This window comes from Clostridium sp. JNZ X4-2 (genome assembly GCF_054889485.1).
Window position 1 is genome coordinate 2,132,483 of the sequence record NZ_CM142685.1, and the last position, 115,343, is coordinate 2,247,825.

The 115,343-nt window shown below is 33.7% G+C and carries 97 protein-coding genes, 1 pseudogene, 5 riboswitches and 3 other annotated features (2 of these 106 running past the window's edge); of the genes and pseudogenes, 19 read left to right on the forward strand and 79 right to left on the reverse strand.

Annotated features, from left to right (window positions below; genetic code table 11):
* The 15 genes from ACYUJ6_RS10270 to ACYUJ6_RS10340 form a co-directional block, all read right to left on the reverse strand.
* On the reverse strand, positions 1–774 hold the 5' portion of the coding sequence (locus tag ACYUJ6_RS10270) for a M20/M25/M40 family metallo-hydrolase (protein ID WP_461842692.1). It extends 858 nt beyond the left edge of the window; 774 of the gene's 1,632 nt are visible here — the first part of the coding sequence; its start codon is at positions 772–774; its stop codon lies beyond the left edge, outside the window.
* A 389-nt stretch (positions 775–1,163) separates the two neighbouring features.
* Positions 1,164–2,708 (reverse strand): ClC family H(+)/Cl(-) exchange transporter, encoded by a 1,545-nt coding sequence (locus ACYUJ6_RS10275; protein ID WP_461842693.1) that lies wholly within the window; start codon positions 2,706–2,708, stop codon positions 1,164–1,166.
* Between the two features lie 76 nt (positions 2,709–2,784).
* On the reverse strand, positions 2,785–3,531 hold the full coding sequence (locus ACYUJ6_RS10280) for an IclR family transcriptional regulator (protein ID WP_461842694.1): 747 nt from the start codon (positions 3,529–3,531) through the stop codon (positions 2,785–2,787).
* A 156-nt stretch (positions 3,532–3,687) separates the two neighbouring features.
* Positions 3,688–4,416 carry an N-acyl homoserine lactonase family protein gene (locus ACYUJ6_RS10285; protein ID WP_461842695.1) on the reverse strand — a complete coding sequence of 243 codons (729 nt, stop codon included), beginning with the start codon at positions 4,414–4,416 and terminating at the stop codon, positions 3,688–3,690.
* Positions 4,417–4,455: 39 nt separating this feature from the next.
* Positions 4,456–5,670 (reverse strand): FAD-binding protein, encoded by a 1,215-nt coding sequence (locus ACYUJ6_RS10290; protein ID WP_461842696.1) that lies wholly within the window; start codon positions 5,668–5,670, stop codon positions 4,456–4,458.
* A gap of 25 nt (positions 5,671–5,695) precedes the next feature.
* A complete protein-coding gene (locus tag ACYUJ6_RS10295) occupies positions 5,696–6,487 on the reverse strand; it encodes an electron transfer flavoprotein subunit beta/FixA family protein (RefSeq protein ID WP_461842697.1) in 792 nt (263 codons plus the stop codon).
* A 15-nt stretch (positions 6,488–6,502) separates the two neighbouring features.
* On the reverse strand, positions 6,503–8,086 hold the full coding sequence (locus ACYUJ6_RS10300) for an FAD-binding oxidoreductase (protein WP_461842698.1): 1,584 nt from the start codon (positions 8,084–8,086) through the stop codon (positions 6,503–6,505).
* A gap of 108 nt (positions 8,087–8,194) precedes the next feature.
* Positions 8,195–9,163 carry a 2-keto-3-deoxygluconate permease gene (locus tag ACYUJ6_RS10305; protein ID WP_461842699.1) on the reverse strand — a complete coding sequence of 323 codons (969 nt, stop codon included), beginning with the start codon at positions 9,161–9,163 and terminating at the stop codon, positions 8,195–8,197.
* Positions 9,164–9,729: 566 nt separating this feature from the next.
* The gene (locus tag ACYUJ6_RS10310; RefSeq protein ID WP_461842700.1) at positions 9,730–10,092 is read right to left on the reverse strand and encodes a DUF1667 domain-containing protein; all 363 of its coding nucleotides are present in this window, start codon (positions 10,090–10,092) and stop codon (positions 9,730–9,732) included.
* Positions 10,089–11,330, reverse strand: a complete 1,242-nt coding sequence (locus tag ACYUJ6_RS10315; RefSeq protein WP_461842701.1) for an NAD(P)/FAD-dependent oxidoreductase — start codon at positions 11,328–11,330, stop codon at positions 10,089–10,091. Before ACYUJ6_RS10315 ends, ACYUJ6_RS10310 begins: the two co-directional genes overlap by 4 nt.
* Positions 11,330–12,784, reverse strand: coding sequence for an FAD-dependent oxidoreductase (locus tag ACYUJ6_RS10320; RefSeq protein ID WP_461842702.1), 1,455 nt, complete (start codon positions 12,782–12,784; stop codon positions 11,330–11,332). The genes ACYUJ6_RS10315 and ACYUJ6_RS10320 overlap by 1 nt, the downstream gene beginning before the upstream one ends.
* A 263-nt stretch (positions 12,785–13,047) precedes the next feature.
* Positions 13,048–13,620 (reverse strand): 2-oxoacid:acceptor oxidoreductase family protein, encoded by a 573-nt coding sequence (locus ACYUJ6_RS10325; RefSeq protein ID WP_461842703.1) that lies wholly within the window; start codon positions 13,618–13,620, stop codon positions 13,048–13,050.
* A 25-nt stretch (positions 13,621–13,645) separates the two neighbouring features.
* A complete protein-coding gene (locus ACYUJ6_RS10330) occupies positions 13,646–14,461 on the reverse strand; it encodes a 2-oxoacid:ferredoxin oxidoreductase subunit beta (RefSeq protein WP_461842704.1) in 816 nt (271 codons plus the stop codon).
* Between the two features lies 1 nt (position 14,462).
* The gene (locus ACYUJ6_RS10335) at positions 14,463–15,599 is read right to left on the reverse strand and encodes a 2-oxoacid:acceptor oxidoreductase subunit alpha (protein WP_461842705.1); all 1,137 of its coding nucleotides are present in this window, start codon (positions 15,597–15,599) and stop codon (positions 14,463–14,465) included.
* 2 nt (positions 15,600–15,601) lie between these two features.
* Positions 15,602–15,805: an indolepyruvate ferredoxin oxidoreductase subunit alpha gene (locus ACYUJ6_RS10340; protein WP_461842706.1), complete on the reverse strand. Its 204-nt coding sequence runs from the start codon at positions 15,803–15,805 to the stop codon at positions 15,602–15,604.
* A gap of 714 nt (positions 15,806–16,519) precedes the next feature.
* Between ACYUJ6_RS10340 and ACYUJ6_RS10345 the strand changes: the two genes are divergently transcribed.
* The 3 genes from ACYUJ6_RS10345 (at position 16,520) to ACYUJ6_RS10355 (ending at position 21,842) form a co-directional block, all read left to right on the forward strand.
* Complete coding sequence (locus ACYUJ6_RS10345; RefSeq protein ID WP_461842707.1) at positions 16,520–19,654, forward strand: efflux RND transporter permease subunit; 3,135 nt, start codon at positions 16,520–16,522, stop codon at positions 19,652–19,654.
* Positions 19,655–19,656: 2 nt separating this feature from the next.
* A complete protein-coding gene (locus tag ACYUJ6_RS10350) occupies positions 19,657–20,922 on the forward strand; it encodes an efflux RND transporter periplasmic adaptor subunit (RefSeq protein WP_461842708.1) in 1,266 nt (421 codons plus the stop codon).
* A gap of 248 nt (positions 20,923–21,170) precedes the next feature.
* A complete protein-coding gene (locus tag ACYUJ6_RS10355; RefSeq protein WP_461842709.1) occupies positions 21,171–21,842 on the forward strand; it encodes a hypothetical protein in 672 nt (223 codons plus the stop codon).
* Positions 21,843–21,892: 50 nt separating this feature from the next.
* On the opposite strand, the gene ACYUJ6_RS10360 is transcribed toward ACYUJ6_RS10355, so the two are convergent.
* From ACYUJ6_RS10360 to nifS, 11 genes are all read right to left on the reverse strand, one after another.
* Positions 21,893–23,554, reverse strand: a complete 1,662-nt coding sequence (locus ACYUJ6_RS10360) for a putative ABC transporter permease subunit (protein ID WP_461842710.1) — start codon at positions 23,552–23,554, stop codon at positions 21,893–21,895.
* Positions 23,547–24,272: an ABC transporter ATP-binding protein gene (locus ACYUJ6_RS10365; RefSeq protein ID WP_461842711.1), complete on the reverse strand. Its 726-nt coding sequence runs from the start codon at positions 24,270–24,272 to the stop codon at positions 23,547–23,549. Before ACYUJ6_RS10365 ends, ACYUJ6_RS10360 begins: the two co-directional genes overlap by 8 nt.
* A gap of 111 nt (positions 24,273–24,383) precedes the next feature.
* A complete protein-coding gene (locus ACYUJ6_RS10370) occupies positions 24,384–24,587 on the reverse strand; it encodes a helix-turn-helix transcriptional regulator (RefSeq protein ID WP_461842712.1) in 204 nt (67 codons plus the stop codon).
* Positions 24,588–24,589: 2 nt separating this feature from the next.
* Entirely contained in the window at positions 24,590–24,979 is a 390-nt protein-coding gene (locus ACYUJ6_RS10375; RefSeq protein ID WP_461842713.1) for a hypothetical protein, read from the reverse strand.
* Positions 24,980–25,243: 264 nt separating this feature from the next.
* Positions 25,244–27,661 (reverse strand): VIT and vWA domain-containing protein, encoded by a 2,418-nt coding sequence (locus ACYUJ6_RS10380; protein WP_461842714.1) that lies wholly within the window; start codon positions 27,659–27,661, stop codon positions 25,244–25,246.
* A 333-nt stretch (positions 27,662–27,994) separates the two neighbouring features.
* Positions 27,995–28,159 (reverse strand): hypothetical protein, encoded by a 165-nt coding sequence (locus ACYUJ6_RS10385; protein WP_461842715.1) that lies wholly within the window; start codon positions 28,157–28,159, stop codon positions 27,995–27,997.
* A 122-nt stretch (positions 28,160–28,281) separates the two neighbouring features.
* Positions 28,282–28,479 (reverse strand) — a binding site (T-box leader).
* Positions 28,480–28,533: 54 nt separating this feature from the next.
* Positions 28,534–28,731, reverse strand: a binding site (T-box leader).
* 102 nt (positions 28,732–28,833) lie between these two features.
* A complete protein-coding gene (gene aspD / locus ACYUJ6_RS10390) occupies positions 28,834–30,465 on the reverse strand; it encodes an aspartate 4-decarboxylase (RefSeq protein ID WP_461842716.1) in 1,632 nt (543 codons plus the stop codon).
* A gap of 222 nt (positions 30,466–30,687) precedes the next feature.
* The gene (locus ACYUJ6_RS10395; RefSeq protein WP_461842717.1) at positions 30,688–31,494 is read right to left on the reverse strand and encodes a DUF166 domain-containing protein; all 807 of its coding nucleotides are present in this window, start codon (positions 31,492–31,494) and stop codon (positions 30,688–30,690) included.
* A gap of 173 nt (positions 31,495–31,667) precedes the next feature.
* Complete coding sequence (locus ACYUJ6_RS10400; protein WP_461842718.1) at positions 31,668–32,816, reverse strand: double-cubane-cluster-containing anaerobic reductase; 1,149 nt, start codon at positions 32,814–32,816, stop codon at positions 31,668–31,670.
* 46 nt (positions 32,817–32,862) lie between these two features.
* Positions 32,863–33,939: a tRNA 2-thiouridine(34) synthase MnmA gene (mnmA, locus tag ACYUJ6_RS10405; RefSeq protein WP_461842719.1), complete on the reverse strand. Its 1,077-nt coding sequence runs from the start codon at positions 33,937–33,939 to the stop codon at positions 32,863–32,865.
* Positions 33,940–33,977: 38 nt separating this feature from the next.
* Positions 33,978–35,147, reverse strand: a complete 1,170-nt coding sequence (nifS, locus tag ACYUJ6_RS10410; RefSeq protein ID WP_461842720.1) for a cysteine desulfurase NifS — start codon at positions 35,145–35,147, stop codon at positions 33,978–33,980.
* Between the two features lie 231 nt (positions 35,148–35,378).
* Between nifS and ACYUJ6_RS10415 the strand changes: the two genes are divergently transcribed.
* Positions 35,379–35,798 (forward strand): hypothetical protein, encoded by a 420-nt coding sequence (locus tag ACYUJ6_RS10415; RefSeq protein WP_461842721.1) that lies wholly within the window; start codon positions 35,379–35,381, stop codon positions 35,796–35,798.
* 126 nt (positions 35,799–35,924) lie between these two features.
* A riboswitch (THF riboswitch) is annotated at positions 35,925–36,041 on the forward strand.
* Between the two features lie 135 nt (positions 36,042–36,176).
* Positions 36,177–36,968, forward strand: coding sequence for an ECF transporter S component (locus tag ACYUJ6_RS10420; RefSeq protein WP_461842722.1), 792 nt, complete (start codon positions 36,177–36,179; stop codon positions 36,966–36,968).
* A 36-nt stretch (positions 36,969–37,004) separates the two neighbouring features.
* Here the strand turns inward: ACYUJ6_RS10420 and ilvB are convergent, their stop codons facing one another.
* The 6 genes from ilvB to eutM form a co-directional block, all read right to left on the reverse strand.
* Positions 37,005–38,666 carry a biosynthetic-type acetolactate synthase large subunit gene (ilvB, locus tag ACYUJ6_RS10425; protein WP_461842723.1) on the reverse strand — a complete coding sequence of 554 codons (1,662 nt, stop codon included), beginning with the start codon at positions 38,664–38,666 and terminating at the stop codon, positions 37,005–37,007.
* 159 nt (positions 38,667–38,825) lie between these two features.
* Positions 38,826–39,023, reverse strand: a binding site (T-box leader).
* A 216-nt stretch (positions 39,024–39,239) separates the two neighbouring features.
* Positions 39,240–40,649 carry an amino acid permease gene (locus tag ACYUJ6_RS10430; protein WP_461842724.1) on the reverse strand — a complete coding sequence of 470 codons (1,410 nt, stop codon included), beginning with the start codon at positions 40,647–40,649 and terminating at the stop codon, positions 39,240–39,242.
* A 1,062-nt stretch (positions 40,650–41,711) separates the two neighbouring features.
* Positions 41,712–42,854 carry a 1-propanol dehydrogenase PduQ gene (locus ACYUJ6_RS10435; RefSeq protein ID WP_461842725.1) on the reverse strand — a complete coding sequence of 381 codons (1,143 nt, stop codon included), beginning with the start codon at positions 42,852–42,854 and terminating at the stop codon, positions 41,712–41,714.
* A gap of 48 nt (positions 42,855–42,902) precedes the next feature.
* Entirely contained in the window at positions 42,903–44,375 is a 1,473-nt protein-coding gene (locus ACYUJ6_RS10440; protein ID WP_461842726.1) for an acetaldehyde dehydrogenase (acetylating), read from the reverse strand.
* Positions 44,376–44,615: 240 nt separating this feature from the next.
* The gene (gene pduB, locus ACYUJ6_RS10445; RefSeq protein ID WP_461842727.1) at positions 44,616–45,509 is read right to left on the reverse strand and encodes a propanediol utilization microcompartment protein PduB; all 894 of its coding nucleotides are present in this window, start codon (positions 45,507–45,509) and stop codon (positions 44,616–44,618) included.
* Positions 45,510–45,528: 19 nt separating this feature from the next.
* Positions 45,529–45,810 carry an ethanolamine utilization microcompartment protein EutM gene (gene eutM / locus ACYUJ6_RS10450; protein WP_461842728.1) on the reverse strand — a complete coding sequence of 94 codons (282 nt, stop codon included), beginning with the start codon at positions 45,808–45,810 and terminating at the stop codon, positions 45,529–45,531.
* Positions 45,811–46,007: 197 nt separating this feature from the next.
* Between eutM and ACYUJ6_RS10455 the strand changes: the two genes are divergently transcribed.
* On the forward strand, positions 46,008–47,222 hold the full coding sequence (locus tag ACYUJ6_RS10455) for a sensor histidine kinase (protein ID WP_461842729.1): 1,215 nt from the start codon (positions 46,008–46,010) through the stop codon (positions 47,220–47,222).
* 13 nt (positions 47,223–47,235) lie between these two features.
* Positions 47,236–48,003: a response regulator transcription factor gene (locus tag ACYUJ6_RS10460; protein WP_461842730.1), complete on the forward strand. Its 768-nt coding sequence runs from the start codon at positions 47,236–47,238 to the stop codon at positions 48,001–48,003.
* 59 nt (positions 48,004–48,062) lie between these two features.
* Here ACYUJ6_RS10460 and ACYUJ6_RS10465 read toward each other — a convergent pair whose 3' ends face one another.
* The 10 genes from ACYUJ6_RS10465 to ACYUJ6_RS10510 form a co-directional block, all read right to left on the reverse strand.
* Positions 48,063–48,995 (reverse strand): glycyl-radical enzyme activating protein, encoded by a 933-nt coding sequence (locus ACYUJ6_RS10465; RefSeq protein WP_461842731.1) that lies wholly within the window; start codon positions 48,993–48,995, stop codon positions 48,063–48,065.
* A gap of 86 nt (positions 48,996–49,081) precedes the next feature.
* The gene (locus ACYUJ6_RS10470) at positions 49,082–51,601 is read right to left on the reverse strand and encodes a glycyl radical protein (protein WP_461845487.1); all 2,520 of its coding nucleotides are present in this window, start codon (positions 51,599–51,601) and stop codon (positions 49,082–49,084) included.
* A gap of 276 nt (positions 51,602–51,877) precedes the next feature.
* A complete protein-coding gene (locus ACYUJ6_RS10475; RefSeq protein ID WP_461842732.1) occupies positions 51,878–53,053 on the reverse strand; it encodes an iron-containing alcohol dehydrogenase in 1,176 nt (391 codons plus the stop codon).
* 112 nt (positions 53,054–53,165) lie between these two features.
* Positions 53,166–55,352 (reverse strand): DNA topoisomerase III, encoded by a 2,187-nt coding sequence (locus tag ACYUJ6_RS10480; protein WP_461842733.1) that lies wholly within the window; start codon positions 55,350–55,352, stop codon positions 53,166–53,168.
* A gap of 149 nt (positions 55,353–55,501) precedes the next feature.
* Entirely contained in the window at positions 55,502–56,836 is a 1,335-nt protein-coding gene (glpT, locus tag ACYUJ6_RS10485; RefSeq protein ID WP_461842734.1) for a glycerol-3-phosphate transporter, read from the reverse strand.
* Between the two features lie 36 nt (positions 56,837–56,872).
* Positions 56,873–58,225, reverse strand: a complete 1,353-nt coding sequence (gene pgtP, locus ACYUJ6_RS10490; RefSeq protein WP_461842735.1) for a phosphoglycerate transporter protein PgtP — start codon at positions 58,223–58,225, stop codon at positions 56,873–56,875.
* A gap of 120 nt (positions 58,226–58,345) precedes the next feature.
* Entirely contained in the window at positions 58,346–60,133 is a 1,788-nt protein-coding gene (locus tag ACYUJ6_RS10495; RefSeq protein ID WP_461842736.1) for an ATP-binding protein, read from the reverse strand.
* An 8-nt stretch (positions 60,134–60,141) separates the two neighbouring features.
* Positions 60,142–60,852: a response regulator transcription factor gene (locus ACYUJ6_RS10500; protein ID WP_461845488.1), complete on the reverse strand. Its 711-nt coding sequence runs from the start codon at positions 60,850–60,852 to the stop codon at positions 60,142–60,144.
* Between the two features lie 244 nt (positions 60,853–61,096).
* The gene (locus ACYUJ6_RS10505) at positions 61,097–61,240 is read right to left on the reverse strand and encodes an MnmM family RNA methyltransferase (RefSeq protein ID WP_461842737.1); all 144 of its coding nucleotides are present in this window, start codon (positions 61,238–61,240) and stop codon (positions 61,097–61,099) included.
* Complete coding sequence (locus tag ACYUJ6_RS10510) at positions 61,241–62,167, reverse strand: LysR family transcriptional regulator (protein ID WP_461842738.1); 927 nt, start codon at positions 62,165–62,167, stop codon at positions 61,241–61,243. It lies immediately after the preceding gene.
* Positions 62,168–62,382: 215 nt separating this feature from the next.
* Between ACYUJ6_RS10510 and ACYUJ6_RS10515 the strand changes: the two genes are divergently transcribed.
* Positions 62,383–63,693: an NCS2 family permease gene (locus tag ACYUJ6_RS10515; protein ID WP_461842739.1), complete on the forward strand. Its 1,311-nt coding sequence runs from the start codon at positions 62,383–62,385 to the stop codon at positions 63,691–63,693.
* A 79-nt stretch (positions 63,694–63,772) separates the two neighbouring features.
* Positions 63,773–65,521 carry an adenine deaminase C-terminal domain-containing protein gene (locus ACYUJ6_RS10520; RefSeq protein ID WP_461842740.1) on the forward strand — a complete coding sequence of 583 codons (1,749 nt, stop codon included), beginning with the start codon at positions 63,773–63,775 and terminating at the stop codon, positions 65,519–65,521.
* A gap of 18 nt (positions 65,522–65,539) precedes the next feature.
* Here the strand turns inward: ACYUJ6_RS10520 and mnmM are convergent, their stop codons facing one another.
* Complete coding sequence (mnmM, locus tag ACYUJ6_RS10525; protein WP_461842741.1) at positions 65,540–66,109, reverse strand: tRNA 5-(aminomethyl)-2-thiouridylate-methyltransferase MnmM; 570 nt, start codon at positions 66,107–66,109, stop codon at positions 65,540–65,542.
* 201 nt (positions 66,110–66,310) lie between these two features.
* Here mnmM and ACYUJ6_RS10530 point away from each other — a divergent pair, with 201 nt between their 5' ends.
* From ACYUJ6_RS10530 to ACYUJ6_RS10540, 3 genes are all read left to right on the forward strand, one after another.
* Positions 66,311–66,850 carry a helix-turn-helix domain-containing protein gene (locus ACYUJ6_RS10530; protein ID WP_461842742.1) on the forward strand — a complete coding sequence of 180 codons (540 nt, stop codon included), beginning with the start codon at positions 66,311–66,313 and terminating at the stop codon, positions 66,848–66,850.
* 279 nt (positions 66,851–67,129) lie between these two features.
* Positions 67,130–68,647, forward strand: a complete 1,518-nt coding sequence (gene yjeM / locus ACYUJ6_RS10535) for a glutamate/gamma-aminobutyrate family transporter YjeM (RefSeq protein ID WP_461842743.1) — start codon at positions 67,130–67,132, stop codon at positions 68,645–68,647.
* Between the two features lie 53 nt (positions 68,648–68,700).
* Positions 68,701–69,681: a dipeptidase gene (locus ACYUJ6_RS10540; RefSeq protein WP_461842744.1), complete on the forward strand. Its 981-nt coding sequence runs from the start codon at positions 68,701–68,703 to the stop codon at positions 69,679–69,681.
* 396 nt (positions 69,682–70,077) lie between these two features.
* On the opposite strand, the gene ACYUJ6_RS10545 is transcribed toward ACYUJ6_RS10540, so the two are convergent.
* Complete coding sequence (locus ACYUJ6_RS10545) at positions 70,078–70,902, reverse strand: lysostaphin resistance A-like protein (RefSeq protein WP_461842745.1); 825 nt, start codon at positions 70,900–70,902, stop codon at positions 70,078–70,080.
* 369 nt (positions 70,903–71,271) lie between these two features.
* On the opposite strand from ACYUJ6_RS10545, the gene ACYUJ6_RS10550 reads away from it, so the two are divergent.
* Entirely contained in the window at positions 71,272–72,984 is a 1,713-nt protein-coding gene (locus ACYUJ6_RS10550) for an ISL3 family transposase (protein ID WP_461842746.1), read from the forward strand.
* A 465-nt stretch (positions 72,985–73,449) separates the two neighbouring features.
* Here ACYUJ6_RS10550 and ACYUJ6_RS10555 read toward each other — a convergent pair whose 3' ends face one another.
* The 7 genes from ACYUJ6_RS10555 to ACYUJ6_RS10585 form a co-directional block, all read right to left on the reverse strand.
* Positions 73,450–73,839, reverse strand: a complete 390-nt coding sequence (locus ACYUJ6_RS10555) for a retropepsin-like aspartic protease (RefSeq protein WP_461842747.1) — start codon at positions 73,837–73,839, stop codon at positions 73,450–73,452.
* 1 nt (position 73,840) lies between these two features.
* Positions 73,841–74,086 carry a hypothetical protein gene (locus tag ACYUJ6_RS10560; protein ID WP_461842748.1) on the reverse strand — a complete coding sequence of 82 codons (246 nt, stop codon included), beginning with the start codon at positions 74,084–74,086 and terminating at the stop codon, positions 73,841–73,843.
* Positions 74,087–74,878: 792 nt separating this feature from the next.
* A complete protein-coding gene (locus tag ACYUJ6_RS10565) occupies positions 74,879–76,192 on the reverse strand; it encodes a D-glucuronyl C5-epimerase family protein (protein ID WP_461842749.1) in 1,314 nt (437 codons plus the stop codon).
* 83 nt (positions 76,193–76,275) lie between these two features.
* On the reverse strand, positions 76,276–78,126 hold the full coding sequence (locus tag ACYUJ6_RS10570; protein ID WP_461842750.1) for a M56 family metallopeptidase: 1,851 nt from the start codon (positions 78,124–78,126) through the stop codon (positions 76,276–76,278).
* A gap of 4 nt (positions 78,127–78,130) precedes the next feature.
* Positions 78,131–78,514 (reverse strand): BlaI/MecI/CopY family transcriptional regulator, encoded by a 384-nt coding sequence (locus tag ACYUJ6_RS10575; protein WP_461842751.1) that lies wholly within the window; start codon positions 78,512–78,514, stop codon positions 78,131–78,133.
* Positions 78,515–78,828: 314 nt separating this feature from the next.
* A complete protein-coding gene (locus ACYUJ6_RS10580; RefSeq protein ID WP_461842752.1) occupies positions 78,829–79,752 on the reverse strand; it encodes a permease prefix domain 1-containing protein in 924 nt (307 codons plus the stop codon).
* Positions 79,739–80,089 carry a PadR family transcriptional regulator gene (locus ACYUJ6_RS10585; protein WP_461842753.1) on the reverse strand — a complete coding sequence of 117 codons (351 nt, stop codon included), beginning with the start codon at positions 80,087–80,089 and terminating at the stop codon, positions 79,739–79,741. The genes ACYUJ6_RS10580 and ACYUJ6_RS10585 overlap by 14 nt, the downstream gene beginning before the upstream one ends.
* A 268-nt stretch (positions 80,090–80,357) precedes the next feature.
* On the opposite strand from ACYUJ6_RS10585, the gene ACYUJ6_RS10590 reads away from it, so the two are divergent.
* The 6 genes and pseudogenes from ACYUJ6_RS10590 (at position 80,358) to ACYUJ6_RS10615 (ending at position 83,391) form a co-directional block, all read left to right on the forward strand.
* Entirely contained in the window at positions 80,358–80,735 is a 378-nt protein-coding gene (locus ACYUJ6_RS10590) for a DUF3267 domain-containing protein (protein ID WP_461842754.1), read from the forward strand.
* A gap of 105 nt (positions 80,736–80,840) precedes the next feature.
* Positions 80,841–80,933 (forward strand): annotated as a pseudogene (locus ACYUJ6_RS10595) (UPF0236 family transposase-like protein); the annotation flags it as partial.
* Positions 80,934–81,234: 301 nt separating this feature from the next.
* Complete coding sequence (locus ACYUJ6_RS10600) at positions 81,235–82,293, forward strand: cell wall-binding repeat-containing protein (RefSeq protein WP_461842755.1); 1,059 nt, start codon at positions 81,235–81,237, stop codon at positions 82,291–82,293.
* A 44-nt stretch (positions 82,294–82,337) separates the two neighbouring features.
* Complete coding sequence (locus ACYUJ6_RS10605) at positions 82,338–82,643, forward strand: hypothetical protein (protein WP_461842756.1); 306 nt, start codon at positions 82,338–82,340, stop codon at positions 82,641–82,643.
* A gap of 38 nt (positions 82,644–82,681) precedes the next feature.
* Positions 82,682–83,191 (forward strand): G1 family glutamic endopeptidase, encoded by a 510-nt coding sequence (locus tag ACYUJ6_RS10610; protein WP_461842757.1) that lies wholly within the window; start codon positions 82,682–82,684, stop codon positions 83,189–83,191.
* Entirely contained in the window at positions 83,140–83,391 is a 252-nt protein-coding gene (locus tag ACYUJ6_RS10615; RefSeq protein WP_461842758.1) for a hypothetical protein, read from the forward strand. The genes ACYUJ6_RS10610 and ACYUJ6_RS10615 overlap by 52 nt, the downstream gene beginning before the upstream one ends.
* A gap of 148 nt (positions 83,392–83,539) precedes the next feature.
* Here ACYUJ6_RS10615 and asrC read toward each other — a convergent pair whose 3' ends face one another.
* From asrC to ACYUJ6_RS10755, 28 genes are all read right to left on the reverse strand, one after another.
* A complete protein-coding gene (gene asrC, locus ACYUJ6_RS10620; protein WP_461842759.1) occupies positions 83,540–84,487 on the reverse strand; it encodes a sulfite reductase subunit C in 948 nt (315 codons plus the stop codon).
* A gap of 15 nt (positions 84,488–84,502) precedes the next feature.
* Positions 84,503–85,294, reverse strand: coding sequence for an anaerobic sulfite reductase subunit AsrB (asrB, locus tag ACYUJ6_RS10625; RefSeq protein WP_461842760.1), 792 nt, complete (start codon positions 85,292–85,294; stop codon positions 84,503–84,505).
* Positions 85,295–86,296 carry an anaerobic sulfite reductase subunit AsrA gene (gene asrA, locus ACYUJ6_RS10630; protein WP_461842761.1) on the reverse strand — a complete coding sequence of 334 codons (1,002 nt, stop codon included), beginning with the start codon at positions 86,294–86,296 and terminating at the stop codon, positions 85,295–85,297. It abuts the gene before it with no gap.
* 221 nt (positions 86,297–86,517) lie between these two features.
* Positions 86,518–87,207: a Crp/Fnr family transcriptional regulator gene (locus ACYUJ6_RS10635; RefSeq protein WP_461842762.1), complete on the reverse strand. Its 690-nt coding sequence runs from the start codon at positions 87,205–87,207 to the stop codon at positions 86,518–86,520.
* Between the two features lie 20 nt (positions 87,208–87,227).
* Positions 87,228–88,682, reverse strand: coding sequence for an aminomethyl-transferring glycine dehydrogenase subunit GcvPB (gene gcvPB / locus ACYUJ6_RS10640; protein WP_461842763.1), 1,455 nt, complete (start codon positions 88,680–88,682; stop codon positions 87,228–87,230).
* Complete coding sequence (gene gcvPA, locus ACYUJ6_RS10645; protein ID WP_461842764.1) at positions 88,682–90,025, reverse strand: aminomethyl-transferring glycine dehydrogenase subunit GcvPA; 1,344 nt, start codon at positions 90,023–90,025, stop codon at positions 88,682–88,684. The genes gcvPB and gcvPA overlap by 1 nt, the downstream gene beginning before the upstream one ends.
* Before the next feature lie 4 nt (positions 90,026–90,029).
* Complete coding sequence (gcvH, locus tag ACYUJ6_RS10650) at positions 90,030–90,410, reverse strand: glycine cleavage system protein GcvH (protein ID WP_461842765.1); 381 nt, start codon at positions 90,408–90,410, stop codon at positions 90,030–90,032.
* 23 nt (positions 90,411–90,433) lie between these two features.
* Positions 90,434–91,540 carry a glycine cleavage system aminomethyltransferase GcvT gene (gcvT, locus tag ACYUJ6_RS10655; protein WP_461842766.1) on the reverse strand — a complete coding sequence of 369 codons (1,107 nt, stop codon included), beginning with the start codon at positions 91,538–91,540 and terminating at the stop codon, positions 90,434–90,436.
* A gap of 56 nt (positions 91,541–91,596) precedes the next feature.
* Positions 91,597–91,690, reverse strand: a riboswitch (glycine riboswitch).
* 164 nt (positions 91,691–91,854) lie between these two features.
* Complete coding sequence (locus ACYUJ6_RS10660; protein ID WP_461842767.1) at positions 91,855–92,505, reverse strand: TorD/DmsD family molecular chaperone; 651 nt, start codon at positions 92,503–92,505, stop codon at positions 91,855–91,857.
* Between the two features lie 13 nt (positions 92,506–92,518).
* Positions 92,519–93,100 carry a DMSO/selenate family reductase complex B subunit gene (locus ACYUJ6_RS10665; protein WP_461845489.1) on the reverse strand — a complete coding sequence of 194 codons (582 nt, stop codon included), beginning with the start codon at positions 93,098–93,100 and terminating at the stop codon, positions 92,519–92,521.
* Between the two features lie 16 nt (positions 93,101–93,116).
* Positions 93,117–95,462 carry a DMSO/selenate family reductase complex A subunit gene (locus ACYUJ6_RS10670; protein ID WP_461842768.1) on the reverse strand — a complete coding sequence of 782 codons (2,346 nt, stop codon included), beginning with the start codon at positions 95,460–95,462 and terminating at the stop codon, positions 93,117–93,119.
* Complete coding sequence (locus ACYUJ6_RS10675) at positions 95,444–95,914, reverse strand: 2-thiouracil desulfurase family protein (protein ID WP_461842769.1); 471 nt, start codon at positions 95,912–95,914, stop codon at positions 95,444–95,446. Before ACYUJ6_RS10675 ends, ACYUJ6_RS10670 begins: the two co-directional genes overlap by 19 nt.
* 251 nt (positions 95,915–96,165) lie before the next feature.
* Entirely contained in the window at positions 96,166–97,002 is an 837-nt protein-coding gene (gene nifH, locus ACYUJ6_RS10680; RefSeq protein ID WP_461842770.1) for a nitrogenase iron protein, read from the reverse strand.
* A 61-nt stretch (positions 97,003–97,063) separates the two neighbouring features.
* Positions 97,064–98,440, reverse strand: a complete 1,377-nt coding sequence (locus ACYUJ6_RS10685; RefSeq protein WP_461842771.1) for a nitrogenase component 1 — start codon at positions 98,438–98,440, stop codon at positions 97,064–97,066.
* Positions 98,441–98,480: 40 nt separating this feature from the next.
* Complete coding sequence (locus ACYUJ6_RS10690; protein WP_461842772.1) at positions 98,481–99,998, reverse strand: nitrogenase component 1; 1,518 nt, start codon at positions 99,996–99,998, stop codon at positions 98,481–98,483.
* A 47-nt stretch (positions 99,999–100,045) separates the two neighbouring features.
* The gene (locus ACYUJ6_RS10695; protein ID WP_461842773.1) at positions 100,046–100,906 is read right to left on the reverse strand and encodes an ABC transporter ATP-binding protein; all 861 of its coding nucleotides are present in this window, start codon (positions 100,904–100,906) and stop codon (positions 100,046–100,048) included.
* Positions 100,907–100,941: 35 nt separating this feature from the next.
* Positions 100,942–101,160, reverse strand: a complete 219-nt coding sequence (locus tag ACYUJ6_RS10700) for a hypothetical protein (protein ID WP_461842774.1) — start codon at positions 101,158–101,160, stop codon at positions 100,942–100,944.
* A 243-nt stretch (positions 101,161–101,403) separates the two neighbouring features.
* Positions 101,404–101,504, reverse strand: a riboswitch (SAM riboswitch).
* Between the two features lie 89 nt (positions 101,505–101,593).
* Complete coding sequence (nifB, locus tag ACYUJ6_RS10705; protein WP_461842775.1) at positions 101,594–102,850, reverse strand: nitrogenase cofactor biosynthesis protein NifB; 1,257 nt, start codon at positions 102,848–102,850, stop codon at positions 101,594–101,596.
* Between the two features lie 120 nt (positions 102,851–102,970).
* Positions 102,971–104,167 carry a methionine adenosyltransferase gene (gene metK, locus ACYUJ6_RS10710; RefSeq protein WP_461842776.1) on the reverse strand — a complete coding sequence of 399 codons (1,197 nt, stop codon included), beginning with the start codon at positions 104,165–104,167 and terminating at the stop codon, positions 102,971–102,973.
* Positions 104,168–104,235: 68 nt separating this feature from the next.
* A complete protein-coding gene (locus ACYUJ6_RS10715; RefSeq protein ID WP_461842777.1) occupies positions 104,236–105,606 on the reverse strand; it encodes an amino acid permease in 1,371 nt (456 codons plus the stop codon).
* 70 nt (positions 105,607–105,676) lie between these two features.
* Positions 105,677–105,785, reverse strand: a riboswitch (SAM riboswitch).
* 80 nt (positions 105,786–105,865) lie between these two features.
* Positions 105,866–105,974, reverse strand: a riboswitch (SAM riboswitch).
* A gap of 123 nt (positions 105,975–106,097) precedes the next feature.
* The gene (locus ACYUJ6_RS10720; protein WP_461842778.1) at positions 106,098–107,012 is read right to left on the reverse strand and encodes a PLP-dependent cysteine synthase family protein; all 915 of its coding nucleotides are present in this window, start codon (positions 107,010–107,012) and stop codon (positions 106,098–106,100) included.
* Positions 107,013–107,447: 435 nt separating this feature from the next.
* Positions 107,448–108,113 (reverse strand): 3-oxoacid CoA-transferase subunit B, encoded by a 666-nt coding sequence (locus ACYUJ6_RS10725; protein WP_461842779.1) that lies wholly within the window; start codon positions 108,111–108,113, stop codon positions 107,448–107,450.
* 43 nt (positions 108,114–108,156) lie between these two features.
* Positions 108,157–108,864 (reverse strand): CoA transferase subunit A, encoded by a 708-nt coding sequence (locus ACYUJ6_RS10730; protein WP_461842780.1) that lies wholly within the window; start codon positions 108,862–108,864, stop codon positions 108,157–108,159.
* 216 nt (positions 108,865–109,080) lie between these two features.
* Positions 109,081–109,560, reverse strand: a complete 480-nt coding sequence (locus tag ACYUJ6_RS10735; RefSeq protein ID WP_461842781.1) for an S-ribosylhomocysteine lyase — start codon at positions 109,558–109,560, stop codon at positions 109,081–109,083.
* Between the two features lie 88 nt (positions 109,561–109,648).
* Positions 109,649–110,521 (reverse strand): cation diffusion facilitator family transporter, encoded by an 873-nt coding sequence (locus ACYUJ6_RS10740; protein ID WP_461842782.1) that lies wholly within the window; start codon positions 110,519–110,521, stop codon positions 109,649–109,651.
* A gap of 19 nt (positions 110,522–110,540) precedes the next feature.
* On the reverse strand, positions 110,541–111,470 hold the full coding sequence (locus ACYUJ6_RS10745; protein WP_461842783.1) for a ketopantoate reductase family protein: 930 nt from the start codon (positions 111,468–111,470) through the stop codon (positions 110,541–110,543).
* A gap of 84 nt (positions 111,471–111,554) precedes the next feature.
* Positions 111,555–115,049 (reverse strand): AAA family ATPase, encoded by a 3,495-nt coding sequence (locus ACYUJ6_RS10750; RefSeq protein ID WP_461842784.1) that lies wholly within the window; start codon positions 115,047–115,049, stop codon positions 111,555–111,557.
* Positions 115,036–115,343, reverse strand: partial view of an exonuclease SbcCD subunit D gene (locus ACYUJ6_RS10755; RefSeq protein WP_461842785.1) — the 3' end only. 913 nt of this gene lie beyond the right edge of the window; the window shows 308 of its 1,221 coding nt (coding positions 914–1,221); the start codon falls outside the window, past its right edge; it ends in the stop codon at positions 115,036–115,038. Before ACYUJ6_RS10755 ends, ACYUJ6_RS10750 begins: the two co-directional genes overlap by 14 nt.

The following is a 115,343-nucleotide window of genomic DNA, read 5'->3' on the forward strand; positions in this document are numbered from 1 at the left end:
ACATTCCAACAATCTATTTATTTCAGAGACCATTAGATTAGGATTTAATCCATTTAAAGATTCACCTACATGGGTTTCTTTTCCCACGCAAAAAAACAGAGGCATAATTTTACCCACACTGCCTATGTACAATCTTTTACTAACTTTCTCCTTCTTTTCCGGTATGCTTGGTTCGGATATTATCATGCCGCAGTAATTATATTTTCTCTCTTCTTTTAAGTTAAGAAGAAAGGGTATTGCTGAAATCATACCTTCAGAATTGCTTTCTTCCCCCGGGACCACCAAAAACAATAAATTTCCCTTAAAATTTCTATTCACACTGAACTTCCTTAAAAGTTCGATGTTAAGAGCTATTCCAAATTTCATATCTGCAGTTCCTCTTCCAAATATCCAATCTCCAGATTTAATATCCTCTCTAGTATCCTCATCCAAATCCAATTCTGAAATTCTTTCTGTACATTTTTCTACATCAAAAGCTTGGGATTTCAAATGTCCAAACTCTTCTACTCCCACCACATCCAAATGTCCTGACAAAATCAATGAATTTTCAGAATATTCTTTTCCATTTACCACTGCCCATACAAAACTTCTTCCAAGTGGATCATTTTCAATTTTTACCTTACCGGCATTATGGGTATTTTCCTTGAAATAAGGTATTTCTAAAAGTTTTTCATATATTTTTTCTGCTATAAAGCTCTCCTGCCTTGTGCCAGATATGCTTGGTATAGCAACAAGCTCTTTCATTGTATTATAAACATCTTTTTGAAAGTTCATCTTTTAGTCCCCCTTTTTCTCATATACATTGCATATTTTGTCCATTGCTTAATTCTCCAAGCATAGATTAATTATACATAATTTTATATAAATATTAAATGGAATTCATATTCAACATAATATTTTCAATATATATAATAAATATAAGCATCTTCCTTTATTTTTATTTGCTTCATAAATTCATCAATGTAATGCATCAGGCTAAATGAACCTTACATACAGATATTTATTCATAATTATATATGATAATTTTTAAAACCCTGGAAAAATATATTTTTTTCTATGCGGGAATAAATTTTTTCTAATAAATTTGCTATTTTAATATTAACCTTTTAAATTTCAAACATAAAATTTATTTCTTTTTATACAGGTTTATAGTTAATTTATTATTATAACTCATACAAACTTTTTCTTATTTCAGCCTCATAACTCTTGTCAATAAGTATTATTAAATAATCCCCTGCCCAAACAACTGTATCACCTTTTGGTATTATTTCTTTTTCACCTCTTTTTAATGCTACAATTAAGCAATGAGGTGGAAATGCCACATTCTTTATTTTCTTTCCACAAATATCTGAATTGATATGAACTGCAGTCTCAACTATAGTTTTTTTATCATCTTCTATTTTACATCCTGTGCTTTTATTCAATATCCTGCCTAAAAGAAGTTCATATACAGGTTTAGAATTCAACATGTCCGAAAATATATAGGCAACTATACTTACCACAGAAATGGACAAAAGATTAGTAAAAGCTCCAGTCATTTCTGTAATAAGTACAATACCTGTAATCGGAGATTTTACAACTGATGAGAAATATCCAGCCATGCCAAGTATTATCAGATTATTTATATACTGTGAATTAAATCCAAAGGCAACATGAATAATATTTCCATAGATACTGCCTGTAAGCGCCCCGATGACCAGAAGTGGTAGAAATATTCCACCTGGAGTTCCCGATCCATAAGATGACATTGTGAACAGGAACTTCCCCACCAATATTACAATCATCATCTGTATAGTCATATTTGAATTTGCAAGAGCAGAAACTAAGTCATGCCCTCCTCCAAGTATCTGTGGTAAAACAAGTCCTATGACTCCAGCTATTAAGAAAGCTATTATAGGTTTTCTCTTTACTGTAAGCCATTTTATACTATTATAAATATCCTGGGATTTTAAAAGTGCCTTATTAAATAGAACTCCGCATAAAGCTAAAATTATTCCAAGCAGCACTATGTAACCATAATTATATAAAGGTAATACCTTTATATAATTAAAATTAAAAACAGGTGACATTCCAAACAATTGCTTGGATATGAAATCAGAAATGATAGATGCTGAAAAGGCTGAAATCAAAATCTTTGATGAAAAATTTTTATGAATTTCCTCCAACGCAAAAATACACCCTGCAACAGGTGCATTAAAAGCAGCTGCAAGCCCTGCGCTAGCACCGCTGGTTATTAAAAACTTTTCCTCTAAATCAGTTCCTTTAAATAGTCTGCCAATACCTTGTCCTACTGCTGCTCCTATTTGTATTGAAGGCCCTTCTCTTCCTAAAGATAACCCTGCACCAATGGCTATAACTCCTGCTACAAATTTTTTTAGTATTACTTTGTACCAATTCATCCTAAGTCTTCCTATTAAAATACCCTCCACCTGGGGTATGCCACTGCCCGCTACCATTGAATCACTTTGAACAATACATCCCACTACATAACCTGCAATTATAAGAACAACAGTAAATACTGGAATAAGCCAAAAGTTTTTAAGTTCCATACTATAAATAAAATGAGCAGCTATAAGTGATTTTTCTAAAAGATATCTGTAAAATACTGTTACAAATCCTGCAAAAATACCAACCAGCATACTTTTTAAAATTATTTTTATCTTAAAATTATACCATGCCTCTATTGTATTTACTGTATTGCTCTTCATTAATAACTCCTCTAAAATCTAAATTGTAAATTTCTCTGTCCTTTGTCCTTTGTAGCATTATACCTTTAAAAATAACCTATTTCTTCTCCATATATCCCAGGGCTTCTGATATTTCTGAAGCATATTCAATTACAGCTGCAATTTTTTCTTTAACATTTTTACTTAAAAGTCTGTTTATGGGACCGGTCATAGATAGTGCCGCAAGAACTTTTCCATCAGCAAAAAACACAGGTGTAGCTATGGCTCCCAGCCCTTTTTCCCTTTCACCCCTGCTTATAGCATACTTATTTTTACGCACTTGCTCTAAAGTATCTTTAAAAGTATCATCATAATCCTCCACCAGCTCTTTTACCTGATCTTCAGGTAAATCAGCAAGCAATATCTTTCCCGGTGCACCTTTTTCTAAAGGCAATATACTTCCAATATTCATAACCAATCTTAAACTCTGTTTTGATTCAACTCTTTGTACACAAACACGTTTATTACCATCTCTCACATACATAGTAACACTTTCATTAAATTTGTCACGCAATTCTACCATATACGGAAATGCAATCTGAATAAATTCTTTTTTAAAATATTTCAAACTAATATTGCCTAGTTTGACAATTAAAGCACCTAAATAATACTTTTTATTTACTGGATTTCTTTCCAGATAGCCTCTTTTCTGAAGTGTACCAATAAGCCTGTGAACCGTACTAGGGGATAATTTAATTTTATTTGAAATTTCCATTAACGATAATTCTATACCGTCAAAAATAAAGCACTCCAATATATCAAAAGCTCTTTCTATTGATCTGGTGCTTGAATTTCCATCTGCCATATTAATTCACCCCTTAAATTACAAGTATTTTATCTTAATTTTCCAACTATTACTATATCATTCATGTCTATTTGTGTCAAGTTATAGTTATTACTTCTGCTATTAACCACAATCTGACAAATACTTGAATTTTAGCCGGTTCATCAGATAAATTAGCTATTTTTCAACAGCTAATTTGAAAACTCCATTTTTTCCACCCTGCATTCCCTTAGGAAGGGAAATCTCAACCTGTACTTTTTCTTCAGGTACAACTTCATCATTTTCAATTCTCAGCCAGCAATCATGTCCTGGTAAAACACGATTTGCAGTATTTTTTATTCTGAATATACTTTGTTTACTGTCCTCATCATTTAAAGACATATCAACTTTCTCCGTGAACAACTCTATTCTGTTTTTTACTGCATCACCGGCAATAATCCACTTTTCATCATCTGCCGCCAGTACCAGAGACATTCCACCAGGTGTATGTCCCGGGGTAAATATAGCTTTCATGCCAGGATAAATCTCTTCTCCATCTTGAGATATCATAAGCTTTTTTCTGTTTTTCAAATATCCTACAGATTCTGCTGCTGTAAAGATATCATCCTCTGTAGTAGCATATTTCCATTCAGTTTCACTTATAATAAACTTTGCCTTTGGGAATAAAGAGGCATTTCCACAATGATCAAAATGCAAGTGACTTAAAAAAATTGTGTCTATCTCTTTTGGTTCTACAGACAAATTTTTGAGTGAATTCAAAAGATTTGGTCTAACTCCCTGTGCACCTGTATCAAACAATATATTTCTGTCTTTGGTACGTATAAGCACAACATTACTCCATCCAAGTGCACTTATGGTGGACTTACCGGGAAATGCCCTGCATAATATATCCAACTTAAAATTCATATATATACCCCCTATTTTTAAATATAATCTATTTTAAAATTATGCTCCGACTTTAATTTTAGATTCTTTTATTTTCTTTAATGATTTTACCAATTCAGGCAGAACTTCAAGACAATCTCCTACTATTCCCACATTTGCAGATTTAAAAATAGGAGCGTCTTTATCCTTGTTAATAGCTATTACATATGCTGAGGATGCTATACCTGCAAGATGCTGAATTGCACCAGAAATTCCACAGGCAATATAAATTTTAGGTGCTACCGTCTTACCAGTTTGTCCAACTTGCTGGCTGTATTCCGCCCATCCTAAATCTACAACAGCTCTTGTGGCTCCTACCGCTCCTTCCAGAACTTCAGCAAGTTCATCCACCAGTTTCATATTTTTAATGCTTCCCATACCCATTCCTGCAGCAACTACAATATCTGCATCAGCTACATTAATCTTTTGAGAATCGGATAAAACAGTTTCTAAGATACGTAATTTAATATTCTTTGGAAAACTTACTTCCGGATAAATGACTTTACCTTCCCGAGAACTATCTGCTTCTGCAGCCTTCAGCACTTTAGGCCTTACTGTAGCCATCTGTGGTCTTCTAAGAGGGCATGCAATTGTAGCCATTAGATTTCCCCCAAAAGCAGGTCTTGTTTGAAAAAGCAGTCCTGTTTTACTGTCTATTTCCAACTTTGTACAATCAGCAGTTAAACCTGTATTTAATGCTGAAGCTATTCTGGGTGCTATGGATCTGCCAAAAGCAGTGGCACCAATTAACAGTATTTCTGGTTTGTATTGTTTGATTATCTGTGTAATCAATTCGGGATAAATTTCTTCATTCAAGTCCTTAAGCATGATATTATCTACAGCAAGTACTTCATCTGCACCATGAGCAATAATAGCCTTTGCATTATCATTAACATTATAACCAAGCAATATAACTGAAACCTTGGTCTTTAAACTCAGAGCCAACTCACCAGCTTTTGCCAGCAGCTCATAAGTTACAGCCTTAATATGGCCATTGAACTGTTCAGCTAAAACACAAATCCCACTATAATGGTCTCCGCTCTGCTGCCAGTTATTGCTGTCTTTCTCCATTAATATTGCACCAAATTTACAAGCCTCCACACAGGCTCCGCATAGAGTACAGTTTTCTCCTATTTCTGCTTTTTTGTCTTTCATGCTTATAGCCCCATATGGACACTGGCGCATACAGCTTTTACATCCTACACATTTTTTACTTATAATAGAAATATTTGACATATACTATTCTCCTTACTTTAGATTATTAAATACCCATTGCTGTGAGCTTTTCTGCAAGTGCCCCAGCCTGTTCATCAGGTGTACCCTTTAAAAATTCAGTTTCTATATTATGATCCGGTACAAAAGTTTTCTTAACTTGAGTAGGGGAACCTGTCAATCCGATAAAATCATCAGATGCATCAATATCAGAACTATTCCACACAGGTATTTTTGCATCTATGGATCTTCTAAGTCCGGCTATAGTTGAAAGCCTGGGAACATTAATTTCTTTTACAACTGTTATAAGAGCTGGAAGTTCTAACTCCACCATTGCATATCCCTCATCTGCATTCCTTCTGCATTTAATCCTGCCATTTTCCACACTGTCTATTCTGCTTACATATGTTGTGTGGGGGATCCCCAATTTTTCAGCAAGATTAGGGCCTACCTGTGCAGTATCCCCATCAGTGGCCTGTTTTCCACAAATAATAAGATCATAATTTTCAACTTTTTTTATTGCTTTTTCCAATGCATAAGCTGTAGCCAGAGTATCTGAACCTGCAAATTTTCTATCACTTAAGAGTACTGCTTCGTCAACTCCAAGCCCTATAATTTCTCTCAACATATCAGTAACTTTAGGTATACCCATGCTAATAGCTGTAATTTTACCACCATATTTTTCTTTTAACCTTAACGCCTCCTCTATTGCATAAGTATCAAGAGGATTGATTATATTATCATTTCTATCACGAATTATAGTATGAGTTTCCGGATCCAGTTTTATCTCAGTAGTTGACGGTACTTGTTTTACACAAACTAATATATTCAATCTAATCATCTGCTTTCTATAATGTTAATTTTGACTTTCAAAAATGTTTCCTGAATTCAAAATATTGTCTGGGTCAAAAATCTTTTTAATTGCTCTCATCTTTTGGATATTGTCCTTGCCATACATTTCAACCAGCATAGCAGTTTTTAATTTACCTACACCATGTTCTGCTGATATGGTGCCACCGATACCCACTACATGATCCGACCATTTAAGGTACATTGATTTGCCCTTGTTATAATCATCATCACCTCTCGGCAGTATATTGACATGTATATGATTGCTTCCTATATGTCCAAACATTACTGTTTGAAGTCCGGATTTGGAAATAGAATCATCATAATAATCCACTATACCCTTAAGTTCACTGTCAGGTACAGCCATATCCGTACCCAATTTAGTAATATGTGGATTCTTCTTTTTTCTCTCACTGATAATTAGATTGACACATTCCGGAGTAGCATGCCTAAAAGCTATAAGTCTCTCTAAGTTTATGGGATTAGTGGCAAGCCAATTATCCTTCTCATTTCCACCGCATTTTACAATTAATTCTCCAATTTTCAACATAGCTTTACTTAATTCTTCATAAGTATCCCCATGAAGTTCTACATAAATTGCCGTATGGTAATTGGGAAGCAAATCCTGCATTTGTGAAAAAGCCATAGTAATTTCTTTCTGTTTGCGTATAAGATTCAATGCTTTATTATTAAAATACTCTATAGCAGCAACTTTTACATTCAATTCGGCTTCTCTGACAGCATACACAAAGTCTATGGCACATTTTTCTGATGGGAAAAATGAAGTGACTCCCCATATCTGATTTGGAAGCGGGGTGAGTTGTATTTCCATTTCAGTAATAATGCCAAGCGTTCCTTCCGAACCTATAAATAGATCTAAAAGATCCATATCTTTTTTTACATAATATCCGGAAGCATTTTTAACATGAGGCATAACATAATAAGGCAGGTGACCTTTTACCTCTTTACCTGAATCTGTCTTTACAGTAAATTTTGAATTCTTAACCTTATCTGCTCCTCTTCTTAATTTAATTTTAGAACCGTCAGAAAGTACAATACGTGCTGAATCTATATAGTTTCTCGTAGGTCCATAGTAAAAGGATCTTGCACCTGAAGCATTGCAGGCTGCCATTCCGCCTATTGATGCGGAAGCTTCCGTGGGATCTGGAGTAAAGAACCACTTACCATTTTTTCGAAGCAGCTTTAATGCATTGGTTGAATCATCAGACCATTCTTTAGTATCAAAATCTAAACTATCCAAGGCCTTACGAACTTCTGAAAGTAAAACTCCGGGTTGTACTGATAATAAGAAACATTTTTTGCCCTCATCATACCTTAATCCTGTAATTTTATTCATCTTGCTGACATTGAGTATAATTCCGCCCTTAGGTACAGCGCCTGCTGTAATTCCTGTGAGTGCTCCCTGTACTGTTACTTTTTCATTGTTTTTTTTAGCATAAGATACTATCTTTACTATATCATCTTCAGACGAAGGAAATGAAATATAATCCGCTTTTCCCACAGTACGTGATTCATCATTTAAATATTGATCATATTCATTTTCCATGTCATTAACAAGTGTACCAGTCATAATATTCCTCCTTGACTTTTAAAATATAAACTTTTTATTATAAAGTTAAAATATAAATTACACAATAAACCTCTAAGCAGCTCCAGCTCCACAGAGAAATACTGTCTTTTATACTAAGCTTTTTTGCTTCACCGATATTTTACCAGACTGCCGCCATTTTTTATCGAGATATCCTACCATTAAGGGACACAAGATTGCACATACTATCACTGATGCTGCAATCTGAGTAGTTGCTGCAGCTACATATGGCACTAGAGTTTTATCAACTTCCGCTACAAGCCCAGGTACAACCATTGAGGTTCCTGCCGTATTTGCCACTCCAAAACCAAGGGATCTATTGCTTCCAGGAAATAAACCATATAAAGCATATGTTACAAAGCCAGTTACTACAAATGTAAATAACCCCAATGCGATTCCGGAAATACCTGCATTAATGACATTTGCAAGATTAATTCCCGTTCCAAGAGCAAAACCAAAGAAGGGAATCAGCAATCCTGAACCACTGCTTAAGAATTTTCTCATATCCTCATCTGCATTTCCTAAAAATATTCCAATTGCAACTGGAACAAGAATGGCTATAAACGAATATATGGGAAAGTCCGCCAGGCCGCCTACTCCCATGAAAAGCATGGTAACAAAGGGTCCAACATTTAATGCCACTAATGATATTGCTCCCTCATCCGTATCATTTCCATATTGAGCTGCCATTGCTCCATACATTCCTCCATTGGAATTTGCCACTGCCGGAATTATAGCAAGAGGTGACAACCCCAATACACCTGAAAGTCCAAATGTCTTTCCCACAATCCATCCTAAAATTCCACCTATTAATATTTTAGGAACTGTCAATATTAGACCTTTATATATGGGAGTTCCCAATTTATGTATATCGATTTTAGCGGAAGAACACAGTATAAATAGAGCTATCAGGCAGGATGAGCCATTTTTAAATAAAGCTGTAGTAAATCCACCTATTTTCAGTGCATTTGGGAAAAATGTATTTATTACTGCACCTAAAATAAGTGGTACTACAATCATTCCCCCAGGTACCTTTTTCATGGTTTTTAATATCTGCATTATGAGATTTCCCCCTTTTAATTATATACTTTATTTCAAATTGTTAAAATTATTTAACTGGAGCTTTATGAAACCTTATTAATACTATAATGCATTTTAAGGTCTTATTTAACTAAACATATTAAGTCACCCAAAATATATATCCCCTAAAAAGCTATCATAATCACTATTTTAATACAAATATACAAAAATATAAACTAGATTTATCTTTAATGCATGATAAAACAGTATGAATACCATATTTCCGTATATTGCAAAAATTCTTAAGAAAACTACATTATATACAACAACCTGAACACAAACTTTTATTTTAATTTATTACCTGTATCCTAAAAATCGAAGATATTTGTGTAATCGTTTTTATGAAATATTTTAAAAAACATTATGCAAATAATCAAAAAATAGATCAGTTCCATAATTTAGCAATGTGTATCTGCCCTAATACTCCCATCTTTTCTTCCTTTTTTCAGGATTAAATAATAAACAGCATCACTTTACAGATTCCAACTCTCCAACTGCCAACCGGGAGTAAAGAGCAGCCTACACTTTCATATTTTCAGCATTTATTATAATTTTTCTACACTTTTGGTTGCTATAACATCAGAACCAAGTTCTAAAATATTTTTTCTCACAATTTGATGTATTTCTACAGGTGCTTCTAATTTTATTTTCTTTATTTCATTTACCACATCGAATATTTTATTTTTGGGTATTGGCTCTTTCGTTCTGACACTTACCAAAGGTTCCCTGCCATTTTTGACCTTTACCAGAGTAGCAATAGTTCTCTTAGGATCCTGTATCTCCTGTTTTACGTATTTCTCTCCCCTTTTACAGGTTGCTCCACTGATGCTAGTAATTTGCCCGCCATCATATTCAATTGTAATATCACAACCATTAGGACAAACTATACATGTAAAATCTTTCTTCATACTTCTACCACCACCTTAATATCTTCTTTTGATCTAATATCATCTTTTTTAACCTTTAAATGTATCATTTCCGCAGGATTAAGTTTTTTTAATTTGGCTGCTTTTATAACTCTCTCGCCCTGCAAAACTTTTATAACCTTATCTCTTGCTGGTCTGCTTACTCTTAAGGCCAATTCTACATCCTCAGTTCCACTTATTCTATTTGGTATTATGTTGCCTATTGTCCTATCAGTACTTATATTTATTTCGCTTTTTCCTGCACCACGGCCCTTGAGCTGTCTTACAACTGATTCAGCAGCCTTTTCACCTTCCATTGATACATAGTCCACCAAATCATGTACATGCAGCACATTTCCAGCGGAATATATTCCATCTACATCAGTCTGTAAATTTTCATCAACCAGTGCTCCATTGCTCCTGCCGTCAAGTTCCACACCTGCCTGCAGGGACAATTCATTTTCAGGTATGAGTCCAACAGATAAAACTAAAGCATCACACTTATAATTTTTTTCTGTACCCTTTATAGGCTGTCCATCTTTGTCCAGTTCACTAATTTCAACTTCCTCAATTCTATCCTTGCCTATAATATTAGTAGCAGTATGGCTTAAATAAAGAGGAATATTATAGTCATTCAAGCACTGCTGTATATTTCTGGGAAGGCCGCTTGGATAAGGGAGTTTTTCAAATACTGCGATGACATGGGCCCCTTCCAGTGTAAGTCTTCTGGCCATTATGAGACCTATATCACCTGACCCAAGAATGATAATATTTTTTCCGATCATAAGATTATTTAAATTTATATAGGATTGAGCAACACCTGCTGTAAAAATGCCTGCAGGCCTTGTTCCCGGTATACTTATAGCGCCTCTTGTCCTCTCCCTGCATCCCATTGATAATATGACAGCTTTTGCTTTATATTTTTTTAATCCATTTCTTGTTGCCGCTGTGACTTCCTTGTCTTTTGTAAGTCCTATAACTGTAGCTTCAGTTTCTATTTCCACATTTTCTATTTTTGCCTTTTGGATGAATTTATCTGCATATTCAGGTCCGCTCAGTGCTTCCTTAAACTTTAGAAGACCAAATCCATCATGTATACACTGCTTAAGTATTCCACCCGGGGCTTTTTCCCTTTCCAGTACGAGAATATCATCTATTCCCTGTTCTTTTAATTTTATAGCTGCTGCAAGTCCTGCAGGACCCGCTCCTATAATAATTACATCTTTTTGTATTATGGTCATTACCTAACCCTCCCTTCAAAAAGATATCCGTTCTTTCTTGAATATCTTACTTCCTCTGGTTCCAAATTATATTCCTTCATTAGAAGTTTCACAATCCTTGTCTGGCAATATCCGCCCTGGCATCTTCCCATCATTGCCCTGGTTCTGTTTTTAATTCCAGTCAAGGTCTTAACTCCCAGAGGATTATGTATTGCTTCTAATATTTCATGTTTTGTAACTGTTTCACACCTGCAAAATATCTCGCCATAATCCGGATCCTGTTTTATAAGTTCAGCTTGTTTTTCATCTGACTGCTCATTAAACTTCAATATTCCCTTTCTTATAGGGTTAAATTTCTCATTTTCCTGTAAAATTTCCTTTTTGTCTATGATTTTAACTACATCTCTTGCTATAGGAAGTGCACTTGTAAGTCCCGGAGATTCTATCCCTATTAAATTAATTACATTTGGTATTCCTTTTCTCTCTCCAATTACAAAGTCTGCATAACCTCCTTTTTCCTTACTTACCAATTTAGGCCTTATTCCTGAAAAGTTTCTTATAAAATATTTTCTTTCCAATTGAGACAGCATTTTTTTACCGCCTTCTATAAGCATATCCATTACTTCTTGAGTAGCTGAATAATTGTCCTTTTCGTCTATATACACTGCACTTGGTCCTATGAGAACATTTCCATCTACAGAAGGAGTAAGATGAATGCCTAATCCGCCTTCTTTTTTATTTGGTACCGGATATGCAGGCATGGTTAAATATTTACTAAAATTTTTATCAAGTATAAAATATTCACCCCTGCATGGATATATTTTATAATCCTCTATTCCAACCATCTCAGCGATTTTATCAGAATTTAATCCTGCACTGTTTATAACCCATTTAGTTTTAAAAGTTTCATTATTGGTGGATATCTCATAATGATCTTCTATTCTTTTAATTCCCCTTACTTCCCTTTCCAGGAAAAATTCCACTCCATTTTCACATGCATTTTCTGCCAGTGCTATTGTATATACTATAGGATTTACTATACCTGTCATTGGTGAAAATAAAGCTGCTTTGCCCTTTACATAAGGTTGTTTTTCTGTTATTTCCTTTTCTGATATTATTCTCAGCCCAGGCACTCCATTTTTCTCACCTTTTGCTTTTAATTCTTCCAGTTCCTCTATATCATCTTTTGTAAATCCTACTACCAGCTTACCTGTCCTTTTAAACGGGATATCCAATTCTTCTGCAACTTTATCAAACCCAAGACATCCTTCTACACAATATTTTGCCATCAGTGTACCTGGTTTACTGTTAAAGCCGGCATGAATAACACCACTATTTCTACCGCTTGTCTCACAAACTACATCCATTTCTTTTTCCAAAACAGCTACTTTGAGTTTATAACGTGAAAGTTCTCTGGCTACAGCACTGCCTACTACTCCAGCACCAATTACCACTACATCATACTTGTCTTTCATAATCTCACCTCATCTTATTAATGTCTTAGAAGTACTCCCAATCATTCAAATAAAACTAATTTGTATTTCAAAATTTTCATACTATAAAAATCGATTTCATTACGTTTACAATATACCACTCGATTCTTAACTTTTCAACTAGTTTTTTAATATTTAATTAATTAAATATTAAAAAATTTAGTCATTTATAATATCTAATTAATTAAATATCATAAATGACTAAAAATATTAATATTAAAAACTATGGATTTCCAATTTAAAACCTACCCTGCCAGCTGACATTTTTCTTTCAAGGCATCACAATTTTCAACTAACTTATACCCTGCCTCTAGAGCACGTTTATTTAACTCTTCCGTTCCTTTTGGAACTCTATTTAAAACAGCAGTTTCAAGAAATTCCTTTGAAGCAATATGGAGGATGCCATTAATAGCTCCAATGGCAATGATATTGGCTACCATTGACTTACCTATTACCTTATTTGCAGTTTCCAATATAGGAACCTTAATAACCCTCTCAGCTTTATTGGTACTTGGAACTATTACCGATGAGTCTATGAGCAGTATTCCATCTTTGCCAAGTGAACCGATATATTTATTACATGATTTTTGAGTCAAGGTCAATAATAAATTTGTTCTTAAAACCTTGGGAAAATCAATTTCCTCATCGCTTATTATTACTTCAGCCTTGCTGGAACCTCCTCTAGCTTCCGGCCCATATGATTGTGACTGAATAACATTTTTACCTTCCATTATTGCTGCTTCTGCCAAAATAACCCCGCCTAAAATAAGTCCTTGTCCCCCTGAACCTGTTAATCTCAATTCCAATTGATTATTCATAATTTATTTCTCCTTTATAATTTACTTATTTTATGAATCTATCCACTATTTTTTGATATTCTTCAGTATATTCCGGTTCCGTGGTGTTTTTAAATTCACCTATTAAAAATTTTCCCTTCAGTTCTTCTGGTGAAAGCGTCTTTGCAGTCTTAATACTGACGGCATTATCCCTTTGCCATTTCATCATGTTTACGGCAGAACCTTTTTTATTTTTTCTTCCGTAATAAGTAGGACATATACTAACGCCCTCTATCAGAGAAAATCCTTTATTCTGGATACCCTTTTGAATAAGCGTAATTAATTGTTTTGTATTATAAGCAGTACCTCTGGCTACATAAGTAGCTCCTGCACCTGCAGCAAGCTTTGGAATATCAAAAGCCCTGTCAACCGTACCATAAGGTGCCGTAGTTCCCTTATCCCCCTTTGGTGTAGTCGGAGAATACTGTCCGCCTGTCATTCCATAAATATTATTATTAAAAATAACTGTTGTAATATTAATATTCCTTCTAGCTGCATGAATTAAGTGATTACCTCCAATAGCTGTTGCGTCACCATCTCCTGAAATTACAATAACCTCTAATTCCGGATTAGCCAATTTTACTCCCGTTGCAAAAGCTATCGCCCTGCCATGGGTAGTATGGAGAGTGTTAAAATCCATATATCCAACAGCCCTTGAAGAACAACCTATACCTGATACAATACATACTTTGTTTTTATCCAGTTTTAAATTGTCTATGGCCTGTATAATGGATCTCATCAATATTCCATGTCCGCATCCAGGACACCATATATGGGGCAAATTTTCCATTCTCAAATAATTTTCAACCAATGCACTAGCCATTTTAAATTACCTCCTTAATTTTAGATAATATTTCCTGGGGGGTAATAACTTCACCATTTATTTTTCCTATCTGGAAAATATTTGATTCATCCTTTATCACTCTCTCAATTTCTAAAACTAATTGTCCATGATTAAGTTCTGCCACAATTATGTTTTTGGCTTGTTTTGCAATTTCCTTAACCTGCTTTTCTGGAAAAGGCCAGATGGTTATGGGCCTGAACATACCAACTTTTAAGCCGGCTTTTCTAGCCTGCTTTACTGCACTTTTGGCGCTTCTTGCCGTTCCTCCATAGGCAATTACTATGGTTTCCGCATCTTCCATATACAATTCATCATAAGTTACGATATCATCTATATTATCTTCAATCTTCCTTAAAAGCCTGCTGCAAAGAACATCAGCTACTTCAGTACTATTTGTTGTAAAACCTGATTCAGTGTGTACAAGTCCTGTAACATTAAACCTGAATCCTTCTCCAAAGGCTGCCATAGGAGGAACATATTCTCCTTCTTTAACCTTATAGGGCAAATAATTTTCATCTTCCATGTCAGGTTTTTTACGATTGACGATCTTCAGGTCTTCTGGTTTAGGAATTTCAATTCCCTCTCTCATATGAGCTACAATCTCATCCATTAACAATATAACAGGTGTTCTATATTTTTCCGAAAGATTAAAAGACCTTACAGTTAAATCAAAAACTTCTTTAACGGAAGAAGGTGATATTACTATCACGGGATGATCACCATGAGTACCCCATCTAGCCTGCATCACATCACCCTGGGATGGTGATGTGGGAAGTCCTGTACTCGGACCATGTCTTTGCACATCTACAACTACACAAGGCACTTCAGCCATTGCTGCATAACCGATATTTTCTTGTTTTAGTGAAAATCCAGGTCCGCTTGTAGCTGTCATAGATTTTACTCCTGTAAGCGATGCTCCTATAGCTGCAGCCATACCTGCGATTTCATCTTCTGTTTGAATAAATTTTCCGCCTACCATAGGTAATCTTTTGGATGAAAGTTCTGCTATCTCCGTTGACGGAGTTATAGGATATCCTGAATAAAACCTCATTCCTGCTGCAATAGCACCTTCCACACAAGCTTCATTTCCCTGTAATAGTTTAATATTGTTTCCCATCTTTATTTACCTCCTAGAGAGATTGCATAATCCGGGCAGCGCAATTCGCATAGACCGCATTTTATACATTTATCTTCATCTGCAATTGAAACTTTTCCATTTTTTAAAGCCAGTACATTTTTAGGACAAAATTCCACACATATTCCACAGCCTTTGCACCAGTTTTTTTCCACCACCAAATGTACGCTATTCTTAACACTAATCAATTAAATACTACCTCTTTTCTAATTTACATTTAATTTATAAACCATATCATTATCGGTTAATTGCAGCACCACCCCAGGGATAACCAAACATCCTGTCTCAATGATCCTAAAACCCCATTCAATTACCTTATTTATTTGAATCCCATGTCACTTTTTATTTCTTAAATTATAGGAAACCTACAATTGCATATAAGAAAATATATAATTCCATAGTGGGTTTATTCTCTAATTCTATTTAACTTCAACGAGTTTTCTGAATTTCAAGAAAACAAATTTATTTGCAGTTTATATCTTATTTCCGTTAAGTGAAAATGTCTTTCACTAAATTTAAATTTAGTATATCACACTGCTTTTGAATTTTCAACTTCTTTATTGAGAAAATTTTCATACTTTCAATCTATAAAAATGGTTTTCATCTATTTAAATACATTTTATTATATAGTTTTTAATTTCCCAGCGTATTTTTACCAAAAAAAAATACAAGTACAGTGTTAAAATTGCACTATACTATGCAAAATATGATTATTAATATTATATGAAATTTGTTATCAATTCTTGAATTTTTATATTTATATATATATAATTTAAGTTATGTAATATTGTAAATTTTTATCATCCCTATTTTGCCATAATATAATAATAATTATACTATCTCCATTAGAATATAATTTTAAAAATTATGAAAGTAAAAATAACTGCACAAAGGAGGCAAAAATGAATTTAACAGAATTATCTGTAAAAAAACCCGCTGCTATAACCATGGTAATACTTTTTTTGTTAGGTCTCGGCGTATTTGGCTATACCCATATTGGTGCAGATCTTATGCCGTCTATGGATATACCTATAATTTCTATATCCACTACCTATGCCGGTGCCAGTTCTGAAGATATCAAAAAAGACGTGGTGAAACCCATTGAAAATGCTGTATCTGGTATAAGTGGCATTGATAAAATCCAATCCACGGCTAAGGAAGGTATAGGACAAACTGTTTTAACATTTAAGATGAGTGCAAATATGAATACCGCTTTCTTAGATGTGCAAAAAGCCGTAGACAATGCCCAGGCTCAGCTTCCTAAAAATGCTGATAAACCTGTCCTATTTAAAATAGATACAAATTCCATGTCTGTTTTAATGCTGTCTGTGTCAGGAAATGTGTCCTATGATGAATTGTATAATGAAGCAAATAATATAACTGAATCTCTCGAAAAAGTTCAAGGGGTAGGAAATGTAACCCTTGAAGGAATACAAAAAAAACAACTTGTACTAAAACTTAATAAATCTGCCTTGGAATTCTATGGTGTAAACGTGAATACACTGATTTCAAAATTACAATCAGATAATATAAATCTCCCATCCGGACAAATAAAACAAGAAAACTTAAATGAATCTGTAAGGGTTATGGGTGAATTTGAAAATATAGATGAAGTTAGAAATTTATTGATACCAACTTCAAATGGCAGCACAGTCCGCCTATCTGACATAGCAGATGTTAATTTAGAGTATCCTGTAGAAAATGAACATATAAGAATAAACGGTAAAAGCACCATAGCCATAAGTGTACAAAAACAAAGTGATGCAAATGTAGTTGAAGCTGTAAACAATATAAAATCAGAGCTTAACAAAATCAAGACTCGGCTTCCAAGCGGTATTAAACTGGAAACTGCATATGACAGTACTACATTTATAAATTCATCCCTTTCTCAGATAAAACATACTTTAATAGAGGGAATAATAACAACTGCCATAGTCCTATTAGTATTTTTAAGGAGCTGGAAATCTTCGCTTATAGTGCTTATAGCAATTCCAACTTCCCTCATCTCAACCTTTTTCATGATGTATGTTATGAAATTTACCATGAACATGATGTCTCTTATGGCATTATCTCTTTGCATAGGTATTTTGGTGGATGACTCAATCGTTGTGCTGGATAATATACAGCGTCATTTAGCTATGAAAAAAGATCCAAAATCTGCTGCTATAGATGGCCGTATGGAAATAGGACTTGCAGCTATTGCAATAACTCTCTGCGATGTAGTTGTATATGTTCCTGTGGCATTTATATCAGGTATGGCAGGAAAATTTTTCAAGGAATTTGGGCTTACCATTGCTGTTGCCTCGCTGTTTTCCCTATTCGTATCCTTTACAATAACCCCTATGCTGGCATCCAGATTGTTCAGCAAAGTCAATGATGAACCTAAAAAATCTTCTGGAAAACTAGATAAAATAAAGGCTACCAAATTATATAAAGCTTTTAATATGATTTCAAGCTCAATAGATAATGTAACAGTTGTCTATAAAAAAGCTTTGATATGGTCTCTAGATCATAGGAAAAGAGTACTATCTCTCAGTATAGTTGGACTGATAGCTGTTATTCTCCTGATACCTGCAGGAGCTATTGGTACAGAACTTATACCTAATACAGATCAAAGCACCTTTACCGTAAACATGACCTTTGATTCTGGTTCAACTTTAAACCAAATGGACAAAACGGTTAAGCAAGTAGAAGGGTATTTGCATAAAGTACCTGAAATAGATACATATTATTCTACAGTTGGTTCCGACAGCAACAGCCTTATGGGAGGTAATTCAAATTCTGCAAGTATATATGTAGAACTTCACCCTAAAAATGAGAGGAAAAAATCCCAATCTCAAATAGCAAAACAAGTTCGAGACTGGGGTAATTCCTCTCTCACTGGAACAGATTTTTCCGTAACTGAGTCTCAAATTGGAAGCGGAAGCAGCAAACCTATATCCATACAAGTATTAGGTGATGACACTGATACGGTAAAGGAAATATCTGATAAAGTAGAAGGTATAGTTAAAAATATTCCTGGAATTATAGATGTTAATAATTCCTCAAATGCCAGCGAGAGTGAATTGCGGGTTCAAATAGACAGATTAGCATCTTCCAATTATGGCGTATCCACATCGGATATATCTTCAGTACTTAGAACGGCCATTCAGGGATCCTCTGCCGGAGTGTATAGGACAAACAGTGATGATTATGATATAACTGTAAAATTTGAAGATGGGGACATAAAAACTCCTGCAGATATAGGCTCCATAAATGTTGTTAATCAAGCAGGTGAATCCATTCCTATAAGTGAGGTGGCCACTGTAACAAAGGCAGACAGCCCTCAATCTATATCAAGGCAGGACAGACAGGATATAGCTACTGTTTCTGCAAACATTCAGGGCAGATCATTAGGTGTTGTAAATAAGGACATAACCCAGAAATTAAAATCATTTTCTGTTCCCGACGGGTATGAAATTAAATTTGGCGGTGATCAACAGGATATGGCAGATAATTTTACTTCTCTTATAGAGGCCCTGATTATTTCATTAATTCTCATTTATATGATACTTGTTGTACTTTATGAATCATTCCTCACCCCATTTATAAGGATGATATCTCTGCCTTGTGCTTTAATTGGGGCTCTTGGTATATTGGCTATCACCGGTAAAACCTTAAATATTATGTCCATGATAGGGCTTATAATGCTTGATGGTCTGGCATCTAAAAATGGTACTCTTTTAATTGACTACACAAATACACTTATGAAACGTGGGAAAAATTTAAAAGAAGCTTTAATTGAATCCGGTGAAAAAAGATTGAGACCTATTATAATGACTTCTGCAACTATGATTGTAGGTATGCTGCCTTCTGCTCTTTCTATAGGTGAAGGAAGTGAATTAAAATCAAGTATGTCCGTTATAGTTATTGGAGGTATGATTGCTTCTACTATTTTTACCCCTATAATATTACCTATAGTTTATACATTAATGGATGACTTAAAAAAACACATATTTAAAAAGAAGAAAAAACATGTAGAAATTCAGGAGGTATAGTAATGAAGCCTAATATTTTGAAATCCAAAAAAATCATATGGAAAATAGTATTGTTTATATTAGCAGCATTAATGGTATTTGCCATAGTCCAAAATATAATTAAAAATAGAAAAACGGAGTCTCAAAATCAAATTAAAAATGTAAAAGTAATTAAAGCAGAACTGAGTTCACTATCTACAACTGTTGATTACTCTGGAGAATTAAATGCTGATAATGAAATTTCTCTATCTCCTAAATCACCTGGTAAAGTTGAAAGTTTAAATGTAAAAGTTGGCAGTTCAGTGAAAAGCGGCGATATACTATTTACTCTCGATTCAAGCTCACTGCAAGCTCAATTGGAACAACAGCAGGCAAGTGTTGATTCTGCCAATGCCAATTTAGATAAAACCAAGAGTTCCGGAGTTGACCAGCAAGTACTGCAGGCTCAGCAGTCATTGGAAACTGCACAAATAAATTATAATGATGCTAAAACTACTTACGACAGAACCCAAAGTTTGTACTCTGCCGGAGCTGTGGCAAAACAGGATTTGGATAATGCCAGTACAAAATTGAATACTACATCTGCTGCATTATCCGCAGCACAGCAAAACCTAAATCTGATTCAGCAAAAAGTCGGCCCTGAATCGGTTGAAGTCGCACAGGCCCAGGTAAACCAAGCTGAAGCTGGTACTAAATCAATTCAATCCCAAATTGATGATACTATAATTAAATCCCCTATTTCCGGGATTGTATCTGCTGTAAATATACATGAAGGAGAAATTTCTTCCGCATCACAGCCTTCTATAACTGTATTGGATTTAAGCTCAATCATTGCAGAAGTAAATGTACCTGATAATATGCTTTCAAAAATTAAAGTTGGACAATCTATAAGCATGACCATCCCTTCAGCCGGGAATAAGAAGGTTTCTGGTACTATAGATAATATAGCCTCCAGTATAGACAGTAAGACTGAAAAATATTTAGTTAAAATAAAAATAAATAATTCTGACGGCAGTTTAAAACCAGGTATGTTTTCTAAAATATCACTTCCTGATAAAAATAAAGATAATATATTGGTTGTACCTAATGAGGCTATAAAAGTTGAAAATGGAGTTTCTTATGTATTTGCAGTGAAAAATAATAAGATAAAAAAAATATCCATAAACACAGGCCTTTCAAATGATAAGATCACTGAAATATTATCTTCAAAAATAAATTCAGGAGATAATGTAGTATTAGGAGGCCTGACTTTCTTAAACGATGGAGACAAAGTTAAAATTTTAAAGTAGGTTGTAACTATTATATACAAATACCAAAGGGTATGAACCAATTTCAATGAGTTCATGCCTTTTTGTTATATGTTCACTTAAATTTTAAAATTGATGTCACAAATTAACCTAATATCATATTATGAATTAGGGCTAAAATCCTGTAACCTGCATTTAAAAATAGCACCCAGATAAAGCGGTGCTTAAATATCAAGTTCTTCTTAGATTAAAAATAATCTTTCATTATTTATAGAAAGGAGTTGAGTATATTGAGCAGACACCACAGAAGACATTCCAGAAATCATCCTTCGGACATCAAAGATGAAAGCTATTACATTCCCGATGAAAAAACATCTTTAAATTCTAATTCCACAGACATAGATGGGGAAAACAGTGAAGAAAATTCTTCATGGCAAACCACAGTTTATCCAAACGTAAATCCCATAGACGAAGTGAATCAAAATCAAGAGGAATACCATGGTGATTTCACCACTTACAATGAGAAAAACACATTAAACAATTCACCTGAAAATACTCCTTATGTTGAAGTTAATAATTTATCTTATGGCAGCCATGGAAAACATCATTCCAATAAATGCAATAGTATAGGAGCCATGAATTTTATAGATACCTTAAAAAAATATATAGGAGAAATGGTAACTGTATGCACAACTGGAGGGGACCCCTGCAGATGTAATTTTACCGGAATATTGCTGGGTGTAAATAACTATTTTATAAGACTTGCAGTCAAATTAGGTTCAGCTCCAATTTATCAACCAAGAAATAATTTCAGCAATAATTTAAATACCTGCAGTGATCCTTATTCCTCGGCTGAAAATTGTAATTCAGTATCTGATTCCTGTTGTGAAAATAACAGTACAAGTACTTTAATAGACATACCTACTAATAGAATTGCCGCTTTTCTCCACAGTAATGTTTAAAAAATCTGCTGGCATAAACAATATGTCAGCAGATTTTATGGTTCACAATTTTATTCTATATTTTCAAATATCAAAGCACCCTTTTCAACTGTGATTTTATATAATATATAATCCATTATAATTATAACAGCCAGTTCAAATATAGCAATTACACTTATGTTCTGTCTAAAAACTATAATGGGAAATGAAAACAATCCTGCGGTTACAAAACCAATGATTACATTTATAAAACTATTGAAATTTTGTTTTACTGCCTTTACTTCATTGTCCCAATTCAGTTTAGGGAAATTCAGATCAATCAATATTCCTGTAAAAGCTGTGAATAAAATCCCCAGAATACTTAATACAAAAACTATGCACAAAAAATAGAGGGAGATATTAATAAAAATTTTTAAAACTATTAAAATTATAACCATAGTTAAACTTCCAACTAAAACTCCTGAAAATACCTTAGCCATAATTTGGGTTTTATAGGCTATTGGAATATATTTTTTTATGAATATATTTTTTCCCTCTCTGGATACAGCTGTAGAAGTTATAGAATTAATAGATCCCAAAATCATTCCAGCCGCTATTGAAACAACACTAAATATCAAGGCTGTATTTGCATCTATTGAAATATTCATTTCACCAAATGATTTATGAAAAGAATTTGGCTGAATCAAAAAGGGAATAAAAAATATTATGGGCAGTATAAAATTTGATACAATGCAATTCATAAAATATACCGGTGTTCTAAAAAGGATTTTCATTTCCTGAGATAAAAGAGCTTTAAATGCAGATTTTTGTACAACTTTTTTATCCATCTTTGTATAATCTATTTTCCTATTTTTAGATGAAGTTTCATTTCCTCCTACAGCACCTTTAAAATACAGCTTCTCTCCAATCAATAAAAATAATACAACTACTGCTGCATTTAAGACAACAAATAGAAGCAAATCCATAAAGCCCTTTAAATTATTACTATATGCAAGGGCGTTGACAGCTATATCCATATGGGGGAAAAGCCTGTCTGAAAAAGATGTAACAGAATTATTGCCCTCACTGATGGTTTTTAGCATGTTTCTATAATTTCCATTATTTATGTTCATCTTTTGAATCACTACATTTAATCCCACTGCAAATACCATTCCAAAGATTCCACCCAATACCCTAAGTTTATCCTTGTGATTTCCTATATTGGTGAAACTCATTATTATCATATTTAGAATTGAAGCTATTACTACAGGAATTATTGGAACTATTAAAAATATCAATATACTGTATATGAAATACAATGGACCTGCTCCATCTTTATAGCCATATACAAAAAAAACAGGCAATAATATAAAGGCTTCTGTAATATATTCATAAATTATCACCAATGTAATTTTTGAAGCTAAAATTTCCCAGGGTCTTAGCGGCAAAGGCAGAAAAATGTCTATGTCCTTTGAAAAATATAATACATTTAAAGAAAATGCTATAGCAAAAAAGAATATAAAAACACTGGCAAAGGATATTCCCAAAGATAAAATCAATTCCTGCCGGCCTATTTTATAAAGATAATCATAGGCTTCTGAAACAAAATCTGCAAACAATTTTACTGTTGGCAAAAATGCCAACATCAATACTATGAAAAGTATAAGTTTTTTTATTTTACTGTTTGATTTAATGTTTCCAGAATTACTTCCATTTTTCAGCATTACCCTGGTTAAAACTAAATACTTACTCATGGTTAGTCATCTCCAGAAAAATGTTTTCCAAACTCTCATCTTCTTTGAATTGATTCTTCAGCTCCTGAAAAGTTCCAGAAAATAATATAGCTCCATTATTTATAATAGCCAGTCTGTCACATAATTTTTCTGCTACTTCCAGTACATGAGTTGAAAAAAACACAGTATTTCCGGCATCTGCGTGTTCTCTCATCATCTCCTTCAAAATAAATGATGACTTTGGATCCAACCCTGTCATAGGCTCATCCAATATCCATATACTTGGATTATGAATGAGCGCACCTATAATTATTATTTTTTGCCTCATTCCATGGGAATAGCTTTCAATTTTATCTTCCAACACCTTCGATATCTCAAATTTATCAGATAAATATTTTATCCGCTCCATTCTCTTTTCACTTTTTACTTCATATATATCTGCCATAAAATTAAGATATTCTATTCCTTTAAGTCTTAAAAACATATCGGGGCTATCCGGAACAAATCCAAATTGACATTTTGCATCTAAAGGACTTTTACTTATGTCTATACCATTTGCCTTTATTTCTCCATTATCTGGTTTTATTATACCTGTTATCATTTTTATGGTAGTAGTTTTCCCTGCTCCATTGGGACCGATAAACCCAAATATCTCTCCATCAGGTATATCCAAACTTATATTGTCCACTGCTTTTGAAGAACTGCTGTAACTTTTGGTTACATTTGTTAATTCAATCATCTCTTTTCCTCCCGTCTAAATTTACCAAATCATAAATCACAATTTTTTACTATATTGCTGGGATTTAAATCATTTTAATTATACCATAACCACAGCAACACTCTTTGTCTGTCAATCTTCAAATTCAAATAATTCTTCAACTGTTGTATGAAATACTTTTGCAATATCCATTGCCAGTTTAAGTGAAGGATTGTATCTGCCATTTTCCAAATGGACTATTGTTTCTCTCCTTACACCAACCATTTCAGCCAGTTCACTCTGTTTCATTCCCCTATCTTCCCTATAATCTCTAATTTTAGTTATTAATTTTGACATTGTCATATTCCTCTTGAATCGAGTACACAAAATACAATGCTGCGTATTACAGCAAGTATAAGCAGTCCAAACACTATCCCATACCCTATGACAATTGGATTTGCATCATTTATTAGACAAGGAATAATCAAAAATCCAAAAATAACATAAGACAATTTGAAACAAACAGTATCTGTTCTGCCCAGAACTTCTTTTGCATATTCATCAAATACATCCCTGTTTTTATTTACCACATATAAACTCACTAAAATAAATCCCAATACAATATACTGCAGACATGTGTATACCGGACTATAGTATTTTCTAACACACATCCAATAATACAATACCAGAAATACTGCAGGTGTAGTTTTTGCAATCATCCATATTTTTAAATCAACTCTCTTTTCCATAATGTATCCTCCAAAGTTATATATTTATAACATAATCTATGTTATAAATATATAACTTTATCTTTCTTCTGTCAATGATAAATGTGAATTATTTATAATACAATTCAATAAAAAAAGCTAGTACTTATAATTAAAAAATTACAAGCACTAGTTTTTTACTCTTTCTTTACGCAACGTTAAACATAAATCGGTTCTCATATACTCCAAAATTTCTTAGAAATTTATTTTGATACCAATGACCTGATTTTATGTCATTTTGATAAATTATTTGCTAAGAGCCTTTAATACTGCCAGCCTAGCCATGTTAAATATTGAGTTCCTCTCTTCCACTATGGTTATTTCTTCTTCTATATATTTTCCATCCTCACTTAATTTAAACAATGAAGCTAAATTTCTACTGAAAGAATTTTTCATTAAATCCTTTAGAATATGTTTTGTTTCTTCTTTAGAATGAAGCACTTCACATAATTTTTCCATGGTATGATCAATTTCTGAAATATACTTATCCTTCAACAACTTCTTTCTTTTTATTTTATTTAATGCCAAAATGGACATTTTTATAATATCATACCTTACATCAAAATTTATATCATCATAACTTTTACATATAAAAGCTGCCGCCTTATTCAATTGGTTGGTGTAAATATCTATCTTTTCATTTCCTGTTATAAAAGCAAGCATTACCATGGAAGTTGTCTCTATTTTATCTTCTATATTACTATCTTCATAATCCACAAAAGCTCCATCTGCAAATTGATTTTTGGCAATTATCCTGAGAAGCCTTCCCCTTGTATATTTTTCATCCAGATATTTGTTGTCACTGGAATACACTTTTTCATCCTCATCACATGCAAAACTTCTATATAAAAATCCTGATTCCATATTCTCATCTATTTTTTCACCCAGGGTATTTTCACTCACCTTTATTGGAATTATATTTTTAAGCTGAATTCCAAGTACAGGTTCTTCTCTAAGCTCCATCAATATAAAAGTAGTTTCAGGACTTATAAATCCATTTTCCTTGGAAAGTTTTATTAAACTTTTCCTCATTTCCTCTTTTTTCTGTCCCCTCTCCAACTTCATGTTTATTTTCAAGGATCTTATTTTCTTCCTTGCCCATACTTTTTTTAATAAATTGGCATTTTCCTCCGTATTAAAATTATCAATATCTATACTTCTTGCATATTCTTTCCCGTCCACTTCTCCTTTTAAAATTATCCTGCCTTCTACTTCTCCAAGTACATTGGCAAATATGGAAAATGGTTCTCTATCATACATGTATTCAATGGTTCTAGGATAAGAAGATTTAACTTGTAATTTTCCCCAGTCCATTTGAATATTGTCCACTTGAGGATTTTTTATCCTGTTAAACTGTCTTAAAACTATATCTTCAATTCTCTGTTCCATATCTATAAATTCTGCTTTTCCATAACTTTCATGGGCTAATTTATTTAAAAAATAATTATTTGCTGAAGAATCTATTCCAAAGGTAAATATTCTATTATCGGCTATATTCTCTCTTACATAAGAAAGTATATCTTCTTCTTCATCCACTAAATCATCTGTAAAAAGCAATATGGTATTTTGAGAACCTTCTTTTTCCAGGCTGTATTTTATCCCGCCAAATATATCTGCATCTTCTTCCGTTTCCAAATCATCTATCCATCTGGAAGCCTCTCTTAGAGAATCTGCATTGAACTCTATTAATCCATTTTTAGAAAAACTGATTAATTTTACACCCATAGCTATTATGTCAAAGGTATCACCTTTTGACAAATTCCTTATACAAAGCTGAAGTGCATTCTTAGCCTGTTCCAATTTCTCACCTTTCATTGTATCCGAAATGTCGATTAAAAACACATAGTTTTCCTTAACCTCCGCTTCATAAGGATCAAGTTTTGGGATCATTCGTATATAGACTATTCCTTTTTCTTCATCATTTTCCTTATATTCATATATCATTCCATCTGCTTCTAAAGTTTCTCTTTCATTTATAAAAAGCACAAAATCCTTATCCATTAAATGATAACTTTCATCCAGGCTTATTTTAGCTACTGTATTACCTTCCCTCTCCACCTTTATCTTATGGTAGGGACATCTAAAGTCAACCTTACTAAGGGATTCGACTATTATATTCACCTTAAATTCAAAATCCTCTTCTTTAACTCTCTTTATCCCCAGTTTATTTACAAGGTTGCTTTTTAACTCTTCAATCTTTGATCTGCTCTTTATTATCTTAGGTTCGGAAATCGCAGGAACTGTAAGCCTAAAAGTACTGTCTTTGTAATCCAGCTCCTCTATATAAGAAAGTTTTATTTTCACAGTTTCGCCGGAAATTATTTTACCTATACTTATTTTAAAAAAATGTGGACTAAATTCCTCCAGTGAAAAAACACTGTCTCCGCGAATTTTTGCATTCTCATAAATTTGCAGTGCCTTATCCTTTTCTTCTACCACCGCCTTTAAAGTTCTTCCTCCAATTTCTGCTTCGAACCCTGATATTACTGCCGTAGCCGGCAGTGGGAAGATATAGACTCCCTCTATATCTTCGCTGCTGCAGTTTTGATAAATTTGATTTATAACTATTTCTCCATAACCAGCACATAGATTTCCTACAATATTAACTTCCTTTAATAGAATTCCTTCGTCAATTCCCTTGTTTTCTTTAATATGCCGCAACATATTATACTGACCCCCTTTTCAACTTTATTTTGCCTGTAAAATATGTATTAAATACCTTGATTTTATTATTTATAATTGTTTTAAATTTAAAATCATACAATAAGTGAAATGTATAACATATTTCTTATATATCATAAGTTTATGTATATTATTATATCATATTTACCATTATTTATTTTTACAAATATTAAATACATATAATCAAGTAATTCTAGGGCTCAGATTGAATCTTACCATGAGAAAATTTAAAACGCCTGAAATTTTAAAATTTCAGGCGTTTTTTAGTTTATGAGCATTTAAATAATCAAGGGCTCTAAATACCCTTATAACAAATTAGAATGTCATAAAAACTGTAGAGTAATCACAGGTATCATTTAAACTTTCTGATTTCATATCCCTTAAATATTCATAATATGAATTTCTATTTTCATAAATCAGGGAATCCTCCAATGAATTTTTTATTGAGTCACCTTTTCGGGAATTTTTAGATTTCAACATTTTATTTCCTCCTTATAAATACATATTTTCATTTTATTTACATAGAATAATGTATAAATCTCCACTGGCCAGATGAAAATTTATCTAACATTAATTTTAGATAATAAAAAAACAGCTCTTCTGCCTGGGGCGAGAAGTCTGTTTCGCGGTACCACCCAAATTTATACTTAATTACATAACGGCTTGCACCGGCACAGCTTACTGTTGTTTCAGCCTACAGCTCAAGGGTGATTTTCAATATGAAATATCTATGGGATCCCACCAACTCCCACTCTCTTTAAAATATAATTCGTATTGTATGTCCCTATCTATGCTTTTATATTTATTATATTTTACATAACCTTTTAAAAGGTACTAAAAAAAACAGTCCTCCTGCCTGGGGCGAGAAGTCTGTTTCGCGGTACCACCCAAATTTATACTTAATTACATAACGGCTTGCACCGGCACAGCTTACTGTTGTTTCAGCCTGCAACTCAAGGGTGATTTCCAATATGAAATATCTATGAGATCCCACCAACTCTCACTCTCTTTAAAATATAATTCATATTGTATGTCCCTATCCTTGTTTTTATATTTTATGTAATTTTACTATATATGTTCATGCTTGTCAATACTTTTTTATAAAATTTTAAAAATTCTATTTATTACATGAGTATTGGCTGTATATTTCATTATTAGTCTTGTGATTTTTTCCAGTCTGCAGCATAGTCCTCCAATATCTTATGAATCACCTTTCCTATTTTAGAATAAGATTCATCACTTAAATTTGCAAGGGATATTCTTATAGACCATTCAGGTCCATGAAATCCACTGCCACTTAAAAGCACAATGGAGGATTCCTCTGCCAGCTTTAAAAGAACATCTATGAGCCTATAGTTGTTTTTCAAATAATATGCAAATTCCTCACTGTAATTGTTCTTGGCCCATTCCAACAAGTCAAATTGAGTGTAATACGCTGCGCTAAAAGGATCTTTATTGAGTTTAAGCCCCAATCCTTCAAATAATAATTTCTGGCGGTGATGACAAATATTTTTTGTTAATTTTTTATATCTACTGTCCTTATCAACTAAAGAAAACAATGCAAAAAATGCCATCTGCACCTGCTGTGGTGTAGATAACCCTGCAGTATGATTAAGAGCCACCTGTCTGCTGTCTGCTACAATTCTATCGATAAAAGGAATTTCTTCAGGATTAGTGGAAAGTGCTGCATAACGCCTTCTCGCCCTTTCTTTCTTATCTGAATCCAATTCTCTAAGCAGCTTGTCAAACACATTGTTTTCATATAATGCAATGGTGCCAAGCCTCCAGCCTGTTACTCCAAAATACTTTGAAAATGAGTATACACCAATAGTATTGTAAGGTAAATCTGCCATCAATGAATGAAAATCATCTACAAAAGTTCCATATACATCATCTGAAATAATCATCAAATCAGGGTTATGCTTTTCCACCACCTCTTTTAAGTGTCTTACTATACCAGGTTCCATTGCAACAGAGGGCGGATTGCTGGGGTTAACTACAAATAGCGCTTTTATACTTGAATCACAAACCTTCTCCAATTCTGAAAAAGGATATTGGCCTCTATGAGTTCCATTTTCAGCGGCTTCTTGTGCCAAGAGTTCCACTACTTCAAAATTATATCTGGGTAAATGGGGAATCTCTAAATAAGGTGTAAAAATCGGGGCCATAATTGCGATTTTATCCCCCTTTGATAATATATTATTTGCAATTAAGCTGTCAAAAATATAACACACACCTGCAGTAGCTCCTTCCACTGCAAACAAATCAAATTTTCTTTCCAAAGGCTCATTATAACATAACTCCTGAATGAGATAATCATGAACCACACTTTCTATATGCTTAAGCATTCTATCCGGCTGGGGATAATTGTCTCCAATAATTCCATTTGCCAGTTCATGTATCCACTCATCAGCCTCAAAACCTTTTATTGTCACACCATAATTGATCATTTTTCTAAGAAGTCCGATTCCCGGAGCCCTTTCATTCTTGTTTAAAAAATCCACAAACCGATGGGCAATTCCCAATCTTTGAGGCATACCACCCAAGTCATTGTCATTCCACACTCTACGGCTTTCTTCCAGGGCAAATTGACCAAAGGTAAAAAAAGCTTCCCTTGGAGTTGCTGCAATCCAATTTGGATTTCCCCTGCCTGCATCCAGAAGAGAATGTACACCACTTTTGTCGGATTCTTCAGCTAAATTTATCAATCTGTCTTTAAGTTCAAAGGGGCTCACCTTTCCATATACTCTCTCTATTTCTTCGCGCTGGAAATTATAATTATGCATAAATATCTCTCCCAAAATTTATTTGTTTTCCTGAGAATTAAAACTTATTTGTTATTTTAATATGATGGTTTTATATCCTGATAGGCATATATAATGTAATTATTGTCTTAAACCTTATTTAATTACTAATTTAGGTGAATTTTATTTATTTAAAAATGTACATATATAGTATATTATTTTCAACAAACCATATATTATACATATACAAAAATATCAAATCCTTTAAACTCTTACTATTTCGGAATTTTCCAGTGCACTATAATGGGTATATCCGCTTATATGAAGAGGTGTATCTCCAAGTTCTCCATCTATATGCATATCTCCAAGGCAGGGATAACTGTGCCAATACTTTGCAAGAAATTTTCTTGCATCTTCCCCCAGCTTTCTGCCTACAAGATGTTTTGCTATATTATAACCGTTTCCACAGGGTGCAGATATTATCACTTCTGCTTTTACTATTACATTATTTTTGTCTACATAAAGTCTAAACTTAGGCTTACCCATTTTAAAAAAGTGGATAAATTCATTTATAACAGGAAATTTTCCGTAGTTCAAGGTACAGAATGGTTTTGGAAAGGCATACTGCAAATTGTATTTTTCACATTCCTCTACAAGTTTTTCTTTTGTCCATTTTGACATCCAGCTGCCACTTTCACAGGGTGCTATTATTCCTTTACCTCCGCTTTCATGTATCAGTTTTGGAATTTCCACTATTATGTCTTCATGTATTCCTATCAAAACAGCTATATCATGCTTTTTAAACTTATCAGGCAAATATTTCAGAGGGTAATCTTCAAACTTTCTGTATAGATCCGGAAGCTTTACTATTTCGCTTATATTCTCCATAAAATTCAATTTATATCTTCCCCTGCACCAGATGCACTCCTTGCCGCATACTGTACATACCTCTTTGAAGTTTTTCATATTAGGTATGAATTTTGAATTTGCAAATCTACTGTCCGTCTTTATATAAAATTCATTTTCAGGCAAATCTCCGCTTTTTTCTGAACAGATTATAAGTACCTTCATTATTTTACCTCCTTGTATAATTTACTTTTTTCACAGGTCAGATTAAAAAATTTATCTATTTCCTTTATAATACCTTAAATAATAAAAATTATCTGTAACCCTGGATACACAAATTAATTTCTTGTATTATAAAGGCTCCCACTTTTATAAAAGCAGGAGCCTTTAATGTGAAGCTAAAGCATTTCTATAAATGCTGCCATCCTGGTTTTTATTTGTCCTATATCTGCCTGAGAATAATCCGTTTCTATACTAATATACGGAATTCCTTCCTCTTCAGTAACAACTTTTTTAATACCATAGGATTCTACGCTGTATGTATGACAGGCCTGAAGAATTACATCCACTACTCCATCCACTTTATATTCCTCAATAAGCTGGCATATCAAATCAATCCTGTTATCATTTGGTGTCATACAGGAGCATCCTATATTCAAGTATTTCTCAGTTAAAGCATCTATCGGAGCCTTCTCTTCATCCACCAATTTGCTTATTTCTTTAATTCCAGTACAGTTTTCATAACATACTACAACTCCACCGTTTCCTTCTATGGCATCTATTATCTTTTCAGTGGCTTCCCCTAAGGGACATCCTGTTACAAGTATTCTTTTAGCATTTTGTGAAATCTTCTTTTGTCCATTTTTCTGCTTTTCTATAACATCATTTATTAAATTATAAATTTCCTCTATTTCCGTTTTCTTGTCCCACTTAAAAGAAGCACCGTTTAAAACTCTAAGCATCTCCAGTCCTGTTATAGGCGGCGGATCCATCTTTCCCAATGCAGAAAGTTCCATTAGGGCTTTTCTTTCCTCATTTCTTATTTTTATAGATTCTCGTATTTTTTGTTCTGTTATAATAACATTAAATTCCCTCTCAAGTACACTTTTAAGTTTTACTATCTCATGTTTCCATAACTTAAAGGAATCCTCTCCTTTGCTGGTTTGCGGAAGCTGCATAACATATACATTTTTTATTTCAGATAAATATTCATACATTTTCTTCTTTCCGTCGCAGGTAGTCTCACCTACTATTAGATCTGAAAAATAGAAATATGGGCATTTATCTGTTACTGCAAATCCATAACTTGATTTTATAAGAGGGCACAAATTCCTAGGAAGATACTTTTCAGCATCCTCTATGGTTTCATCACTTTTAGCACAAAGAGATACAGATACTGCACCAGAAGCATTTATAATCTCCCAGGGAGTAAATGTACAAAAAGTACCTACAACTTTCCTTCCCTCATCTTTTAAATTTTTTATTGTTATGAATCCCTTTTTCCTTGAATCACTAAAACTATCAAATATTTTCGGCAAATCATTCATATTAAAAATCCCCTTCATACCCCATTTTTTATAATTTTAACATTAATCAGTATACATTTTCAATAATTCCTCCTCCCACCAGGACATTTCCATCATAAAATACTACAGACTGACCTTTTGTAATTGCCCTTTGTTTTTCAGCAAATTCAACTTTAACTTTTTTTTCATCCAGCATACTTATTGAAGCTTCTGCCGGTACGGCAGAATATCTTATTTTGGCACGAACCTTCATAGGTGCTGTCAATTTTTCAAAAGGAAGAAAATTCAAATCTCCTGCAGTCAGGTTTTTCTTGAAAATATCTTCCTGTTTTCCAAGCACAATTTCATTGTCCGACGGATTTATATCTGTAACATACATAGGTGTTCCAAAAGCTATTCCAAGTCCTTTTCTCTGTCCTATGGTATAATAAACTATCCCTTTGTGTTTTCCAAGTACGTTTCCCTGTTTATCCACGAAATTGCCTTCTTTTACTCCACCTGGCATTACTCTTTTTATATAAGAGCCATGATCATTATCCGGAATAAAACATATCTCCTCGCTGTCCCTTTTATTATGCACAGCCAAGCCTATTTTCCTGGCTATTTCCCGCACTTCTTCCTTATTATATATCCCACAGGGCATGAGAGTATGTGCCAATTGAAATTGGGTCAGATTATAAAGAGCATAGGTTTGATCCTTCCTAATATCTTTGGATTTAACCAGTACATATCTTCCATTTATATTCTCCACCGTTGCATAGTGACCTGTTGCCACGTAATCTGCTCCTAACTCCATGGCTCTTTTTAAGAGCTCTTCAAATTTTATATACTTATTGCAGGCTACGCAGGGATTGGGTGTCCTTCCTTTCATATATTCATTTACAAAATAATCTATCACATTGCTCTTAAATACATCCTTAAAATTCATAACATAATAGGGAATGTTCAGATGATATGCCACGGACCTGGCATCCTCTACCGCACTTAGAGAACAGCATCCTCCTTCCATCCCCTGATAATAATCATCATCCTGCCATACCTGCATTGTTACTCCTATTACTTCATATCCCTGTTTTTTTAAAAGATATGCTGCAACAGAACTATCCACTCCGCCGCTCATACCTACTACTACTTTTTTTCCCATTTCATCACCTATTCTAATTTGAAATATAGTTGCTTAACCTAATGCATTCTCTTATTCCATTTTTTATTATTTTCCCTTAACTTTAAAACTATGTCACCTAAAGTCTTTGCCACATAATCCACATCATCTTCTGTGGTTTTTGCTCCCAGGGTAAGTCTTATGGAGCTCTTTGCAGCATTTTCAGAAAATCCTATAGCTGTGAGTACATGAGAGGGCTCTACTGCTCCTGCTGAACATGCACTTCCTGTAGAGACGCATATTCCCATATCATCTAATGCCATAACTATAATTTCCCCATCTGCAGAATCAAAAGTTACATTTACATTGCCAGGGAGTCTGTTGATTTTGTCACCATTTAATCTGGTATCAGGTATGTTTAAAAGCCCATCTATAAGTTTATTTCGTAAGTATATAAGCCTTTTACTCTCTTTATTCATATTTTGAGCTGCAAGCTCCAGTGCTTTTCCCATACCAACTATTCCTGCAATATTTTCCGTTCCGGCCCTTCGCCCTCTTTCCTGAGAACCTCCATGAATCAAACTGTCTATTTTAACTCCTTTTTTTACATAAAGAGCTCCCATTCCCTTAGGTCCATAAAACTTATGGGCTGCCATGGAAAGTAAATCTATATTCATATTCTGGACATCAATAGGCACATTTCCCACTGCCTGAACTGCATCTGTATGAAACAGCACACCTTTCTTTTTGCAAAGCTCACCTATTTCTTTTATGGGCTCTATGGTTCCTATTTCATTATTTGCAAACATTACAGATACAAGTACAGTATCTTCTGTAATAGCTTCCTCAAGCTCCTGCAAATTAACCATTCCGAATTTGTCAACCGGAAGATAGGTTATCTTAAACCCGTGTTGTTCCAAATACTTGCAGGTATTTATCACCGCATGATGTTCTATCTCCGTAGTTATTATATGTCTTCCCTTTTTCTCATTAGCCATGGCAGTTCCCTTTATAGCCCAATTATCTGACTCCGAACCTCCACTGGTAAAAAATATTTCATCTTTATCTGCATTTATAACTTTTGATATACATTCCCTGGCCTTGCCTATTGCCATCTTAGTTTTTCTTGATATATAATAAACGGATGAAGGATTTCCAAAATACCCAGCAAAATATGGCATCATCTCTTTTAAAACTTCTGGCTTTACAAAAGTTGTAGCTGCATAATCCATATATATTTCTCTCTTCATTGATTATCTCTCCTATGCAATTATAAATTTTACAAATTCCATATATAAATCATAGCAATTTGCTGTGATATAATAATTCTATTTTCAAATGCATCTTTTGTCAACATAAGCGAATTTAAATTGCATTTAGTATAAATATTTAATATATGATATTATAATTCTTATCAAGTGATTTTTGGATTCAGGTGAAGTTTCCCATGAAATCAATTTAAAATGAAAGGGCTGTAATATATGAAAATAAAAATCAACATATACGGAAATAAAAATGCTGTTTTATCTGGAGTCAACTATTGCGGCGGTAATGATAACTGCAATAACTGTTCACAGCAATCCAAATGTGCTGACTGCTCCAGCTGCAGAAACAATCATAATGCTTTCGGGTCATCAGATAAACTTACATTTATGAAAACTAAAGACTTATATGACAACTTAAAAAACTTTCTTGAAATAAGTGATGTGTCGGAAGATATAGATATAGACTTTGTAGAATTGAATAATACAAAATTTTTAAAAGGGGAGGAAAAAAGAGTTGAAAATATTATACAAAAAGGATTTGAACCGCCTATAACTGTAATAGATGGAATAGTAAGATATTATGGAGGAATATCAAATATACTGGTTTATAGAGACATAAAAGACTTACTTTCCTAAAGGTTCCATATTGATACTGCCTATAAAATTTTTACTTTTAAATTATATAAATACCACTAATTCATCCAAATATTATAAAAAAAGCTATGGACAATACCTGTACTATTTTATATAATTAAATTAAGTAGCAGAGTAAATATTATGCATAAAGTGTTAGAGAATGGGAGGTTGTCTCTAAACGAAAAGCTTAAATCCATTACATTATTAATTTAAAGCTTATGATATAATGTTGCTTCCGCTGTTACATTAAAGAGATCTTGTATTTACCTCTTTTCTCTTTAATGTGACCACATTAAAGAGAAAAGAGGTGTTTCTATGAAAAAATATCGTTAGTCCTGTGTAAATCGTTTTCAAATATATACACTGGAGGTAAAGGATATGAAAAATAGAATGAATACAAAATTTCTCGTTACTACTGCTGTGTTTATTGCCATTGCGCTGGTATTAAGATCTTTTTCTATATTGATAGCCGCAGGCGGCATACTTACTATGAGAATAAGTTTTAGTGCTATATTTTATGTAATGCCGGGCCTTTTATTTGGTCCTCTCTACGGTGGAATTGCAGGCGGTTTAGTAGATATATTGGGCTATATAATGAGTCCTATGGGAGCATATATTCCCCTGCTTACTATAACCAATATTATTGCTGGTTTTTTACCTGCCATCATATGGAAACATATAAAAAATACTAAGGAACATAAAATTGTAAGTTACTATAATATTTTTTTCATAGTATTATTTTTAATAGGTTTCCTAAATTTTACAGCCACAAAACTTATACCTCAGTCCTATTTAGGTAAATTACTTATTTCTCTAGGCACAAAATCTCAATACCTTGGCCTTGGTTTTATGTTTATAGGGGCCATAGGCATTATAATGTTTATTATAAATGTATTTATTAAAAAAGGAAGGGGAAAAGCCCATGATTTTATAAACAGCAGTTATTTCAAGCTGGTAATATCCCTGGGAATTTCTGGTATCCTGGTATCAACTTTAAATACCTATATTTTGCTGATATTCACTCCAGCACTTATGGCTAAAGGTTTTATGTTTTTGTGGATACCCCGGATAGTTCAGACTCTGCTTATGACCATAATCAGTTCTTACATCATATGTATACTTTTGTACTCATATGAATTATTTCAAGGCAGAATAACAAAGAAAGCCTAAAATGCGAAAAGGAAGGAGTACAGTCTGCTCCTTCCTTTATCTTATGATTTCTGTTATAGCTGCACCTGGCGGGACAATGGGGTGAACTCTTTCCTCTCTGTTTATATCACATTCTACTATAACAGGCTTGTTTAAATTTAAAGCCCTCCTTAAAATTTCCTCAACCTGATCATTGGACTCTATCTTAAAAGTCTCTATACCATAAGCCTTTCCCAATTTCATAAAATCCACATCATTTTCAAATTCCGTATATGAAAATCTCTTATTATAAAACATGTCCTGCCATTGATGCACCATACCTAAAGCATGGTTATTCAAAAGCAATTGTACAATAGGCAGTTTATATTTTGCAACAGTGGCAAGCTCAACAGAATTCATCTTAAAACTCCCATCACCTGCTACATTTATTACCTTCTTTCCTGGGTTCCCAACAGATACTCCTATGGATGCACCAAGACCATACCCCATGGTTCCAAGTCCTCCCGAGGATATAAACCTTCTTGGCTTTAAGAATTTAAAATATTGTGCAGTCCAAATTTGATTCTGCCCTACCTCCGTAGTTATTATACAATCCCCTTTAGTAATCCTGTAAAGGGAGTTCATTATAAATTTAGGGCTTAATCTGCAGTTTTCCTTGAAAGGATCTTCCTCCTGCTCTTTCCATTCTTTTATTCTGTTCATCCATTTTTCATGATTGGAATTTTTTAATTTACCATTCATCCTTTGAAGTACTTTTTTAACATCTCCCCTTATGGAAATATCTTCACTTATATTTTTGCCAAACTCTTTTGAATCTATATCTATATGGATGATCTTTGCTTTAGGTGCAAAGGCTTCTGCTTTGCTTATAACTCTGTCGCTAAATCGCGCTCCTATAGCTATCAGCAAATCACAATTGCTTACAGCATAATTTGAACATGGATTGCCGTGCATACCTACCATTCCCATATAATTTTTATGTTCTCCAGGAAAGGCTCCAATTCCCATAAGCGAGCAGGTAATTGGTGAATCTATTTTTTCTACCAATTCCATAAGTTCTTTTTCAGCTCCGGATATAACCGCACCACCCCCTGAATAAATAACAGGTCTTTTACTGTTATTTATCATATCAATTGCACTATCAAAATCATCATCAAATTCTTTTTCACTATCTTCAGCTGCAGCACAGCTATTTATTTCAGGCTCATAATCAATTTCTAATTCCTGTATATCTTTAGGTATGTCTATCACTACAGGCCCAGGTCTTCCGCTGGCTGCCACCTTAAATGCTTCTTTTACAATACAGGGTAATTCCTCTGCATTTTTTACAATATAATTCTTCTTGGTTATAGATGCTGTAATATTTACAATATCTACTTCCTGAAATGAATCCTTTCCTAAAAGATTTAAAGATACTTGACCGGTAAATACTACAATAGGAACTGAATCCCTATAAGCTGTGGCAATTCCAGTCACTGTATTAGTTGCACCTGGACCTGAAGTTACAATTACTACCCCGACTTTTCCTGTAGATCTGGCATATCCGTCTGCCGCATGAGTAGCCCCCTGCTCATGAGCAGTTAATATATGAGTTATTTCCCCTGAACTGTATAAAGCATCATATATGGGAAGAACAGTACCCCCCGGGTATCCAAAAACAGTATCCACCCCTTGTTCTGCCATACATTTTAGCAATACTTCTGCGCCCCTCATTTTCATATATAAAGCCCCCTAATTGTTATTTTTTTAACATACTTGTTTTTACTTTTATATTTCTATTTTCTTTAACAGATTAAAATTGACCGATAATTCTGTAAACTCTACATATTGTTTTGACTACAATTTAAAAATTTACATATAAAAAGACCAAACTACTCTGCCTGGGGCGAGAAGTCTGGTCCGCGGTACCACCCAATTTTTTACTTGATTCCATTAACGGCTTTGCCGGTACAGCTTACTATGTTTCAGCTTACAACTCCAGGGTGATTTTCAACAGTTTCCAATTTGTGAGCTTTCACCTTACCCCACTCTCTTTAAAATCTTTTACTATCTACTCTTCCCTATCACAGTTTTATATTTTAAATTACATCTCGATTATAATTAATCTTTTCAAATTATTATATGTAATAATAATACCTTATGTCCTAAATGTCAATAGTTTTTCATTACTTTTTTATTTTTATTTTTTTATTCCCACTGTTTTTTAACATTCTATAAGCTTTATGGATAGAAACAGATACAGCAGTTTTTACTGTATCTGTTTCTATGGATCATAATTATTTTAATTTTCTATTATATAGCCTTTTCTCCAGCATCATCTTCAGTAATGGTACTATGCTTGTATCCATATGCAAAATAAAGTATTAATCCAATAACAAGCCATACTACAAATCTAATCAATGTTACTTTTTGAAGATGTGCTATCAGGAACCCGCAGGCTACTATGGAGAATATAGGAGTAACAGACGAAAATGGAACCCTAAACCCTCTTGGCCTATTTGGTTCTTTTTTTCGTAAAACTACAACCGATGCGGATACTATGATAAATGCGGATAGTGTACCTATATTAGTAAGTTCTGAAACAATTCCAATTGGAGTGAAACCAGCTACAATCATAGTTACAGCACCAACAAGCAGAGTACTCTTTACAGGTGTATGGAATTTCAAATTAACATGTCCAAACGCTTTTGGAAGTAATCCATCTCTTGACATTGCAAATAATATACGGGTTTGACCAAACATCATAACAATCAGCACTGAAGTTAAACCGCAAATTGCACCTACTGAAACCAATGCTGAACCCCAGTTAATACCTACCTGCTGAAGTGCAAATGCCACTGGAGCTGCTGTTTCTTTAAATTTCAGATATGGAACCATACCTGTTAATATAGCTGATACTACAATATATAATATAGTACAAATAATTAATGAAGCTATAATACCTCTTGGTAAATCCTTCTGAGGGTTTTTAACCTCTTCTGCTGCAGTGGAAACAGCATCAAAACCTATATAGGCAAAGAATATTACTGATGCGCCTGCAAAGACCCCATTCCATCCATAAGGCATGAATGGATGCCAATTTGCTGGTTTTACATGTCCTACTCCTAATATTATAAATAACAATACTACAGCCAATTTTATGGCAACTATTATATTATTTGTAGTGGTACTCTGTTTTACACCAGCTACAAGAACAGCTGTTATAAGTACAAGTATTAATACTGCAGGCAAATTTATTAATCCGCCTTCAAAAGGTGCCTTTGTAATAACAGTTGGAAGTGTAATTCCCAAATTTCCTAATATACTGGTAAAATAACCGCTCCATCCAATTGCCACCGTACCAATTGCAAAGGCATATTCAAGAATTAAATCCCAGCCTATGATCCAGGCCCAAAATTCTCCCAATGCTGCATATCCATAAGTATATGCACTGCCGGCTACTGGAACCATAGTAGTTATCTCTGAATAACAAAGTGCAGCAAAACCACAGGCTAAACCTGCTATAATAAATGAAATTACAAGTGCTGGTCCGGAATAATTTGCTGCTGCTATTCCAGTTAGTACAAATATACCTGTACCTATAATTGCTCCAATACCAAGCATGGTAAGTTCAAAAGAACCCAACACCTTTTGCAAGGATTCCTTACCTTTAGTCTCCGCTATAAGACTATCAATAGATTTTGTTCTGAAAATATCTTTCATAAATTATTGCCCCCTTGTATATTTTTCTTACAACTTTAAAGCCAAATAAATATTTTAATAATCCATAGACTTTTTATAGTTTGTCTTAATTAATATTGAAAATAAAACAATGCATTGTTTTAATCTGTAATTGCAAACCTGTTTTTAATAAGAATAATTTTTAAAATCGCATTTCAAAGGTACCATATTAAAAACTAAGTATACAATTACAATTGACATCCTCATCCAATAAATGAATGAATGTTTTTATTATAATACCACCATTTATTATGCAAATCAATGATATTCTGTAAATTTTCTTATTATTTTTTTATTAATTCAATATTTTATTCCCTTCAAATTCGTAAATAATTAATTATGTATACGTTTAATGAAAGTAAAATTATTGTGTAATTCATAATTTGCAATTAAATTTACAAGATGGATTATAACAAAATTTGCACTAAATCAGAATCTATTAAAAAATTATTAATTCATTTTAAATTTTTTATGGATTATAATTTACAAAATTAACATTTATTTAAATATTAATATAATTATGAATGTATTATTTACTTGAATTTTTCACTCATATATGACTTTTAAAAATTCATTTTAATACATATATGCTGTATTTTAAGATAATAAGGTTATATTTATATATTAATAAAACCATCCCAAACTAAATCTTTAATATTGTAAGCTGTACAATAATTTATTTTTTATATCAAATCTTTTTTAACTTCATTGAAGATTTTAGCTTTAAAATAATAAATGAAACTATTATTTCAACTATATTATATAAATGAAGTTTTATAATATAAAAATAACAAATAATTTAACATATTGTCATAAATTTATACTTATCTTTCATTTATAGTTTTAAAGAATACACTAAAAAGGGATATATCAAAAATTATTTTTGATATATCCCTTTGATTGTGCTTTTATAAGTTTATAATTTAATTTTATCATTAGTATTTTAAAACTTGGTTTATTACTATATATTATTCAAATAAAATTTTTTTGAAACCATTTTTGATAATAATTTAAAGATCAAACAGCTCTCAAATTTTTAACATTCTAATCTCCATAGGCCTCTTTAAATAAAGTAATTAACTCCTCTTTACTTGGAATTCTTGGACTTGTAGGAGTACATCTGTCCTCCAGGGCAATTTCTGCCATAATTTCAAGTTTACTAATGAACTCCTGTCTGTCTATTCCAGCCTCTTTTAAATTTCTAGGTGTGTTTGTTAAACCCAAAATCACATTCACGGCACAAATAAGGCTTATCACACCTTCTTTAACTGTAGAAGAAGGCAGACCCAGGAACTTAGATATGTCTCTATACCTTAAAGCCGTTCTAGTACACCTACCGCTTTCCAAATTGGCATTGTACCTAATAACATAAGGCAGTAATATTGCATTGGCCCTGCCGTGAGGTATATGAAAAGTTCCTCCAAGTATATGGGCCATACTGTGGTTAATTCCAAGAGAAGCATTTGTAAAAGCCATACCTGCCATGCAGGAGGCATTATGTAATTTTTCTCTGGCTTCCATATTATCACCATTTTTATAAACCTCAGGTAAATACTTAATTACTATTTTCATGGATTTTTCAGCCAGTGCGTCACTAAAATCTGAAGCTTTATTTGAAACGTAAGCTTCTATTCCATGGGTTAAAACATCTATTCCTGTATCTGCAGTTATTCTTCCGGGCACTGTTTTAACAAAACTTGCATCTAATATGGCCACATCAGGTATTAAGTTCTCATCAATTAATGAAACCTTCTTATTTCCTGTAGTAATTATAGAAAATGAAGTAACTTCTGACCCCGTTCCGCTGGTAGTGGGAATAGCAATAAACAGAGGTCTCTTATATCCACCTTCATTATCTTTTAATATTTTCATAGTAAATGCCAATATGCTTTTTGTAGCATCAATAGACGAACCGCCTCCCAGCGCCACTATAACATCAGGTTTAAAAGATATCATTTCCTTTACACCTTCTGCAACTACTTCAACTGGTGGATCCGGCCTAATTCCTGAAAACACTTTATATTTCACCTTATTATTTTTAAAAATATCTGTTACTTTGTTTATAAATCCTGCTTTCACCATAAAAGGATCTGTTATAATCAACGATTTTTTTTCTTTTAAATTATTAAGATATTTTATGGAATCCCTGTCAAAATACACAACAGGTTTAATTTTAAATGTGTTCATAAAAAACCTTATCTCCTAACATCAATTAATTTTATATAACAAACAATATTAATTATTTAATTTACTCATTATACTCTTCACGATGCTTTGTATATAATCCTCTGATAAATCTTGAGAATTACAGGAAGATTCAGATTCAGCACCTACACTTGCTTTTATATCCTCTAATTCTCTAACTCCGTATGCAACTCTTCTTATATTTAATAAATTCATAGGTCCTACATTATCTGAAGTTGCGCTGCCGCCAACTGCTCCACAGCCCAATGTCAAAGCTGGCACAAGATTTGTAGCTCCACCAATACCCCCCAATGCTCCTGGAGTATTTACGAGTATTCTTGATACAGGTTTTGTAAGTGCAAATTTCTTTATTATCTCCTCATTGTTTGAATGAATTATAAGCGTATGTCCCTTTCCTTCGTTCATTAACAGTTCAATGCATCTATCACAAGCATCTTTCCAAGTTTCTTCACAGTAAAAAGCAAGTATTGGAGTAAGCTTTTCTCTTGAATAAGGATTTTTCTTGCCAACTGTTGTCTGTTCTGAAATCAAAACCTTAGTATCTGAAGGTATGGTAATTCCTGAAAGCTGTGCCAGTACCCGTGCACTCTTTCCAACTATCTGCGGATTCATTGTACCATTTGATCTCAAAATAAATTTGCCTAATTTTTCAGATTGCTCTCTATTTAAAAAGTACACTTTCTGTTTTCCCAATTCTTCAATTACTTTGTCTTTTATGCATTTTTCCACAACTATGGACTGTTCTGAAGCACATATAACCCCATTATCAAAAGTTTGGCTATCCACTATTCTTTTTACTGCAAGAGGAATATCTGCTGATTTATCAATAAATGCCGGTCCATTTCCAGGGCCAACTCCTATAGCCGGGTTTCCTGAACTATAAGCTGCCTTTACCATAGCTTCTCCACCTGTTGCAAGAATCAATGAAGTGTCTTTATTTTTCATTAACTCGTCGGTTCCTGCCATAGAAAGAATTGTCATAGCTCCTATTATTCCCTCAGGAGCTCCTGCTTCCACTGCAGCTTTACTCAATATTTTCACTGTTTCAATAATACAATTTTTAGCTGATGGATGTGGAGAAAATACTATGGCATTACCTGCCTTTAAAGCTATAATTGACTTGTACATTACAGTAGAAGTAGGATTTGTTGATGGTATTAGTCCAGCCACAACCCCTACAGGAACAGCTATATCCATTACTTTTTTCTCTTTATCATCTTTGATGATACCAGTGGTTTTCATATCTTTAATATTGTTATATATTACCCTGCTGGCAAATTTATTCTTTACAACCTTATCCTGCCATTTTCCAAAACCTGTTTCTTCATAAGCCATTTTTGCGAGTTTTACAGCATTAGCCTCTGAAGCTTCAACCATATTTTCTATTACTTTGTTTACATCATTTTGTGAAAACTTGCTAAACTCTTCCTGAGCCTTTTTTGCTTTTGCTATAAGATTTCTAACTTCCTGTATTGACTGTAAATCTTTATCTATTATTTCCATATTCATTCTCCTCTCAAACATCTATGTTATATTTATAATGTATACACAAATTCTTAGGCTGCCATCTTCTTCTCGGACAGTTAGGAGCATGGCATAAATGCAGACCTCTTTTTCCCTAGTCTTTTCTATTTTGCCTGTTGAATTTACTACTTCTTAATCACTATACACAAGACACCCTTTTCAAACACAATAATTGGTCATAAAAGGATGTCTTATTATAAATTCATCATAAATTGTATATTAAATATAAGGTTTACCTGTAGTGGACACAGGATTTTGTCCCATGGATTTTAATATAGACAATCCTACTTCCCTGGCTGCAATTACTGACTGCCTGACAGCACCTGAATCACCGGTTATAGTTATAATAACCTCATTAGAATAGGAAGTTCCCCCATTTCCGGGGCTGGCATAACTTACCAGATCTACATTTGCAGTCTTAAGTGCCGTATCTGCCATTACCACTCCTACCCCTGCAGGAGCACCAACAATTATTCCAAAAGCTTTTCCTATAGGAGCACCAAAAGCTTTATTTAATGCTAAACTAGCCCTGGCAGTGTAATGAAGTTCCACATGCCCTGCATCACACCCATATACATCTCCCATGGTCCTCTCTGTGTCTTTAAGGGCAACTTCCACTGCTCTTCTTGCATCAGACACATCTTCTGCAGCTAAAATTATAAGTGCTCCGTGTCCTGCTCCACCCTTTGTATCTCTTGGCAGTTCAATACTTACTACCTCTGTATTTGTAGCCTTTACTGCTTCATCTGCAGCCATTATCTGAGGCCCTGCTCCTGTCCTGTCGCTTATTATTCCTATAGATCGATATTTCTTATCTAATCCCATCTTCTCGTGCAAAAGACTGTCAACATTTGCTATAACCAGCCCAACTGTATCTCCTATAGCTGTTCCTACAAATTCAGTTATCGGTGATGGTGCACTCATTACATCTGCCTCCTTCTTTCCCCTTTTATTGCCTTTTTCTATATCATTGTTTTCTTGTACTTGCTTTGATCCCTTTAAATTTTCAGGTGATGCCTGTATGATTTTGTCTGCTTTTTTCATGTCAATATTTTTCAAATCCATATTTTTTCTAACTTCTTCTAAAACCTTTTCTATTAAATCATTATCCATACTAACTACCTCTAATCAATTATTCTGAAATTTTAGGTAATATTTTTTCCACATCTGTATGAGGTCTTGGAATAACATGTATTGATACAATTTCTCCTATTCTTTTAGCTGAAGCTGCCCCAGCATCTGTAGCAGCCTTTACTGCTCCTACATCACCTCTTACCATAACGGTTACAAGACCTGAACCAATTTTTTCATAACCTATTAAAGTAACATTTGCTGCCTTTACCATTGAATCCGCAGCTTCAATAGCTCCTACCAAACCTCTAGTTTCTATCATTCCTAATGCTTCTTGTCCCATAAAAATAATACCTCCATAAATTTTAGTTTTTATTTTGATTAAATTTTATTACTAAATGGGTAAAATTTTTTTGACAAATTCGACTAGCTTTTGTATTATATATATAAATAATTATTGTATTTTCTTGATATGTAGAGCTAATTATTTAACTATATTAAATAATTTTATAATATGTAGCCAGGAGGAAAAAAAGTAAAATGAATTTACTAAAGAATCTAAAGTTCGAGGATATTATCGATGTAAAAGCTCTAAAAGACATTCAAGATAGGCTTACAAAATTAGTTAAATTTCCTACAATTATTGTAGATATAAACGGTATACCCGTATGTAAAGAAACCAATTTCACTCCTTTTTGCTCACTGATGCGTTCTTCTCCAAAAGGCAGAAAAAATTGCATATTATGTGATTCACAGGCTAGCTTTTTAGCTATGAAAGATAAAAATCCAAGAATATATACCTGTCACACAGGTCTCATGGATTCTACAGCTCCTATTATTGTAGATGACTATTATCTAGGTGCAGTACTTGGTGGACAAGTACTCATAAAAAATAAACAAACCAAGGATTCCATAAACCTGCAAAAACTCTCAAGAGAATATGAAATACCCATTCAAAAATTAGAGGAAGTAACTGAATCACTTGAATTAGTTGAAAGTGATTATCTCCACAATTGTGTAGAATTTTATAATTTTTTGGCAAGATATATAGCTGAAATGGGAATTCACAGGCTTACACAGGAAAACCTTTTGAGAGAAAGTGAAGAAAAAGCAAGATTGGAAAATCAAGCTAAAAAAATGCAATTAAAGACCATTCAAGCCCAAATCAATCCTCATTTTTTATTTAATACCCTGAATACAATAGCAAGAATGGCCCTAATTGAAGATGCCCCTAAAACGGAAGAGTTAATATATACTCTTTCAGATCTCTTAAGATACAGTCTTAGAAATTCTGAAGAATTTCCCAAACTAAAATATGAAATTGATTACACAAAAAGATATTTAGTTATACAAGCCATGAGATTCAGCGATAGAATAACTTATAAAATTGAAATAGATGATAACATTTTAGAATGCAGAATTCCAGCTATGACCATACAGCCTATAGTAGAAAATTGTCTGGCACATGGTCTTTCGGAAAAATCGGAAGGAGGTAAAATTTCAATAAAAGGCAGTTTAACTTCAGAAAAGGATATTTTAATTGAGATATCCGATAATGGCAAAGGTATTGATGAAAATGTTCTCGCTCTTTTAAACAATAATGACAGCATGCCGGAACAATTTGGAATAGGTGTAAAAAATACCAGCAATAGACTTCAGCATTATTTTGGCAGCAAATATGGATTAAAAATAAAAAGCAAACTCAATGCAGGTACAAAAGTAGAAATTCGTATTCCCAAAATTATGACAATTTAAAAGGGGGTTAATTATGTACAAACTCTTGATTGCAGAAGATGAACCTTTGGAAAGGAAAGCTTTAAGAATAATACTTCAGAAATATTTTTATAATATTGACATAACAAAAGATTGTAAAAATGGTTACGAAGCTGTACTGAATTCCAAAATCTACAAACCTGATATAATACTTATGGATATAAGAATGCCAAAAAAAAGCGGTCTTGATGCCCAGAGAGAAATAATAGATTTTCTTCCAAATGTAAAAACCATTATATTAACGGCCTATGAAAAATTTGACTATGCAAAGGAAGCTATAGAATATGGTGTGTCAAATTATATATTAAAACCTGTAAAACCAAATGATTTAAAACTTGCTGTAACTAAAGTTATAAATTCCATAGAAAAGCTTGATTCTTCCAACGCAAATAATAATAAATCTAAAGTTTCTTATGAAAATACTGAAGCTTCTTGTGAAAATACTATAAAGACAATTTTAAAATATATAGATAATAATTTTAATAACCAGATAAACCTCACTTCAGCAGCTAATTTTGTCCATTTAAATCCTCAATATTTAAGCAGATTTTTCAAACAGAAAACAGGTGTTACATTTATTCAATATATTACTAAATTAAGACTTGAAAAAGCAAAAAAGCTTCTAATCAATACTGATAAATCCATAACCCAGATAGCTTTGGAAGTAGGTTATTTAGATGCTGCTTATTTTAGCAAAGTATTTTTAAGAAATGAAAATTTATCCCCACATAAATTTAAAGTAACTAATAGTAATAAAATATAAAAACATACCGGGCATATAATTATATCATCATTTTATGTAACCGGTATGTTTTAAAATATCTAGCTCACTCCACCAATTTTACATATCAATCCGAAACTTTCCACTATATCCTTAAGCTTTTTCATATGTTCATTGGAAGGGGGATCTATTGGCGGCATTCTGTATTTATACCCTAAATAACCATATTTGTTCTCACCCAGCCTATGATAAGGCAGAAGATGTATTTCTCTCACATTTTTAAGTGCTACTACAAATTGTGATAATTTTAAAATGTTATCCTGATCATCATTGAATCCAGGGATTACAGGAACCCGTATAATGAGCTGTGTTCCTGAGCTGGCAATAAATTTGGCATTTTCAAGTATAATTTCATTGCCCTGCCCTATATATTCCCTATGCTTTTCTGAGTTCATATGTTTTATATCCATCATCACAAGATCCAAAAGGGGCAGCACCCTTTTTAAAACATCTTTGCTTACAAATGCGGCAGTTTCAACTGCAGTATTCCATCTATTTGCCCTGCATCCTTTCAAAAGCTCTTCAATAAAATCCACCTGAGTCAATGCTTCACCCCCGGAAAGAGTTATTCCCCCTCCTGAACGCCTATAGTACATATTGTCTTTTTTCAATTCACTTATAACTTCTCCAACTGTTCTTTCCGTTCCTGACATTTCAAGTGCATTGGCATAACAATTTTCAACACATTTCCCGCACTTAATACATTTTGACTGATCTATTCTATAGGGGAGTTCAAAATTCACAGCATTTACAGGGCAGACTTTCTTACACTTTCCACACCCTATGCAATTCTTAGACACGAACATTACCTGAGGCTCCCTGCATTGGGATTCTGGATTGCTGCACCACCTGCATGAAAGAGGACATCCTTTTAAAAACACTATGGTTCTAATCCCTGGTCCATCATGCACCGAAAATTTTTGAATATCAAATACAATTCCTTTTGCCTTTAAATCCACCATATCATTTACCATATTTTCACCTCTAATTACATAAGCTTCTTTAAAACAAGAAGGAAGTAGTTTTAAAAAACCGCTCCCCTCTATTATATTAATTGCTGCTATAAAGTCTGTTCAGTTCTCTTTATAATATCATCCTGAATTGACTTATCCAGGGATGTGAAATGAGCACTGTATCCTGCTACACGTACTACCAGACTCTTATATTTGTCAGGGTTCTTTTGAGCATCTAAAAGAGTCTCCCTGCTGACTACATTAAATTGTACGTGCATACCTTTTTGATCAAAGAAGGTACGAACAAGAGCAGATAAATTTTCAAGTCCAGACAATCCTGCCAGAGCAGAAGGATGAAATTTTTGATTAAGCAGTGTGCCATTTGAAGCTTTGCAGTGATCTATTTTTGCCACGGAATTAATTGCCGCAGTTGGACCGCTTACATCTCTTCCTGAAGCTGGTGAAACTCCATCTGCCAGTGCTTCCCCTGCTTTTCTTCCATCTGGAGTTGCTCCTGTCTGTTGTCCCATGGACACATTGGCAGATACAGGATAAAGTCCAGGTTGAAATTGTCCTCCTCTTGGATTTCTGTATTTCTCTACTTCATTACAATATATAGCGGCTGCTTCACTTGCCAATTCATCTACTTCATCTATGTCATTACCATACTTAGGAGCTTTGTTCAGCAGCATTTGTCGTATATTTTCCCCCTGAACATCACCAGTTGAGCCGTTATTTGAGGAAACCTTATTTTTTTCACTTATTAAATTTTGTATTATGGATATTATGGTTTCACTGCTCAAATTTTCCACACCATCTATGTTCTTTATACTATTTGCTATTTCAACAGCTTCATTTTCGGTAGAAGCTGACTGTCCAAAATTAGTATCCAATACTTCTTTTAAAGCCTTAGCTGATATTTTCTTCTCCTCAAATACAAGTTTTCTAATAACTTCCAATGAATCTGCAACATTTGCAATTCCAACTCCCTGAGGGCCTGTAAAATTATAATGGGCTCCACCTTGTTCAAGAGCTTTTCCCTTAGCTATGCAATCATCTGTCATGGAAGATAAAAATGGAAGCGGACCTCTCTCTCCATGAGCAATATCCACGCTATTATCTGCATTTGATAAAAGCTTTACAAAATAGTTCATCTGCTTTTTAAATGCATCCAGGAATTTGTCAAAGGATGTAAAAGAAGTAAAGTCTCCTGTACTGAGTCCAATTTTCTTTCCATTGTTATATCCATTATTGATTGTTATTTCAAGTACTTTTGCCATATTAAAGAAAGCTGCATCGTGCCATCCTTGAGTTTTACCGCCTTTTTGTGGTTCTACACAGCCTATGATTCCATAATCCCTGGCATCTTCAAGAGTTACACCCCTATTGGTTAATGATGGTATAATAACTTCATCACTATAATAAGCAGGCATACCCAGACCCAAGCGGGTAACCTCCCCTGCTTTTAACATTAAATCTTCCGGTGTCCTGTTCCAAACTCGTATGGATATGGATGGCTGGGGCAGCTGTGTATGTGCAGTAGCTTCAAGACACATATACGACAGCTCATTGGTGGCATCTCTGCCATCTATGGTTTGTCCACCTACTATTAAATTCTGGAACATAGGATATCCTCCAAAAGATTTTGTAGATGCTTCATCACGAATTTTATTCACATCATTAAATTTAACCCACAGGCAGTCCAAAAGTTCCTGGGCCCTCTCTTTAGTTATTTTTCCAGTTGGGATATCCTTTTCATAATAGGGATAAATATATTGGTCAAAACGCATTGGTGAAATAGAATGTCCATTTGATTCTATTTGTATAACAGATTGTATAAACCAAAAGGACTGAAGTGCTTCATAGAAATTTGCAGCTGGATTCTCCGGTACCACTTTACAATTTTCTGCAATCTGTAATAATTCTTCTCTTCTCTTAATATCTGATGTTTCACCTGCCATCTTTCCAGCAAGCTCTGCAAAACGTCCTGCAAAATTAATAACTGCCTTTGATGTTATAATTACAGCATCTAAAAAATTTCTCTTTTTTATATATTCAGGATCAGTTTTGTCACTGTTAGCTTTTTCTGCTTCTGCATCAGCAATTATTCCCTTGAAACCTTTTGAAAGTACTTTACCATAATCTACACAAATATGTCCAACTCCATTGAAATAATAATTTCCAACAGTGAATACTCCTTCATCCATGGCTTCTATAGTTTCATCAAACATAAGTTTTGTAGCAAATTCGTTTACAGTTTTGCCGTCCCAATATTTAAATACTTCCTTAAGCTGAGATTTTACATCATCAGCTATTAGAAATACGTCTCCCTTTCTTTTAGCTAATGTGTCAAATTCATCTAAAAGCCACTTATTTGAATATTCAGGGAAAATTTGAGCCGCTCTGGGTTTCTTAGTTAAATTTCCTACAATAAGTTCTCCATCACGTATCACTATTGTCATTTTATTTAATATTTTTTCCAATGCCTTTGCTCTTCGAATTATAATTGGATAATCCTCTGTTTCTTTGAAAGACTGTGTAATCAAAATAGCCCTTTCAGACTCAATTTCTGGGGTCACCGAATACAAAACATCTTTTAATTTTTCTATTCTTTCGCTCTTGGTCATACTATACAAATTATTTAAAACCTCCGTCACAAAAAAACCTCCTTTTATTTTCTAAATCAACTTTTAATTTTGCTATGCTTAAATTTTATTACTAAAAGATAGAAGGTTTTTTAAAATTTTCGACTAAGTTTTGTATTTTATAGATTAGAATATGATGTACTATTTTGACATAGTACAAAACTATCCACATGATAATTTTATTATTGAATAAATATAAAATAGAGCAGTTAATTTTATATTTATTAACTGCTCTATTTTATCAATGACTCAAATATACTATTTAGCCAAATTCAATATTTTTACAATATCTTCTCTACCTATTTTTACAAACTGGCCTACAGTGTTAGTATTGTTATCCGTGCACTTATCTGCCATTTCTTCTATTTTATCTTCAGGTATATTTCCCTCTTTTAAACTTGTAGGAAGACCCATGCTCTTAAAAAATGCAGTCAATCTCTTTATGCCTTCAAGAGCAATGTCTTCAGGTGAATTATATGAAAGATCCACATCCCAGACTCTCACTGCAAATTGTACAAATCTATTTACATCATGTTTATACACATATTTCATCCATGCAGGAAAAACAATGGCAAGTCCTGCTCCATGGGCAATGTCAGTCTCTCCGCTTAATTCATGTTCAATTTTATGAGATGCCCAGTCTCCAATTCTTCCTGTACTCAATGAATCATTGTGAGCTATGGTTCCGGTCCACATGATTTCTGCCCTGGCATCATAATTTTCTGGTTCTTTCAAAACTATGGGTGCATTATTTATGACAGTCCTTAGGGCAGCTTCACAAAGTCTGTCTGTAAGATCTACATGTTTTACATTTGTAAAATACCTCTCCATTATGTGTGCCATAATATCAGCAGCACCGCAGGCAGTCTGATAAACTGGAAGTGTAAAGGTAAGTTCCGGATTCATGATTGAAAAGGCAGGTCTTATAAGTACTGTATTCAAGCCCTTTTTGTACCAGCCATCTTCATTCATTATAACAGAACTATTGCTGGATTCAGTTCCTGTAGCAGGAAGCGTTATTACCACTCCCACGGGGAGTGATTCCTTTACCTCGGCTTTTCCAGAATAAAAATCCCATACATCTCCATCATAAGGTACTCCTACTCCAATTGCCTTGGCAGTATCCGCAGCACTTCCACCACCTACAGAGAGTACAAATTTTATGTTGTTTTCCCTGCAGATTTTTATGCCCTCTTTAACTGGTCCCAGTCTGGGATTGGGTTTTATACCTGAAAGTTCTATAAATTCAATTCCATTTTCTTTTAAAGATTTAACCACTCTGTCATAAAGGCCGGATTTTTTTATACTTCCTCCACCGTAGCAGAAAAGAATCTTCTTGGACTTTGAATATTCTTTTACTTTACTGCCTACAAATTTCTCAGTGTCTCTTCCAAAAATAATTTCCGTAGCATTTTTAAAATCAAAATTTTCCATATAAATCACTCCTTATTTATAAGCTTTTTCAAATATACTTTACAAATAAATCACCTATATTTTAGCATTTATTATGCAATAATTACAAACTATAAATTTTAAAAGCATGCTGTTATTTCAATTTCAACTTGGACAGTGCCTCTGCCAGAGCTGAATTTATAGGCTCCTTGTTTTCTTCTTTTATCTTTCTCATGTATTTTGAAACATCTTTCTTATTTAACTTATTGCCGGCTTCTTCAAATCTCTTATTAAACAGGGATACTTTTTCTCTAAAACTGCAGTTGCTGCATACATAGATCTGGCCTTGGCCCTCTCCCCTGATTTCCAGCCTTTTATGACATTCCGGACATCTTGCATTGGTAAATCTGCTTACATTTTCTCTATAGCCGCATTTTCTGTCCTGACAAACATTCATTATTCCACGTTTTCCCTTTACCTGAAGCATATATTTACCGCAGCGGGGACACTTCTTTCCTGTAATATTATCATGTACAAATTTATCCTTGCTTTCTTTCACATCTTCAACTAATTTTACTGCATACCCTCTCATCTTCTTGGAAAACACTCCTGGATTTTCATTTCCACGGCTTATATTTTCAAGTTCTTTCTCCCACTTAGCTGTCAGAAGAGGTGATTTAAGACCGGCAGGTACTAAATCTATGAGTTGTTTTCCCTTGGAGGTTGGAATAATTTCCTTACCTTTTCTCTCTACATAAAACATATTAAAAATCTTTTCTATTATATCGGCCCTGGTGGCAACTGTTCCAATACCCCCAGTTTCCCCAAGGGTTTTAGCACTTTCGCTGTCCAATTTTACATACTTTTGAGGATTTTCCATGGCAGATAAAAGAGTAGCTTCATTAAATCTGGCAGGTGGTTTGCTCTGTAATTTATTTAATTCTATAGACCTTATATTTATATTGTCGCCTTTTTTCACTTTTGGAAGTACCTGATTGTCCTCTTCATTTTCATTCTGCAAACTGCTTTCTCTTTCATAGACTCTTTTCCATCCCTTGGATTTTACCACATTACCTCTGGCTGTAAATATTTCTCCATTAATATCTGCTTTCACAGAAGTTTGAATATATTCATAAGGGGGCAGCATAACGGATAAAAACCTTTTTACCACCAAATCATATATATTCATCTCTTCAGTACTCAATCTAGACAATTGTACTCTTTCCTCAGTGGGAATTATGGCATGATGATCGCCAATTTTACTGTTATCTACAAAACCCTTGTGGGCATTTATTTTTTTTCTCAATATTTCTTCTGTAAATTTTTTGTAATTCCCCAGTGAAACAGCTCTTAATCTTTCAGGTATGGTATCCACCACATCTGTAGAAATATATCTGGAATCAGTTCTTGGATAAGTTAATATTTTGTAGTTTTCATAAAGTCTCTGCATTATGGACAATGTCTCCTTGGCAGAATAGTTGAATATCTTGTTGGCATCCCTCTGAAGTTCAGTCAAATCGTACAGGGCAGGTGAGAATTTTCTTTTGTCATTTTCCACCACATCAACTACAGTACAAATTTTACCCTTAATTTTTTTTACAATACTCTCTGCACTGTTTTTATCAAAAATGTCTCCTCTGCCGCTCTTTTTATTCTGCCACTTCAATTTAAATTTGTCAGATCTAGCAGTGATCTCGTAATAATCCCGGGGCTTGAAATCGTGTATTTCCTTTTCTCTATGAACTATCATAGCAAGAGCTGCAGACTGCACCCTTCCTGCAGTAAGCTGTGCATTATATTTGCAGGTAAGGGCACGGGTCACATTAAGTCCTACAACCCAATCCGCCTCCGCCCTGCACTGAGCAGCCCTGTATAAGTTGTCATACTGTGCAGAAGGTTTCAAGCTTTTAAAGCCATCTTTTATGGATTTGTCCGTTTGAGAAGATATCCATAATCTTTTAAGAGGTTTTTTTATCCTGGCCTTTTCTATTATCCACCTGGCCACCAGTTCTCCTTCTCTTCCCGAATCTGTGGCAATTATTATTTCTCCTATATCTTTCCTGTTCATCTGAGCTTTTACCACATTAAACTGCCTGCTGCTCTGTTTTATAACCACCAGTTTCAATCTTTCCGGAAGCATAGGCAAATCTTCAAGCTTCCAGTTTTTATATTTTTCATCATAGGCCTCTGGATCCGCTAATGTAACCAAATGTCCCAGTGCCCAGGTTACAACATATTTATCTCCCTCCAAATAACCTGTATTTTTTCTATTACATCGAAGTACTTTAGCCAAATCTCTTCCTACAGAAGGTTTTTCAGCCAATACCAATATTTTGCTCATACTTATTTCCTTTCATTATAAAATTAAATATAAAATAAGGATAGTTTAAAATTTACTATCCCACAAAAAACTTCTATTTTTATTATAATATTTATCATAGATATTTACAAGTTAAGCAGCCTGAGTAAAACTCAAGCTGCCGGTAAATTTTAACTAGCTGTAATTTCTTTATCATATTTAGATCTGTCGTGAACATTCCAGGTAAATAATAAAAATACTATAGAAAGGACACAGGAAACCATAAGGAAAATGAATCCACCACTCCAGCTAAATTTATCCACAATACCTCCCATGGCTGCCTCTGCTAATACTTCTCCACCCATATATCCAAATAATCCTGTAAAACCTGCAGCTGTTCCAGCTGCTTTTTTAGGGACTAAATCAAGTGCACTTACTCCTATTAACATGACAGGTCCGTATATAAGTGCTCCAATAGATGCCAGAGCACAGTTAATAGCCATGACATTACTGCTCTTCCAGTACACAAATACTCCAATTGTTACTCCTACCATACAAATTATACCTATTGGCGCACGTCGTCCATGAAACACTTTGTCACTTATCCAGCCTACTATTATCGTCCCTGGTATAGCAGCATATTCAAAAAGCGCAAAAGCAATTGAAGAACTTCTGGTATCAAAATTTCTTACCTCTTTTAAGTACGTGGGAACCCAGTTTATAATTCCATATCTTACTAAGTACACAAATATATTTGCTATTGCAATAGACCACAGGAACTTATTGTTCAATACATATTTGAATAATATTTCCTTACCTGACATTTCCCTCTCTCTATCATCCACTTTTACATCAGGATAATCATTTTTATATTCTTCTATTGGTGGAAGTCCTACCGATTGGGGCATATCCCTTGCAAATATTATAAATACTATTCCTCCAACTATTGCAATAAGTGCAGGCAGATAAAATACTCCTTTCCAGCTTCCAAACATGGAAACACCAATCATGGCTATAATAGCTATTGTTCCACCACCTACATTATGTGCAGTATTCCAGATTGACATTTTTACTCCACGTTCCCTGTCCGAAAACCAATGGGTCATAGTTCTTCCACAGGGCGGCCATCCCATACCCTGAAACCATCCATTTAAGAGCATCAATATAAACATCACCGTAATACTGGATGTAATTGGGAAAAATAAATTTACAACACCTGACAGTATAAGCCCTGTCGCCAGAAAATATCTAGGATTAGCCCTGTCCGAAAAATTTCCCATTACAAATTTGCTTATTCCATAAGCAAGCCCAAGAGCTGAAGCTACAAAACCCAATTCGGTTTTAGTAAATCCCTGCTGTATTAAATAAGTTTTTGCCAGAGCAAAATTACTTCTTACAAAATAGTAAATCATATATCCTAAATATATACTTATAAAAACTTGTATACGGTATCTTTTATATTGGCTGTCTATTTTATCTTCAGACAGCCTGTCTATATGAGGCGCAGGCCTAAATACATTAAACATTCTAAATATTCCCCCTAAATAATATTTTTACACAAATTAAATTTCCTCCAAATATTCATTTTCCATGTATTTATTTCTGTTATGAACATTCCAGGTAAAGGAAAGAAAAAGTATTCCCAATATGCAGGAACTTACAATTATCATAAAAAATGCCGTCCATCCATAATATTGAATGCTTTTGCCAACTACAGCTCCTCCAAAGGTAGTTCCAAATAAATATCCGAATAGTCCTGTAAATCCTGCAGCCGTGCCTGCAGCTTTCTTAGGCACAATATCTATGGCTGCCACACCTATAAGGGTCACGGGAATATAAATTAAAAGTCCTGTAATAAACAAAGCCATTATATCAACTATATAATTTCCCGCGGGATTCATCCAATAAACCATTACAGCCAGGGTTACTAGAAGCATGGACATTGTAGAGACAGGTCCACGCCTCCCTTTAAAGGTTATATCACTTAATTTTCCCGCAAAAATAACCCCGGGTATCCCGGCATATTCATAAAAAAAGTAAAACCAGTTTGTAAGATCCTGTGAAAATCCCTTAACCGTTGTAAGATATACTGCACACCAATCAAGTATGCTATACCTGACTATGTACACGAATATATTGGCAAAAGCAAGACACCATAAATACTTATTGTTCAATACATATTTAAAAAGTATTTCCTTTACAGAAAGCTCATTTTCTCCGTTCTCCACCTTGGCAAAAGAATAATAATCATTTTTATATTCCTCTATTGGCGGCAGTCCGCATGAAACAGGATCATTTTTCATAAATACAAAACATACTATCCCTATTAAAATAGCAATTGCTGCTGGAAAATAAAATATGCCTTTCCAATTTCCAAATAAAATCATTCCGAATAAAGCCACCGGAGCTATAATACCGCTTGCCAGATTATGAGAAATATTCCACGTGCACATTTTTGTTCCTCTTTCTCCGTCAGAAAACCAATGGGCAATAGTTTTTCCACAAGCTGGCCATCCCATACCTTGAAACCATCCATTTAAAACTATAAAAAGTAATATAAATTTAAAACTGCTGGTACAGGGAATTAATATATTTACAATTGACGAAAGTATTATTCCCAGGGATAAAAATACTTTTGGATTATTCTTGTCCGATACAATTCCCATTAAAAATTTACTTATTCCATAGCTGGCTGACATGGCAGACATGGCAATGCCCATTTGTGCTGTACTGAACCCTTCTTTCAATAGATACGGTACTGCCAGCACAAAATTTTTTCTCACAAAATAGTAACCGGCATAACCTATAAATATACTGAGCATAAGTTGTTTTCTCAATCTTTCATATTTATAAGTTATATTTTTCTTATTCCCGATAGAAGATCTAAAAATGAATGTTTTAAGCATGCCTATCATCAAATTATCTCCAATTAAATTATATAATATTGTATACAATAAAATTTAATTGTGTTAACATTGTTAACATTGTTAACACAATTAACATTATAAATGGTATTTTTTGTTTAGTCAATATTTTTAAGTGTTAAAAGGCAGTTTTATTATAAATTCACTGCCCTTATTCAAATGGCTATTTAAATATATGCTGCCATTAAATTCCTGAACTATATGTTTTACTATTGCAAGCCCCAATCCGGTACCTCCTTCTGTACGGCTTCTGGACTTTTCCACCCTGTAAAATCTTTCAAATATTCTTGGTATGTCCTCTTCAGGAATTCCTATTCCATTATCTTTTATACTTATATACACAAATTTTTCTTTGGATTCAGCCCTTATTTCTATATTTCCTCCCTGCTGGGTATACTTCAGGGCGTTGTCCAAAATATTTATTATCATCTGCCTAAACCAGTCTCTATTACATAAATTAAATGAAAAGTTCCTAACAGTTAAAATATCTATGTCAATATTTTTGCTCCTTGCCCTGGATGTAAACATATATACTATTTCATCCAATTCCCTGTAAATATTTATTTTATCAATATTGTTATTATATTTTTTGCTTTCAAGCTTTGATAGAAGAAGTATATCATCTATCAATCTTTTTAATCTTTCCAGCTCACCATTTACTATATTCAAAAATCTATTTTCCTTTTGAACCGGGTATTCATTATGGTCATTCACATTATGGTCATTCACATTTTTCCTTAAAGTTTGAATAAATCCCATTACAGTGGTCAATGGGGTTTTCAACTCATGGGAAGCGTTTATAAAAAATTCACTGCGAAGAACTTCTAATCGTTTTATCTCCGTAATGTCTTCAAATACTATAATTATATTTTTACATTTATTTTTAAACTTAGTTTCATATTTTATTAAATTAGTAGACACTCTAAGTATTTTGCCTCCGGCTAATGTTATTTCTCTCTGACTACAGGTATTTGTACTAAAGGTATTATTTATTATTTGAAACAATTCCCTTGACTGGGAAATGTATTTCAGATTACAATTCTTTCCATGAATTTCTTTCACGTCAAATATTTTTTTTACAGCTGAATTTAAGAGTATTATATCCAAATTCTCATTTACAACTATTATACCGTGAATTATGCTGTTCAATATGGAATTTAATTGTATATTCTTATGATTCAGTTGAATCATGGCTTTATTTACACTTAAAGACATGTGATTAAAGCTTTCAGCAAGTTCTTGAAGTTCGTCATTGGTGTTTATCCTTACCTTACATTTGAAATTTCCTGAAGATATTTTTTTTGTGGCTATATTAAGTATACTTATGGGTTCCATCAGATTATTCAAGAAAAAAAATCCAATTACAATTGCAATTATAGTTCCCATTAAAATTGCAATCAAAATACAGCTTAAAAATGCCCTGTTCAGATTGTCAAATTCTTTTAGGGGCACTGAAAGTCTTATAATTATATTTTTATCATATATTTTTATAGGTTTGACAGCCAGATAAAAATTTTTCTGTTTTGTAATTTCATCAATTCTTTCATTTACAGCAATATTGTCATTAAAACAATTCTGTATTTCCAACTTATCCATTTGATTTTTTGCAATTACATTATTATTTCGAGAGTCAGCAATTATATTTCCTTTATCGTCCAGAAATGTAACCTCATTACCTATTTGAGATGAAAATTTCTTTGCTATAAGGAAATAATTTATGCTTTGATTATTTTCTGTATAACTCAGTAAAGCATTTGTAATCAGTTTTTCATTTCCAATAAGTCTTTCTCTAAGGTTTTTCATATAATAAGTTCTTACAAAACTTAGAGACAAGGTACCGGTTATTATTGATCCAACTAAAAGAAGTATTATATATGTGCTAAACAATTTTCTCTTCATCAATTCACCTACTTAATCATATAGCCTAAACCTCTGACAGTTTCTATATATTCAGGAAATTTATCATTGTCTTCTAATTTTTTCCTCAATTTTCTAATATGTACATCCAAAGTTCTGGAATCACTAGAATTAACAGGCCCCCATACCTCTTTAATCAGTACGTCTCTTAAAACTAAATTCCCCTTATTTTTAGCTAAAACCTGCAATAATTTAAATTCCCTTAAAGTAAGTTCTACAATTTTACCATTTTTTATAACTTCATATTTATCATTATTTATAATTATATTGCCAATTTTTATAATATTACTGCCCTTTTCCCCAGTAGAATCATTGGGAGAATTGTACTCCGGTATTCTCCTAAGTACTGCATCTATCCTGGCCAAAAGTTCATTTACACTAAAAGGTTTTGTTATATAATCATCACTTCCCAGTTTTAATCCTATAATCTTATCATTTTCTTCCTTTCTTACGGTAAGCATTATTATGGGAATCTTACTTGTTGATGGATTTTTTCGTATACGCCTGCATACTTCAAATCCATCAATTCCAGGAAGCATTATATCTAAAATTATTATATTAGGAAGTTCTTCCTCTGCAATTTTTACCGCATCCAATCCATTGTAACAGCAAAAAACTTGAAATTTTTCTTCTAAATTAACTTTTATAAGTTCTGTAATATGGACTTCATCATCAACTATCAATGCTTTCTTCATGTTTATCTCCTTTTAAACATATCTGATTTTTACATTTCATTTAAATCATATAATAAAATTAAAAACCCTATATACCTCAAGTAAATAAGGGCCATAGGGTTTATAAAGCGCCAATTATTTCGACATTTACATAAGACTAATCTTCTTATTATCATTTTAAATTTTGTAAATTATTTTGTCAAATAGTTCAACACCGCCAATGCTTGCTAAATCCTTGACTTTTGAGTTCATAAATACACTTCTTCTATTTTTATCTTTTTTCAATTACCATAAGCATAGGTGGACAATTAATTTGATTAATGAAAAATGCCCTTTCAACGGCAGTGAGTGTTGTCACTTCCTTAATGATAATATCATGTGTCCCTTTGGGTAAATATCCTAGATTAAAATACAATTACTCCTTCTTATAATAAGAAAAATAATCTTTTAGGATTTTGATGTAATCCAGGGTATATTGTGTTAAATAAGCACCTTTTCTATAAGCCACAACCAAAGGGTTTATGATTCTAGGTTTTCCAATAGAAAAACACACAGGTTCATGTTCAAACTTAATGTGTTTAAGATAACTCTCAGAAATAAAACATGCCCCCAACCCTTCAGAAGCCATTTGAGCTTGCAATTCAACATTTCTTGTTCGAAAGACTACCTTTGGATTTATTCCCGCTTCATCAAATAATTGTGCGGAAATTTTTCCTGTATGCAAATTTGAATTAAGAAGGATAAAATTATCATCTTTAAATAATTTAAGATCAATCCAAAGATAGCCACATCCTTGTACAACTTTACCGCTTTTAGCAAGCGGATGATTTGAATTGATCAGTAAAAGAGTTTCATCATTTCTCAAAGTTTCATATTCCAGCTTTAAATGTTGCGTTGTCTTGTTAAAAATGGCAATATCTATTTTATCATCACTTAATAGTTTCCCTTCAACATCATAAACTTCTTCTAAAAGATTTACATGAATATGAGGATGCTTTTTTTTGAATATAGGTAGGGTGTCCGGTATAATACAATAACTTCTAAATAAGGGAAAAGCTATAGTCAGCTGCCCATTATCCAATAACACCAATTTATGTAATTCATCATCCCAATTTTGTTTAATGTTCATAATTCTATTTGCATATTCCAAATAACGTTCACCTACATAAGTGGGTGTAAATTGATTATCTATGTGATGGAATAATTTTGTTCCTATTTTAGATTCTACCCTTTGCAGGAATTTACTCAGTGTAGGCTGTGAAATATAGAGTTCCTTTGAGGCCTTTGTGATACTTTGGTGCTTTGCAATACACAATATATAATTTAACTCTTTAAAGTCCATTGTTCTTCCTCCCTTAAATAGCCTTTTATATAATAATACCAGAAAGAGTATGCTTCCATAATAAATTCATAGTTAAAATGCATGACATATATGAATTATATATATTTGACATATAACTATTTACTACATAAACTTTATTGTAATAAAACATTCGGATGTTTATATAAAAAATTTAATTTAGTAAAAATTCAAGAAGAAAGGTAACGAGGACCTATATGAATAGTTGGATAGAAAAACAATTTAAATTATCAGAATACGGTACTACAATTAAAACAGAACTGATTGCAGGTATTACAACATTTTTTACAATGGCATATGTTTTAGCTGTTGTACCAAATACAATGGGAACAGCTGGGTTTGACAAAAGCTCAATATTAACAGCTGAGATCCTGTTAATTATACTTACAACAGCTGCTATGGCACTATACACAAATAGACCCTTTGCGCTTGCTCCCGGCCTTGGCGGTGTTGCCATTGTGGCTGCTATGGTTGCCAATGAGGGTATTTCACCCGATATAGCAGCTGGTATTATTTTTATAAGTGGTCTTTTATTTGTAATTATTTCTTTTGCCGGGATTAGGGAGAGTGTGGTTCGCATTATTCCTGTGAGCTTAAAATATGCAATTACTGCAAGCATCGGACTATTTATTGCATTAGTGGGTGCAAAAAGTTGTGGATTGATAGTTGTAAATGCAGTTAAAAAAAGTTTAACTTTTGGAGATTTATCATCCCCAAAGGTCATCTTGGCTGTTATTGGATTTACACTTATGCTTATTTTGAAGACAAGAAATATCACAGCTGGAATGATTCTTGTTATCATAATCACAACTTTGATAGGCATTCCCATGGGTATTACTAAAATCCCATCCTCACTTGTTTTACTTCCAGGAGGACTTGAACAGCATTTTTTAAAAATCAACATTTTAGGTGCTCTAAAATTAAAATATCTTCCTTTCGTTTTTGCCCTGTTTATTCCAGATTTCTTTTCCACCTTGGGAACAGTTTTAGGGGTCGGTGCACAAGCTGGATACTTGGATAAAGATGGTAACCTTCCTGGTATAGACAAATGTTTTTATGTGGATTCTATTTCCGCCTGTATCGGCGCATTATTCAATATGCCGACTATGGTAACTTATTTTGAATCATCTGCCGGTGTTGAGGCTGGAGGGAAAACAGGCCTCACAGTAATTTTTACAAGTCTTCTTTTTACAGCAATGCTCTTTTTTACACCGCTTGCACTAATGATTCCCTCATCGGCCACAGCTCCTATACTGATTTTTATGGGTGTAAATATGCTTAGTAAACTGAGATATATCAATTATAATGACATGACAGAATATCTACCTGCACTCCTTTGTGTAACATTTACCATATTTGCAAACAATATAGCAAACGGTATTTGTGTAGCACTTCCCGCATATTTAATTTTAAAAATTTCTTCCGGGAAAATCAAAGAGGTCAGCAAGCCCCTGTATGTTATAGCGATTATCTGTTTATTGTATTTTTACTCCATCGTAAAATTATAAATATTACTTCATACACCCTATCAAACCAGTGACTATTTTAGGGCTAAATATACAGGAATAAAAATTGGAAGGAGAAAATATGGAAAAAGTTGATCTTACCATTAAAAACATTGACGTTTTCAACAGCTATCTAAAGAAATTTATAAATGCAGATGTTTACATATTAGAAGATAGAATTTATTATGTGGATACAAAAAAAGATGGGAATTTTACTAGTAAAGAAATAATAGACGGCACAGGAAAGTACATGATTCCCGGGCTGGTGGATATTCATATGCATATTGAAAGCTCCATGATGACACCTGAGCCATTTTGCAGGCGGCTGGCTTCCTGCGGCGTTACCACCATTGTGGCAGAACCTCATGAAATAGCAAATGTCAAGGGGCTTGACGGTATCCGGCATATGATAGAAGCTGGGAAGCACTCTATGATAGACGTATTTTATGGAATACCCAGCAGCGTACCTTCTACCAATAAAAAATTAGAAACCACAGGTGGAAAAATAGACTTTGGAGATATGAAAAAACTACTACAATATGAAAATGTAATTTGTGTGGGAGAAATTATGAATTGCAGACAGATTATAAAGAAAAATAGTTTGGAAATCACAAAGTTTTTAAAATATCTGAGGAAAAACAAACCAAATTATGTCATAGAAGGGCATTGTCCTTCTCTTGTAAATTTAGATTTGGCCAAATATCTGTACTTGGGCATTAACGGGGACCATACGGAACATTCTCTTGAAGAAATCAAGCAGAGATTTGCCAATGGCATGTTTGTAGAAATACAGGAGAAAATGCTGAGACAGGAGATCTTAAATTATATTATTGAAAATAATCTGTACGAACATTGCGGATTTGTTACGGATGATACCATGGCGGATAAGCTGTATAAATACGGTCATCTGAATCTTATTGTAAAAAAGGCAATGAGTCTTGGTTTTAGTAAAGAAAATGCTATTTATTGCAGCACATATACAAATGCAAGAAGAATGAACCTCACAGATAGAGGAGCAATTGCGCCGGGAAAGCTGGCCGATTTTATATTGCTGAATGATATTGAAAACTTCGATATTGTTTCAGTGTATAAAAATGGAAGGCAACTTTATAGTGCCGGAGACACAGTGGAAGATGAGAATTCAAGCTATATATTTCCAGAGAACTATTATCACAGTATTTGTATAAAATCATTAAGCAAAGAAGATTTTATCATTCCTGTAAAGGAAGATGTAGATTCCGTTATTGTGAAAATTATGCAGGTTGTAAATGGTTCTACACAAACAAAAATAAAAAAAATAGAAATGCCAGTTGTGAACCATGAATTAAAATGGCAGGGAAGTGGCTGCCTATTAACTATGGTATTAGAACGATACGGAAAAAACGGAAATATTGGTTTAGGCTTTGTAACCGGAGATTGCATAAAACATGGAGCCGTTGCAACTACCCACAGCCATGATCATCACAACTTGATGGTCATTGGAGAAAGCATCGAAAACATGATGTTGGCAATTAAACGTATAAAGGAACTTCAGGGCGGTATTGTAACTGTTTATAATGAAAAGATATTGGAGGAATTACAGCTGAATGTCTGTGGAATTATGTCAAGTGGTTCTGTAAAAGAAATCGGGTTATCCGTAAAACGAATTAGAGAAAGCCTTGAACAATTAGGCTATAAGCATTATAATCCCATTTCTTCTCTCTGTACCCTGGCTCTACCTGTAAGCCCGGCTCTGAAATTGACAGACATGGGCCTGGTTGATGTAAAAAAAGGCTGTATTGTCCCTCTTTATGAAATAACTGACACTATGTCAGCAAAAGGTAAAAATTAATAGATATATTGCTTATTTTTATCTTTTTTCAATTATAATAAGCATGGGTGGACAATTAATTTGATTGACAAAAGATGCCTTAACTACATTGTATTCCCTTTGATTCAGGGTTTTCACATAACCCTCCAGGGCATCTTTTTCAATTTTTCCCTGCTCATGTCCATAGTATATCACTAAAATTATCACCCCATTTTGTTGAATCAATTTGAGGCACTTTTCAACGGCCTTCAATGTAGTTGCCGCTTTAGTGGTGACATCATGTCTTCCCTTGGGTAAATATCCCAGATTAAAGATAAACAGTTTTACTTTTTCATCTATATACCTATCCATGTTCTCATGGCCGTCATTTATAAGCTTTACCTGTTTTGATAAATTTCTCTCATCTATATTCTTTCTTGTATTTTCAACTGCTTTTTTTTGTATATCAAAGGCATATACCTTTCCTGATATTCCCACAAGTTCCGCCAAAGCCGCAGTATCATTGCCGTTTCCCATGGTTGCATCCACTGCAATATCTCCCTTGTGTAATTTTTTCATACATATATCTTTGGCAAGATCAACTGCATTTGTAAAATAATCCTTAGACATAATTTTCAACTTCCTTTATCATATATACTGTTTGTTAATAATTATACTCTAAATTTTATTTAAAAAAAATCCAAAATTATACTTGCACGATTACTAAAATTATGGTGTAATTTATCTAAGGTTAAACAGGTTATAACAAAATTTATCAGAAATGAATTATTATATAATTTGTACTAAAATGTTAGTGTGGTGAATTACTTTATGAAGTTAGGTGAAAAAATTAGAAATTTGCGTAAAGAGAAAAAAATCAGTATTGCACAGCTTGCTGAAATGGCAAAATTAAGCACTGGGTTAATTAGTCAGATGGAAAGAGATCTAACGGTACCTTCTGTAGGATCACTTTGGGAGGTGGCAAAAGCATTAAATGTGCATATAAATTACTTTTTCGATGAATATAATGATGATAGTTTTATTATTAAAAGAGACGAGAGAAAAAAAATAATTTTGCCCAATTCAAATATTACTTATGAACTTTTAAGTCCAAATATAAGAAAAAAGCTAGAAGTATTAATGGTAAATATCGAACCAGGGATGTGCAGTTCTTATGAACAAATTTCTCATGAAGGTGAGGAATGCGGCTACATGATTCAAGGCATAATGAAAGTAAAATTGGGCTCCAAGGAATTTGTTATATCTGAAGGTGACAGCATTTACTATGATAGTACAACGCCCCATAGATTTGTTAATATTGGCAATGAAACTGCAATTTCTATTTGGTCAATGACACCTGCAAGTTATTAAAATCAATAAAGTTAAATAGCCTTAGCTTAATATTCCTTTAAGCTGAGGCTATTTAACTTTAATTTAATATTTCCATATTCTTAATTTAATTTTTTGCAGGGGGAAAAATAATCCAAAAAAATGAAATATTTTTTAAAAATAAAAAAGGGTTTTTCAGATTAATGAAGAATATGTTATAAAATAGATACTTATTTCAATATATTGAAATAATAAGCTACGAAAAGAAGGGAGAAAAAACTTTTTAATATCTTAGATAAAATATTATAAGGAGTGAAAAAAATGTCAGGAAAAACCAAAGGAGCTAATAAAAAACTAACTGTAATACCATTAGCATTAATGTGTGTTACATCAGTATTTATGTTTCCGAACATTCCCAGAGCATTCCTGCTCATGGGGTATGCAGCAATCCCCTGGTATATATTAGCTGCAATAACTTTTCTGGTTCCATTTGCATTTATGGTTGCAGAATATGGTGCCGCATTTAAAAAAGAAAAAGGTGGAATTTATTCATGGCTTGAAAAAGTTGTTGGAGCCAAATATGCATTTATTTCCATATTCATGTGGTACGTTGGCTGGCTGGTATGGATAACACTGACTTCCAATTCAATATGGGTTCATTTTTCAACTATGCTTTTGGGTAAAGACACAACTTCAAATTGGTCTTTGTTGGGATTAAACGCAACTCATACTTTGGGACTATTAACTATAGTATTTGTTTTTGCATTGACTTTCACAGCAACTAAAGGGTTAGACAAAATAATAAAAATAACTTCCCTAGGCGGTATTTCAGTAGCGTTTATCAATATAGTTGCTTATATTGGTGCAATAATAGTATTTATATTAAATCATGGACATTTGGCTCAGGCTATTAATGCGCAGGCACTTGTTCATTCACCTAACCCTGGTTATCAGTCAGCTGTATCAATAATATCTTTTATATCTTTTGCAATACTTGCTTATGCTGGTATTGAAGTAGTTGCAGGTGTTACAGACCAAACGGAGAATGCTGAAAAAAACTTTCCGAAAGGTGTTTTGATGGGTGCTGCCTTTATTGCAGTCTGCTATGCACTGGGCATATTTGCAGTGGGCATATTTACCAGCTGGACTGGTATACTAGGTGGAAAAGATGTAAATATGGTGAACGTAACAATTATTATTATGAATAACTTAGGCGTTGAAATCGGTAAAGGATTGTCATTAAGTACGGCTGCTTCAATATCACTTGGTAACTGGTTAGGACGATTTGTTGGATTGTCATTATTTCTAACTTATCTTGGTGCTTTAGTTTCATACTCATATTCACCTATAAAACAGTTGGTGGAGGGTACTCCAAAGGAATTATGGCCTGGAAACCTGTCACAGATTAAAGATGGCCTTCCTAAAAATGCCATGTGGATCCAATGTATTATTATTATCCTTTTCATATTATTTGTAAGTTTAGGAGGACAGGGAGCATCCGCTTTCTTTGACAAACTGGTACTGATGACTAACGTTGCTACTACATTGCCATATATATTCATCGCAGGTGCATTTGCTAAATTTAAGAAGAATGAAGATATTGATAAGCCCTTTGTAGTGTACAAAAATTATAAGAGTTCACTGATATGGACAATAATAGTGACAGCTACAGTTTTAATAGCTAATATAGCAGTAATAATTAAACCTGCATTAACAAAAGGGGACTTTGCATCATCATTATGGATGATAGCCGGGCCTGCAATATTTGCAGTAGTTGCATTATTGATGTACGGAAGATATGAAAATATAATGAAAGGCAAAAAAAATTTACCTATGTAAAAAGATGATACAAAAGCATAATGTAAAATACATTTAACAGGAGGAAGATTTAAGTGAAAACATTTAAAGTATTTGATGCCCATTCCGACATATTAGCTGATGTTACTGATAAAAGAATGAAAGGCAAAAAAAACATATTGCGAAACTATCACATTGATAGATTGCAAAAGGGCAATGTAAATGGCATATTATTGGCAGTTTGGATTGATCCTCCATATGTTAACAATCCCACTAAAAGAATGATGGACATTTTAGCAGCAACATGCGAAGAAATAGAGGATATGAAAGATTGTGCAGCTGTTGCAGAAAATGCTGAGGATATCAGAAATATACAGGCTTCAGATAAACTTGCCATTCTTTTAGGAATGGAAGGACTCAGCGGATTAAAAGGTAATGTTGATGTTTTAAGCATGCTTTACCGTCTAGGAATAAGACATGCTATGCTGACTTGGAATGAAGAAAACGAATTTGCTACAGGTGTTGAAAGCCCTAATAAAGAACGTGGAGTTACTAAAATCGGATTTGAAGCACTTAAGAAGATGGAGGATCTAGGAATGTTAATAGATACATCTCATGCAAATGAAAAAACTTTTTGGGACATATATGAAAAAACAACAAAACCTTTTATTGCTTCCCATTCTAATGTTTATAATATTTGTAATACAGAACGTAATTTAAAGGATGATCAAATTAAAGCAATTGCAGAGCGAAAAGGTGTGATTGGGATGAATTCATGGGCAGGTTTTATTGATAAGGAAAAACCCTGTGTTGAAAAACTAGCGGATCATATAGACTACATTGCGGATTTGGTAGGCATCGATTATATTAACTTTGGATTTGATTTTTGTGATTTTTTGAATTCGGATACAATGTCATTCAGTAAAAACGGCAGCGGTGCAACACCTGGTCTAGAAGATGCATCTAAAATACCTAACTTGATAAACATTTTAATTAAAAGAGGTTATAAATCTGAAGACATAGAAAAGATAACTTATAAAAACATAATGAGGGTATTGGAAGATGTATTAAATTAATTAGTAATTGTATTACGAGAACGTACCTAGATTTTGTACAATATAAGTATAGATAACTATCATATTAGTGGTAGACATCTATACTTACTTTTTTTATGATAGGTTTGTGTAAATCAAATCAAGGTACGTTATTTCTATGTATGTATATTAGGCCCTGCAAACCCCACTCTCTGCCTTATTCCCCATAAATATGTACTTATCTTGTCTTCTGTTCTATTTTTTTAATCCTATTGTTAAGATAATTTTCAGTCATAATTCCCAATTTCCTTTATCCTATATATTATTAATAATTATACTATAAACTTTGTTAAAAAAATCCACAATTACATAGTCCATTCATGCCGCTATATATAAAGATTTAACGTAATATAGATAACACTTTTGAATCTTCAAATACTATTTCTGCACATAAATAAAATTATTAATTTTGTTTAATCCATAAATCATAAATAAACATCCTAAAATAGTAATTGAAATAATCACTATTAAATTTTGAATTTTAGGTAGGTATATAAGTGTAAATCCAATACTGTTAAATAATACATGAGTATACATGCATAAATATATTGATTTGGTTTTTACATAAATATAACCCATAAAGACACCCAAAAGGAAGGCATTAATAAACTGAATGCCATTTAAATGACTTATTCCAAATAATATAGCTGAAATTATTATTGACTTTTTAGCAGAATATGTGTTCAATAATCCACCAAGTACTACTCCCCTAAATACTAATTCTTCCATTGCGGGCCCAATAATACAAACATACATAAGAAATGATATTTGTGTAACTTCACTCATAGCTTTCAGTATAAATTTAGGCATTAATATTTTACTAAAAGGATCCAATATAAAAACTACTAAATCATTAGAAATTATTTTAAATCCCACTACAGCTACAGTTAAATAAAAAATATTTTTCATTGTAATCTTTTTAGCAATCTTTTCACAAATATTTTTTCCATTTACTGGAGTTACATACAATCCATAAAATAAAATTGTAGTAACAACAAATATGAGCAATGCCATAAGGCTATTAGATATAAATGATTTTAATAAAGAATTAATATTGGTTTTTATAAATAAACCTCCTATAAAGACTAATATAATTCCATAAATAAGTGTAGCAACTATACAATCCTGAATGCCCATTTTTTTAAATTCTACTGTTCCATTTTCAATATTTGATATAATTTTAAATGGATTTAATTTATACAATATACCATCCTCCTATGAGTGTCCACCTTTTCGAAAAAAGCTCATATTTCTTCCATTCAGTATCCGTTATATTTTCATCTATCATAAACCATATTCCATTATCCATATTATAACATGAATTAATATTTTATTTCCAAAATATTCCATAATAATATAGATGAGATACTTTTGTCACACCTTCATCACAGTAAAAATTTATATGGCATACTTATCCTTCCCCCCATTCATCAACTAACCAGGGTGAACTTTTATCTTCTCTTATAACAGTACTGTATATGTCAACAACTTTCTGGTTCTTTCCATAGTTAGTTGAATATAGGGAAAATATGTTATAATGAAGTGGCCAATACAAAAGAAAGAGGTTGTTTTATGGATGAATTTATTAAACTTTTAGATAAAAATTTAGATTATGTAGATCACAAGATTTCTGGTGATCTATGCTACATTAAAGTAGTTTCAAATAGAAAAATTGTGAATTGCCCCTTCTGTGGCAAACCATCTTCCCGTGTACATTCTACATATAAAAGAAGCTTTCAAGACCTGCCCATACAGGGTAAAAAGGTGATTATTATACTTTTAAATCGCAGGATGTTTTGCGATAATTCTGAATGTGACCACACAACATTTGGAGAACGCTTTAAATTCCTTCCAAGTAAGGCAAAGAAAACAAATAGATTAGAAGATGAAATCATAAGGCTCTCGCTGAACTGCAGTTCAACATCAGCCTCAAAAATGCTCAGAAATAGTATCGCAGACATTGGCAAGAGTGCCATCTGCTGTCTCTTAAAAAAAAAAGAGACTCCCATAACTAATAAAGATACTGTTACAGATGTTTGCATTGATGATTTTGCTTTAAGAAAAAGAAAATCTTATGGAACTATTATGGTAGATATAAAAACACACCACATACTGGATATGATTGATTCAAGAGAATATGATACCGTTAAAGATTGGCTAAAGTCATATAAAAACCTTCGTATTGTATCTCGTGATGGATCAATTACTTATCATAATGCAATTTCAGACTCTCACCCGGATGCCATACAAATCAGTGACAGGTTTCATCTGCTAAAAAACCTGACTTCATATGCATTAGATTATCTGAAGAAGAAATTCAAGACACATATATCCATATCTCTGCCTAACGACAAGGATTTTACTGAAGAAGAATTGCAGCCACCTTCAAAAGCAAATGAAAATAGAAAATTAACATTAAAAGAAAAGTATGACCAAATAGAACTTTTTCTTTCCATGGGTTATTGTAAAACAAAGATTTGCCAGAACTTAAATATGGATATCCGTGCCTATGATAAGCTGATTTCAATGACACCATATGAAAGAGATTCATTGTTTCAAACCAGGTTGATGAAAGTACATGAAGATAAAGTAAACCTTAAAATGGAACGGGTAAACAAAGTACGAGAGTTAAAAAATGATGGCTGCAGCAATCGTGGAATATCCAGGCGCACAGGTTTAAATACCTCCACGATCAAAAAATATCTTGATGAAAATTTCAATCCTGTTCATGCATCTTATGGGAAGAAAAGAGAAGGTAAATTATCACCATTTATAAAAGATATAAACAATATGCTTGCAGAAGGTCTCATGGGGTCTGTTATAGAGAAAAAAATAAGAGAATCAGGTTATCAGGGATCTTCTTCAACTATGCGTCGTTATATAACAGATTGGAAAAGGCGCCGGAAATTTTACTATGATAAGAGTCAGGGAAAAAGTGTAAAAATGGTAACTGTAGAGCGTAAAGATATTTTTAAGCTTTTATATCATCCAATCGAAAAAGTTAAAGCAGTCAGTCAGGAATTTTTTGAAAGAATCTGCAGTGAAAATCCATGCTTTAGAAAAATTCATAATATTATATGGGGATTCAAAAAAATACTTATAGATAAAGATGCAGGTGGACTTAAGAAATGGATGGACAAGGCACAAGATCTCCAGATACCGGAAATAAACAGTTTTGTTAATGGGTTGAACCGAGATTTTGATGCCGTCAGAAATTCAATTAAATATGAGTATAATAATGGATTAGCAGAGGGAAGTGTAAATAAACTAAAAGTAATAAAGTGAATTATGTATGGCCGATGCAATTTTGAAACCCTGCGAATTAAAACTCTCCAGCTTGAGAAAATGCGAAGTATCAACTAACTATGGAAAGAACCATTTTTATATGTTAGCATAAACAACAAATTATCATCTTTCTGATTCTTGATTATTTTTGAGCAAAAAATAAAATTATATCTTCATAATTAGAAGGGAATATAATTTTAAGCTTTACTATATTATTTGTCTAAAGAAAGAGAATGCACATAATTATTTACACGGCTAAAACATATGACTTCCACAATAGATTATAGTATTTGTACAGATGTTTATTTTGTTGATTTGTAGACAGTTATAATCTCTTTTTTGCCATCATTATCTGTCATGGGGTCAGTCCCCATAGAAGAAATTGGAAATGCACAATTTCTGTTTGCTATTTCCATTTTCTGTATTGGAGGCTGACCCCGTAATGGATTACATTTAGCAAATGAGTTATTTCTTCTTATACATAATTAGATCTACACAATCAATAATAACTTCCGCAGTTCTAAGAAAATCTAATCCTAACAATCCATTTAATCGTTCATTTGGATCAATATTTCCAAAGTCCAGTTTAATATTTTTTAATTTTATGTCTTTACAAAATATTTCATCTATTTTCTTCCTTACAGAATAAGAAGTTGCACCTCCGTAACCTGATGCCTTAACAATACTATCATCTTCTGAAAAACCAACATCTAATTTATCCAAAAATTCTGGACTTATTATTGTATGGAAAGATCCTGTATCAACAATAACATCCTCTACTAAAACTCTGTTACCTTCATGAACTATATTAATAGACGTATATAATAATCCATTTTTTAGGTTTAATTTTTGCATATCATATACTCCTTCTTATGCCGATATGTTGTATTAAATCTATAATAAGTTTTTCATTTTTTGTACTATATACAAGCTGATCTTCCTTGCATTTTCTAAACTCTCTCATTGCTTCCTTACTATCAGATATTGCCTTAATAAAAGCTACTTCATCAACATATTCTTTATCTTTTTCAATATGTGATTCTGTTATTTGAAACTTCACATACTGATGTGGATACATTTTTCTAATTTCCTCCCACTTCATTTATAATTTCCCCTTTTACTAATATTTTACTCCATCATCAAAGAACTCCATACTGCTCTTACTTATTTTAGGCATTCCCATATTTTTATACATCTCACTTAATCAAAGTTCAAAGTACAAATATCAAATATCAAATTTGGTGGATTTTCCAGTATGGAAAATCTTCATTATCTGTTATTTGTTCTTTGTACTTTATTCTTTTATAAAGCTGATATTTCGTTATAAATTCCAGATATCTTTTATATTCCTTGAGTTCCAGCTGCACTGCCCCAGCAAACGCCGGGTGCCATTTATCAATTCACAATGCACAATGAAAACAAATCAACCGCCCTATCATTTATTTTATTATATCATATATTATAATCATAAAATGTCAATCTCATACAAACTCTTGTTCTTTAAGCAAAATTACAAATCAATTTTTTCTGTACAATATTTCTAGGTTTTTGAGCAGTGCAGGATAACTTATCCACCCTATGGGCTTGACCTTGATGACATTACAAATAGATGCTGAAATGTTGTGAACAGGGCGATAAAATCTATATGTTTATATTTTACAATAAACATCCATCCACTTAAGTAAAAGCTTTTGATCAATAATATCAAGAATATGTGAAATAGCTAATCTTACTTAGGTTGCAAATTTCCCTACAATTTTTACCACAGTGCCTGACCTCGCATTGTGTCTGTTTATCAATCTATTTCCATTTTCTGTATTGGGGACTGACCCCATAGCAAAAATTGGAAATGAAATGGACAATTTCTTCTTGCCTAATAAGTTATCCTTATTATTTACACGGCTAAAACATATGACTTCCACAATAGATTATAGTATTTGTACACTGGATTTTTAGTAATTGAATACATTGCATCCACAAGTTCTATATGCGTTTTATGGTACTCTATATTTATATTTGGATATTGATCTTTTTTTGTGAGATAAGTGGCATCATAGGCTGTCATATATCCTAAATCATATTTATATACAATTTTAAGAAGCGTATTATTGCAATTAATAAACATCTTCTGGGCATTTTTACTGTAAACACTGTCCTTTGTTTGAGATAAATCATAAATGCCAAGTATGGTATATATAAAACCATTTAAAGTATAAGATTTGGGATTAGTTATATATTCTTGAAAAAACACATTGCTGCTCCCATCCAGTTCCCTTGTTGTATCCTTTGTACCACCTTCATCAACTGGAATACACATAAATTCATATGCTCTATTTGCAGCCTCTAAATATTTTTTATCATTTGTAACTTGATAGGCACGAACAAAAACACTTATAGCTTGTCCTTGTGCTAAAGATGATACCCAGCCTGGTTCATATGCATAATCATTAATATAATGTTTAAATCTAAAATTAAGTCTCAATGCACCTGAAGAACTCTGTAGTGATAATAGCTTGTCAACTGAATCTATAAACTTCTTTTTGGTACCAGTACCTTTTTTATACTTCCCAAATTGAGTTAAAGAAAATTGTGCAATTGTTACAGGATTATAATGAAAGTATCCATCTCCTCCGCTGTCTGAATCATATTTAACCATAGGTAATCCATTTTCATCAAGATGTACATAATCATTTTCATAATAGCAGGTTTCCTCACTAGCATTAAAATAGTCACCGGTTGTAGTGTAATTAACATTATTCAAAAATACGTAACCTGCCTTTTTATACTCATCTCTCTTTGATTTACTGTATTTTAAATATTGTTTTGTCTGCACTTTCTCCAACATATGCTTATAATTGGACAGCTCTAAATAGGCTTGAGCTGTCAATTTTAAAGGCTTATCTGATAAGGAATTAATTATAACAGCTTGATAACCTTTACTTGCCTGTTCATATTCACCAATGGAATGTTCATATTTAGCATATTTTAATGTACTTTGTGGATTGCTCTTAATAGCATCTATATTTTCCTCTTTTTTAGCTCCCGTATATACAACTTTATTGTATTTTTTATCAAAAATACCTATCCATAAAGCATGTAAACCGCAGATTAATAAAACTATTATACATATTGATCTAGCCATTTTCTTTTTATTGATTTTCAAATTTTTTTTCTGTTTTCTGTAATTTTTGATTTTAATATCTGACATAATAAATCTCCTATTACTTTAGCTTTAAGTTAGAAAGATACCTTATTTCTAAAGCACCTTTCTAGATGACAGCAAATAAAATTCTACTTTAATGCTTTTTCCTTGAGTTTATTAAAATTTTCTTTTGGTGGATATGCTGTATTCAAACTCAATCCTCTATCTATGGATTTTAGAGCCTCACTTTTATTTCCTGCCTTTATCTGTGAGTCGGCCAGATAATACCAATAAAATCCGGCATCCGGCATTGCCTTTACTTTTTGTTCATAATAAGGTACTATGACTTCTTTAAAATATTCTTTATAGTTATCTTCATCTTGTATAAAGGTATTTCCATTCCATTTTAAAATATCTACTATATAAGCATCTCCTGTATCATGCTGCCAGATTGCTATATCCTGCCTGTTCTTTCCCTGCACATTTATTACATCAAGTTTTGAATAATATATATCCTCTTTTGAAATTTTATTTAAAACATTATTATTCCATTCATATATGGAAAGCTGTGCTGCAGTTCCTCCAATTCTTCTGCCTAAAAGTACTTCCTTCTCTCCATTTCCTTTTAAATCTGCAGTTAAGACTACATCCAGACTAAACCCCTCTCCTGGTTCCTCCAAAACCTTAGTCCAATTTTCTCCTATCTTTTTCAGAACCAGCACATTTATCTTTTCATCTTCATTAGATGTTTCTTTTGTTGATTTGTAGGCAGTTATAATCTCATTTTTGCCGTCATTATCCAAATTCTTCAGTAAAATGCTATCCTTTTCTTTTGTTTTATCTAAAGTTACAATTTGTGAATTTTGAGGTAAAAATTTCTTTACAATATTTACATAATCCATACTATTTTCTTCTATTTCAGATGCATTTTTTTCATTGGCGGAGATGACAGTTTTGCCAGGTAAATTAGTCATACCCATGATACATACAGCTGCCAGAATGAAAATCAACACTGCCCCCCATTTCCCGGGCCTCTTTTTAAAATTTTTAATCATAATTATTCTCCTTTTTATATTTGATTTTCCATTAATTATCCCTATAGAACCAGGGATTGTTTTTACATTAGAAACAATTTTTATCAAGTCAATAATTGTTTCCCCATAACACTTGTATTCATTTTTATCTAAATAAGACAATACATGAGCATCACAAGCTATTTCAGAATCTTCTTTCATCCTATGAAGAGCAGATAATATTATAGGATTAAACCAATTAACTATGCCACAGAATAATATTATCCAGCTTATAAAAATATCTTTCTTCCTAAAATGAGAGAGTTCATGTAAAAATATATACCTTTTTTCTTCAGGAGAAATTCTATCCATTAAATCTGGATTAATCAATATTTTAGGTCTTATTATTCCCAAAAGCGATGGGGCATTTATATGGGTATCATAAACAATAGGTATAGACCTGGATATATTCATAATGGATTTACATTCTTCAAATATACGAATAGTATTTGTATCTTTGCAAAAAAATTGTTTATTTACCTTAAAAATAAATATTCCATTTATAGATAATATTATAACTGCAGAAAAAGCAGCCACCATTGCCCAAATTATACTCGCCATATTGAAATAATAATTAAAATTACTAATTTTAATTTTCTGCAAATTATTTTTTTGTTCTAATTTTATCTTTGCAAAATCATCCTGATTTTTTATACCCTTTACTGACTTATTAAATTTAGATTCAGAAAAGTTTTTATTCATCTCTATTTTTTGCGTAACAGGTGCAATCACACTAAATCTACTGAAAGGAGTTTCAAATCCAACTGGAACAATTAATCTTATAATAAGCAAAAACCATATATAATACTGCCAGGCAGCATTAAGTCTAGTTTTAAGCATCCTTTTCACAATAAAAATAAGAACAGCTATTATACTTCCCATAGCAGATGATAAAAGAGTCATTCTAAAAACAGAATAAAGATCCACAAAATCACCTCTTTTTCCTGTCCTTTGTATCTAAAATTTGTTTTAATTCCCTTATCTCTTTTTCCGATAATTTTTCGTCTTTTATGAAATTTGATATCAACAAATGAATTGATCCATTATATACTTTTTTAAGAAAAGATTCCGTTTCAACCTTTCTACATTCCTCTTCAGATATTTTAGGTGAATACAAATAAAAAGGTTTTTGTTTTTTTACTTCAACAATATCTTTATCCACCAACCTGTTAATAAGAGTATGAATAGTTTTTGGGCTCCAATACATATATTCTTTTAAAATTCTAATTACTTCACTGGAAGTAATGGGTGATTTTTTCCACAATATCTTCATTATCTCCCATTCTGAATCTGATATTTTATTTGATTTTTTCAATTTTTTCCCTCCTAGATATTACGAATGTAATCTATAAATCCATATTACTATTGTAATCTCTATTTGTCAATGATTTCTATAATTGTTTTTTTTAAATATAAAGTTATCCTTGTTAAAAGCACACTTGACAGTGTAAATCAATTTTAAAATATATAAAAGTTTAATTAAGACTTCTTTAACAACTATACAAAAAAGGCAGCATCTATTTTGAAGCTGCCGGCGGGAACCTATTAATTTTATTCTCTGAAATTATATCAATCCTAGAAAGTCATAAACATTGCTGTACTTTAAAACCATACTTTAATTCCACCACTTCATACTTTTTGTCTGGCTTTTTTCTTAATAAAATATATCCTAAATACAGCAAATAATATCAAGCAAATAGCTACTATAGAAACAGAAACTATTTTTATATGGTCCGGGAAAAATACCCATGATATAAATAATCCTGTCAGCGCTAAATCCAATATAGCTATACTGCGGATAATTTTACTTCCTCCACCTATATAATTATAAAGGGTCATACATAAAATAAGCGACGAAGCTATAAATAGTGAATATGCAATTTCTTTAAATATTAAATTAACCGAACCTTCCTTCAACTGTGCAAGCTTATACAAGCTATTCTCATCTTTCTTCTGCTGTAAGCCCGTCTTCTTATAATGGATATTCCATGAATCTTCAGACATCTTTCCCTCATAGCTATTATCAACTTTAACAGTTGGAACATACTTTTTATATTCATACTTTAAATAATTTAATTTTTCTATTTTCACATAATAAAGTCCATTGTTATTTTTACTATTAAATTCATTTAAAATTTTATCCACCTGATTTTTTTGCAAATTATTTTTATTGATTACTTCTTTAAAAATAGTATTTATAACATAATCTGAGGTACTATTATAGTATTTTACATTACTACTTTTATAAAACTTACTAAAAGCCATAAATAAACATCCCAGCACAAAAGCAAGAATGGCTGCCTTTAAAATAATAAGTGTAAATTCACTCTCTCTTTTCCATACAGTATTCATTTCTCTTACTATATTTTTTTCTCTTCCAAAATTTCCCAAAGTCTTATCTATGCTCTTTTCTTCACTAAATCCCTGTTTTTTCAGATCTTCTACCTCTTCATATAAATGAGCTTTCATTTCTTCTTTTAAATTTTTTATTTCTTCATCTGATTCATTAAAATCACTGAAAATTTTATCAACATAAATATCAATCTTCTCCACTACTATATCCCCCCACAAAATTATTCAATATCTTGCTTAATACATTCCACTCCTTTACCTTTTTCCTGAAAAAGTTTTTTCCTTCTTCTGTGATTTTATAATAGCGTCTTCTTCCACCACCAGTACCTTCACTGTCATCCCAATATCCCTGTAAATAATTTCTTTTTTCAAGCCTTTTTAGTGATACATATAGAGTTGCCTCTTTTATTTGAAAATTTTCATTTGATTTCTCTTTTATTTTCTTTGCAATTTCATATCCATACATAGGATTCCGTTGTAAAACTGATATTATAATTATATCAATATATCCTTTTAGCATTTCTTTTTCAAACTCCAATATCTATCACTCCAATATACTTTATATTACAAAGTATTTTATATTATAAAGTACGCTTATATTATACTACACATTAATTTGTATTATCAAGTATCATATACTAAAAAATGTAATATATCCTTTTTTGAATTTTATTCAAAATACTATTATTCTATATTATTGCATTTATTATGGGAGTTGGATTATATATTCAAAGCAAATATGTTATAATAAATTTGAAATATATACAATTTATTATAAATACAGGGAGAATATTTATGAAGTTAGTATGGAAAGGAAGATTAAATTCTGGAAAGTCATTATCAAAGAGCAAAATACCAGAAAAGCTACAGTAGAATTATTCTATTCAAGGTCTGGAATGGGCACTATAACAACTTACCCAACTCCTAAGTGGAGATTTGTTTTTGCTATACTTTTGCCTTCACTTGTATTGGGAATCATACCATTTATTATTTGGATGTTTATTCCATCAACTTATGTTATGTGGAATTCTATAATATTTATATTTTCTTTATGTAACTTAAACATGTCAACAGTTGATTTGAATACTATTTTTCATGCAATTACTGAAATGCCAAAAGGATCGGTTATGCAAACTTCTGGAATGGATTACTTTTGGTATATTCCTAACAGCGAAAATAAGTAGAATTAAATTAGAAAGGTTTTATACTAGACGTTTTGGTTAATTTAACTTGTTGTGCTATATAATTTATAGGGGATAGGTTAGCATATATATGCACACAATTTATTTGCAAAATGGATAAAAAAAGGGGTGGAATGGATCCCCAAGAGTATATATTTACTTGATAGGTTTCATCTTAATAAATATATCATGGGAAAAACGCCAGATAAAAAGAAAAAAGTATTTTTATTTGTCCAAAAGATCTGCAGTATCTTCCATTAAAAATAATTATATAGAAAAATTCTACAATATAAAAGTATTAAATTTTGGTAAAAAAACACGTTTGAGTATGCTGCTCAAAACGCTTAGAGGAGCACAAGTTAAAATATATTACAGGAAAAGTCTGTAGTTTTTTAATCTACAGTAAATTGACACGTTCTTAACTGTTTCATAAATTTTACAATAAATTAAGGATAAGTGTATAATTAATTTAAATAACCTTAATTAGGAGATGAATTATAATATGAATAACAGAGAGAACAAAGCAATAGTAAGTACTACTCTTACAGCATTGGTTTTAACTATAGCCTTATCAGCTGGTCCGGTTAAGGCAGCTCAGTGGAAAATAACTAGAGTAAGTGGTGCTACCAGATATGCAACAGCCTCTCAGGTTGCTACAACAAACTGGGCAAGTGGAAGTGACAATGTAGTATTGGTATCAGGAGAAGATTATGCAGATGCAGTAAGCGCTTCCGCATTAGCCAAGAAACTGGATGCACCAATACTTTTGACTACACCTGACACACTGAGTGCAGATGCTCAGGCAGCACTTACTACATTAAAACCAAATAACATATATGTTATTGGTGGAACTGCTTCAATTTCACAGGGTATAAGAGATGGGCTTAAAGCAGATTATACTTTGACAGAATTAGGCGGAGCTACAAGATATGAAACAAATGCAGCAGTAGCTGACGAATTGGTTAAATTGGGAGTTGATCCTAGCAACGTTATGGTTGTTGGTGGACAGGGATTCTCAGATGCTCTTTCAGTAGCACCAGTAGCAGCTGCAAAAGGACAAATATTATTATTGGCAAACAATGACCAAGCTGCAACAAAACCAGTAATTAATTTCGTAAAAGCAAACAAATCAAAGGTTACAGTTGTTGGAACTTCAAATGTTATAAATGACACTATCTACAATGTTTTGGGAGCAACTACAAGAGTATCTGGCGGAAACAGCAGATTTGATACAAACTTAAAGGTATTAGCTGCATTTAAAGACAGTTTGAAGACTGACAAATTATACATTGCAAATGCAAGCGCAGCAGATCCTGACAATCTTTATGCAGATGCACTTGTAGCATCAGCTGTAGCTGGAAAATATTCTTCACCACTGGTATTAGTAGATAAAGATGCTTCTATAGCTCTACTTACTTCAAACGCAACAGATAATGCAATAAACTATATTAAAAACAATGTTACATCAAATACTGAATTGGAGCTGATTGGTGGTACAGGAGTTGTTTCACAAGCTACTGAAGATGCAATAAATACTTATACTATACCTATACAAAATTAATATAGAGGTATAGAAATAAAATAATTAAAGATGGTGAATTAAATATGATTTTAAATAACACATTTAAAAATCAAAATTCTAAAGATGATTCATTTGATATCAGTGTTAGTATTAATTATAAGATAACTATTGATGATAATATAAAGAAAACTAATCCTAATATTATTAAAGCTACAAAACAAGCAATTTTTGATACTGATTGCTATTTTGCTAAATTACAACATTATAATAGATATTTTAAAGATAATGATATATTTATTTTCAATGTAAAAAAAACAGGGGAAAATACTTGGGAGGTTGACTTTAAAGAAAAAAAGTCGGGAACAAAATTGTTACCGGTAAATGGGTAAAACCAAACTTAACAAAAACAAATATTAAGCATAATGTTATGCAGCCTGCTAATGATAAAAATAGTACAAGTTCTAGTTCGTATAATTGGTCAGGATATGTAAGAAATGATAAATGTAATTATGCAGAAGGTTCATGGTATGTTCCTTCGGTAAGTGCTCCTGGTCATTTACCTGCCTATTCATCGCAATGGGTAGGATTAGGTGGATACGGTAGTAATCCTCTTGTTCAAACTGGCACCGCAGCTTCTGTAAATAATCTTGGGACAAACTATTATCCCTGGTATGAATTAATCGGTACAAGTTATTATACAGATTACGAAATTAAAGTAAACAATATACCATGTAATCCTGGAGATCAATTCTTTTGCGAGGTAGAAACATCTGTACGTAGTGGTTATGTAGATGTTTACTTTTATATAAACAATTACACAAAATCTTTAACTACAACATTTACTGTAAAAATAGACACGCCTAGCAATATGCCTGATTCTGCAGAATGGGTAGCAGAACGTCCAACAATAAATTCATCATATCTACTTACCCAATAACAACTGATGTCTCAACAGGTAGAAAGGCTGTACGTTTTAGCTGGTCTGGATATAGACTTGAATCTGGTGATTATGTTCAACTTGCAAAAGATACCGATCTTAATATGTATAAAGTTACAATGGTAGGAAATGGTACTATAGCTACTCCGGGTCTACTAGATGCAGGAGATTTTGATGTTACGTGGAATGGATATAATTAAATATCGAATAATATTGAAGTGATAAAAGAAGTATAACGCCTTATAAATTAAGGTATTATACCTCTTTGTACTTTTAGAAGTCTAGCATATATAAGTACAAAATAAAAATTTCAAACCTTCAATATCACAAATGCAGTTCCATTAACTTTTACCAATATATATTTTCTTTCACTTCAGCTTTGGGATTAAGCTTTACACCCTTTAAGGCCCATTTTTTAAATTCCTGATATCCAGTCCTGTCCACAATATATCCTATATGCTCTTTTCCTCCAGGAGCATTTCTATCCATATAGGCTTCTATATAATCATAGGTATTTAAAATTATTTTTATAATACTCTCTTCATCCGCCCATTTAATAAAGTCCCGGGCAAGTCTTGGATTTTTCTTTCCCGTTCTGCCCATTATCACTAATTTATAATACTTTTCACTGCTTCTTGTCCACGCACCTGTAGGACATTTGCCCACACATTCACCACAGCCTATGCACTTGCTGCCGTCTCTTACAACCTTAAAATTTTCAAAGCCAAGGGCATCTGCAGATCTCAGTCTGCAATTATCCACACAGGCCCTGCAGCCTATACATCTATAACTGTCATATTGCGGTTCCGTCATGCCTATAATTCCGAAATCATGCATTCTGGCTTTTATACAGTCATTAGGACATCCTGTCAAGGCTATCTTTACATGATAATCATTGGGAAATATGGCCTTTTCTATTTTCTTTGCAAAAGCAGTGGTATCATAATTTGCAAAAGGACACACCCTATTGCCTATGCAGGCACAGACATTTCTCGTACCTGAAGCCGGGTACCCTCCATTGACACTTTTTTGATTTATCTCCAGGCCTTCAATAACAGGTTGTATCATTTCATTTATCAGTGGAATATTTTTCATTTCAATACCGGGTATTTCAAACCCCTGCCTGGTTGTAATGTGAATTGTGCCGTTGCCATATTCCTCCGCAATTTTTTGGAGCATGGTAAAATACTCAGCCTTTAAATATCCGCCTGGTACCCTGATCCTTATGGCTGTCTTTCCTCTTTCCTTGGTTATTCTAAATGCATTTTTTTTCAGTACCTTTGTATTGATATCCATAATCATCCTCCTTTTTTAATCCACCAGGTGTTTGGCTTTAATATAATTAAATACCGGACCTTCCAGACATATATAAGTGTCATTCATTTTACAATGTCCGCATTTTCCTGCTCCACAGCACATTTTTCTCTCGTAGGAAACCCAGATGTTTTCCTCTTTAATTCCTCTTTTTAAGAACTCAGCCAAAGTAAACTTCATCATTATGGGAGGTCCCACCACAATAACCTGTGCCTCTTCTAAATTTTTAATGTCCAAATCCTTAATATAGTTTGTAATCAGCCCTATGTTTCCCCTGTAACCTTCATCTGCCCCATCCACAGTTAAAGTCACATTGATGTTTTTGCTCCATTTTTCTATATTATCTCTAAACAGTATATCCTTTGGTGACTTGAACCCCATCAGCACATTAAAATTTTTAACTTCATTTCTATTATCTGAAAAATAGTCAATTACACCTTTTACAGGTGCAACTCCAGTTCCTCCTGCAGCTACAACAAGTTCCTTATCACTATATAAGTTCACATCAAAACCATTTCCATAAGGTCCTCTCATAAAAAGCCTGTCTCCTTTAAAGAAACTGTGAATCACATCTGTAACCAAACCCACCCGTCTTATAGTCAAGTCCACATATCCCTTTCCTATTTCACACACTGATATAGGTGCCTCTCCATACTTTGGAATGGAAATTTCAAAAAACTGTCCTGGTTTAACTTCTCCTGAAAACTCCATTCTGAAAGTGTAATCAACGTCCGTATGTTTTTTTATATCCAATATTCTGCTGGCCTTTGGCAGATATATGTTTTCCATTTACTTCACCCCGCTTACTGCATCATTTAATTTATTCACACAATTTGAAAAAGATATATATTCCGGACATGCATCGTCACATCTCCCGCAGCCGACACACATGTTGTATCCGAATCTCTTTTTAAAATCATAAACCTTGTGCATGACCTTAAATCTCATCCTTTCTCCATTATCCTGTCTGAAGCTATGTCCTCCGGCTATATCCGTATATCCGTCTACCTGGCAGGAAGCCCATACTCTTCTTCTTTCACCTGTATTTTTGTTGTCTTTATAAAAAATATCCTGCATGGAAAAGCATGTACAGGTTCCACATACCACATTACATCTTCCACAATTTATACATCTTGTGGAGTATTCTTTCCACATTGGATTAGTAAATATATCTTCATCTATATTTTCAGGAATCTTTACTTTCACTTCATTGGATTGTACAAATTTAGGTTTCACAGCACATTTCTCCATGTTATTAAAATAGCCTTCAAAAGTTTTATCCCTGCATTCTATAAATACCTTTTCACCTTTGTATCTTACAAACAAATCATATTTTTCAGTGCTATTACTTCCCATACTGCAGCAAAAACAGTTTTCAAAGCTGTTTTCACATTCCATAAGCACAAATTTAACTTTATTTCTTAATGTTTTATAATAAATATCTCCAAAACCATTTCTCAAATAAATTTCATCAATTCTCTTTATGGCGTGAATATCACAGCTTCTTAAAAATATCAATACTTTTTTGTCATCTGCTTTAGGCTCTGTTACAGAATCCTCAGTAAAATAAAATAATGTCTGGGTAATTGGAAGCAGTACCTCCCTGGGTGAAAAATTTGACTTTTTATTGAATTCTATTTCTTCAATGGTATTTATCTGTGCGTATCTTACTGTATCCGTATCTGAAAATGTTCCCTTACCCTTTAAATCCACTGGAGCATATATCTTATAATCTTTTCCCAATTTCCTCAAAAAACTGTTGAATTTGTCAGTATCAGCTGCAAACCCCATTTTTTATTTCCCTCCTTAAAATATTTATAATTTTATTTTTTACTATTCAATTAAAAATTGCTATACATTTAACATATCATAAATATGGAAAATGCAATGTGATATAAATCACACAAAACAAAAAAGACTATGCTTGTAATTATTTTGTACAAGCATAGTCTTTTATTACACAATAGCTTTCATAGGTATTTATTTTAAAACACACAATCCTGCTGATTACATTAAATTCCTCTAAAGTATATGGATAACTCTTCCGGATCTACAACTACTATTTTTTTATTGTGGAACTTGATCATTCCCTTTCTTTCAAAAGCATTTATGCACCTGGAAACAGTTTCTCTTGTACTGCCAAGCATATCTGCCAGATAAGTTATACTTATATTCAGATCAATAAGGGTACCACCGGTGATTTTTATGCCATAATCCCTGGATAATTTCCAGAGCTTGGCCGCCAGCTTTTTATCCATTTTTAAAGGTACTGTATTTTTTAACTGTCTGTAAAGCCTTCTTATTTTCCTGTTCATGGAGTTTATGATAATAGGAGTGAGGTTAAAATCTGCTGACATAATTTCCAGTAAATCATCTTTAAAAAAATACAGGATACAACTGTCTTCAAAAGCCTGACAACTTATAGATGCAGGTAAATTATCAAAGATGTCCTCATTTATAAAACTTTCCCTGTCTAAAATATAAATAACCCTTTTTTGTCCCTCTTCCGACATCCTGTACATGGTCACCTTTCCATCCAGTACCAAATAAATTTTATCCACCCTGTCTTTTTCACAAAACAATACCTCACCTCTATGAAGTTTTTTCTTAAAGGCCTTTTCTTTCAATAGCTTCAATGTAGACTCATCTACATTTTTAAATATGGACAGTTTATTAAAATCCTGTTGGTCAGCTTTAATCATTATTACACCCCTGAATATATTTACTTATTCCATTTTACTACAGGTTTTCTTGCAGCTTTAACTTCATCCAATCTCTTCATATAGGTAGTGTTAGGTGCAGCTTTAACTATCTCTGGATTATCTTCAGCTTCTTTTGCAATTTTTATCATATTCTCTATAAATTCATCCAGTGTCTCCAGTTTCTCACTTTCCGTAGGTTCTATCATCATTGCCTCTTTTATTATCAATGGAAAATATATTGTCGGAGGATGATATCCATAATCTATAAGCCTTTTTGCCACATCAAGAGTGGTAATTCCATTTTTATTATTTTTCAATTCCCCAAGTACACATTCATGTTTGCAGACACTATCTACAGGTACATTATAATACTCTTTAAGTCCTTCTTTTATATAATTTGCATTTAAAACTGCATCTTCACTGGCTTCTCTAAGACCATCCGCCCCCATACTCAGTATATATGAAAAAGCCTTTACCATAACTCCGAAATTCCCATAAAAACTCCTGACTTTTCCTATGGAATATGGCCTGTTGTAATCCAGATAATATTTATTGCCCTTCCTTGAAACTATAGGAACAGGTAAGAATTGTGAAAATTCTCTTTTGACTCCTATAGGCCCGCTTCCCGGTCCTCCGCCCCCATGAGGCGTTGAAAAGGTTTTGTGCAGGTTTATATGACACACATCAAATCCCATATCTCCGGGCCTTGTCTTTCCCATATTGGCATTCATATTGGCACCATCATAATAGAGAAGTCCTCCTGCATCATGAACCAGTTTTGCTATTTTCAGGATGTTTTTTTCAAAAAGTCCCAGGGTATTTGGGTTGGTCAGCATCAAGCCTGCTATTTCATCATTTAATACAGATTTCAAAGATTCAATATCAACTGTCCCGTCTTTACCGGATTTCACTTCCACCACTTCAAATCCTGCACAGGCGGCTGAAGCGGGATTGGTTCCATGGGCTGAATCAGGTATAATTATCTTTTTTCTTTTAAAATCCTTATTTTTTTCATGATAGGCTTTTATAATCATAAGCCCCGAAAGTTCACCGTGGGCACCTGCTGCAGGCTGCAGTGACAGTGTTTCAAAGCCTGTTATTTCCTCAAGCTTTTCACTTAATTCATACATGAGTTTTAAAGCTCCCTGAACTGTTTCCTCCGGCTGATAGGGATGAAGTTCTGAAAATCCGGTTAAATTTGCCATATTCTCATTTATTTTAGGATTATATTTCATGGTACAGGAACCAAGAGGATAAAATCCATTGTCCACTCCAAAATTCTTGTTTGAAAGAAGAGTAAAATGTCTTACAACATCAACTTCACTTACCTCTGGAAGTTCAGGCTCCTCCCTTCTTATAAGTTCTTCCGGCAGTAACTTGTAAATATCCTCCTCCGGTACATCGCATTTTGGAAGTGAATACGCTTTTCTTCCCTTTTTAGAAAGTTCAAAAATAAGTTTATTATACTCATCCATTACTTGATCCCCTCCAATACAGAAACTAACTTATCAATTTCATCCTTTGTTCTCTTCTCTGTAACACAGAGAAGCATGGAATTTTTATGGGAAGGATATTCTTTTTCCAGATCATAGCCTCCCAGTATTTTATTCTGCAGCAATGACCTGTTCACGTCATCCACCCTATTTGTAGGTTCAACTGCAAATTCATTAAAAAATGGTTTGTTGAACAGGGGCTTGTATTTCCCGTTTTCCGTAAGCTTCTTAAAAGCATAGTGGGCTTTTTGTGTATTTTGACAGGCAACTTCCCTGATGCCCCTCTTCCCAAGAGTAGTTAAATATACAAGGGCGGTTAGTGCATTAAGGGCTTCATTGGAGCAGATATTTGAAGATGCTTTTTCTCTTCTTATATGCTGCTCCCTTGCCTGGAGAGTTAGTACAAAACCTCTCTTACCTTCTGAATCCGTGGTTTCACCTACAATCCTTCCCGGGATTTTTCTAAGGTACTTTTTCCTTGTAGTCAAAAATCCAAGATAGGGTCCGCCGTAATTCATCTTGTTTCCAAGGGGCTGCCCTTCTCCTACAGCCACATCTGCACCATATTCACCGGGACTTTTTAAAATTCCCAGAGATATAGGATTACAATAGACTATTAAAAGTGATTTATTTTCATGAGTATATTTTTCAATATCCTGCAGCTCTTCTATTATTCCTAAAAAGTTTGGATTTTGCACTATAACAGCTGCCGTATCTTTATCAAGAGCTGCCTTAAGTTTATCTATATCTGTAGTTCCTTCTGTTTCATCTATTTCCATTAGATTCAAATCCTTAAATCTCAAATAAGTACTGAGAACTTTTCTAACTTCAGGATGAAGTGCTCCGGAAACAATTATTTTTTTACGCCTGGTCACATTTGCAGCCATCTGTGCTGCTTCAACACAGGCAGTTGCACCATCATACATGGATGCATTGGAAACTTCCATACCGGTTAACTCTGCCATAACCGTCTGATACTCAAATATAGTCTGAAGAGTACCCTGGCTTATTTCAGCCTGGTAAGGCGTATATGCAGTGTAAAATTCTGATCTTGATATTATATGTGCTATTACAGATGGTATATAGTGATCATAGGAACCTGCACCTAAAAAGCAAGTCAAATCATCACAATTTTTATTTAAGGATGCAATACTTTTCATATATGAACTTACTTCAAGTTCGGACATGGGCTCATTTATATCCAGCTTTCTATTTAATCGGATATTCTCTGGTATATCACAAAACAGATCATCTATATTATCTATCCCTATTTTTTTAAACATAAGCTGTTTGTCCTCTTCTGTCAGCGGTAGATATGGATTCATATTATCACTTCCCCTCACATAATTTTTCATAATCCTGTGAGGTCAAAAGTTCTTCAAGTTGTGAATTATCTGATACCTGAATTGAAATTATCCAGTTTTTATAAGGATCCTGGTTGATATATTCAGGGTTATCCACAAGTTCTTCATTTATTTCCAATATTTTACCTGATACGGGTATATAGAGATCCGAAGCTGCTTTTACAGATTCCACTGCCCCAAATGTTTCTCCTTTTGAAAATTCTGAATTTACTTCAGGTAAATCCACAAATACAATATCCCCCAGGGAATCCTGTGCAAAATCGGTGATTCCCACATAGGCTTCATCTCCATCCACCTTTATCCACTCATGATCTTTAGTGTAAAATGCCTTTTCTAAAACTTTCATTTTCCAAACCCCCGTATAATTAATTATTTTTTATAATTTTTTTTATAAAATTTTCTGTCTACTACTTCCGCTTTTAAAAGTTTACCTCTCACCTTTACGAAGATCTCAGTTCCAAGTCCGGAATATTTAAAATCCACAAGGGCAAGTCCTATATTCTTTTTAAGTGATGGGGAACGATATCCTGTGGTCACTTCACCTATTTTCTTATCTTCTGCAAGAACTTCATACCCATTTCTTGGAATACCTCTTTCCTTCATTTCAAATCCAATTATTTTTCTCTTAAGCCCTTCTTTTTTCTGCTTTAAAAGAGCATCCCTGCCTATAAAATTTTTCTTGTCAAGTTTCACAAAAAATCCTATTCCAGCTTCAAGAGGGGTGATGGATTCTGAAAGTTCATTTCCATAAAGGGGCAGATTTACTTCAAACCTCAGTGTATCCCTTGCTCCAAGCCCTACTGGTTTTATACCCTCTTCCCTGCCGGTTTCAAGTATTCTATCCCACAAATACTCTGCATTTTCAGTACCAGTATAAATTTCAAATCCATCTTCCCCTGTATATCCGGTTCTGGATACCAGGCACCTTTTCCCTGAAACAAGTACATTTCTTTTACAAAAGAAAAATTTAATTTCCTTTAAATCCGTATCTGTAAGTTTTTGAAGTATTTTTTGAGCTTTTGGGCCCTGAATGGCAAGCTGTATAATAGTAGAAGATATATTTTTGATATCCACATCAAAACTTCCCTTGTTACTCAGCATCCAGTGAATATCTTTTTCTATATTTGCAGCATTTATCACCAGGAAAAAGTGTTCACCATTAAACCTGTAAACTATGATGTCATCTACAATTCCGCCCTCTGGATAACACATTGGAGTGTACAGTATCTGATTGTCTTCAAGCACAGTTGCATCATTGGTAATTAAATTCTGAACAAAGTTCAGTGCATCTTTTCCCCTTATGTGGGCCTCACCCATATGTGAAACATCAAACAACCCTGCCTTTTCTCTAACTGCTTCGTGCTCAGGTATTATGCCTTCAAATTGCACCGGCATGGACCATCCTGCAAAGTTTATTATTTTTGCCCCATATTTTTTATAGGAATCAAACAGTGCAGTTTTTTTTAACTTTTCCACAACAAAACCTCCCTACATATTTTTATATAACAAAAAAGACATGCAAACTAACTAGTCCACATATCCCTGTTTATTTACCTGAGAGCTTCGATATAAAACATCTTTCACCTTCGGTACTGTTTAAAAAACAGATTCTCCAGAGTTTTGTCCTACAGCGCTATTTTTACCTGAAAGTTTTTGAGTATACACTGTGACTGTACATCATTGCTCCTTCGGTTAACCAATATTATCTCACGCTGTGTTCATCCAATTTTTAGCTTTTATTATTTTAATAATACACCCTGCTGCATATAATTTCAATAAAAAAATACATATTACAAGACAAGGCTGCGAATTTCTTTTATTTCTTTTAAATTATCCATTATCCAGCCTTCTGTCATATTGGAAAACTCAATCCAAAATCTAGTTTTGGCACTGGAATTTACACACTCTCTCCAGACAGGAACCCATTTGCATAAATGATCTTTTAAAAACTTTTCCATTGCTGACAAAGCCTTTACTATGTTCTGCAAATCATCATGCATTTTAACATCACAAAGTCTTGCCATAAAAAAAAGTTCAAAAGCCAGATGATCTGCCGGCTCTTTTGGACTCACCCCTAATCCAAATTCACCATAAAATCTTCTTACGGAAAGTTCCGATTTTCCGAAAATAAGCCTATCCTTACTCTCATATACAGATTCCCACATAGGTGCTAAAATATGTCCCGGTCCTATAAACAATCTTTGATAATCCTCTGATAATTCTTCCTTGTATTTGGAATTCAAATGATTCTCATTTATTTCATCTAGTATTATCTCAGCTTTACGGCACACAGTCAAATTATTTTTGCATTCAAAAAGTTTTTTCAGTAAATCAGTACCTCTTAAAATTTTCAATCCTCTACTCAAGCTGCCTCTGTAAAAAAGAGCCAGTGTGGAATATACAGCTTCTTTTTCCATAAACCACAATTCCATATCATCCATAAAAAAATTCTCCTTATGTTTTTAATGCATCTTTGTGTGGAGTAATTACTAAGGCAGGTTTTGTAATATTTGCTTCTGGCATACCTTTTACTTCACGAACATTCCCATATTTTTCTCTAAGCAAATTCAGGGGACCATAATCTAAAACCCTCATTGGGCAGGCAGCTACACAGACTGGAGGCTTTCCCTCGTCCAGCAAATCCATACAAAAATCACATTTTCTGACTTTTTTAACCCGGGCATCATATTGAGGTGCTTTATATGGACAGGCCTTAATACAATTACGGCATCCAATGCATATATCTTCACAAATATATACAATACCATCCTTTTTTCTCTTTTTAATTGCTCCTGCAGGGCAGCTTTTTATACATGCAGGATCAATACAGTGATTACAGCTGTCTGAAATCCAGAAGGCATATACATCAGGTATAATGGCCCTGCCCCTTTTTGTATAATTTCCGTCGGACACTTCATACACCCTTCTGAAATTTTGTCCTACTTCTAAATTATTTTTATCCTTACAAGCTATGCTGCATGTATTACAACCTGTACAATTTTTCTGTTCAAAATAAAATGCCAGTTGTCCGCACATTTTCAAGCACTTCCCTCTAATATACTTTTTCCATTTCAACTAGACTTGTATGGGATGGATTTCCAAAAGCCAATGGAGTTGGCTTGTATCTGGTTAAAACATTTATACATCCTCTCCTGTCAATTCCCTTTTCATCCGGAATCCACCAGCCTCCCTGAGGCAGTGAAGCAACTCCCGGCATAATCCTGCTGGTGATTTTTACAGGCAAAATTACAGTGCCCCTGTCATTGTATACCTTAACCATGTCTCCATCCTGAAGTTCCCTGGATTTTGCATCTTCACAATTTACAAGTATCCTCTGCGGCTCTACTTCCTCCATCCAGCTCATATTGTCAAAAGTTGAATGGACTCTTCTCTTTGAATGATGCCCTATGCATTGGATAGGATATTTTTCTGCCAGAAGATCTTCCGGTCCTTCCCATGCAGAAATATATTTAGGAACTGCTGGAATCTCTTCATGATTGTTCATTTTCCACAATCTCGGTGAAAAAATTTCTATTTTTCCTGAAGGCGTTGGAAATGGGTTGTTTACAGGATCCTCAATTTGCTTCTTAAAGGCAATGGAGGGTTCATCATAAATCCAGCGATACACTCCTTTTTTCTTGAAATTTTCATAACATGGGAAGCCGGGATTTTTCTCAGCTGTTTTTGCAACAAGGTATTCTATCCAGTCATCCAATAATTTTCCCTCTGTAAACTTTTCTAGAAGTCCAAGCCTCTCGGATAAATCCCCTATCCATTTATAGGCATTCCTGCACTGAAACACGGTATCAACTGCTTTATTCATAAAGAGTACATAATCACCGAACCCCCAGGGGGTAACTATGTCTTCCCTCTCCATCATATCATCTGCAGGCAGTATTATATCTGAAAGTTTTGCACTTGCAGTTAGAAAATGATCACTTGTCACAATAAGCTCTACCAGATGCTCATTTTTCAAAAGCTCTGCAGTACCATTTGAATCTGTATGTTGATTTACAAGACAGTTTCCCCCCAAATTAAATATGAGTTTTATATTGGAAGATAATTTGTCTGTGCCTTTAACACCCAGGTTGGTTCCCATACTTTTGCCCCTGATTATGGCATCCGGCCAGCTGAACATGGAGATTTTACTTTTATTGGGATTATAATGGGGAATTGATGCCACATAACCCTCCCTAACTGGATATCCCGTACCTGATGCCCAGCCTCCGCTGATACCCACATTGCCTGTCATAGAAGCTAGAACCGTTCCGCCTCTGGCTATCTGCTCTCCATAGGCATGTCTTTGAGGCCCAAATCCCTGTATCAATGCACCTGGTTTATTTAAAGCATATTCTCTTGCCAATCTGATTATAGTTTCTCTGGGTACCCCTGTAATAGCTTCAGCCCAGGCAGGGTTTTTTGGTATTTTATCAATTCCCTTTCCAAGCACATAGTTCTTATAGGAATTTCCATATGGAATACCCGGCGGCATATGTTCCTCATCAAAACCAAGGCAGTATTTATCTAAAAATCTCTGATCCTGCAGGTTTTCGGTAATCATAACATATGCCATTGCATCCAGCAGTGCATTATCTGTAGTGGGCCTAATGGGAATCCATTCATCTGCAAGGGCAACTGCCGTATTGGAATAAATAGGATCAATGCTTATTATTCTTGCTCCTGCCTTCTTTGCCATTTTAAGATAATAGGAAGTATTTGTTCCATGTATGGTATCTGCCGGATTAAATCCAAGCAAAATGATGAGTTTCGAATTAACCCAGTCCTCCCTGCTGTTTCCAGTATATACAGTACCAAAAGTATAGGGAGTAGCCGCTTGGGTACAAGCCGTACTGTAGGTTCCATAATAGGATAAATACCCTCCATACATGCCAAGAAGTCTTTTCATCCACACATTTTCTGAAAGTTTTCCTTCATTTCCAGTTGCATATTGAATATATATGGAATCCGGTCCGTATTCATGCATAATTCTTTTTAAATTGTCTGCAATAGTATCCAGGGCTTCATCCCAGCTAATGGGTTCAAACCTGCCTTCACCCCGTTTTCCCCTGCGTTTCATAGGATACTTTAATCTGTCACAGTTATACATGCGATTGCGATAAGAGCGGCATCTCAAACATCCCCTTAGCTGTGGCATTTTTTCTGTATCAGGAATATCATCCTCAGTGGATATTCTCACTACACGATTATTTTTAACATGTGCTTTTATAATGCACCTCCCACCGCAGTTATGAGATCCCGATGTAGGCACGATTTTTTCTTCTTCATCCATACTAAAATTTGATTCAAGAGGATAAAAACCATCCTCTTGAATAAGCTCTCTTATAAAATTCAGATCCTCATCATCAACATTTAAAAGTCTTATTCTGTTTTTGTCCATTTGTCTATTTCCCTTTCAACTTCATCTAATTGATCTTCCCCAAACACTTTGATACCATTTTGTCGCAGTAATTCAGTGGTTTTCCCCTGGCCTAACTTTTTAGTACCGGTAAATGTACCATCATAAATACATGAACTTCCACAAGACGGACTATTCTGCTTTAGAATGGCCAATATTACATTCTGATCTTTTGCCAGGGAAAGAGCTGCCTGTGCTCCTTTTTCATACTCAGAGGTCACGTCCAATCCAGCACTAGTAATTACTTTATCTCCCTGTCTCTGGGAAGCCGGTCTTGGAACAGGAAGACCTCCTGATACCTCCGGGCAAATACCTATAAGTCGTCCTTCCTTGAACCATTTAAGAAAGCGGGGATCATAACAAGCTGCATCCCCATTATTATAACGGACTTTTTGCCCCAGCAGGCATGAACTCACCAGAATTTTTCTTTTCATTATAATTATCCCTCCAAGTTTATCTGGAGATCACCATTGTTAACACCTGAGCGGAATAAACAATACTGTGTCTCTGAATAAATTTATCTAAGGTTTATATACAAAAGTATTCCTTATGAGCAAACTCATCTAAACCCAAGAATTACTTAATATTATAACACTAAAAAAAAAGCTTCCTGCTGTAAAATCCACAGGAAGTTAAGTTATATTTATCATCTCTTAAAGTTCATTATGAAATTGATGATAATATTTTAGACAGCACTTAAATTTTTGTCTATAAGACCATGCTCCAGAAATATTTCCTCCAATCTCTGCTGGGACATAGGTTTTGGTATCACAAAATTATTGTTTGCCTCTATAGTTCTTGCAAGGGATCTGTATTCCTCTGCCTGATTTGAACCTGAATCAAATTCTATAACAGTCTGTTTATGGATTTCTGCCCTTTGTACCACATTGTCCCTGGGGACAAAATAAATCAGCTGTGTTCCCATTTCCTCGGCAAATGCCTTAAGCAATTCTTTCTCATTGTCCACCATTCTGCTGTTGCATATTATTCCACCAAGTCTCACACCGCCTTTATTGGCATACCTTTTTATGCCCTTTGATATATTATTAGCTGCATAAAGTGCCATCATCTCACCGCTGGCCACAATATATATTTCCTTTGCCTTTCCTTCACGGATGGGCATAGCAAAACCTCCGCATACCACATCACCTAGTACATCATAAAACACATAGTCCAGATCTTCTGTATATGCACCCAGCCTCTCCAGCATATTTATAGAAGTTATAATACCTCTTCCTGCACACCCTACTCCCGGTTCTGGTCCCCCTGATTCAACGCATCTTATTCCGTTGAATCCTCTTTTCAAAATGTAATCCAGATCTACATCCTCGCCTTCCTCCCTCAACGTATCCAGCACTGTTTTCTGTGCCAGTCCACCTAAAAGCAGCCTTGTAGAATCTGCCTTTGGATCGCAGCCCACTACCATTACCTTTTTCCCAATTTCAGATAATCCTGCTGTCAGGTTTTGTGTAGTTGTCGATTTGCCTATGCCGCCTTTACCATAAATTGCTATTTGCCTCATATATTATTCCTCCATGTCTTTTTTATTATAAAATTTTATATTAAAATCAATATTCGAAAAACTATGCACTTGCGCTTACTATAGTGGTATATATTTTTTCAATCAATGTAAGTGCTCCTTTGTATCCTACATAAGACTTTGATAAAACCACCTCATAGGATGCAGGAAAACCCACTTCCACTATGAACCCCTTTAACTCTTTAGCAAGATCTCTTTCCCAGGTGGTTCCGAAAATAATAGGTGGTTTATGACCAAAATCAGTTTCCCTTATTTTTTCATGAATTACATAGCTGTCCTCTTCAAATTCCACATCAGTAGAAACATCTTCTGCTATATTCTTATATTCATTACGGATAGCCTCTCTATATTTTTCAGGGGGGTTTTCAGTAATAATCTGCCTTGCAGGTATAAGTCCAAGCTGATTTACCAAAAATTTTGTCAAGGCCAAATTATATGCACTGTCACCTATGACAGAAAATTTTGCAGGAAGTCCCCACCAGTACTCTGCATAAAAATCGGAAAAATCCTCTAAATACTCATAGTATTTTTTTTCTTCTTTTTCTATGAATTTCTCTGATTTACTTTTATCTATTCCTGCAAAGTCCACAACTTTCCTTAAAAAGCTGCTGGTTTCCTTTGCTCCAATTGGAATAGTTGAAATATGCAAATAAGGCTGCCCATACTTCTTTTTTAAATGTTCTGCAGTCTTAAGCCCAAGCCACGGTGACAATACCAAATTAAATTGAGCCTTTTTTATATTTTTCCATTCTGAAACTCCCTGGGACTCATGTCCAAATAAAATATTTACTTTAAGTCCCACTCCCTCCAGTATCCTCTTTATTTCAGCCAGATCACCCCTCCAGAAGGTGTTGTGGAAAGGCAGCAGGGACCATACATTTACAAGCCCTTTTTCAAGAGGTCCATTGTAATCACCTGCATACTGGTCAATAATAGCCTCTGCAACCAACTCATGGCCTGTAAAATTATTTCCTTTAAACCCTCCTGTTTCAGCATAAACTACAGGCAAACCCTTGTCCTGGAATTCGCCTACTACAGATCCCACATCATCTCCCACAGTATCGGGAATACAACCTGTCATAACCACAAACAAATCTGCATCCAAAACTTTAAAGGTAGCACCTATAAGTTCCCTCAACCTGTCTTCCCCACCGAATACAACTTCCTTCTCATAAATATTAGTACTTGGTACAACTGATCCTCCACCGTAGCCTCCTCCTTGAAAACCATTATAAAAAGCTATGTTGGCTGTCTGTTTATCCACACAGCCCGGGCCGCAGTGGGCAATGGGTATTACTCTTGGAATTGCAAAGGCACTGTGCATGGCCCCAAGAGCGCAGCCATATCTTATCTGCTCGATTGAATTTGATTTTTTTGTAATTTGATTTATATCTTTACATTCTAGTTTTACATTAGGCACTGTGTTCACTCCTCTTCTATTAAAATCAATACTGTTATTTTTAATATTCTGCTTTTACAAAATTATCTTTTTTAAGTGCATAAGGATCTTCCTGAGCAAGCCACCATTTTGTATATGGCAGTTTAACATGCTGCTTAAGATCCTGATGAAATTTTTTATGTGCCAGTATATCCAAAATGGTTTCACCTAGATTTAAAATTCCTTCATAGCCTATTGCATGGTGTTCATCACCAAGTGGTGCAGATGGAATTCCCATACGTGAAGCCAATGGAGCAAGACCTGCATGTCTTATAAGAATGAAATCAGGTTTTACATTCTTAAGCAGTATATAAAACTGATACTGCTGTCTGTTACTTACTGTAAAGTTTGGTACATCCCCATAATTATCTACTAAGAATTTCAATGAATCTTTATTTGGATCATTGCTGTCATATATTGGATCATGATGGAATACCAAGGAACCATCCACTTCCACACCCAGTTCCTTAAGTACTGCAATAAGTCCATGAGAATATGCTGATCCCGTAGCTACATAGCCTTTTTTTCCTTTAAGAAGTTTTCTAAGTTCGGCAAGTCTTGGAGCTATTTTCTTATGTTCCCTTTCTATATATGCCTCTGCTTTTTCTTCTCTGTGGGTAACTCTTGCAATTTCTCTTATCCAGGCATCCGTTCCTGCTATACCATAGGGTTGTGGAGCTTTAATTTCGGGAACCCCAAATTGTTCTTCAAGTCCTGCGGCCAGATAAGAAGAAAGCGTATAGCAAAATCCAACAGTAGCTGCAGCTTCTGAGAGCTGTTCCAAATCTTCAACCTTTGCCAAATCCACTATATAATTAACCCTAAGTCCAAGTTCCCCCAATATAGGCGTAAATACATCACTTCCCCATAAATTTATTACATTGATCAGATCTTCCTGTTTCTTTGGATTTTTGCGTACCAGCTGCCTCAGTATTCCATGCTGGGTGGCATCGAATCCCGTGCTCCAGTGTTTGGATCTAAATCCCTCACAGTACATGGGGATAACCGGTATTTCAAGTTCCTCCTGCATTTTGCCGGCCACACTATCTATATCTTCACCAATAATTCCTGTGGCACAGGATGTGGCAATAAAAATTGCTCTAGGATGATGCCTGTTCCAGGCATCTCTTATGGATTGTTCCAATTTGCCAAGAGCTCCAAATACCATATCCGTTTCCTTTATATTAGTGTTAATTATTTTAATATTTTCCACCGGCAGGTTTCTGATTGCCAATCCATTCCTGTATATGGAATTATAGGCTGCCTGACCTGTACCGCAGCCTATGGGCGAATGTTGAATCAAAACCGCATCTCTTATATTACCAGCCTGACATTCTACCATCTGCTCACTGCATCCTGAGCCCTGGGTAAATGGTCCTATGGTTTCACAAAGTCTTTTTCCACCATTTCCCCTGCAGCCTCCGCAGGTATATGAAGAATCCCTGGAGAGCTCGGAAGCTTTTCCTGTTTTCCAGCCAATAATAGTACCAAGGCGTTCTTCCCGTGTTTTTACCACAGAAGTATTTAAATCGAATTTCATAAATTACAACCTCCCATTATTTTATAAAAGTATTTACATATTTAAATTTATACCATAGCTTCTGCTTGAATTTTATCAGCATCTCCGTGGAGAAGCTCCCATATTCTATTCCTGTTGGAATTGAATTCCTGAGAAGTTCTGATTTGAGAATTAATCCTTGGCCTTGGAAGTTTTATATTTATGATTTCCTTAATTCTGCCGGGGTTAGTTGACATCACCACCACTCTATCGGCCAAAAATACCGCTTCTTCAATACTATGGGTAATAAACACAATAGTTTTGTTTGTCTTCTCCCATATATTCAATAATTCTTCCTGAAGAGACTCCCTGGTCTGGGCATCTACTGCTGCAAAAGGCTCATCCATAAGCAGCACCTCAGGATCATAGGCCAGTGCCCTGGCAATGGCAACTCTTTGTTTCATTCCTCCCGACAGTTCATGGGGATATCTGTTTTCAAATCCATTTAATCCTACCAGATCTATAAATTTTTTACTTATCTGATGTTTTAAATCTTTTGTCATGCCTTTTATTTCAAGGCCGAACTCAATATTTTTCTCTACAGTTCTCCATGGAAACAGTGCATAACCCTGCAGTATAATTCCTCTGTCCAGAGCAGGTGCCGTAATCAGCTTCCCATCTATATAAACCTTTCCTGATGTAGGTCTTGACAGCCCTGCCAGAATATCTAAAAAGGTAGATTTCCCGCAGCCGCTTGGACCTACCACTGTAATAAATTCTCCTTTTTTTACCTTTAAATTAAAATTATCAAGTGTTAAAAATTCTTCATCTTTCTGACGATTTTGTGATTTTATATTATAACATTTTCTTACATTATCAATTACAATTTTATATTGCCTATCCTTTATATTTACACTTTCCTGTTTAGATTTTTTCACTACTTTTTTCATTCAAAACTCCCCTCCCATGGGATTTTATATTCATATTATTCTTTGACTATATAATTGGGCTGTGATCCAGAATTGCCATATTTGTCAAATTGATGGGTTACTATATCACTGACCTTTACCTTTGCATTTTTAGGAAACGCACCGATCGTCTTACTTCCAGCTGTCCACTGCTGTATATCCCTGTCTTTTATGACTCCATCATCTGCATAATAGTAATGGCGCTTACAGGCGCTCCTATGGCATCTGATACCCATTTGTTGACTTTTGCACCTTCTTTTTCATCAGGTATGCTTTTGTTTATATACCATTCTTCTTTTTTTGTCTGAATATTGAGTTTTTATAAAATATCCGAAAATGAAATGCAAAAAACACCAGAAACTTATCTCTACAAAAATAAGTCTCTAGTGTTTCTAGTCAACTTTTTGTAATCTTACGAAAAAACCTATATAAAATAAAAAACTTTCCTGTAAAGATAGATACAAGAAAGTAATCTTTGTTTCTCATCTTTCAGATTATAATCTGCTGGAATTGGCACCGTTAAATAAATTCAGGTTGCCGGACATCATAGGGCCAGTCCCTCCGTCTCTCTTGATAAGAATTTTATTCAAATTATTTGATTATATTACTTACTATACCAAATAGCATATATATTGTCAAGAAATAAAATTAATCTTCCTATTCTTTTTTCTACTTCATCAATTCCATTGCCTTTTCTATTCCCTCCTCTATGGTGCTGTACATCTGAAATACTCTTATGCCTTTTTCATGAAGCTTGATTACAGGTTCAAAGCCAATGCGCAATACAAGTACTCCGTCGCAATCATCCACACATTTTATAATACCGGATATTCTGTCATCATGTCCAGTACACTCCTGTGGACCTCTACAATACACCTCCACATTTCTTTTCTCATAAAACTTGATATTTTCTTTTATCACATCATATATATACAGCTGGGACACATGTCCAAAGTGTTCATCTATATAATCTCCTGAACTGCTGGCCACGGCAAATCTATAGTCCCTGTTCTCCTTATGGTCTCTATGGATTTTCTCAGGCTTGTCAAGAGAAATTATATTTTTCCTGTAATCCCTGAACTGAGCTGATACATCTTTATTCAAACTTCCTATGGCATCCGCCCTGCACTGCCTGCAATGATACATCTGTTTTAAATGTGGTTCACATTTTTCCCTCATGTTCTTCAATTCAGATTCATTTACAGTATCCCTGTTTTCAAATACACTGCCCTTTACAGGTATTAGAGGCATTATATTGGTCATATAGGCACCGCATTCTTTAACTTTTTTCACTATTTCAGGGATATGAGTATCATTAATTCCCTTTATCATCACAATATTAACCTTTGTCACAATGCCTTTTCCAGCAATATATTTCAGCCCTGACAATTGATTATTCAGCAGTATCTTCCCTGCTTCCTCACCTACAAAAGTCTTTCCCTGATAATTGACAAACTTATAGATCCTGCCGCCTATTTCAGGATCAACAGCATTTATTGTTACAGTAACATGGGTAATTCCCAGCTTTATTATTTCATCGGCATATGCAGGAAGCATTAATCCATTGGTGGAAAGACAAAATGTAATATCCCTGCACTCTTTCTTTATTAATTCTATGGATTTTCTTGTCTCTTGGAAATTTGCAAGTGGATCTCCTGGTCCCGCTATACCCACTACCGTCAAATTTTTTACTCTGTTTTTTACTACCTTGAATTTGTCTCTGGCTTCCTCAGGGGTTAGAATTCCGCTTGTCACACCAGGTCTTGATTCATTTACACAATCATATTTTCTATTACAAAAATTGCAGCTCACATTGCATTTCGGAGCCACAGGTATGTGCATTCTGGCATATTTATGGGCGGCACAATTATAGCATGGATGCTCTAATGTCCTCTCCTCAATACTTTTTGCAAAATTAACAGGCATATTTTATTATCTCCTCTCTCTTATAACTTTAAATAAAAAGGCTAGATAAGCTTATTTTCAACTTATCTAGCCTCCAGTATTTCTGGTCAACTACATTTAAAAAGCACAGAATTTTTTATTTTAATAGTACAAAACATTGTCAAACAACTTTTCCTTTATTTCATCAACCTTATCAAGTTTCTCCCAGGGCAAATCTATATCGGTTCTTCCAAAATGTCCATAAGCCGCTGTTTTCTTGTATATGGGTCTTCTCAGATCCAAATCTCTTATGATAGCTGCTGGTCTTAAATCAAACAGCTTATTTATAATTTCTATTATCTTCTCTTCAATGATTTTCTCCGTACCAAAGGTATCCACACTTATAGATACCGGTCTTGCCACACCTATTGCATAGGCAATTTCAACTTCTATTTTGTCTGCCACACCTGCGGCCACTAAATTTTTTGCTATCCATCTTGCTGCATATGCTCCTGATCTGTCAACTTTCGTAGGATCTTTTCCTGAAAAAGCTCCTCCCCCATGCCTTCCGTATCCACCGTAGGTATCAACTATTATTTTTCTTCCTGTAAGTCCTGAATCAGCCTCTGGACCTCCTTTTACAAATCTTCCTGTAGGATTAACAATATATTTTGTACTAAAGTCTATAAATTTTTCAGGTATTACTTTTTTTATAACCTCATCTATTATGTCCTTTTCAATTTGTTCGTGTCCTATGCCTTCTTCATGCTGGGAGGATATCAAAACTGTATCCACCCTTATAGGCTTTTCACCTTCGTATTCTACTGTAACCTGAGTTTTTCCATCCGGCCCAAGATAAGGAATAATTCCATTTTTTCTTACCTGGGCAAGTTTCCTTGAAAGTTTATGGGCTAATGATATGGGAAGTGGCATGTACTCTGGAGTTTCATTGGTGGCAAATCCAAACACCATTCCCTGATCTCCCGCACCAATTGCCTCAATAGTATCTTTTTCTCCTCGTTTGGCCTCCAGAGATTCATTTACCCCCAGGGCAATATCTGAAGATTGTTCATCTATGGAGGTTATAACAGCACAATTGCTGGCATCAAACCCAAATCTGGAATTATTGTACCCTATATCGCTGATAGTTTGTCTAACTATTTTAGGTATATCCACATAAGCTTTAGTTGATATTTCACCTACTAAAAGCACTAATCCAGTATTTACAACTGTTTCACAAGCCACTCTTCCATACTTATCCTGTTCAATGACTGCATCTAGAACTGCATCAGATATTTGGTCGCAAATCTTATCAGGATGTCCTTCTGTTACTGATTCCGATGTAAATAATCTACTCACTTTAAACCCTCCAATTTATTTAAATATTTTTTATGCATAACTCTAATACGAACTTAAAATGAAATTTTTTAAGAGTCTCTTATCTTCTTACTGCAAAACAACTTATATAAAATTACAAGTGCCAGTACCCATACCGGTATGACATAAAGAGCCACCCTGGTGGCAGGTAAAAATCCCAATGAAACAACAATGGCCAACAGATATATTATAGTAATATAGGATGATATAGGACACAGCGGCATTTTAAATTTGATTTTCTCACCTGCTGCAGATTTTTCCTTTCGAAACTTCAGCTGGGTTATTAGAATGGTTCCCCAGGCAGTCAGAATAGCTATAGTTGTCACTGAAGAAATATATCCAAAAACCTTTCCTGGAACAAAATAATTCAATATTACAGCAATTACTGCTACTCCTGTGCTGAAAAGTATTCCTACATAGGGTACTCCGGATTTATTCACTTTACCAAATACCTTTGGTGCATTATTATTCAGAGCCAAACTATAAAGCATCCTGCCATCCACATACAGAGCACTATTCATACCTGAAAGAGCTGCCGTTAAAATAACAAAATTTATAACTGATGCAGCTGCAGGAATTCCAACTTTGGAAAATACAAGTACAAAAGGACTTCCATCTATTCCAATTTTGTTCCATGGATAAAGCGCCAGCATTACAGTAATAGACCCTACATAAAAAATAAGTATACGCCAAAACACATCGTTTATTGCCTTGGGTATTGATTTCTGAGGTTCTTCTGCTTCACCGGCAGTTATACCAATAAGTTCCACACCTCCAAAAGCAAAGGTTACAAAAACAAAACATAAAATAAATCCCTTAAATCCATTGGCAAAAAATCCACTATTATCCCATATATTAGACAATCCAACAGAATGTCCAGCATTATTAAATCCTAAAAATATAATCAATATTCCAAAAATAATCATGCATATGATAGCAACTACCTTTACAAGGGCAAACCAGAATTCAAACTCACCGTAAGCTTTAACACCAATTAAATTAATTGCAATCAGTATTAATAAAAATATTAGGGCAGTAAGCCATTTTGGAAATTCAGGCAGCCAAAACTGAATGTAAATTCCCATTGCTGTAAGTTCAGCCATAACAGTAGCTGTACATTGAAACCAATAAGTCCAGCCCGAAAAGAATCCTGCAAAAGGCCCCAGATAACGAGTTGCATAAGCACTAAATGATCCTGAATTAGGCTGGTCTACAGCTAATTCCCCCAATGCCCTCATAATCAAGAAAATAAATAAACCACCTATTAAGTAGGCTAAAATAATAGCAGGTCCACCTGTTTTAATAGCATCAGCAGATCCATAAAATAAGCCTACTCCTATAGCACCGCCAATAGCAATCATCTGTATATGACGATTCTTTAAATCCTTTTTTAATGGCTGTTGTTCTAAATTTTTGCTCATTTCATACCTCCATAAAAAACTAATATAAAAACTTCCTACTTGAGAAAACATAGGAAGTTACATTTTATGTTTCTCATCTTTCAGGACTTACCTGCTGGAATTAGCACCATTGATTATATAATGCATAATCAGGTTGCCGGGTATCATAGGGCCAGTCCCTCCACCTCTCTTGATAAGAACTATCATATTTAATTTTAAATTTGAAGTCAAAATAAAAAACTTCCTGCTGAGAAACCGCAGGAAGTTATATTTCCTCTGTTTCTCATCTTTCAGGTTTTCACCTGTTGGATTTAGCACCGTTGGGTATATAATACATACCAGGTTGCCGGGTATCATAGGGCCAATCCCTCCACCTCTCTTGATAAGAAATTTTATATTTTGATCTACAAACATCAAACTGATTATATTTACTATATAATTTTTAAGCTCTCTTGTCAATACATATTAAAATAATAATCTCAATATTGTCAGCATCATTTGTCAGTTATCCCTTAATCATACAAACTTTTACTGAAGTATCTGTCTCCCCTGTCCGGAAATACAGTAACTATATTACCTCTATCTATAGTTTCAGCCAGTTTTAATGCTGCCGAAAGAGCTGCTCCTGAGGAAGATCCCACTATTAATCCTTCTCTTCTTGCAAGTTCCCTAACTGCGGAAAAAGCTTCATCATCATTTACTTTTATAACTTTATCCACTAAGTCCAAATCCATAGTATCCGGCAGGAAATCATTCCCTATGCCTTCAATGGCATAACCGTGTTCTTCAGTACCTCCACCAAGAGTAGAACCTTCCGGATCAGCCAGTATAGCTTTTATATGGCTGTTCTTTTCCTTTAAATATTTTGCTATACCCGTAAAAGTTCCCCCGCTGCCTGCCCCGGCAACAAAATAATCTATTTTCCCCTTCAGCTGTTCATATATTTCAGGACCTGTTGTAATATAATGAGCCTTGGGATTATCTGCATTTTCAAATTGCCCCAATGATATGGAATTGGGTATTTCATTTAAAAGTTCCCTGGATTTTTCTATAGCTCCCCTCATTCCGCTTTCCTCAGGAGTATGAACTATTTCTGCCCCAAGTGCTTTCATAAGCACCTGCTTTTCTATTGAAAACTTTTCTGGAACTGCAAATATTACCTTATATCCTCTATTTAATGCTCCTAGTGCAATTCCAAGCCCAGTATTTCCAGCTGTAGCCTCTATTATTGTATATCCTTTCTTTAATTTTCCCCTTTTTTCAGCCTGCTTTATCATATAATCGCCAATTCTATCCTTTACACTGCCTCCTGGATTAAAATTTTCAAGCTTTGCATATATATTGACTCCATCTTTTAAATCAAATTTATTTATTTTTAGTATAGGTGTTTCTCCTATCATTTCTTTAATATCATCAAAAACTTTCATATAAGATTCCTCCATCTAATACTTGTTAAATTCATTTATTATTTTTCAAATTCCGGAATTTTGAAAAACAAAAAACCTTCTGCCTCTTTACAGAGGCAGAAGGTTACTTCCGCGGTTCCACTCTGTTTAATAATATAAATCGTAAAAATAACAAACAAAATACGATAAATAAAATAAAACTTTTATTGGTACAATCATACCTCAACATTTTAACGGTTGTATCCGCTGAAATCTACTTCAATTCAATTCAGTGCTCCAAGATGCACTTCAATTACTCTCCGCTAAAATTTCCTTGCACCTAATGGAAATTTTCTCTAAATAGCATCCTGTAATTTACTCTTCTTATCATTGCAATTTTTAATAACCTCATAATACTACATAAATATAATTTAATCAAGTATTATTTTGCATTTTAAATAATTTCAACTTTATATATTATAAAATATCACTGACCTTTAAATTCTCCGATATTATAAGTTCCGGCTCAGTATCTTTAACAACTTGCTCTACTGTAAGTCCTTGTGCTATTTCTTCCAGAAGCAGTCCCTCATCTGTAACCTTTATTACAGCTTCATCAGTAATAATTAAGTTCACTGCTTTAACTGCCGAAATAGGCATGGAACATTTTCTCTTGATTTTAGATGACCCATCTTTGGCTTTATGTGTCATGGCAACCACTACCTTTTTAGTACCTACCAGTATGTCCATAGCTCCTCCCACTCCAGGTATATATTTATCATTTCCACATGGCACTGCCCAATTGGCTATATTTCCTTCTGAATCTACCTCTAAAGCACCTAATATGGTTATATCTACATGTCCACCTCTTAAAATCAGAAAAGCTGTATCTAAATTAGCAATGGAACAACCGGGCAGTGCATTTATTGGTCCTCCGCTTGCACCGCAAAAAAATGGACTGTCCTCATTTTCTTTTACATCTGTTCCAAAATTCAAGACCCCGTTTTCAGACTGCAGCATAACATTTATTCCCTTTTCAATATAGTTGGCTGCTAAAGTTGGAATACCAAATCCAAGGTTTACTACCATTCCATCCTTTAATTCTCTGGCAGCTCTTTTTGCTATCTTATTTTTTATATTCATTTGAAATTCCCCCCCGCTTTTAAGTTGTCCAATTAAATATAGATTATTGTAGTCTACTCCATACCTTTCTCATCTTACTCTGACATTCTTCATAACTGTATCCTACACATATTGCATCATTAAAAATTCCCGGCGTTTGAACTATCTCCGGTTTGATTTCACCGGCTTCAACTATTTCTTCAACTTCCACAATAGTTATATCTGCCGCTGCTGCCATCAGCGGGCTGGCAGTAGGTGCACCGCTATAAACAAGATTTCCCATTTTATCTGCCTTTTGAGCTTTTATTATAGCTACATCTGCCTTTAAAGGAGTTTCCAATAAGTATTCCCTGCCATCTACTTCTATCTTCTTTTTACCTTTTTCAAGCAAGGTTCCCAGTCCTGTAGGTGTCAGCACTCCACCTAATCCAGCAGCAGCACACCTTATCTTCTCAATTAGGCTGCCCATAGGATAATACTCCACTTCTATTTTGTTATCCATATATTGTTTTACAGCAGTAGGATTGGTTCCTATATGAGAACCTATAAACTTTTTTACAAGCCCATGATCAAACAGCAGTCCTATATCAAATCCTCCTCCTGGAAAAGAATTTGTTGAACATATAAGTGTCAAATCACTTATATTAAGTTCTACCAATTTATCAACAGCCATCAATGGTGTATTGCTTCCAAGAAATCCCCCAATCATAATGGTTGAGCCATTTTTAACATATTTCTTTATTGCTTCCTCCATATCTAAAAATTGCGGCATATTATATTCCCCCTTATAAAATAAACAGCCCAAAATCAAACTAGTGTAATATGATTACACTATATTATTTTATTGTAAACGACTACTGCTTGTCAATATCTTATATCTGCTGATTTCTAAAATGAATCTTGTTTAGTTATAATAATTAACCTAAGATTAAAAAGTCACTTTTATCATAAAATATGATAAAAGCGACTTTTATTAATTATTTCCATATTAATTTGGATAATTCAGCCTTTCATCCGGGATATCTGTCAAAACTTCTTTGAGAAATTTATCTGCCCAGTATTTCGCCATAGGAAGATTCATGTCCAAATAATTTCCACAGTCTTTTGGATCAGCTCCAGGTATATCTCCTTGAAAATTTAATATGAACTTATACATCTCCACCAGCAAATCCACAATATCCTTTGACTCATAGTCTCCATGCAAAATCAGATAAAATCCCGTTCTGCACCCCATGGGTCCAAAATATACGGTTTTATCTCCATAAATACTGTGATTTCTCAAAAAAGTTGCTCCTAAATGCTCAATGGTATGAACTTCCGCTGTATTCATAACAGGTTCATCATTAGGGCTTGTCATTCTTATATCAAATGTGGTTAGAACTACCTCTCCATATTTATCTTTTCTGGAAACATAAACACCTGGTATCAGTTTTAAATGATTGACAGTGAAACTTGAAATTTTATCCATGTAATATCGCCTCCTGTAGCATTTATTATACATCATGTTCAACCTGTAATCAATTATTCAGTTTTACCCTAATGTCCGAATACAACAGCTATTTCAAAGCCGGCTCTACATGTATAATTGCATATTTTATTTTAAATTCACTGCTCAGCATGCTTTCTATCTTTTCCGTAATACTATGACTTTCAAGTACGGTCAATTTGGAGCTGACGCCTATTACGATATCAAGTAAAATGTTGTTTCCATGTACCCTGGCCTTTACATCCCTGACACTGTCTACGCCTTCAACTTGATTTATTTTTCCAATTATCTTATCCAGCTGCCTGCTGTCAAAACCATCAGTTAAACTTTGGGCGGACTCCTTGAAAATTCCCATTCCTGTTTTTATTATCAGTATTCCCACTATTACTGCTGCCAGTGGATCTATCCAGGGAAAACCAAACTGCGATGCTATAATTCCACAGGCAGCCCCAAGGCTGACCCAGGCATCTGAAAGATTGTCCTTTGCAGCAGCCATAAGTGCCATACTCTTAATTTTAACTGCCACTTTCCTGTTATACCTGTACACTACATATACCAATACAGTACATACAATGGAAACCAATGCAGATATCATATCCGGTGCCTTGGCCTTGAAAAATATAGTGGAGTACACTGCATTGTAAAAAACCTCTGCTCCTACAGCTATCATTATCAAAGAAGCAACCAGGGTAGATACCGTCTGTGCTCTCAAATGTCCATAGGCATGATCCTCATCGGCAGGTTTTCTGGATATTTTAAGTCCTATAACAATGGCTAGGGAAGCTATTATATCCGTGGAATTATTAATGCCATCCGCGAAAAGAGCTCTGGAGTGAAAAAAATATCCTATACTGAGCTTAAATAAAGATAAAAACACATATACTATAACATTTACCTTAGTTCTCTTTTCTGCAATTTTAAGATCTTTATAATCCTCTTCCATCTATTCTCTCCTATAAAACCTACATTTTTGAAGCATTGCTCCACTCCACTGCCTTTATTATATTTAAAAGTGTCCTGTTTACTGGAGTATCTACTCCATATTTTTCTCCCAGTCTGCATACAGTTCCTGCAAATATATCGACTTCAGTTTTTCTGCCATATTCAATATCCTGACACATTGAAGTATTGCTGCGGGGAGGCATGGAAGCAAGTACCTTATTCCATTTTTCAATATCCCCTCCGCTTAAATTTATGCCGATTTTTTTGGATAACCTTACCACTTCCCACATGGCAGATTCCATAAGCTCTTTCGCCGCGCCTACAAATTGAAATACTCCATAATTCTCTCTTACAACTGCTGAAGCCTGATTTATCCCCACATTGATCATAAATTTATACCACAGGGAGTGCATCATATCCTTTGGAATGCTGTAGGCTATATCTGCCCTGTCAAAAAGTTCTTTTATCCTCTGTACTTTTTCCGAGTAAATATTATTTGTTTTTTCGCCAAAAACTATATTTCCGTAACTGGAAAAGGAGATCTCATTGCCCTTTCGGTTTCCATCAATGGCAATACAGAGGGCATAGAGCATTTTATCCATTCCATATTTTTTCCCTATTATCTCTTCGCTGGTAATTCCATTCATAAGAGATATTATAATTGTATCTTTCCCAACTTGATTTTTCATATCCTCCACAGCCTGACAAAGTTGATATGACTTTACTGAAACAATAATCAAATCTGCCGGTTCTGTTTTTTCTTCCGGATCCACATATGTAAAGTCATATCTTTTTCCATTTATTATAAATCCATTTTTCTTATATCTTTCAGCCCTTTCTCCACCTGCTATGACTTTTAATCCTGCTGGATTCAAGTCATACAATTTACTGTCATATGCACATCCAATAGCCCCCATTCCTATGGCAGCTATATTTTTTATACTGTTCATAATGTATCCCCCTCCATTCAATATTTACTATATTACATTTACAATAATATAATAAATTATATATAAATAACAATATACTCTCGGTTAATTTATTTCTATTTTTACCCTGCTTCCTCCCATTCCTGCCTCAGCAGGAGATACTATAAGTTTTACCGGCATTCTTTCCTTGATAACTTCCAAATGGCTTATTATTCCTATTGATAATTTGTCATTATGAATTTTTTCCAGGGAATCCATAACTATTTCAAGTAAATTATCATCTAGAGTACCGAAACCTTCATCTAAGAAAAACAGTTCCAAAGGTGCTGTGCCCTTTAACTGTATTTGAGCAGATAGAGCCAGTGCCAAAGCTAAAGATGTCACAAAAGTTTCACCTCCTGACAATGTGGAAGCATCCCTCTTTTTCCCCCCATTTTTATAATCCCTGATAAAAAATCTTCCGTCCTCATCAACTTCTAATCCATAATTTTCACAGGTAATCTGCCTCAATTTTTTATCTGCTTCCAGGGATATATATTTCAATTGATTTCCAGCCACAAACTCCACAAATTTTTTACCTTTAAATAATTTTTCCAGATCATCTAAAAGTCCTAATTCATGTTCCATTTTTTCTTTTTTTTCTAAAAGAACCTTTAACTCTGATAACTTTATATTTATAGAATTTACCTCTTCATTTATTTTTATTTTAGCTTCATATAATTTATTCAATTCATTATTCTTTTCATTTTTATCCTGCTGCATTTGGATCCACTGGCCTTCTGTTAAAGTTTTACCCCCTGTATTTTTATAGAGATTTTCTATAGTGACATTTAACTTTACAAGAAAATCCTTATACTCCTGTATCTTTTCCCTTAGTTTATTCATATCAAGCCTGTTCATAAAAAACTTTTTAACTTCATATATGTCTTTAAATGGTTGCTCTTTCAGAGCTTTTTCCAGACTTTCCCTCTCTTTTAAATTTCTTTCGTTTAAATTGGCTAAGCTGCTATGGGCAGCTATTATCTTATTATTATATATATCATAGTCCTTCTCTATTTTCCTATTATTTTTTTCTGCTATTGCATATTCACTTTCTATCTTTTCTATGGAGTCAGATATCCCTTTATTAAGATCTTCTAAATCCACTATCTGCCCCACTTTATTTTTTATACTATTTTCTTTTTCACATATGTTTTTGTCTGTTTCCTGAAACTTTGCCTGTTTTTCACTTAATTTTTCTTTTAAATCTGTTACTCTGCTGTTAAGTTCTTCTTTTTCATTCCGTTTTATATCTAAATCATTTCTAAATTTTCTTATTTCACTTTCCAGCTTAATTCTTTCTTTTTCTTTATCATTTATTTCATTTGACCTGCTTTTAAAATTTTCTACTGATAGTTCAGCTTTTAATGACGACAATTGTTCTTCCATTATTTTCAGTTTTTCTTCCTCAGTGTTTAAATCTTGCTGCAATCTTATCAATCGAGACTTATTTTGCTCTTGTATAGTAATTTCTCTGCTGTAATCAATATCCATAGAAGTCTTTTCCTCTTTTAAAATTTTAATCTTTTTCTCCAGAATACTTTTTTTGTCGTTAAATTCAATTATATTGTATTTTAATTTATGAAATTCACACTGGAGAATACTTACTGAAATCTCTTTAAAGTCCTCTCCTAATTCTTTAATTTTTTTCTGAATTTCTTTTACATTTTTTTCTTCTGATAAAATATTTGTCTGTATCTTTATTATCTCTTCAGTTAATTTCCTGCTTTTATTTTCTTTTTGATTTAAATCAATTTCTAGTTTTTCTAAACTACTGGTGTCAATTATATTGAAGCTTTTCACACAATGATATGCCGAACCGCAAACAGGACATGAATCACCCTCCGACAGTGTATTTTTTAAAGTATTTGCCAAATCATCCCTTTTAAATTTTTCCACCTTTTCACTTACTTCCTTAATTTCACATTCCAAATCAGATTTTATGCCACACTTATTCTTCAATTCTTTTTTTAAATCTTGAACAATACCTTTGCTTTTATCTTCAGAATTTTTGTAATCTCTGTATCTATCACATTTACCTTTTACAGAAGATAAATTGGCTTGAAAAACAAGCAGGGTGTTTTCATCCCCAGGACACATTTCCAGCAGTTTATTCAATTTCCTCATATTATCGTCCAACAACTTTTTCTTTTCTTCAATATTTTTTAGTAAAATTTCCCCTCTGCCAGCTGCAGCTTTCATATTCATCTGACAAGTTTCTATATCTTTACACAGGCTATTTTTTTGAACCATAATATTCTCATAATTAATTAACATAATCATTCCTTTATTTATTTTTCTTTTATACTCTTCAGGTATTTTCAAAATTTCCATTGTCTCTTCTTTTTTCCTGATATTAACCAATAGCTCTTCAATATAATTTTTATCATTTATCATTTCATTATTTTTATTTTGTAAATTTTTCTTCAAATATTCAATATCTTTCTTCAGCAGCTTCTTTTCCTGCTGTAATCGGTTCAATATTATGCTTTCTTCAACAGCATCTGAAATTTTTTGTTGTTTTACCCTTAATTCCGGCAGTTCCTTATCTTTTTTATCCCTAATTTCATTTAGTATTATCCCTGTTTTATTTTTATTTTCTCTTATAACACCTATTTTATTATTTAAATTTAACAGTTCCTTTTTTATGGTCTTTATTTGATCAAGTGTATTTTCAAAGTTATCCATATAGGGTTTAATCTTTAATGCTCCTTCAGCCAAACTAACCTTTTTTTCCCATTCATTTATCTGACCTTCTTTTTCTCTTAACAGCTTGCGTTCATTGACTTTTTCATCTAATTCCAATTGAAGCTTCCATAATTCTTTTCCATCATTAAATTTTTGTTCAACCACATTATATTCTATTTTACATCTGCCATACTGTTTTTCTATTCTTTCCAGTTCTTCAGCCTTTTCTTTCAAGTTTTCTGCCCCAATGCCTTCATAACCCTTCAGCTGGCCCTGCAGCACACTGGCCTTTTCTCTTTCTTCTTTACTTTTTGCACTTAATTTAAATGACAGATCATCTCCATATTTTTGAAGGCTGAACAATCTTTCAAGCATATTTCTTCTGTCTTTTCCCTCTAATTTTAAAAATTCACTAAACCTCCCCTGGGGAAGTACCACGGTTCTGGTGAAATCCTCCAGCTTAAGCCCCAGTATTTCTTCACATCTTTCAGTTACATTCTTAGCTCCTTCTTCCAATACCTTTTTTAATTTGCCGGTAACATCCATTATCCTGGCAGATTTACTTCTCACCTTTCCAGTTTTATTTTCTCTCTTAAATTCTCTCTCTACTATATAGGTTTTTATTTTCTTTTCAGATATTTGAAATTCATAGCTTACATTTAGGCTGTTACAATTTACATTCATAAAATTAGAGCTTTTTCTTGCTACTTCACCATACAGGGCTAAAGTAATTCCATCAAGTACAGTAGATTTCCCGCTGCCGGTAGATCCGAATATACCAAATATACCTTTGCTGGTCAATTTTTTAAAATCAATTTCCTGGGCTTCCACAAAACTGTTTAATCCTTTTATTTTAAGCTTAATAGGTTTCATTGCCTTCTCCCTCCCTAATAATAGATAATAACAAATCTATTACCTCTGGCCGGGGTTCAACCTTTCTTTCTTTTAAGTAAAACTCCCTGAAAATCTCTTCAAAAGACTTATGTGAAAAACTATTTATATCTATATTTTCACTATCCTTGTTTTTTATTTTTGGAACAATCTCCAATATATCTTTTTTTGTAGTTTTCATAAATTTTATTTCATCTTCTCTTATATATCTATCAGAAGTTACCTCTATATAAACCCAGCAATTTTTTTCTTTATTTTCCTCACACTTTTCCATGG

Coding starts and splice junctions, on each gene's coding strand:
- ACYUJ6_RS10275 (WP_461842693.1), bottom strand. CDS start 2,708: ATGAAGAGCAATACAGTAAATACAATAGAGGCATGGTATAATTTTAAG.
- ACYUJ6_RS10280 (WP_461842694.1), bottom strand. CDS start 3,531: ATGGCAGATGGAAATTCAAGCACCAGATCAATAGAAAGAGCTTTTGAT.
- ACYUJ6_RS10285 (WP_461842695.1), bottom strand. CDS start 4,416: ATGAATTTTAAGTTGGATATATTATGCAGGGCATTTCCCGGTAAGTCC.
- ACYUJ6_RS10290 (WP_461842696.1), bottom strand. CDS start 5,670: ATGTCAAATATTTCTATTATAAGTAAAAAATGTGTAGGATGTAAAAGC.
- ACYUJ6_RS10295 (WP_461842697.1), bottom strand. CDS start 6,487: ATGATTAGATTGAATATATTAGTTTGTGTAAAACAAGTACCGTCAACT.
- ACYUJ6_RS10300 (WP_461842698.1), bottom strand. CDS start 8,086: ATGACTGGTACACTTGTTAATGACATGGAAAATGAATATGATCAATAT.
- ACYUJ6_RS10305 (WP_461842699.1), bottom strand. CDS start 9,163: ATGCAGATATTAAAAACCATGAAAAAGGTACCTGGGGGAATGATTGTA.
- ACYUJ6_RS10310 (WP_461842700.1), bottom strand. CDS start 10,092: ATGAAGAAAGATTTTACATGTATAGTTTGTCCTAATGGTTGTGATATT.
- ACYUJ6_RS10315 (WP_461842701.1), bottom strand. CDS start 11,330: ATGACCATAATACAAAAAGATGTAATTATTATAGGAGCGGGTCCTGCA.
- ACYUJ6_RS10320 (WP_461842702.1), bottom strand. CDS start 12,784: ATGAAAGACAAGTATGATGTAGTGGTAATTGGTGCTGGAGTAGTAGGC.
- ACYUJ6_RS10325 (WP_461842703.1), bottom strand. CDS start 13,620: ATGAATAATCAATTGGAATTGAGATTAACAGGTTCAGGGGGACAAGGA.
- ACYUJ6_RS10330 (WP_461842704.1), bottom strand. CDS start 14,461: ATGGCTAGTGCATTGGTTGAAAATTATTTGAGAATGGAAAATTTGCCC.
- ACYUJ6_RS10335 (WP_461842705.1), bottom strand. CDS start 15,599: ATGGGAAACAATATTAAACTATTACAGGGAAATGAAGCTTGTGTGGAA.
- ACYUJ6_RS10345 (WP_461842707.1), top strand. CDS start 16,520: ATGAATTTAACAGAATTATCTGTAAAAAAACCCGCTGCTATAACCATG.
- ACYUJ6_RS10350 (WP_461842708.1), top strand. CDS start 19,657: ATGAAGCCTAATATTTTGAAATCCAAAAAAATCATATGGAAAATAGTA.
- ACYUJ6_RS10360 (WP_461842710.1), bottom strand. CDS start 23,554: ATGAGTAAGTATTTAGTTTTAACCAGGGTAATGCTGAAAAATGGAAGT.
- ACYUJ6_RS10365 (WP_461842711.1), bottom strand. CDS start 24,272: ATGATTGAATTAACAAATGTAACCAAAAGTTACAGCAGTTCTTCAAAA.
- ACYUJ6_RS10370 (WP_461842712.1), bottom strand. CDS start 24,587: ATGTCAAAATTAATAACTAAAATTAGAGATTATAGGGAAGATAGGGGA.
- ACYUJ6_RS10375 (WP_461842713.1), bottom strand. CDS start 24,979: ATGGAAAAGAGAGTTGATTTAAAAATATGGATGATTGCAAAAACTACA.
- ACYUJ6_RS10380 (WP_461842714.1), bottom strand. CDS start 27,661: ATGTTGCGGCATATTAAAGAAAACAAGGGAATTGACGAAGGAATTCTA.
- ACYUJ6_RS10385 (WP_461842715.1), bottom strand. CDS start 28,159: ATGTTGAAATCTAAAAATTCCCGAAAAGGTGACTCAATAAAAAATTCA.
- aspD (WP_461842716.1), bottom strand. CDS start 30,465: ATGCATAATTATAATTTCCAGCGCGAAGAAATAGAGAGAGTATATGGA.
- ACYUJ6_RS10395 (WP_461842717.1), bottom strand. CDS start 31,494: ATGAAGGTACTTATAATCTGTTCAGAAAAAAGCGGAGATTTGCCTGAA.
- ACYUJ6_RS10400 (WP_461842718.1), bottom strand. CDS start 32,816: ATGAATGATTTGCCGAAAATATTTGATAGTTTTAGTGATTCAAGGAAA.
- mnmA (WP_461842719.1), bottom strand. CDS start 33,939: ATGGGAAAAAAAGTAGTAGTAGGTATGAGCGGCGGAGTGGATAGTTCT.
- nifS (WP_461842720.1), bottom strand. CDS start 35,147: ATGAAGAGAGAAATATATATGGATTATGCAGCTACAACTTTTGTAAAG.
- ACYUJ6_RS10415 (WP_461842721.1), top strand. CDS start 35,379: ATGAAAATAAAAATCAACATATACGGAAATAAAAATGCTGTTTTATCT.
- ACYUJ6_RS10420 (WP_461842722.1), top strand. CDS start 36,177: ATGAAAAATAGAATGAATACAAAATTTCTCGTTACTACTGCTGTGTTT.
- ilvB (WP_461842723.1), bottom strand. CDS start 38,666: ATGAAAATGAGGGGCGCAGAAGTATTGCTAAAATGTATGGCAGAACAA.
- ACYUJ6_RS10430 (WP_461842724.1), bottom strand. CDS start 40,649: ATGAAAGATATTTTCAGAACAAAATCTATTGATAGTCTTATAGCGGAG.
- ACYUJ6_RS10435 (WP_461842725.1), bottom strand. CDS start 42,854: ATGAACACATTTAAAATTAAACCTGTTGTGTATTTTGACAGGGATTCC.
- ACYUJ6_RS10440 (WP_461842726.1), bottom strand. CDS start 44,375: ATGGAAATAATAGATAAAGATTTACAGTCAATACAGGAAGTTAGAAAT.
- pduB (WP_461842727.1), bottom strand. CDS start 45,509: ATGGATAATGATTTAATAGAAAAGGTTTTAGAAGAAGTTAGAAAAAAT.
- eutM (WP_461842728.1), bottom strand. CDS start 45,810: ATGGGACAAGAAGCATTAGGAATGATAGAAACTAGAGGTTTGGTAGGA.
- ACYUJ6_RS10455 (WP_461842729.1), top strand. CDS start 46,008: ATGAATTTACTAAAGAATCTAAAGTTCGAGGATATTATCGATGTAAAA.
- ACYUJ6_RS10460 (WP_461842730.1), top strand. CDS start 47,236: ATGTACAAACTCTTGATTGCAGAAGATGAACCTTTGGAAAGGAAAGCT.
- ACYUJ6_RS10465 (WP_461842731.1), bottom strand. CDS start 48,995: ATGGTAAATGATATGGTGGATTTAAAGGCAAAAGGAATTGTATTTGAT.
- ACYUJ6_RS10470 (WP_461845487.1), bottom strand. CDS start 51,601: ATGACCAAGAGCGAAAGAATAGAAAAATTAAAAGATGTTTTGTATTCG.
- ACYUJ6_RS10475 (WP_461842732.1), bottom strand. CDS start 53,053: ATGGAAAATTTTGATTTTAAAAATGCTACGGAAATTATTTTTGGAAGA.
- ACYUJ6_RS10480 (WP_461842733.1), bottom strand. CDS start 55,352: ATGAGCAAAATATTGGTATTGGCTGAAAAACCTTCTGTAGGAAGAGAT.
- glpT (WP_461842734.1), bottom strand. CDS start 56,836: ATGTTTAATGTATTTAGGCCTGCGCCTCATATAGACAGGCTGTCTGAA.
- pgtP (WP_461842735.1), bottom strand. CDS start 58,225: ATGATAGGCATGCTTAAAACATTCATTTTTAGATCTTCTATCGGGAAT.
- ACYUJ6_RS10495 (WP_461842736.1), bottom strand. CDS start 60,133: ATGAAGAGAAAATTGTTTAGCACATATATAATACTTCTTTTAGTTGGA.
- ACYUJ6_RS10510 (WP_461842738.1), bottom strand. CDS start 62,167: ATGGACTTTAAAGAGTTAAATTATATATTGTGTATTGCAAAGCACCAA.
- ACYUJ6_RS10515 (WP_461842739.1), top strand. CDS start 62,383: ATGAATAGTTGGATAGAAAAACAATTTAAATTATCAGAATACGGTACT.
- ACYUJ6_RS10520 (WP_461842740.1), top strand. CDS start 63,773: ATGGAAAAAGTTGATCTTACCATTAAAAACATTGACGTTTTCAACAGC.
- mnmM (WP_461842741.1), bottom strand. CDS start 66,109: ATGTCTAAGGATTATTTTACAAATGCAGTTGATCTTGCCAAAGATATA.
- ACYUJ6_RS10530 (WP_461842742.1), top strand. CDS start 66,311: ATGAAGTTAGGTGAAAAAATTAGAAATTTGCGTAAAGAGAAAAAAATC.
- yjeM (WP_461842743.1), top strand. CDS start 67,130: ATGTCAGGAAAAACCAAAGGAGCTAATAAAAAACTAACTGTAATACCA.
- ACYUJ6_RS10550 (WP_461842746.1), top strand. CDS start 71,272: ATGGATGAATTTATTAAACTTTTAGATAAAAATTTAGATTATGTAGAT.
- ACYUJ6_RS10555 (WP_461842747.1), bottom strand. CDS start 73,839: ATGCAAAAATTAAACCTAAAAAATGGATTATTATATACGTCTATTAAT.
- ACYUJ6_RS10560 (WP_461842748.1), bottom strand. CDS start 74,086: ATGAAGTGGGAGGAAATTAGAAAAATGTATCCACATCAGTATGTGAAG.
- ACYUJ6_RS10565 (WP_461842749.1), bottom strand. CDS start 76,192: ATGTCAGATATTAAAATCAAAAATTACAGAAAACAGAAAAAAAATTTG.
- ACYUJ6_RS10590 (WP_461842754.1), top strand. CDS start 80,358: ATGGAAAGGAAGATTAAATTCTGGAAAGTCATTATCAAAGAGCAAAAT.
- ACYUJ6_RS10600 (WP_461842755.1), top strand. CDS start 81,235: ATGAATAACAGAGAGAACAAAGCAATAGTAAGTACTACTCTTACAGCA.
- ACYUJ6_RS10605 (WP_461842756.1), top strand. CDS start 82,338: ATGATTTTAAATAACACATTTAAAAATCAAAATTCTAAAGATGATTCA.
- ACYUJ6_RS10610 (WP_461842757.1), top strand. CDS start 82,682: ATGCAGCCTGCTAATGATAAAAATAGTACAAGTTCTAGTTCGTATAAT.
- ACYUJ6_RS10615 (WP_461842758.1), top strand. CDS start 83,140: ATGGGTAGCAGAACGTCCAACAATAAATTCATCATATCTACTTACCCA.
- asrC (WP_461842759.1), bottom strand. CDS start 84,487: ATGGATATCAATACAAAGGTACTGAAAAAAAATGCATTTAGAATAACC.
- asrB (WP_461842760.1), bottom strand. CDS start 85,294: ATGGAAAACATATATCTGCCAAAGGCCAGCAGAATATTGGATATAAAA.
- asrA (WP_461842761.1), bottom strand. CDS start 86,296: ATGGGGTTTGCAGCTGATACTGACAAATTCAACAGTTTTTTGAGGAAA.
- ACYUJ6_RS10635 (WP_461842762.1), bottom strand. CDS start 87,207: ATGATTAAAGCTGACCAACAGGATTTTAATAAACTGTCCATATTTAAA.
- gcvPB (WP_461842763.1), bottom strand. CDS start 88,682: ATGGATGAGTATAATAAACTTATTTTTGAACTTTCTAAAAAGGGAAGA.
- gcvPA (WP_461842764.1), bottom strand. CDS start 90,025: ATGAATCCATATCTACCGCTGACAGAAGAGGACAAACAGCTTATGTTT.
- gcvH (WP_461842765.1), bottom strand. CDS start 90,410: ATGAAAGTTTTAGAAAAGGCATTTTACACTAAAGATCATGAGTGGATA.
- ACYUJ6_RS10660 (WP_461842767.1), bottom strand. CDS start 92,505: ATGGATGATATGGAATTGTGGTTTATGGAAAAAGAAGCTGTATATTCC.
- ACYUJ6_RS10665 (WP_461845489.1), bottom strand. CDS start 93,100: ATGTGCGGACAACTGGCATTTTATTTTGAACAGAAAAATTGTACAGGT.
- ACYUJ6_RS10670 (WP_461842768.1), bottom strand. CDS start 95,462: ATGGACAAAAACAGAATAAGACTTTTAAATGTTGATGATGAGGATCTG.
- ACYUJ6_RS10675 (WP_461842769.1), bottom strand. CDS start 95,914: ATGAAAAGAAAAATTCTGGTGAGTTCATGCCTGCTGGGGCAAAAAGTC.
- nifH (WP_461842770.1), bottom strand. CDS start 97,002: ATGAGGCAAATAGCAATTTATGGTAAAGGCGGCATAGGCAAATCGACA.
- ACYUJ6_RS10690 (WP_461842772.1), bottom strand. CDS start 99,998: ATGAAATTCGATTTAAATACTTCTGTGGTAAAAACACGGGAAGAACGC.
- ACYUJ6_RS10695 (WP_461842773.1), bottom strand. CDS start 100,906: ATGAAAAAAGTAGTGAAAAAATCTAAACAGGAAAGTGTAAATATAAAG.
- ACYUJ6_RS10700 (WP_461842774.1), bottom strand. CDS start 101,160: ATGGGTATCAGATGCCATAGGAGCGCCTGTAAGCGCCATTACTATTAT.
- nifB (WP_461842775.1), bottom strand. CDS start 102,850: ATGCCTGTTAATTTTGCAAAAAGTATTGAGGAGAGGACATTAGAGCAT.
- ACYUJ6_RS10715 (WP_461842777.1), bottom strand. CDS start 105,606: ATGAGCAAAAATTTAGAACAACAGCCATTAAAAAAGGATTTAAAGAAT.
- ACYUJ6_RS10720 (WP_461842778.1), bottom strand. CDS start 107,012: ATGAAAGTTTTTGATGATATTAAAGAAATGATAGGAGAAACACCTATA.
- ACYUJ6_RS10725 (WP_461842779.1), bottom strand. CDS start 108,113: ATGAATATAAAAAATAAGATAGCAAAAAGAGCTGCCAGAGAATTAAAG.
- ACYUJ6_RS10730 (WP_461842780.1), bottom strand. CDS start 108,864: ATGCCGCAATTTTTAGATATGGAGGAAGCAATAAAGAAATATGTTAAA.
- ACYUJ6_RS10735 (WP_461842781.1), bottom strand. CDS start 109,560: ATGGATAAAATTTCAAGTTTCACTGTCAATCATTTAAAACTGATACCA.
- ACYUJ6_RS10740 (WP_461842782.1), bottom strand. CDS start 110,521: ATGGAAGAGGATTATAAAGATCTTAAAATTGCAGAAAAGAGAACTAAG.
- ACYUJ6_RS10745 (WP_461842783.1), bottom strand. CDS start 111,470: ATGAACAGTATAAAAAATATAGCTGCCATAGGAATGGGGGCTATTGGA.
- ACYUJ6_RS10750 (WP_461842784.1), bottom strand. CDS start 115,049: ATGAAACCTATTAAGCTTAAAATAAAAGGATTAAACAGTTTTGTGGAA.